86 protein-coding genes, 5 tRNA genes and 5 pseudogenes (1 of these 96 cut by a window edge) are annotated in these 115343 nt (G+C 55.0%); 40 read left to right on the top strand and 56 right to left on the bottom strand.

The features are described from left to right. Positions 1-27: the final stretch of an acetolactate synthase small subunit gene (gene ilvN, locus GA0061077_RS06570; protein WP_091848128.1), read on the top strand. Its footprint begins 528 nt before the window's first position; the window shows 27 of its 555 coding nt (coding positions 529-555); its start codon lies beyond the left edge, outside the window; its stop codon occupies positions 25-27. Between the two features lie 53 nt (positions 28-80). Here ilvN and GA0061077_RS06565 read toward each other — a convergent pair whose 3' ends face one another. Further along, the gene (locus tag GA0061077_RS06565) at positions 81-2102 is read right to left on the bottom strand and encodes an ABC-F family ATP-binding cassette domain-containing protein (RefSeq protein ID WP_091848193.1); all 2022 of its coding nucleotides are present in this window, start codon (positions 2100-2102) and stop codon (positions 81-83) included. Positions 2103-2291: 189 nt separating this feature from the next. Next, a complete protein-coding gene (locus tag GA0061077_RS06560) occupies positions 2292-3014 on the bottom strand; it encodes a type 1 glutamine amidotransferase (RefSeq protein ID WP_091848127.1) in 723 nt (240 codons plus the stop codon). Between the two features lie 102 nt (positions 3015-3116). On the opposite strand from GA0061077_RS06560, the gene cysS reads away from it, so the two are divergent. The 8 genes and pseudogenes from cysS (at position 3117) to GA0061077_RS07300 (ending at position 10092) form a co-directional block, all read left to right on the top strand. Continuing rightward, on the top strand, positions 3117-4949 hold the full coding sequence (cysS, locus tag GA0061077_RS06555; RefSeq protein WP_091848126.1) for a cysteine--tRNA ligase: 1833 nt from the start codon (positions 3117-3119) through the stop codon (positions 4947-4949). Positions 4950-5089: 140 nt separating this feature from the next. Continuing rightward, entirely contained in the window at positions 5090-6748 is a 1659-nt protein-coding gene (gene ffh / locus GA0061077_RS06550) for a signal recognition particle protein (RefSeq protein WP_091848125.1), read from the top strand. Positions 6749-6768: 20 nt separating this feature from the next. Next, entirely contained in the window at positions 6769-7755 is a 987-nt protein-coding gene (locus GA0061077_RS06545) for an endonuclease/exonuclease/phosphatase family protein (protein ID WP_091848124.1), read from the top strand. Positions 7756-8026: 271 nt separating this feature from the next. After that, positions 8027-8260 (top strand): hypothetical protein, encoded by a 234-nt coding sequence (locus tag GA0061077_RS06540; protein WP_091848123.1) that lies wholly within the window; start codon positions 8027-8029, stop codon positions 8258-8260. A 343-nt stretch (positions 8261-8603) separates the two neighbouring features. Continuing rightward, positions 8604-9059, top strand: a complete 456-nt coding sequence (rpsP, locus tag GA0061077_RS06535; protein WP_091848122.1) for a 30S ribosomal protein S16 — start codon at positions 8604-8606, stop codon at positions 9057-9059. Positions 9060-9061: 2 nt separating this feature from the next. Next, positions 9062-9295, top strand: a complete 234-nt coding sequence (locus GA0061077_RS06530) for an RNA-binding protein (RefSeq protein ID WP_091848121.1) — start codon at positions 9062-9064, stop codon at positions 9293-9295. Continuing rightward, positions 9292-9795: pseudogene (rimM, locus tag GA0061077_RS06985) on the top strand (ribosome maturation factor RimM); the annotation flags it as partial. The gene GA0061077_RS06530 and the pseudogene rimM, both read left to right, overlap by 4 nt. After that, complete coding sequence (locus GA0061077_RS07300; protein ID WP_446325276.1) at positions 9772-10092, top strand: hypothetical protein; 321 nt, start codon at positions 9772-9774, stop codon at positions 10090-10092. The pseudogene rimM and the gene GA0061077_RS07300, both read left to right, overlap by 24 nt. 158 nt (positions 10093-10250) lie before the next feature. On the opposite strand, the gene GA0061077_RS06520 is transcribed toward GA0061077_RS07300, so the two are convergent. Genes GA0061077_RS06520 through GA0061077_RS06500 form a run of 5 tightly spaced genes read right to left on the bottom strand, consistent with a single transcriptional unit; the run spans position 10251 to position 13030 of the window. Then, complete coding sequence (locus GA0061077_RS06520) at positions 10251-10568, bottom strand: hypothetical protein (protein ID WP_143249634.1); 318 nt, start codon at positions 10566-10568, stop codon at positions 10251-10253. Then, positions 10561-10965, bottom strand: coding sequence for a hypothetical protein (locus tag GA0061077_RS06515; protein ID WP_159426934.1), 405 nt, complete (start codon positions 10963-10965; stop codon positions 10561-10563). The genes GA0061077_RS06520 and GA0061077_RS06515 overlap by 8 nt, the downstream gene beginning before the upstream one ends. A 1-nt stretch (position 10966) precedes the next feature. Continuing rightward, positions 10967-11941 (bottom strand): hypothetical protein, encoded by a 975-nt coding sequence (locus GA0061077_RS06510; protein WP_091848117.1) that lies wholly within the window; start codon positions 11939-11941, stop codon positions 10967-10969. An 8-nt stretch (positions 11942-11949) separates the two neighbouring features. Further along, positions 11950-12339, bottom strand: a complete 390-nt coding sequence (locus tag GA0061077_RS06505; protein ID WP_143249632.1) for a hypothetical protein — start codon at positions 12337-12339, stop codon at positions 11950-11952. A gap of 37 nt (positions 12340-12376) precedes the next feature. After that, positions 12377-13030 (bottom strand): DUF1310 family protein, encoded by a 654-nt coding sequence (locus GA0061077_RS06500; RefSeq protein ID WP_234696550.1) that lies wholly within the window; start codon positions 13028-13030, stop codon positions 12377-12379. Positions 13031-13361: 331 nt separating this feature from the next. Here GA0061077_RS06500 and trmD point away from each other — a divergent pair, with 331 nt between their 5' ends. Next, entirely contained in the window at positions 13362-14258 is an 897-nt protein-coding gene (trmD, locus tag GA0061077_RS06495) for a tRNA (guanosine(37)-N1)-methyltransferase TrmD (RefSeq protein ID WP_091848115.1), read from the top strand. 91 nt (positions 14259-14349) lie between these two features. Here trmD and rsmD read toward each other — a convergent pair whose 3' ends face one another. From rsmD to rpmB, 4 genes are all read right to left on the bottom strand, one after another. Continuing rightward, complete coding sequence (gene rsmD / locus GA0061077_RS06490; protein ID WP_091848189.1) at positions 14350-14925, bottom strand: 16S rRNA (guanine(966)-N(2))-methyltransferase RsmD; 576 nt, start codon at positions 14923-14925, stop codon at positions 14350-14352. A 61-nt stretch (positions 14926-14986) separates the two neighbouring features. After that, positions 14987-17566: an ATP-dependent DNA helicase RecG gene (locus tag GA0061077_RS06485; protein WP_091848114.1), complete on the bottom strand. Its 2580-nt coding sequence runs from the start codon at positions 17564-17566 to the stop codon at positions 14987-14989. A 107-nt stretch (positions 17567-17673) separates the two neighbouring features. Continuing rightward, entirely contained in the window at positions 17674-19191 is a 1518-nt protein-coding gene (locus GA0061077_RS06480) for an MFS transporter (protein ID WP_091848187.1), read from the bottom strand. 319 nt (positions 19192-19510) lie between these two features. Next, positions 19511-19705: a 50S ribosomal protein L28 gene (gene rpmB / locus GA0061077_RS06475; protein ID WP_091848113.1), complete on the bottom strand. Its 195-nt coding sequence runs from the start codon at positions 19703-19705 to the stop codon at positions 19511-19513. A gap of 534 nt (positions 19706-20239) precedes the next feature. On the opposite strand from rpmB, the gene GA0061077_RS06470 reads away from it, so the two are divergent. Further along, positions 20240-21019: a TetR/AcrR family transcriptional regulator gene (locus GA0061077_RS06470; RefSeq protein ID WP_143249631.1), complete on the top strand. Its 780-nt coding sequence runs from the start codon at positions 20240-20242 to the stop codon at positions 21017-21019. A gap of 75 nt (positions 21020-21094) precedes the next feature. Continuing rightward, the gene (locus tag GA0061077_RS06465) at positions 21095-21847 is read left to right on the top strand and encodes a mechanosensitive ion channel family protein (RefSeq protein WP_091848185.1); all 753 of its coding nucleotides are present in this window, start codon (positions 21095-21097) and stop codon (positions 21845-21847) included. A gap of 23 nt (positions 21848-21870) precedes the next feature. On the opposite strand, the gene GA0061077_RS06460 is transcribed toward GA0061077_RS06465, so the two are convergent. Next, entirely contained in the window at positions 21871-23493 is a 1623-nt protein-coding gene (locus GA0061077_RS06460; protein ID WP_091848111.1) for a CPBP family intramembrane glutamic endopeptidase, read from the bottom strand. A gap of 115 nt (positions 23494-23608) precedes the next feature. Next, entirely contained in the window at positions 23609-24805 is a 1197-nt protein-coding gene (locus tag GA0061077_RS06455) for a D-alanine--D-alanine ligase family protein (RefSeq protein ID WP_091848110.1), read from the bottom strand. 451 nt (positions 24806-25256) lie between these two features. Here GA0061077_RS06455 and GA0061077_RS06450 point away from each other — a divergent pair, with 451 nt between their 5' ends. Next, on the top strand, positions 25257-27836 hold the full coding sequence (locus tag GA0061077_RS06450) for a BspA family leucine-rich repeat surface protein (protein WP_091848109.1): 2580 nt from the start codon (positions 25257-25259) through the stop codon (positions 27834-27836). 557 nt (positions 27837-28393) lie between these two features. Here GA0061077_RS06450 and GA0061077_RS06445 read toward each other — a convergent pair. From GA0061077_RS06445 to GA0061077_RS06435, 3 genes are read right to left on the bottom strand one after another with little or no spacing between them, the layout of a single operon-like run. After that, complete coding sequence (locus GA0061077_RS06445; protein ID WP_091848108.1) at positions 28394-29392, bottom strand: NAD(P)H-dependent glycerol-3-phosphate dehydrogenase; 999 nt, start codon at positions 29390-29392, stop codon at positions 28394-28396. A 22-nt stretch (positions 29393-29414) separates the two neighbouring features. Next, positions 29415-30329 (bottom strand): lysophospholipid acyltransferase family protein, encoded by a 915-nt coding sequence (locus GA0061077_RS06440; RefSeq protein WP_091848107.1) that lies wholly within the window; start codon positions 30327-30329, stop codon positions 29415-29417. 43 nt (positions 30330-30372) lie between these two features. Continuing rightward, positions 30373-31824 (bottom strand): phosphatase PAP2 family protein, encoded by a 1452-nt coding sequence (locus GA0061077_RS06435; RefSeq protein ID WP_234696549.1) that lies wholly within the window; start codon positions 31822-31824, stop codon positions 30373-30375. Positions 31825-32098: 274 nt separating this feature from the next. Between GA0061077_RS06435 and GA0061077_RS06430 the strand changes: the two genes are divergently transcribed. The 4 genes from GA0061077_RS06430 to upp all read left to right on the top strand — a co-directional run bounded on the left by GA0061077_RS06430 (position 32099) and on the right by upp (position 37587). Continuing rightward, on the top strand, positions 32099-34327 hold the full coding sequence (locus tag GA0061077_RS06430) for an RNA degradosome polyphosphate kinase (protein WP_091848106.1): 2229 nt from the start codon (positions 32099-32101) through the stop codon (positions 34325-34327). A gap of 21 nt (positions 34328-34348) precedes the next feature. Further along, positions 34349-35767, top strand: a complete 1419-nt coding sequence (locus GA0061077_RS06425) for an NUDIX hydrolase (RefSeq protein ID WP_091848105.1) — start codon at positions 34349-34351, stop codon at positions 35765-35767. Positions 35768-35771: 4 nt separating this feature from the next. Beyond that, on the top strand, positions 35772-36515 hold the full coding sequence (locus tag GA0061077_RS06420; RefSeq protein ID WP_091848104.1) for a hypothetical protein: 744 nt from the start codon (positions 35772-35774) through the stop codon (positions 36513-36515). 433 nt (positions 36516-36948) lie between these two features. Further along, positions 36949-37587, top strand: coding sequence for a uracil phosphoribosyltransferase (gene upp / locus GA0061077_RS06415; RefSeq protein ID WP_091848103.1), 639 nt, complete (start codon positions 36949-36951; stop codon positions 37585-37587). Positions 37588-37973: 386 nt separating this feature from the next. Here upp and GA0061077_RS06410 read toward each other — a convergent pair whose 3' ends face one another. Beyond that, complete coding sequence (locus tag GA0061077_RS06410) at positions 37974-39008, bottom strand: LacI family DNA-binding transcriptional regulator (protein WP_091848102.1); 1035 nt, start codon at positions 39006-39008, stop codon at positions 37974-37976. 276 nt (positions 39009-39284) lie between these two features. Here GA0061077_RS06410 and GA0061077_RS06405 point away from each other — a divergent pair, with 276 nt between their 5' ends. From GA0061077_RS06405 to GA0061077_RS06395, 3 genes are all read left to right on the top strand, one after another. Beyond that, positions 39285-41057, top strand: coding sequence for a glycoside hydrolase family 13 protein (locus GA0061077_RS06405; RefSeq protein ID WP_091848101.1), 1773 nt, complete (start codon positions 39285-39287; stop codon positions 41055-41057). Positions 41058-41251: 194 nt separating this feature from the next. Continuing rightward, entirely contained in the window at positions 41252-42547 is a 1296-nt protein-coding gene (locus GA0061077_RS06400) for an MFS transporter (protein WP_091848100.1), read from the top strand. Between the two features lie 319 nt (positions 42548-42866). Next, on the top strand, positions 42867-43619 hold the full coding sequence (locus GA0061077_RS06395) for a hypothetical protein (protein WP_143249630.1): 753 nt from the start codon (positions 42867-42869) through the stop codon (positions 43617-43619). 445 nt (positions 43620-44064) lie between these two features. Here the strand turns inward: GA0061077_RS06395 and GA0061077_RS06390 are convergent, their stop codons facing one another. From GA0061077_RS06390 to leuC, 6 genes are all read right to left on the bottom strand, one after another. Continuing rightward, entirely contained in the window at positions 44065-44850 is a 786-nt protein-coding gene (locus GA0061077_RS06390; RefSeq protein ID WP_234696559.1) for a type 1 glutamine amidotransferase, read from the bottom strand. A gap of 5 nt (positions 44851-44855) precedes the next feature. Next, positions 44856-46469: a Mur ligase family protein gene (locus tag GA0061077_RS06385; protein WP_234696548.1), complete on the bottom strand. Its 1614-nt coding sequence runs from the start codon at positions 46467-46469 to the stop codon at positions 44856-44858. A gap of 42 nt (positions 46470-46511) precedes the next feature. Then, positions 46512-47951, bottom strand: a complete 1440-nt coding sequence (dnaB, locus tag GA0061077_RS06380; RefSeq protein ID WP_091848177.1) for a replicative DNA helicase — start codon at positions 47949-47951, stop codon at positions 46512-46514. A gap of 479 nt (positions 47952-48430) precedes the next feature. After that, a complete protein-coding gene (murA, locus tag GA0061077_RS06375; RefSeq protein WP_091848175.1) occupies positions 48431-49756 on the bottom strand; it encodes a UDP-N-acetylglucosamine 1-carboxyvinyltransferase in 1326 nt (441 codons plus the stop codon). 332 nt (positions 49757-50088) lie between these two features. Further along, positions 50089-50769 carry a 3-isopropylmalate dehydratase small subunit gene (gene leuD / locus GA0061077_RS06370; RefSeq protein ID WP_091848098.1) on the bottom strand — a complete coding sequence of 227 codons (681 nt, stop codon included), beginning with the start codon at positions 50767-50769 and terminating at the stop codon, positions 50089-50091. A 173-nt stretch (positions 50770-50942) separates the two neighbouring features. After that, on the bottom strand, positions 50943-52346 hold the full coding sequence (gene leuC / locus GA0061077_RS06365) for a 3-isopropylmalate dehydratase large subunit (RefSeq protein WP_091848097.1): 1404 nt from the start codon (positions 52344-52346) through the stop codon (positions 50943-50945). Positions 52347-52592: 246 nt separating this feature from the next. Between leuC and GA0061077_RS06360 the strand changes: the two genes are divergently transcribed. Continuing rightward, positions 52593-53339, top strand: coding sequence for an IclR family transcriptional regulator (locus GA0061077_RS06360; RefSeq protein WP_311389046.1), 747 nt, complete (start codon positions 52593-52595; stop codon positions 53337-53339). A 107-nt stretch (positions 53340-53446) separates the two neighbouring features. On the opposite strand, the gene GA0061077_RS06355 is transcribed toward GA0061077_RS06360, so the two are convergent. The 15 genes and pseudogenes from GA0061077_RS06355 to GA0061077_RS06285 all read right to left on the bottom strand — a co-directional run bounded on the left by GA0061077_RS06355 (position 53447) and on the right by GA0061077_RS06285 (position 64591). After that, a complete protein-coding gene (locus tag GA0061077_RS06355) occupies positions 53447-54787 on the bottom strand; it encodes a metallophosphoesterase (protein WP_091848095.1) in 1341 nt (446 codons plus the stop codon). Between the two features lie 261 nt (positions 54788-55048). Next, positions 55049-55120, bottom strand: a tRNA-Gln gene (locus GA0061077_RS06350). 42 nt (positions 55121-55162) lie between these two features. Continuing rightward, positions 55163-55235 (bottom strand) — tRNA-Glu (locus GA0061077_RS06345). Positions 55236-55998: 763 nt separating this feature from the next. Beyond that, complete coding sequence (gltX, locus tag GA0061077_RS06340) at positions 55999-57522, bottom strand: glutamate--tRNA ligase (protein ID WP_091848094.1); 1524 nt, start codon at positions 57520-57522, stop codon at positions 55999-56001. A 7-nt stretch (positions 57523-57529) separates the two neighbouring features. Continuing rightward, positions 57530-57948 (bottom strand): annotated as a pseudogene (locus tag GA0061077_RS07150) (beta-galactosidase small subunit-related protein). A 26-nt stretch (positions 57949-57974) separates the two neighbouring features. After that, positions 57975-58328: a beta-galactosidase small subunit-related protein gene (locus tag GA0061077_RS07145; RefSeq protein WP_159426931.1), complete on the bottom strand. Its 354-nt coding sequence runs from the start codon at positions 58326-58328 to the stop codon at positions 57975-57977. Between the two features lie 90 nt (positions 58329-58418). Further along, positions 58419-58901, bottom strand: a complete 483-nt coding sequence (locus tag GA0061077_RS06320) for a glycoside hydrolase family 2 TIM barrel-domain containing protein (RefSeq protein ID WP_234696547.1) — start codon at positions 58899-58901, stop codon at positions 58419-58421. Further along, positions 58852-58956 (bottom strand): hypothetical protein, encoded by a 105-nt coding sequence (locus tag GA0061077_RS07280; RefSeq protein ID WP_143249629.1) that lies wholly within the window; start codon positions 58954-58956, stop codon positions 58852-58854. Before GA0061077_RS07280 ends, GA0061077_RS06320 begins: the two co-directional genes overlap by 50 nt. A 178-nt stretch (positions 58957-59134) precedes the next feature. Further along, a pseudogene (locus tag GA0061077_RS06315) lies at positions 59135-59564 on the bottom strand (sugar-binding domain-containing protein); the annotation flags it as partial. A 127-nt stretch (positions 59565-59691) separates the two neighbouring features. Continuing rightward, positions 59692-60765 carry a class II fructose-bisphosphate aldolase gene (gene fbaA / locus GA0061077_RS06310; RefSeq protein WP_091848088.1) on the bottom strand — a complete coding sequence of 358 codons (1074 nt, stop codon included), beginning with the start codon at positions 60763-60765 and terminating at the stop codon, positions 59692-59694. Positions 60766-60921: 156 nt separating this feature from the next. Beyond that, entirely contained in the window at positions 60922-61440 is a 519-nt protein-coding gene (locus tag GA0061077_RS06305; protein ID WP_234696546.1) for a gluconokinase, read from the bottom strand. A gap of 7 nt (positions 61441-61447) precedes the next feature. Further along, positions 61448-61762 (bottom strand): enolase C-terminal domain-like protein, encoded by a 315-nt coding sequence (locus tag GA0061077_RS06300; protein ID WP_234696545.1) that lies wholly within the window; start codon positions 61760-61762, stop codon positions 61448-61450. Positions 61763-61831: 69 nt separating this feature from the next. Further along, positions 61832-61902 (bottom strand) — tRNA-Gly (locus GA0061077_RS06295). Positions 61903-61970: 68 nt separating this feature from the next. Beyond that, complete coding sequence (gene htpX, locus GA0061077_RS06290; RefSeq protein WP_091848087.1) at positions 61971-62939, bottom strand: zinc metalloprotease HtpX; 969 nt, start codon at positions 62937-62939, stop codon at positions 61971-61973. 167 nt (positions 62940-63106) lie between these two features. After that, positions 63107-64591 carry an FAD-dependent oxidoreductase gene (locus GA0061077_RS06285; protein ID WP_091848086.1) on the bottom strand — a complete coding sequence of 495 codons (1485 nt, stop codon included), beginning with the start codon at positions 64589-64591 and terminating at the stop codon, positions 63107-63109. A 440-nt stretch (positions 64592-65031) separates the two neighbouring features. Between GA0061077_RS06285 and GA0061077_RS06280 the strand changes: the two genes are divergently transcribed. The 3 genes from GA0061077_RS06280 (at position 65032) to GA0061077_RS06270 (ending at position 68419) form a co-directional block, all read left to right on the top strand. Next, complete coding sequence (locus GA0061077_RS06280; RefSeq protein WP_324609215.1) at positions 65032-66087, top strand: ABC transporter substrate-binding protein; 1056 nt, start codon at positions 65032-65034, stop codon at positions 66085-66087. An 87-nt stretch (positions 66088-66174) separates the two neighbouring features. Beyond that, positions 66175-66993, top strand: coding sequence for an ABC transporter permease (locus GA0061077_RS06275; protein ID WP_091848084.1), 819 nt, complete (start codon positions 66175-66177; stop codon positions 66991-66993). Positions 66994-67336: 343 nt separating this feature from the next. After that, on the top strand, positions 67337-68419 hold the full coding sequence (locus tag GA0061077_RS06270; RefSeq protein ID WP_091848083.1) for a DUF805 domain-containing protein: 1083 nt from the start codon (positions 67337-67339) through the stop codon (positions 68417-68419). 117 nt (positions 68420-68536) lie between these two features. Here the strand turns inward: GA0061077_RS06270 and GA0061077_RS06265 are convergent, their stop codons facing one another. Further along, on the bottom strand, positions 68537-69508 hold the full coding sequence (locus tag GA0061077_RS06265; protein ID WP_091848082.1) for a hypothetical protein: 972 nt from the start codon (positions 69506-69508) through the stop codon (positions 68537-68539). Positions 69509-69628: 120 nt separating this feature from the next. Next, entirely contained in the window at positions 69629-70288 is a 660-nt protein-coding gene (locus GA0061077_RS06260; protein WP_091848081.1) for a histidine phosphatase family protein, read from the bottom strand. 478 nt (positions 70289-70766) lie between these two features. Between GA0061077_RS06260 and GA0061077_RS06255 the strand changes: the two genes are divergently transcribed. After that, positions 70767-72125 carry an MFS transporter gene (locus GA0061077_RS06255; RefSeq protein ID WP_091848080.1) on the top strand — a complete coding sequence of 453 codons (1359 nt, stop codon included), beginning with the start codon at positions 70767-70769 and terminating at the stop codon, positions 72123-72125. Between the two features lie 161 nt (positions 72126-72286). Here the strand turns inward: GA0061077_RS06255 and GA0061077_RS06250 are convergent, their stop codons facing one another. From GA0061077_RS06250 to GA0061077_RS06235, 4 genes are all read right to left on the bottom strand, one after another. After that, positions 72287-72871 carry a GtrA family protein gene (locus GA0061077_RS06250; RefSeq protein WP_091848173.1) on the bottom strand — a complete coding sequence of 195 codons (585 nt, stop codon included), beginning with the start codon at positions 72869-72871 and terminating at the stop codon, positions 72287-72289. A 271-nt stretch (positions 72872-73142) separates the two neighbouring features. Then, on the bottom strand, positions 73143-74144 hold the full coding sequence (mvaD, locus tag GA0061077_RS06245; RefSeq protein ID WP_091848079.1) for a diphosphomevalonate decarboxylase: 1002 nt from the start codon (positions 74142-74144) through the stop codon (positions 73143-73145). Between the two features lie 296 nt (positions 74145-74440). Further along, positions 74441-75463, bottom strand: coding sequence for a mevalonate kinase (gene mvk / locus GA0061077_RS06240; protein ID WP_091848078.1), 1023 nt, complete (start codon positions 75461-75463; stop codon positions 74441-74443). A gap of 280 nt (positions 75464-75743) precedes the next feature. Next, a complete protein-coding gene (locus GA0061077_RS06235; protein WP_091848077.1) occupies positions 75744-77903 on the bottom strand; it encodes a glycosyltransferase in 2160 nt (719 codons plus the stop codon). Between the two features lie 109 nt (positions 77904-78012). Between GA0061077_RS06235 and GA0061077_RS06230 the strand changes: the two genes are divergently transcribed. After that, positions 78013-78840, top strand: coding sequence for an ABC transporter permease (locus GA0061077_RS06230; protein WP_375773986.1), 828 nt, complete (start codon positions 78013-78015; stop codon positions 78838-78840). Between the two features lie 40 nt (positions 78841-78880). Further along, positions 78881-80167: an ABC transporter ATP-binding protein gene (locus GA0061077_RS06225; RefSeq protein WP_091848172.1), complete on the top strand. Its 1287-nt coding sequence runs from the start codon at positions 78881-78883 to the stop codon at positions 80165-80167. Between the two features lie 128 nt (positions 80168-80295). Here the strand turns inward: GA0061077_RS06225 and GA0061077_RS06220 are convergent, their stop codons facing one another. Both GA0061077_RS06220 and GA0061077_RS06215 read right to left on the bottom strand, forming a co-directional pair. After that, positions 80296-81231, bottom strand: coding sequence for a glycosyltransferase family 2 protein (locus GA0061077_RS06220; RefSeq protein ID WP_091848075.1), 936 nt, complete (start codon positions 81229-81231; stop codon positions 80296-80298). A 1-nt stretch (position 81232) separates the two neighbouring features. Continuing rightward, on the bottom strand, positions 81233-82924 hold the full coding sequence (locus GA0061077_RS06215; RefSeq protein ID WP_091848074.1) for a glycosyltransferase: 1692 nt from the start codon (positions 82922-82924) through the stop codon (positions 81233-81235). A gap of 245 nt (positions 82925-83169) precedes the next feature. On the opposite strand from GA0061077_RS06215, the gene GA0061077_RS06210 reads away from it, so the two are divergent. Continuing rightward, positions 83170-84288, top strand: coding sequence for an acyltransferase family protein (locus GA0061077_RS06210; RefSeq protein ID WP_143249628.1), 1119 nt, complete (start codon positions 83170-83172; stop codon positions 84286-84288). A gap of 169 nt (positions 84289-84457) precedes the next feature. On the opposite strand, the gene GA0061077_RS06205 is transcribed toward GA0061077_RS06210, so the two are convergent. Then, positions 84458-86491 (bottom strand): DUF6020 family protein, encoded by a 2034-nt coding sequence (locus tag GA0061077_RS06205; protein WP_091848072.1) that lies wholly within the window; start codon positions 86489-86491, stop codon positions 84458-84460. Between the two features lie 131 nt (positions 86492-86622). On the opposite strand from GA0061077_RS06205, the gene GA0061077_RS06200 reads away from it, so the two are divergent. Further along, on the top strand, positions 86623-87570 hold the full coding sequence (locus tag GA0061077_RS06200) for a glycosyltransferase family 2 protein (protein ID WP_091848171.1): 948 nt from the start codon (positions 86623-86625) through the stop codon (positions 87568-87570). A gap of 163 nt (positions 87571-87733) precedes the next feature. Here GA0061077_RS06200 and GA0061077_RS06195 read toward each other — a convergent pair whose 3' ends face one another. Continuing rightward, entirely contained in the window at positions 87734-90439 is a 2706-nt protein-coding gene (locus tag GA0061077_RS06195; protein WP_234696544.1) for an RICIN domain-containing protein, read from the bottom strand. Between the two features lie 649 nt (positions 90440-91088). On the opposite strand from GA0061077_RS06195, the gene GA0061077_RS06190 reads away from it, so the two are divergent. The 3 genes from GA0061077_RS06190 to GA0061077_RS06180 all read left to right on the top strand — a co-directional run bounded on the left by GA0061077_RS06190 (position 91089) and on the right by GA0061077_RS06180 (position 92255). Beyond that, positions 91089-91511: a glycerophosphodiester phosphodiesterase gene (locus GA0061077_RS06190; RefSeq protein ID WP_091848071.1), complete on the top strand. Its 423-nt coding sequence runs from the start codon at positions 91089-91091 to the stop codon at positions 91509-91511. Positions 91512-91773: 262 nt separating this feature from the next. Then, positions 91774-91861, top strand: a tRNA-Ser gene (locus tag GA0061077_RS06185). A 184-nt stretch (positions 91862-92045) separates the two neighbouring features. Further along, positions 92046-92255, top strand: a complete 210-nt coding sequence (locus GA0061077_RS06180; RefSeq protein ID WP_091848070.1) for a hypothetical protein — start codon at positions 92046-92048, stop codon at positions 92253-92255. Between the two features lie 149 nt (positions 92256-92404). On the opposite strand, the gene GA0061077_RS06175 is transcribed toward GA0061077_RS06180, so the two are convergent. The 3 genes from GA0061077_RS06175 to ftsY form a co-directional block, all read right to left on the bottom strand. After that, entirely contained in the window at positions 92405-92743 is a 339-nt protein-coding gene (locus GA0061077_RS06175) for a P-II family nitrogen regulator (protein ID WP_091848069.1), read from the bottom strand. After that, positions 92743-94038, bottom strand: a complete 1296-nt coding sequence (locus GA0061077_RS06170) for an ammonium transporter (protein WP_091848068.1) — start codon at positions 94036-94038, stop codon at positions 92743-92745. The genes GA0061077_RS06175 and GA0061077_RS06170 overlap by 1 nt, the downstream gene beginning before the upstream one ends. Before the next feature lie 349 nt (positions 94039-94387). After that, complete coding sequence (gene ftsY / locus GA0061077_RS06165) at positions 94388-95635, bottom strand: signal recognition particle-docking protein FtsY (RefSeq protein WP_375773987.1); 1248 nt, start codon at positions 95633-95635, stop codon at positions 94388-94390. A gap of 244 nt (positions 95636-95879) precedes the next feature. Between ftsY and GA0061077_RS06160 the strand changes: the two genes are divergently transcribed. The 4 genes from GA0061077_RS06160 to GA0061077_RS06145 all read left to right on the top strand — a co-directional run bounded on the left by GA0061077_RS06160 (position 95880) and on the right by GA0061077_RS06145 (position 102294). Then, positions 95880-96692: a TetR/AcrR family transcriptional regulator gene (locus tag GA0061077_RS06160; RefSeq protein ID WP_091848169.1), complete on the top strand. Its 813-nt coding sequence runs from the start codon at positions 95880-95882 to the stop codon at positions 96690-96692. Between the two features lie 216 nt (positions 96693-96908). Further along, positions 96909-97946, top strand: coding sequence for a glycosyltransferase family 2 protein (locus GA0061077_RS06155; RefSeq protein WP_091848066.1), 1038 nt, complete (start codon positions 96909-96911; stop codon positions 97944-97946). Between the two features lie 192 nt (positions 97947-98138). Continuing rightward, on the top strand, positions 98139-98393 hold the full coding sequence (locus GA0061077_RS06150) for a mycoredoxin (RefSeq protein WP_091848065.1): 255 nt from the start codon (positions 98139-98141) through the stop codon (positions 98391-98393). A gap of 88 nt (positions 98394-98481) precedes the next feature. Next, positions 98482-102294: a DEAD/DEAH box helicase gene (locus GA0061077_RS06145; RefSeq protein WP_159426929.1), complete on the top strand. Its 3813-nt coding sequence runs from the start codon at positions 98482-98484 to the stop codon at positions 102292-102294. Between the two features lie 784 nt (positions 102295-103078). On the opposite strand, the gene GA0061077_RS06140 is transcribed toward GA0061077_RS06145, so the two are convergent. From GA0061077_RS06140 to GA0061077_RS06120, 5 genes and pseudogenes are all read right to left on the bottom strand, one after another. Then, entirely contained in the window at positions 103079-106489 is a 3411-nt protein-coding gene (locus GA0061077_RS06140) for an RCC1 domain-containing protein (protein ID WP_091848063.1), read from the bottom strand. Positions 106490-107029: 540 nt separating this feature from the next. Further along, a tRNA-Lys gene (locus tag GA0061077_RS06135) sits at positions 107030-107102 on the bottom strand. Between the two features lie 57 nt (positions 107103-107159). Next, entirely contained in the window at positions 107160-107570 is a 411-nt protein-coding gene (locus GA0061077_RS06130; RefSeq protein WP_143249627.1) for a DUF1516 family protein, read from the bottom strand. A 280-nt stretch (positions 107571-107850) separates the two neighbouring features. Further along, on the bottom strand, positions 107851-108900 hold the full coding sequence (locus GA0061077_RS06125; RefSeq protein ID WP_091848061.1) for an NAD(P)-dependent alcohol dehydrogenase: 1050 nt from the start codon (positions 108898-108900) through the stop codon (positions 107851-107853). Positions 108901-109213: 313 nt separating this feature from the next. Beyond that, positions 109214-109888: pseudogene (locus GA0061077_RS06120) on the bottom strand (HNH endonuclease family protein); the annotation flags it as partial. Positions 109889-110141: 253 nt separating this feature from the next. Here GA0061077_RS06120 and GA0061077_RS06115 point away from each other — a divergent pair. The 4 genes and pseudogenes from GA0061077_RS06115 to GA0061077_RS06980 form a co-directional block, all read left to right on the top strand. After that, positions 110142-111203 carry a LacI family DNA-binding transcriptional regulator gene (locus tag GA0061077_RS06115; protein WP_091848059.1) on the top strand — a complete coding sequence of 354 codons (1062 nt, stop codon included), beginning with the start codon at positions 110142-110144 and terminating at the stop codon, positions 111201-111203. A 349-nt stretch (positions 111204-111552) separates the two neighbouring features. Further along, positions 111553-112887 carry an MFS transporter gene (locus GA0061077_RS06110; RefSeq protein ID WP_091848168.1) on the top strand — a complete coding sequence of 445 codons (1335 nt, stop codon included), beginning with the start codon at positions 111553-111555 and terminating at the stop codon, positions 112885-112887. Positions 112888-113082: 195 nt separating this feature from the next. After that, entirely contained in the window at positions 113083-114630 is a 1548-nt protein-coding gene (locus GA0061077_RS06105; RefSeq protein ID WP_091848058.1) for a glycoside hydrolase family 32 protein, read from the top strand. Between the two features lie 330 nt (positions 114631-114960). After that, positions 114961-115343: pseudogene (locus GA0061077_RS06980) on the top strand (hypothetical protein); the annotation flags it as partial.

The following is a 115343-nucleotide window of genomic DNA, read 5'->3' as shown; positions in this document are numbered from 1 at the left end:
GTCGGCAGCGAAATCACCGGGCGCTAATCCACCCTCACTTCCGACCACCATCAAGCCCCATATGTGAAGGGCGGCGTGGATTAGCTAAGCTGCTCGGACAGTTCCATCCACTCGGATTCCAAGGTTTCCGCTTCGGAGGCGTTGGCTGACAGTTGTTCGTTAAGTTCACCGAGACCGACGTAATCCGAGGGATCGTGAACCGCCATTTTCCGCTCGATATCTGTTTTTTCAGTTTCGAGCTTGTCGAGCTTGCGTTCGATGGCGGCAAGACGACGGTTTGCGTCGTGGAATGCCTTGCCGGTCAACTTCGGATGTTCGTCGGAATCGACGTTCTCGCTCTTTCCGGCAACATTTGAAACCTCGCCACCGGCAGAAGAATTGCCCGCATGGGACTTGTCACTTCGACTACCGGTACCGCCGGCGCCGCCGATGACTTCAAGCGTTTCGCCGTTTTCGATACGGTGGACCATCTCGAGGTAATCATCCACACCTCCGGGAAGATGGCGCACTTTGCCGCCGATCAGCGCGAACTGTTCGTCGGTGACGCGTTCCAGCAGATACCGGTCGTGGGAAACGACGATAAGCGTGCCGGGCCAGGAATCAAGCAAGTCTTCCATCACGGCAAGCATGTCGGTGTCAAGATCGTTGCCGGGCTCATCGAGAATCAGGACGTTGGGTTCGTCGAGCAGAATCAGCAGCAGCTGCATACGACGCTTCTGCCCGCCGGAAAGGTCTGCTATCGGAGTCATCAGCTGCGCGGCCGAAAAGCCGAGCCGCTCCATGAGCTGACCGGTCGAAACTTCTTTGCCGTCAACCTCGTAGGTCGGCTTATAACGGCTCAGCACTTCCTTGATTTTGTATTTGCCGAGCTTTTCCAGCTCATCCAAACGCTGCGAAAGCACTGCAAACTTCACGGTTTTGCCAATTTTCACGTGTCCCGTCGTCGGAGCCAACGTTCCATCGATAATGCTCAGCAACGTCGATTTACCGGCACCGTTCGCTCCGACGATGCCGAACCTGTCACCGGGACCGATGAGCCACGTGACGTCATCGAGAATCTTGCGTCCGCTCACCGTCACCTTCTGTGCGGCTGAAGTCGTTTCTCCATCGTCGATGTCCAACTCCACGGATCCGTGAACCTTCGGCTCCTCGTACAACGCAGGAATGATGTTGCCGTCCTGTCCTCCATCAGCCTGACCTTGAAGATGTTCATAGATCTGGGTCACGTCGGTGACATCAACAACCTGCTTGCCAAGCCGCGAAGTTGCCATCTGCTTGAGCTGCAAGGTGTTGCGCACCGGGGGCACATCAGCAATCAGCTCATTGGCCTGTTTAACGTGGAATTTCTGTTTGGTCGCCCGCGCACGGGCACCGCGGGTCAGCCACGCCAATTCCTTACGGGCGAGATTGCGCCTACGCTCCTCACGCACATCAGCCTGTCTATCGCGCTCGACACGCTGCATCATATAAGCGCTGTAACCGCCTTCGAACGGGTCTATCACCCCGTCGTGTACCTCCCACATCGACTCGCAGACTTCATCGAGGAACCAACGGTCATGGGTAACCAAGAGCAAGGCCCCCTGCCCTTTGGACCAGCGGTTCTTAAGATGCTCGGCCAACCAGTGAATGGTGACGATATCCAAATGATTCGTAGGCTCATCGAGTGCGAGGATGTCCCAATCCTTAAGCAACAACCGCGTCAAATCGGCTCGTCGGCGCTGCCCGCCGGAAAGCGAGCCGATCTTCGCATCAAGGTCGAGGCCGCCAAGCAGCGCCTCCACGATTTCACGCGAGCGCGTATCGGCAGCCCATTCGTAATCTTCGCGACCTTCGAGCGCACCCTCACGCAACGTGACGTCGTCATCGAGCGGATCGCGCTGATCAAGCATGCCGAACGTCAGCCCGTTGCGGGTGGTCACCCGTCCTGAATCCGGCTGCTGCGTACCGGCCAACAGATGCAAAAGCGTGGATTTTCCGTCGCCGTTCTTGCCGACGATGCCGATGCGGTCACCCTCGAAGACGCCCTGCGTCACATCGGTAAAAATGGTTTTGGTCGCAAAATCGAGCGAAACGTGTTCAAGTCCCAGATCATAAGTCGGCATAATGATTCGATGGTACCGCTGACTATCAACACTGTTCAGCCCGGAATCGGCTGCACTTCGCAATCGCGCACGCTTTTCATCAAATGCGGTCCATAATCTTTCGAAAGGCGAGATTTACGGCCGCCGCATTTTTGCCAGCGTCGGGCAGGTTCGACCGGTCAACGAGCCGACGCCACCGGCATCAATCAATCATTCACTCATCGCTCGCGCACTGGCCGCGCAACGCACGGCGAATGCGGAAAAGACCTGCTCTGCCAGCGGCTGCAGCTCGACATCGTCACGCTTGAAATCGTCTCGGATTTTGGCGATTTCACTTTCCTTCATGCCCCCGACCAAGGACGGCTCGGCAAGCCATTCCTCAAGCAGCGTAGGCGTAAGTTCAAGATGGAATTGCAGACCGAGCGCGCTTTTGTAGCTGAACGCCTGGTTTTCGGTAACTTTCGAGGATGCCAGCAATTCCGCCCCCTCAGGCAGAGAGACAACATCATTATGCCAGTTGAGTACATTCATCCGCGAAGTCCACATGGGAAAAACATCGCTTTTCGCTTCACGCTTGATAGGAGCAAAGCCGATTTCTGAGCATTTGCCGCTTTGCAGCTTAGCACCCAGCGCAGTGGCGATGATTTGATGACCGAGACAGATGCCCAACACAGGTTTGCCGGTCTTCACTGCCTTGCGCACCATCTTGGCCTCGGTCTTCAGCCCGGGGTATTCCTTATAATCCTGCGCCCCCATCGGACCGCCCATCAGTACAAGACCAGCAACCTCGTCGCCCTTGGGTACATCGGGATCCGTCTCTTGCGCGATGCTCAAAATCTCACTATCCATACCGAGATCGTCTAGATAGTCGAGGATTCTCCCCGGTTTTTCACACGGGAAATGTTGCAAAATAAACACTTTGGCCGTCGTCATGGTTCTATTGTGACATTCTGCCCTCCCAAAACTCAGATGAGCGTTTCCACAGCGAATGCGATTCGCCCGTCTTTGTCGGCAAAAGCCCATATCCTTGAGGCTATGGAAAACGCCAAGAAACCGCAGGATTCCAACCTTTCTGAATCTGCCTTACAGCCAGTGCTCGCACAGGCCGCCACTGGTCTGAAGCTTTACGACACGGCCACGCATGAAACGTCTCCGTTCACACCGATCGTCCCAGGCAAGGCGGGTATCTACGTGTGCGGCGCCACAGTGCAGAGTTCACCTCATATCGGCCATATTCGGGCGGCCGTGGCCTTCGATGTCGTTCGTCGCTGGCTTGTCAAACTCGGTTATGACGTCACTTTCATCCGCAATGTCACCGACATCGACGACAAAATTCTCGACAAGGCGGCAACAGCCGGTCAGCAGTGGTGGGCCCGCGCCTACCATTACGAACGCGAGTTCTCGCATGCCTACGACACGCTTGGTGTGCTCCCCCCAACCTACGAACCACGCGCCACCGGACATATTGGCGACATGATCGATCTGATCGAGCGTCTCATCGAACGCGGTCACGCCTACGTCATAACCGACAAAGACGGCAAACCGACCGGCAACGTGTTCTTCGATGTGTCCAGTTGGCCGCATTATGGCGAGCTGACCCATCAAAAGCCAAGCCAACAGAACGATTCCGCGGCTGAAGTTGCCGACAAAATGGGCCCGAGCATCGACCAGTCCGGCGACGACAAATACAATCCTGCGGACCCGGCCGATTATTTGCCGGACAAGCGCAGCCCACGCGATTTCGCGCTGTGGAAGGCTCCAAAGGAAAGCGATCCCGAAACGGCACGATGGTCAACGCCGTTTGGCACGGGCCGTCCCGGCTGGCATATCGAGTGCTCCGCGATGAGCCATCGTTATCTCGACAGCATGTTTGATATTCACGGCGGCGGTCTCGACCTGCGATTCCCCCATCACGAGAACGAGATGGCACAGACGCGCGCGGCCGGCTACGAATCAGCCAACATCTGGATGCACTCCGCCTGGGTCACCGCCAAGGGCGAGAAAATGTCGAAATCGCTGGGCAACGGTCTTTCTGTACCGAGCGTACTGGCGCAAAATTCCGCTTGGGTGGTCCGCTACGCTCTGGGCGGCGTGCAATACCGTTCAATGCTCGAATGGAGCGACCAGACCCTGACCGAAGCGCAGTCCGCATACGAACGCATCAGTCATTTCATCGCTAACGCGGGCGAGATGCTCGGACCGGGTGAGCAACCAAGCAGGGATGAGGTCCTCGCCGTAACCGCCGATGATCTGCCGTCTGATTTCACCGATGCGATGAACGATGACATCAATGTTTCCGGCGCTACCGCGGCGATTTTTACCACCATCCGCCAAGGCAATTCCCTTATCGCCGGACTTGAGTCGGCTCAGGCCAATGCCGAAGTCAATCCCTTCGACGAAGCCGAGATGGCAGCTCTCACGAACGAATATCGCAACACACTTAACGAAGCCAACGACCGATATGCCGACATCTCCAGAAAAGCCGTTCAGGAAGATGCGAAGGCACGCTTTGCCCTCACCCACAGCAATGTTCCAGCCGACGTCATCGATATGCTCACCGCCCGTGTAAACCTACACGAGCTTCTGCTTTCGACCAGAGCCATGCTCGACACGCTGGGCCTAGATCCGCTGGCAAAGCCATGGAACAGCGAAGACACCGAAGGTACCGGCAAGAGCACCAAAGGCAGCGTTGACACTGAAGCGGAGCACCGACTGCTCGATTCGATGATTCAGCATCAGCTCGAGGCGCGTAACGCCGCCCGCAAAGCCAAGAACTTCGAAGTCGCCGACAAGATTCGCGACAGCCTTAGCGAGATGGGCGTCACCATCGAGGACAAACCGTCCGGCTCCACTTGGTCGTTACGATAAAACCGTCTTTCCTTTCCGAGAACAGATGCGCACCGAACCTCCGCTGATCATTGAGCAATCGTGCAATTGCCGCCGATTATCGAATCATCAATTGCACCGACCGTGCTTTCTCCCTACGAACCGCTAGAATTAGAGGCATTATGGCAGCATTCAGTTCTTTGACAGACAAGCTCTCCAATGCGTTCAAACACTTGAAGAGCAAAGGCAAACTCACAGAAGCGGATATCGACGGCACGATCCGTGAGATCAGGCGTGCCCTGCTCGACGCCGACGTGGCGCTCGACGTGGTGCGTTCGTTCACTTCTAGAGTCCGCGAGCGCGCGCTTGGCGAAGAGGTTTCGCAGGCGCTGAACCCCGCGCAACAGGTGGTGAAGATTGTCAACGAAGAGTTGACCGAGATTCTTGGAGCCGGCGTCGACCGTCCGCTGAACTTTGCCAAGAATCCGCCGACCATCATCATGCTGGCAGGCCTTCAGGGTGCCGGCAAGACGACGTTGGCCGGCAAGCTCGGCTACTGGCTCAAGGACGCGGGACACACCCCGCTGCTGGTCGCTGCCGATTTGCAGCGACCCAATGCAGTCACTCAGCTGCAGGTGGTCGGTGAGCGTGCGAACGTACCTGTGTATGCGCCCGAGAAGGGCGTGCAGTCCGACGGTGGCGAGGCCGTTGCAGCCCCCGGTCAGCTCGGCGGCGACCCAGTGAAAGTGGCCCGCGATTCGATTCAGTACGCCAAAGACAAACTGTATGACACTGTCATCATCGATACCGCAGGTCGTTTAGGCGTCGATGAAGAGCTGATGAAGCAGGCGCGCGACATTCGCGATGCCGTCAACCCCAATGAGATTCTGTTCGTCATTGACGCAATGATCGGTCAGGACGCAGTGCAGACCGCCGAGGCCTTCAACAAGGGCGTGGACTTCACCGGCGTGGTGCTTTCCAAGCTCGACGGCGATGCCCGAGGCGGCGCTGCACTTTCCGTGGCGAGCGTCACCGGCAAGCCGATCCTCTTCGTTTCCAACGGCGAGGGATTGAAAGACTTCGAGGTATTCCACCCGGATCGCATGGCCTCCCGCATCCTCGATATGGGTGATATCCTCACCCTCATTGAGCAAGCTCAGAAGCAATTCGACGAGCAGGAAGCGATGGAGTCCGCCAAGAAGATGGCGCAGGGCACCTACGGCCTTGACGACTTCATGCAGCAGCTGCAGCAAGTGCGCAAGCTCGGTTCAATGAAAAGCCTGCTTGGCATGATTCCCGGCATGGCTGCGCATCGCAAGGAACTTGAAGCGCTCGATGAGCGCGAAATCGATCGTACCGAGGCCATCATCAACTCGATGACCCCGGAAGAACGTCGCGACCCTTCCATCATCGACGGTTCCCGTCGCGCCCGCATCGCCTACGGTTCCGGCAACACGGTTTCCGCAGTCAACGGTCTGTTGCAGCGTTTTGAGCAGGCCGCGAAGATGATGAAACGCATGACCAACAAGGTCGGCGGCGGAATCCCCGGCTTCGGCGGCCCCGGTGCAGGCGGCGGCGCAGGCAAGAAGGGCAAAAAAGGCAAGAAGAAGGGCAAGTCGAAGTCCGGCAACCCGATGAAGCGCGAGGCTGAAGAATCAGCATTGCGCAACAAGCTCGGCGGTAAGCAGAACTCTGGTGGCTCTGCCTTTACCAAGAAGCCTCAGAACCCCGCGCTTCCCGCCGGCTTGCAAGAGGTCATGGATGCGGCAGGCACCAACGAGGACGGCACCCCGAATCTTCCGCCGAACTTCGGTGGCGGACTCAGCGGCCTGCTCGGCTGAGCAGTCAACAAAAGCACTTCATGACTGCTATGTTGCTGATATCGCTGGGCTTCATCGCCCTGTGGTGGATGCTGCGGTTTTTGCCGGCCGGTGCTGACGGACATGGGCCGTTGCCATACCTCATAGCGTTCGTTCGTTTCCTTTGGATACCTACGGGATTGGTATTGTCGGCGGCGATTCTTGCTCATCAGTGGGCTGCGGCAGTCATAGCCGCTGTATTGACAGCGTTCATCGGTTTTTTTGCTTCGCCATGGTACAGGAGCATGAGGAACCGCAAGGGGTTACGAAATCGCCAGGGCAACGCGACGAATATCGATCAAAACAAGCCGTCACACACTGTCATGACGCTTAATTGCCGCTACGGTTCCGCCGATCCGCAAGCCATCATTGAAGCAGTGCGCGATAATGACGTCTCGGTTTTGGCCTTGCAGGAGCTCACCACAAATCTGGTCAATGCACTGGATGATGCAGGCCTGGCAAGCACGCTTCCCTATCGACAGTTGGGAGAGCCAACAGAGAACGACAACGGCGGGTTCAATGGTCTCTGGCTACGTTCGATGCCTGAAAGCATGGGCGACAGCAATGTTGATATTGCCGCAGCGAACATTCCCCGAACCGTGGTTGAAAACACGGCGATGTACAGCGCACATACCAAGTCCCCTATGCGCAGTTGTTCAGAATGGTCCCAAGGCGTCATCAATCTCGCCGACACCTATCCGACATCAGATGGCAGTGGCCCATGTCAAGCGGTTATTATGGGCGACCTCAATTCCAATCTCGATCATCCAAGTTTCCGAAGTCTAATCGACGCCGGATACCGCGACATCACGCTATCCGTTACGCATGCAGAAGCCGCCAGCTTCCCGCGCTGGCTGACCTGGCCTCGTCTTGAGCTGGATCACATTCTTGTCACTCCGGGCATTTCGGCTGAGAACATACACACACTAACCATCCCGGAAACCGATCATCTCGCTTTGCTTGCGGAGCTCAAGCTCAGCAAGAACTAGCCCATTCGCATCCGAGGCTTGCAGCCTCCTCCGAACATCGTGCGACACAGTGAGTCCCCGTTTCCCATGAAAAACGGAATGTACAGTGCTGCTTTCGTATGTGCAGTATCGTCAAATCATCAATCGTGCGAAACTATTAATTAGACAGTTCCAGCAGAATATTGACTTTTTTTGGTAGTGTCCATATGCTGTCAAATCGGTTGCTATGTGACCGTCTTGAACCCATACTGGTTGCTATGGATTCAATGTCGAATGCGCAGAAGGACAAACTATGACCAGCAAACAACAAGAAGACATTCTATTCAACATCCCTGTCGCCAAAGAACAGTTCGCTCTCATGAAGCAGGCCGCCGCACTCGAAAAAATACCCGTCAAGGATTGGGCCAGCGACATGCTGCTGGAAGCAGCAAGCGAAAACGTGGGACAAGGAGCCGAACTTCAGGAAGTTGGCGAGGAATACGACAAGATTCTTGCCACATTCGAAAAACAGACCAACTTTTCCTGACCACCCGACACACTCGTCAGGCTGCAGGGCAAACCACGCGGCGGTGACATGCCACAGTAACTTCGCGTCAAAATTGTCGCACCTCGTCGCGTCTCACATCTTTAAACGCTTATCCCCTTTGCATGACGTTAAGAAACTTTCTTATCCACGATGATGCTGCTTCTCATCCTTTCACGTTTGCATGAAAAGAACGTTCTATCCAGCCACCGCGATATAGTTGAGAAGTTATTCACGGGTGCGGGGCCCTCTCTATCCTGCAGGCTGTGAGGAACAACGCGGATTCATGCGAGTATGCCCCACATACGAGCAAGGAAACCGCAATGAACCAACAAGGAGAGCCACAATGGCTACCAAGATTCGTCTGAAGCGTATGGGCAAGAAGTTCTATGCCTTCTACCGTGTCGTCGTCATGGATTCGCGCAAGAAGCGTGACGGCAAGTCGATCGAAGAGATCGGCATTTATGATCCGAACAAGCAGCCTTCGCTGATCCAGATCGATTCCGATCGCGTTCAGTACTGGCTGGGTGTCGGCGCTCAGCCGAGCGACCCGGTGCTCAATCTCTTGAAGATCACCGGTGACTGGCAGAAATTTAAGGGTCTGCCGGGCGCAGAAGGCACCCTGAAGGTCGCTGAAGCCGGTCCGGATGCCGCCGCTCGCGTCGAAGCTGCTGAAGCCGATGCTCAGAAGCTCAAGGCTAAGAAGTCCGAAGCCAAGGCGAAGGCCAAGGCTGAGGCTGAGAAGGCTGAAGAAGCTGCAGGCGAGGCCGAAGCCAGCGACGAAGCCGAGAAGGCTGAGTAACCATGCTCGCGCAAGCTGTGGAACATCTCATTTCCAATATCGTCGATTTCCCCGATGATGTATCGGTGAAATCGCATGAGAATGCTCGTGGCGAGTTGTTGCGTGTGCGCGTGAACCCTGAGGACGTCGGGCACGTGATTGGCCGTTCCGGCCGCACCGCCAACGCGATTCGCACCGTGGTGCAGGCTTTGTCCGACCACAAGGTTCGCGTCGACATCATGGATGTTCGCAAGTGAATCGCAACGAAGTCACTTCGCAGCAGGCAGACCCTCAACAGCATGAACTGTTGAGGGTCTGCCGTATCGGACGGGCCCAGGGACTCAAGGGCGAAGTCAACGTCTGGGCATTCACTGACGAACCGGAACGCAGATTTGCCCCCGGTTCGAACTTATACACGAAAGACGGCAAGCACGCGTACACCGTCATTCACTCACGCACATTCAAGGATCGCTGGATTCTGCAGTTCGAGGGTGTCGGCAGCCGAGACGCTTCCGAAGCACTCAATGGTCTGGAGTTGTATGTCGAGGCCGATGACCGCAACGAAATGACCGAGGAGGACGCTTGGTATCCCAAGGATTTGATCGGACTCGAGGCACACATAGCCGACGATCCCACCAACGGCATCAACCCCGCTAAAGCTGGCATTCTTATAGGCAAAGTTGTGGATGTCATCGACAGTCCGGCACAATCACTGCTGAAAATACGTTTAAATATGCCCGTCATCGAAAGCAAGGACGGCAGCTTCGTTCGACTCGAAGAACAAGACCCACCAATCAAAACGGATACCAAAACAACATCTGCTGAACACGGAAGCAGCAAGGCACGACCAGACACCCAGAGTAATGAACACATCAAAGGTCACTGTGAACCTATCACCTTCACAGGTTCACCCGAAGGTGGTTCCGATATCGAAGACGGTAGGATTGTCAAGACTGTGCTTGTTCCTTTCGTTGGCCAGATCATTCCTGATATTGATCTTGACACGCGGATAATAACCGTAGACCCGCCGCAGGGACTAATCCCGACGTTCTAAAACGTGATCCGGTCGCATGCCAAAGCGGAAGGGCGGTATCTCTACAACGAGCCGAACCGGCCAGTTTGGCACCCGACGAGAACAGAAGCAATCCAGACGCAGCATTACCAATCGCAATGGTCTACCGGAAAACGCAACCCGGCTCGACGGAACCGCACTCAGAATCGGTCAAGCTGCGCGGCCTGCGACCTGATCGATTCTTTGGCTTTCTCACTCCATTTGCCTTTGGCACTGGATTCGAAATGGTCGGCATACGACATCCAGTCCTTCTTCATTGAATCGGCTCGCTCTTTCTTTTCTTTGCCGGCCTTCAACATATTCACATTTGTGATGCTTTTATACAGTGGCGCGATGGCCTTGGCAAGCAACTCACGTTCGGCTTGAAGAAGTAGATTATGGTATTGCTGCTGAACATCACCCCCAAGCGAATCCACCATCCGTTTCGCGTCGTTCCAGAGCCTATTGACATCAACCACGATCACCGTCCCCTTTCCCGGTGGCCTCCATCTCATCTTCCAAATCACGCATATGCTGCCGATGTGCCCTGTCAAGGTTCTCGCGGATTTCTTCGATACGCTGCAAAGCCGCATTGGCGACTCTCTGACCTTCGTCCTCGAATCGATTGATGGTGTGGGTCGCTTCAACCATCGGGTCGTCCGCCCCGTCAGGAAGATCATGCCGGCTGATTTCCATGACTGCACTGCCCATGTTCTGCATGCGATTCTGATATTCAGTGCGGTATTGACCGATATCACTGGCCACGGAATCCAGAATACCCATTCGTCGACGCTGTTCAGCGCGTTCATCGTCCATCGCCCGCTCGATGCGGGCAATGGATGCACGCCGCTCACGGGCCGCTTGTTCTTCATACATGTCAGTCACCAAGCTCCTGAAGCTGTGCGGCGAGATCGGAATCCGTTTCGACAATCCCCTCACTGGCCCGCGCAATCTGGCCAGAAATACCGTCGAGGTTTGCCACAATCCGATCAAACTCAACACGATCACGCTCATATTTTTCCTCCGGCCTGACACGGATATAGGCCTCCGTGGCCCCCGCACTTCCCAAAGCGCCAAGCACCTCACCCGAAGAAAGATCAGGTGCGACCAACTCCGCGGCACGAAGCATGCTCTGCCACGTCGATTCAGCCTCACCACACGACCGATCCAAAAGGTCGGACATCTCATACTGGTACTGTTCGGCAAGAAGCCTCATACCCTTCACCATCAAATCAGCCTCACCACAGTCAAGCCAAATCTGCTCGCTCCGCGACAGACCTCCGCCGCTCTTTTCAAACCTGCCGCGGACCTCCCCCAGCTCATCAAATCCCGCGTCGACAACCTGGAACATTTGGCTCAAAGACCTCTCGGTATAAGTGACAATCCGCCCGTCTGCATCGAACTGGTAACCACCCCACATGTGCCCCTTGGTGAAATTGTGCTTCAAATACCCCACAGCGCCGCCGAACCCACCAAACAAGCCGTAAGGCCAGACCTTCGACATACTAGCCATGCCATCCAACGATGACTGCACAGCATCCTTTCGAGCCTCCTTTGATTGCTTCACCAAAACCCTACGGCCCACTGTCTTGTCATCACCCGTGTTGCCGAGCATAGCTACCAAATCCCATGGGTCCACATAGTTCTTGACCCGACCGTCACGTGCGTAGGAATCGGCCCGCTTCTTCTGCGTCGCATTAAGAGTCGAATATATATTCGGCCCCTCGTACAGCCACGCGCCATTGATACGTTTGGCCTGCTCACGCGACAGATCCGACAACGCATACTGCCCCGCCATCGACCCCAACGAATGCCCGTACACATCGACCCTCGCATTCGGAAACCGCGCCATCACGGCCTTCAGCTCCTTCGACGCCGCACGCAACTGCGGCACATCCCCGCACGCTCCCTACCCTGCAGGATATTGAGCCCCTCGGGAACATCATTATCCAACCAATCCTGCCTCACATCCGACTTCCCACTGCCAGGACCGCTCGACCCCCGATACAACACCATCACACGCGTCGCCCTCGACGCATCACGATCATTGGCAACCACCGTCACCTGACCACCCGAACCCGACGAATCACCAGTACCATCAACCACCCAACCAACGGTAGTTTTACCGTCGTTAACTTTGATCGGCTTTCCTTTCGAATAGTCCTCATACGTGTTTTCACCTATTTCTTTTCTCTCTCGATCAGTCAACTTCGACCAATCAAGCTCTTGCGAATCACTCCGAGCCATCATCCATCGCTTCCGATCTCACACCATGCCTCTGCCACAATCAATCCACATCAGCACCGAAACTCGACAGAACATCCACCCTCGCCCCACCATCCAAACGCTTCTTATTCTCCTCCACAAGATCATCCAGCTTAGCCGAACCTCCCACACCCCCACCGACGAGGGGATCACGACCACCCTCCGTATTCAACGGCCTATCGTAAGTAGCATTGATGTCCAGGCTCCGGTCGCCGTTGACATAAACCGTGACCATAATCCCGCCCATCGGATTATGCTCAAGCGTCCCGTCGTCAATCACATAGGAATGAATCACGCCCTCATCGGTGAACGCATGAGGATCCATATTCTTCAAAGTAGCACGAATCGCATGGTCACCCTCGGCGCTATGCATGACGTTGCGCATATAAATCTTGTCCTTAACCGGTCCCACAGCCACAACCCCTCCCAACAACAACACCGCCAACAACACACCCAACACAACCTGCAACCAAACCGGCCACCCACGCCGAACCGGACCACCACCAGACGACGAACACGGCGAATACGAGCCTCCCGACGCGTACGGATAATTTGAACCGGCGTCACTGCTCACGCCGTCAGCGTTCCCAGCACCAGAGGAACCGAAACACCCCACTTCAGACTGCTGGGCATACGAATCATGCAACACCAGCACAGACTGCATCATCCGCGCCATATCAACCTCATTTCCAACGTCCCTCATCAACAGAAGTTCGAACCAACACCAAATCTTATCGGATAACGATAACCGCAAAATGTCACACTGCCAATAGCATTCCATGCTCCATCATTCACCAACATCGCGGTGAAACGCGGATATGTCTCTACCTCTCGGCGCAGTCAACCCTCGCAACCGCCCAATTCATCACGAACATTATATGTTCACAACCCTCGTCACTGATTTCTCTCGCACATCTCACATATTTCCCTATCCGCTCACCGCGCATGCCACTCCAAGTCACCGCAGAACAGCCAGAATATCCGCCCGTGTCAGTTACCATGGAGACATGCAAATCGACATCGTTTCGGTGTTCCCCGATTATTTCGAAGTTCTTAACGTCGGCCTGTTCGGTAAAGCCATAGAACGTGGACTGCTCGACGTGCACACGCATGATCTTCGCAGCTGGACCCATGACGTGCATCATTCCGTCGATGACACTCCTGTAGGTGGCGGCGCAGGCATGGTTATGAAACCTGAGGTATGGGCCGAATGCCTTGATGACCTGCTGGGATTTGAACCCCCCTCGATCACAGCCGCAAGCAACGAAACGCAACACAGCAATGCAAGCGCACCGATTAGCAACAACACAACTGACGAACCAGCGGCTACTTCGGAAAACGCACTCCCAAAACCGGTATTGATTTTCCCGAACCCTTCGGCACCTCTGTTCACGCAGCGCGATGCGACCGAACTATCCCACGCCAGTCATCTCTTGTTCGGCTGCGGGCGCTATGAGGGTTACGATGCCCGTATCCCCTGCTATTACCGCGCGCAGGGTGTGGACGTACGCGAGTATTCCATCGGCGACTATGTGCTTAACGGCGGCGAGGTTGCCGTTTCCGTGATGCTTGAGGCCATTACGCGCCTGATTCCCGGATTCATGGGCAACCCCGATTCCATCGCTGAGGAATCCTACACAGGCTCGAATGCGCTTTTGGAACATTACCAATACACCAAACCGGCTATCTGGCGCGGCATGGGCGTACCCGAGGTGCTGACCAGCGGCGACCACGGCAAGGTCGACCGGTTCCGCCGCGACGAGGCCATCGCTCACACCGACCAGGTTCGTCCCGATCTCATCCGGCAAATGGACTGCAAAGCGCTTGACAAGGCAGATCGCAAAACACTGATGACCTTGGGATGGGAAGTCTCCGGCGACCACCCGCGCAAACTCAGCGACTGATGCGGCCTGCCGATTGCGCTTCATCAGCGCCCGCACGAGACAGCACCGACGTTGCGTACCCGTGGACGCTTCATCGGCTTCATCGCGTTGTCTACTCGTGATCGATGAAGTAGACCTCGGTTTCGCCGTACTGACGTTGGCTGGCCACCTGCCAACCTTCAGGCATCGTCAAGGACTCGGATCGGGCGGAACGTTCGAAAACCATAACCGTTTGCTCGTCTACCATCGCCGAGGACGTCAAATCGGCGATCAACTTGTTGCACGCCTCGGTCGAAAACGCGTACGGCGGGTCGGCAAAGATGAGACCAAAAGCGGACCCCTCATAGCCGGAAGCCATACGCTCGGCACGCTTGTGCATCACACGGGCCTTCATTGTGCGTGAGCCCCACGAACGGCTGCGTTTCAACAAATCCAAGGTTCGGCTAATCGACACCGACGCCGGTCCGGCCGATTCAACAGCGACCAGTTCATCGGCACCACGGGACAGTGCCTCGATTCCCAAGGCTCCAGTGCCTGCGAATAAATCGAGCACGCGAACGCCATCGAGCACACCCCAAGCCTCAAGCTTGGAAAAAATGGCTTCCTTCGTCCGATCGGTCGTCGGCCTGGTGCCCGTTTTGGCTTTGGCCAACTCAAACCCTTTAAATCGTCCCGCAATTACTCGCATGCTTGCTACTCTAGCCTGCAACGCCGATACCGTGCGCAACATGGCAATCCGAATCCGGCCATTAGTTGCTGAGGATTTCGGATTCACCGCCGCGGGTGAAGTCGAGGACAGCACCGGCCAATTGCACCTCGCCCGACAGTTCCGAGTCGCGCTTGAGCAGTGATTCTGCTTGTTCTCGGGCCTCGGCGATGATCTTGGCGTCCTTGACCACGCGCAGCAGCTTGAGGCCGGACTGGCCGCCGGATTGGGCGTCGCCCAGCACATCACCGGCACCACGCAATTCCAAATCGGCCTGTGCTATTTCGGCACCATCAAGTGACCCTTCGATGACGTTCAGACGTTGCTCGGCGATACTGCCAGGTTCAGCGCGCGAAACAAGGAACGCCCAAGAATCAGTCCCACCTCGACCCACACGCCCGCGTAGCTGGTGCAACTGGGAAAGACCGTAGCGGTCGGCATCGAAGATGGTGATGCAACTGGCCTTCGGCACATCCACACCGACCTCGATAACCGTTGTAGCCACAAGTATCGGCGTTTTGCCGCACTCAAAGTCAGCCATCACCTTTCGCTTGGTCGCTTCATCGTCACGTCCGGTTAATGTGGCGAATTCGACACCCGCGAATTGCGGCAGGGACGCGAGCCTGTGAACGATTTCCTCAACGGCATGCAACGGCAGCTTCGGTTCCGCAGAAGTACCGTCGCCATTGCCCTCATCGAAATCATCAATCGCAACGAATCCGTTTTCCAGATCCTGGTCCGCTGACTGCGCCGCCGATGCAGAAGTTCTCGCACTGCCGCCACGCCGCCCCAAGCTCGCAGAACTTGCCTCTACGACCGCATCCGCCTCATCAGTGTCGATTCTGGGACAAATAACATATGCCCGCTCCCCCGCGTCAATTCGTCGGCGAATATGGGCGAACATCTGCGCCATCATGTTCCCATTAGCTTCGGGAACGATGAAGGTGCGAATCGGCTTTCGTCCACCGGGAAGTTCTGTAAGCCACGAGATATCAAGATCACCGAACCAAGTCATCGCGGCCGTGCGAGGAATCGGCGTCGCTGTCATCACCAGCAGATGTGGTGTCTTCTCGCTTTTTTCGCGCAGCACCTCACGTTGCTCGACACCAAATCGATGCTGCTCGTCAATAACGGCCAGTGCCAGGTTCGGAGCTTGGAACATCTTGGAAAATGCGGCATGCGTGGCAACGATGATGCCAGGTTCGCCACTGGCTGCCGTAGCGAGCGCCCTGCGCCGTGCGGCAAGTTTCATACCTCCGGTCAGCAGAGTGACAGGAATGGAGCAAGAATCGTCTTTGGACGAAGTCTTACCGCCCCGAGCATCGACATCGCCGACCATCTTGCTGATCGTTTCGAAATGCTGCTCGGCGAGCACCTGCGTGGGAGCCACCAGAACAGCCTGATAACCCGATCCGACAGCCTCAAGCATCGCCGCAAGGGCCACGACGGTTTTACCGGAACCGACCTCGCCCTGCAGAAGTCGCTGCATTGGATAGGCTTGCCCCATATCCGTGCAGATAGTAGCAATGACGTCCTGCTGCCCCTTTGTCAGATCAAATGGGAGGGATTCGACAAACCCTTTACGCAGGCCGGAATCACGACATTCGAACGTTTGAGACTTCCGTGCCGCCTCACGCTTTTGCAGGACGGAAATCTGCGAAACGAACGCCTCCTCGTAACGCAACGTTGCGAGTGCGGCGTGAAACGATTTCGTTGACTGCGGGTTGTGAATCGCGGCAAACGCATCAGATCGATGCATAAGACGCTTGGACTCGACCACATCCTGCGGCAGCACATCGGGAATATTGCCTTGCAACGCATCAAGCATGAGGACGATGGACTCATGGATATGCTCGGTGGAAATACGCGAAGTGGCATGGTAGACCGGACGTGGTCTGCAGACATGCCGCAACGCCTCCCCAACAGTCGAAGCATCGAACCTGAGGGCATTGACGGCGGAATCCTGTTGCAGTGCCGACGCGGTACCGTCGCGACCGACAGAAACCCCACTCTGCAACGGTGGCACACCGGCTTGACCGACACCATCATCGACAGACAACACACCCGCACTCGCCGGCACCGGCACATTAGATGTGCCTGCCATACCGGGCTCACCCAAGAAGCCCGGCTCATCCCTCGGTTGACTAAACGCGTTCGCACCTTCCGGCATAACCGTAAGCACCTCGGGATGGGTAAATTGCAACTGACCGTTGAATGCCGTCGGAGTACCGGAGAGAACGACATTCGCACCTTGGTGCAGCCGACCGCTCATCCAGTCCACATATTGCTTTTTGTGCGAAAAGAAGACAAGGTTACAGCTTGTTCCTTGCATCTGCCGGCTTGCGGCGAACGCCTGATCCTCGACCACGGCTTCCAAGCGGAACCCACGTCTTGGCCCCATCGAAACAACGCGAACATAGCGCACCACCGCGGCAAACGCCATCGGCGTGCCGACCTTCGCTTCGCGAATGGCCCGCAATGGAACAGGCTCGGTGACTCGGAAGGGATAGTAGGTCAAGGCATCGCCCACCGTCACCACGCCAAGTCCCTTCAACGCACTGACACGGCGTTTGTTCGCAATCAGTGTGGAGACCGAGGTCTCAAGGGTGACGGTATCGCTCATAATTCCATTCTATTCAAGGCGGACGAACGTTTCACAACGACGGCGACCGGCATGCAGCATCAAGTGGCCGCATGCCGGTCGCCGTTCAAAAAGAGGACAGTCGCGCCTCATGAACGATGCGGCACATCCTCTGCGGTCGTCCGTTTGCTCAAGCCAAAGGAAACGAGGAACGCAACAATCGCAAGGACCAACGCAAAGGTGAAGCCCCAACGCGAACCAGTGACGAAGGCCATCTCCTTGCCGTCGGCATGTGAACTGGCTTGTCCGGCTTGAAGAAGGATAGTGGTCACAGCAGTGATGACAGCGCCAAGAACCTGCTGCATCGTGTTGAGAATCGTGGAACCGTCGGTGGAGAGATGCTGCGGCAGAGAAGCCAGCGCCGAGGATTGGGCCGGGCTCATCGTCATCGGCACACCCACCATAAGGATGACATGTGCGCAGATGATATATGCAATGGACGTCGACGGGTTGGCAAGCATCAACAGAATGACGCCGATCATCGACAGCACCAGACCGCCGCGCACGAGCCAATTGGGCCCAACGATATCGAAGAGGCGTCCGGCAAACATCGAAACGAGCGCGTTGACCACACCACCGGGCAACATCACCAGGCCGGTGAGCGCGACCTTGACGCCGAGGCCGTTCTGCAGTTCTTGAGGCATAAGATACATGGTCGCGAGCGTGATACCGAAGTTCATCATAACGATGAGTGCACCGACAGTGAACTGGCGGATGCCCATGGCACGCAGGTCGATAATCGGGTTGCCCATATGCAACTGACGATAGCTATAGCAAACTATGGCCGCAATGCCGACAACCATAATTCCGAGAACCGGCAACGAGAATCCGAAGTCGCTGATGAGACTGACACCAAGAACGAAGCCACCAAAGCCCAGAATCGAGGCGATGCAGGAGAACGGGTCAATTGTGGGTTTGGTAAGCGTGTAGGCGTTAACCATCCAAATCGATGCGGCCACGAGAGCCAACAGCGCGATAACGGCGAAGAAAAAGAAAATAGCGCGCCAAGAGAACGCACCAATCAGCGCACCCGCGAGAGTCGGTCCGATGGCCGGGGCAAACATCACCACGAGTCCGGCCATACCCATGGCAGCACCGATCTTGTTGAGCGGGAACACTTCGAGAATCACCGAGAACATCATCGGTAGCACCAAACCGGTAGAGACGCCCTGGATCATACGCCCCAGAAGCAATATCGCGAAGGAGTTGCCCGGTGCAAAGCCGGAAATCAGCGAGCCGATAAAGAACATCGCCAGCGCAAACAGCAGCAAGGGCCTGGACGGAATCCACTTGAGCATCAGACTGGTAAACGGCAACACGATACCGATGACGAGCATGTAGCCCACAACCATCCATTGGGCGGTACCGGAGCCGATATTGAAGCTTTTCATCAAGTCAGGCAGCGCGATGTTCATTGCGGTTTCACTCAACATGCCAAGGAACGCGCCGAGGTAAAGTCCCAGCATTGTCAGGTTCGGGTGTTTGACGCTCACGCGCGCCTTCATCGCATTATGCGGCACAGATGCGTTCTTCGCGCTTCCGGCCGTCGCCGCCGCCTTTTCGTTTGCTTTCACTTCGCCGCTTTCGGGCGCAGTTGATTGAGACATGGTAGTGCCCATGTGATTCTTCTCCCATTCGTTTCCGCGTCTTATCGCCGTTTACGGTTGCACGGAAGATTCATATTCGCGCAGTAAAGCGCATTCCATTATGCAAGGGTGGCGCAGAAACGCCCACTATGATGAACAGGAACCCCTTGATTCCCAAGCAAAAGCTCATTATTAGCACCCCATTGGACAACCGACATCTCACGAATGACAACACGACACCTTATCGACTCACAATTGGCCTTGATCGAATCTGCGGAAGGCATAAAAAAAACCTCCGGTGTCAACGGACACTCGGAGGTTAGAGATTACTACTCGCGATTCACGCGGCCACGCGCTGAACCTTGCCGGCCTTGAGGCACTTGGCGCACACGCGAACGCGCACGTTCTGTCCGTCGATAGTAGTGCGAACTGGCTGGAGGTTCGGGCTGAAGGTGCGCTTATTGCGAATATGTGAATGCGAAACGGTGAAACCGGACTGCGGTCCCTTGCCGCACACTGCGCAACGAGCTGCCATAATGGACTCCCTATACTGTTTGACTTGCAAGTCTTGATGTCACCATCCTGCGTTTTACGCACAACGGAGGCACACAACTTTTCTAGTATACAACCAGTGCAGACCAAAAGACAAGATAAGCGGCAAACGTCTGCATTCGCGGCAGCAGCAAATGATCCGTAACAGCCGGGTGAAAAACCGAACACACCGACCGGTCATTCCCCGATCAAATTCAAACCAGAGATATTCTTCAGCGGATAAATATCGGCAGCGCTATCTAGGCTTGACTATATTCTGGTAACAACCTATCTGATGTAATTCAATTGACTACGGTTTTCTATGCGGGATGATACAGACATGATTTGCAGAGAGATAGCACCAAATGCTCATTTGCCGATTTATTGCACACTTATGCATTCCGTTAACGGCACACGTAAGCAAGCGTTTTGTCGGACCCATTATTAATCATTATTAATCATTATTAATTAGCACTTTATAATGTACAAAAGAGGTATCTCCACTTAGGAATCTTTTTTACCATTAGGAGGCATCGTTATGTCCAGACCCCGACACGACTCGAACCAGTTGCCGGCAACAACACGCATGGAAAATGCGTTCTGGAGCTTGCTCGAAGAACGTGATTACACCAAAATTACAGTCACCGACATCGTCAACATTGCGAACGTCAACCGGAACTCGTTCTATTATCACTACTGCAAGCTGGACAACTTGGCGGAAACCGCAATCCGCCATACCGTCGAGGAAATCAACAGGGTTTTGCCTGAATTTACCGTAGACCCATCCAAAGCTTGGAACGGCATCATGCTGCAACTGATCGGCGTGCCTGCAAACCGTGTCCACCTTGACCACATCGCGCTGACCGTAAGCAAGCACAGTTCACCATACCTGATTTTCGTTGTCCACGATGCACTACGCGACGGTTTTATTTCTTGGCAGCATCTCGATCGCAACATCAGCGTGAACCAAAACGTTCTGTTGGAATTCTCCGTGGGCGGCCTGCTCGCCATTGCCGGCATCTGGCCGACGCTCTCCAAAGAAACGACAGTGGAGCAATGGAGCAATCTTGATGCCGCCGTGGTAGCACGCACGCTGTATATGTCCGTTTCCGACGAAAGCATGCCCGGTTTCTGGGTGCGCCTGTTCCGCAGCGCACTTGAAAAGGGCGAAGATTCGATTCTCCGCAACATCGCGCAAACCGAAAGAACAGACCACAATTTCAAGCATGAGGTCGACATCTTCCTCAGAGATTTGAGTCGTCTGCAGAACATGCAGCCTACCGCGCCCGAAGAAAACACAGATCTGAGCGCGCAATAATCCGCGTACCTGAACGACTGACAACAACCCTTCTTAGCAGATAATGCGGTGAGGGCGCAGGAGTACGCTACCAATATGCAAATTTTTTTGGAATGGCTTAAGGTTCACAGCAATCGTATCGCATTTCTTATCGCTGTGATTATTGCCGCTTCCGTTTGTGCAAAAGTGGTTTCGCGCATCTTGCGAAAGCTACTGACACGTTCGGAAATACCTGATGCGTCCATTTTCATCAACCTTTCCTTGGCTGCCATTTGGACTGTTGCCGTGGCTATGGTGTTACAACCGGTATTCGGTATCAATCCCACCACTATCGTCACCGCGCTTGGCGTAGGAGGCGTTGCCATTTCTCTTGGCCTGAAAGACACCATCGCCAACATCATCTCAGGTTTCGGACTTATGGCTGGACATGTGATCCATCCCGGTGATCTGGTAAATATTCAAGGCGTCACTGGCACGGTCGAGGACATTACATGGCGGCAGACCGTCGTTCGAGAACGCAACGGCAATCAGCTGATTATCCCCAATTCGGTGCTCAACACCTCTGCCCTCGAACGACTGACGCAAGAGGACGAGGCTTGCGTCAAGGTCGAGTTTACTGTGAAATCGGGCACCGACGTGAAGAGCGCATCCAAACACATCATCAGCACCCTTAAAACCGCCACGGCTGATATCACCGACCGCAAAAATCCTCCGCAGGTTGATTTCACAGGCTTTTCAGTTGACGGCGTGCAGGGAGAAGCGCTGTTATTCGCCAGCCCCGGTATCGACCAAACTCGTGTGCTCGATTGTGCGGTGCGGGCACTCTCCAAGGAAGACTTCATCGTCTGATTCCTTGGAGACGGTACCAAGCATCAATTGAACAGCGCCGCAATCATCAACATGATGCTCAGCACGATGTAAATGATGGCACCGGGATTGCCGAGCACCGTCTTCACTCGTGTGCCCTGCGGCAGCTCTTCGGGCGCCGTGTGGAACACAAGCTTCTTGCGGTTGCCGATTATCAAAACGATCCCGGCAATGAAGCAAACCCATTTGAACAACGCAAAAATCAAGCACGGGACAAGTTCCATGCCATGACCTGAAATGAGTACTTTGTAAATGTCCGCGGGAATATCGTTCTCGACGGCATTTAAGGTGGAATCACTCATCGGCAGCAACATCATCTGGCTCACGAAGCCGTTCAGGAAGTTGAACGTCATGTGCATGGCTATGGTGTAACGCAACTTGCCAGTACGTACATAAACGTAGGCCAGCAGTAGGCCGAAACCAAACGCGTAGAAGAACTGGAACAAGTTTCCGTGGAACAGTCCGAAGGCGACCGCGGAGACCAGGATGGCCGTTTTTTCACCATATTGCTGCACATGATCAATGAGGAGGCGCCGGAAAAGCCATTCCTCAAAAATCGGAGCGACAATAACGGTGAACAGGAAGAGACTGAACGGGTCAAGTCCTTTGGCCAGCTCTTCGATGCCGTTATGGGCCTGGTTGTTGGACAACAGTGCGGAAAGAAGATTGCCGATCAAACCGCCAACGATGGAAATTGGGAACGATGCCAGCATCACCGTCACGAACATGCGCACACTCATAGTGCTCGTTTTGCGCTTAACTTTCGGCAGCTTACGGAATATCAGCAGCGAAAGGGGTATCGCAGCGACATAGAGCGGACCGTTGCCCAAGATCAGATCAGCCCACATTGGCAGATTCTTGGAAACTTCCAACGCTGAAATGGCCAATCTGATGAGTGTCGTCAAAAAATACCAGATGCCGACCACGAAAACCAGTGCAAAACCAACGGCGGAGAACTGCTTCCGCGCCTTTGCGAGCCAGGCTGTCAACGCCGCCTGACGCGCCGGGTCCATGTGGTACCAAGCGGCATTCGAGGCGGAAGCAGCTGGTTGCTGCGCCGGCTGCATGTACTGAGGCCGTGGTTGTGCTTGCGTCTGCTGAACGTACTGAGTCTGGGTGTATTGAGCCTGGACTTGCGGTGACGGCTGGGACTGCACATAGTGCTGTCCGTATTGCGCTTGCGGCTGCTGAGACGGTGCATACTGCGACTGCATGTACTGAGGTTGCTGCGTCGACTGGGGCTGAGCCTGTTGCGATTGCAGGTACTGCGGCTGTGCCGTCGGCGTCTGCAGACTCGGTTGCTGCCCATATGCCGAAGGCTGGGCAGCAGCCTGCTGCGGCTGCTGCATCTCCTGGGGCGCCCGTTGCACTGGCTGCGGCTGCTGGCCCACCTGCTGGGCTGACTGCAGCGCTTGCTGATTCGTCTCCCGGTATTGCACTGCATCAAGTTGGGGCTGCGTCGAAGGCTGGGGCTGGGTCAAGGAATACGGCTGCCCATAAGCGGGCTGCACACGATGCCCCTGAGCTTCCGTATGACCGAGCGAGGGCTCTGTGCCTGTTGCATCCTCTTCGTGTCTCGGTTCCCCGGGATCAGACATCTGCTCTTGCGAACGCTCATTTTCATTCATACGACACGAGTTCCTTCCACTATTGACGTGGCATATTCATCCGAAAATATGACTACGATGCCCGCCATCCAAATCCATCACTGACCACGATACGTCGAAAACAATTAATCCAAGTCTAGCGTAATGCGCCCTCAACGAGTCTGGTAATCAGATCGCTATAGCTCACACCCGTGGCATCCCAAGCTTTGGGATACATCGAAATCGGCGTGAATCCGGGCATGGTGTTGATTTCGTTGACCATCATCTCACCGCTCGAGGTGACGAACGTGTCCACGCGGGAAAGCCCCGCTCCATCTACGGCCTTGAATGCACGGACAGCCACCTCCTGCAACCGTTTGAGCGTATCGTCCGGAAGGTTTGCCGGCACCTCGACATGGGAAGCTTCAGAATCGGTGTATTTGCTATTGAAATCGTAGAACTGGTCGCCGCCCGTGGCACGATGGTCGAGCACAATCTCACCAGGAAGGGCCGAAACCGGTTCCCGATCAATCGCCGGTGAAAATACAGCGCACTCGATCTCGCGACCTTCGATACCCTGTTCCACAAGTACTTTCCAATCGTGCTTGGATGCTTCAAAAAGCGCCGCGGCCAGCTCATCCACGTCACCGTCGTGTTCCAGCTTGCTCACACCGAAACTTGAACCCGCGCGCGAGGGCTTGACGAACAACGGATAACGTAATTTGGCAGCCCTAAGATTGTTCATGACTTCCTGCGCACCCCGCACGAACGCCGAAGGTACAGCCTCAGTCTGGCTGTCGAACGGTGAGGAACCAACCGTTCCCGACTCGGCAAAGTCGCGTGTCTCGACAGTGACTCCAGGCGCAACGGGGATGCCGGCCTGCAGGAGCAAAGCCTTGGTGAATGCCTTGTCCATGCAGGCGGCTGACGAAAATACGCCGCACCCCACGTAGGGCACACCCATCATCTCCAACAGGCCCTGCACCGCACCGTCTTCGCCGTAAGGTCCGTGCAACACCGGGAACACCACGTCCACGAAGCCCAAAGGGTTGAGCGTGTCGTCCTTTTCCCGCACATAGAAACCGTTGTTGCCGCACGACATATCCAGCACGACCGGCTTGGCCATATTGTCTACATCTGGCCCATCGACGGTCGGCATCGCGCCGTTTGTCAGGTCGAAATCACGCGGATTGGTGCCGCTTACCACCCATTCACCTGCTTTGGTGATTCCAACGGGAATCGGCTCGAAACGCTCGGCATCCATCGCCCTGAGCACTCCGGCGGCAGAAATGCAGGAAATTGAATGTTCATCCGCCTTGCCACCATACAGAACCACCACGCGCCGCTTACGCATATTTCCTCACTTTGCCTTGGAAATCACTTCTGAAACCAAGAGTACACGGTGCAAAGGCAACACAGCGACAGCCCAATCACTCGTTCACAAAGCCGATGCACACCGACAACACTGGTGTCATCTTTTACAGGCCAAATCGGTTCATTGATTGCATGTGAGTATACGTGTGACTCAAAAGTCAACAGGTAGGCACTCACTTGAAATGTGTGACACGAAACATAGTATCTAAACAATTAGCAACTAAACATCCCCTACAATTTCGGTTCCGCCTTTTCAATCAGCATGTCTTTGCATAGCTAGATTTTATGTGGCATAGTATAAAATGATTATGTGGCATAGTATAAGATAATTTCGTGGCATAGTATAGAATAATTTCGTGAGAGTGGATAAGAACGGGCACTGCCCTACGAGGCTTGTGCCGCTCTTAAGATGAGAGAAAAAGGAATTAAATATGGGTAGAAGGTTTGCCAAGGCAGCGATATGCGCGGCCACGGCGCTTGCCATGCCTCTTTGCATGCAGTATGCAGTGCCGTTCGCTAGTGAGTTGCCGGAACATGCGGTGGCGACTAAATCTTCTGATAAAGAAACAGATTCAATGCAGCGTGCTGACGCCAATGATGGGCCCAAGGAACCGTGTCCGACCAATCGGAATACAGCGGTGTGGTGGAATGGCGTATATTGGCGGATTACTAATGATGGCAATGATGTGTGCACTTTGCGTCTTTCTGGTGGCACCATCACCGGAGACATTCAGACCAACGATAATGTTAATATCCCGTGGAAGAGCTCTCAACTAAGACGAAGCATCACGGCGATTGAAATTGAAGGTGACTTGACGATAAAGCCGTCTCGCGGTAATTATCTATTTTCTAATTGCACCTATCTTAAGACCTTCACAGCAACGCAAGGTTTCCATCTTAGAGGACAGCAGTATTCGCTGTTTGCCTGGGATGTATCTCTGGAGCATATTTATGGAATGAAAAATTGGGACACGACTGGCACGACCAGTATGGAGAGCATGTTTGGAAGCTGCCATAGTCTTGCCTCAGTGGACGTGTCTAACTTTGATACGAGCCAAGTTACCACTATTTCCCAGATGTTTGCAGACTGTCCAAAAATGACCTCAGTGGACGTGTCTAAGTTTGACACCAGCAATGTTACGGAAATGTACGGCGTCTTCCATGGTTCCGGTTTCGTGAAATTGGATTTGAGTACTTTTAAAACGAAAAAAGTGACTAGGATGGATGCGCTGGTGTATGGATGCAAGGACTTGACTTCGATAAATGTGGAGAACTTCGACACCAGAGAAGCTACTAACATGAGCATCATGTTCGCAAGATGCCCGAAACTGACTGTTCTTAATTTGTGGTACTTCGATACCACTGAAGCTATGAAACATCAAAGAGATCCCTCCATACCAGCTGACTTGCAAGTTGGTGTGGAGCAAATGTTGCCATCGGGGCTGAAGATGTTGAGGCTGGGCGATTATACCAATCTTAATGCAAGCGCTTTTGCCGAGGTTCCGCAGGATCGTGATTGGGTTAGGGCCGATTCAATGGACGATAATTACAAAGTGCTTTCTAAAGTGGGTAAGACCTCTGATCTTGTTGCTATCGCAAGCGCTAAGGATCGTGACGGTATCTATAGGTCTGATAAGCCAATAATAAAGATTGACCTGACCATCCAGTGGGCGAACGGACAGCCTCCTACGAAGGACACTGCGACCACCGGTCAACCGTATAAGGTCCCCAGTCTGAATGGACGTCAAAATCCTAAGGGTAAATTGTTCTCGAAATGGGTTTCGAGCACCAACCAGTTCAAAGGGAATCTGGTTCCTGAAGGAATGATCACTTTCGACGACAATATTGCAAATCCGAATGTAACGCTCACAGCTAGTTGGGAGACGTTGGAAAAACCGACTGTAAAGGTTGTGCATACAGTTGCCCCTCAACGCAAGACTCCTACTGTTGATTTGCAATCTTCAGCGTCAAAAAGTCCTAAGAACAATGATGAGATACGTGTGTGGTCCACGACGGGATCGCCGCAACAGGCAAAGTTCGATCAAACCTACACTTTCAACGAGAGTGAGAATCCACATAAATGGACTAGCGTAAATGCAGGGAGTATTAGTCCTAAACCCGGTGCACAGTATGAGCTCCATACAACAGAAGCGCGAGTTGATCCGTATACTGGTAACAAGGTTACAAGCGATGAGGGTATCACAAAAGCCACGTTGCCTTATACCACGGTTACTTACTCTAACAGGGGCAGTACTTCTGGCAACCCGCCTGCACCAGTTGAGGTCTATACAGAAACCGATGTCTACGGGAAACTAGAAAAAGGCAAGATTACTTTGCCTCTGCTGGCGAGTGAGAGTGCAGGCGGAATGAAGAACAGTAAAGGTGTACTTTGGGGCTGGCACTTAGAACCCGACTGGCCTTGGCCTGACCCCTACATGAGGGTTCCGCAAGGGGACTACGGCGTGGTTACCAATGATAAAAACACTGATACGAATGGACACACTGACATTACCCTCTATCCAGTCTGGAGGACACCGCTCTTACCAGATTTGAACGGTGCAAACTTCAAGATCAATACAGACGGCACGATTACGATGGACGGAATCAGGCCGAATGGGTTCAAGCGAGACTTCGAGAATGAGGATATGATGGTCTTGGACAACGACGGTAACCAATGGCCGACCACCCTCTGGAAACCGGTGAACATCGATACTGGACGTTGGAGTGCAACAAGCAGACAGCCTGTTGCTCCCGGAAAACACAAGATTACCGCAACGGTCACAGTTTTGGATCATTGGCGTGAAGGTGGGACCCCTTCCGACCCAATTAAGGTTGTTTACACGACCAGCATTGAAAAGACTATAGCCGATAATGGGGTCAGTAGTGTGCCGCTTACTGGTGGTATGCCTCAGAAGCTTGCCATCATGATTGCAGCCGGCTTCGCTGTTGCTTTGATGTTGGTTGCTGCGGTCAGGTTCCTGCGAAATAAACGACAAGAGCACGCAAGGTAGAAAACTTCTGATGAGTGTGTTCTGATGAATGGTGAGATTCCTGCGTAGTAGATGCTGGAACAACTATCAAGAAAATAACAGCACAAGCGAATAACTATTAGTTTTCCCATGACAAACTTTTTGTTTGTCATGGGAAAACTTTTTTACACGGCTAAAGCAGTTACCGATTGCTCTTAATATGTCCGAGACACTTAGGGTTATACGCGAAATTGCGTGTAGGTTAGCTGTGATCGTGTTGGAGTATCTCTGGTTGTGGTCTGTGTGGGGTTATTCCGTTCGACGTCTGTGCCGTATTTGTTCAGACATACCGAGGAAGTGGCGGAGTCGTTCCTAGCTGTGGTGTGACAGACCTGTCCGCTCGAGTTTTCCAAGACCCCAGTCGACACAAAGACGTCCCCAGCGCAGGCCCCGCACCACCATGCGGCACGTCCCGCGTTGATCGTCCTGTTGGCTCACATCGTCCCGCAACAGGCGGTGCATCCCGGCATCCTCATAACAACCCCGACACCCGCACCCATGCAACGAGCCCGAACACACTACGGCTTATCACCCGGAAATTATTCCTCGGTGATGTCACCTGCGAATAACTCTTCAAGCATCTGCTCACAACTCAGACCCCTTGTAAGTACATCATTCATTGCGCTGCACAACGGAGTTTGTACGCCTAGTCTTTCCCCCAATTTTACGACCGCTTGCGTCGTCGGAACCCCTTCAGCAACACCGTTACTGGCTTTAGCCGCCTCTTCGACGCTCATACCACGGCCAAGATTGGCGCCAAACACGTAATTGCGACTCAACGGAGAGCCACAGGTGGCAATAAGATCACCTACGCCTGCGAGACCAAAAAACGTCTTTGTTTCGACATGTAAAGCGCTGCCTAATGCCACGAGTTCCGCCAGTCCTCGTGTCTCGATCATCGCTGCCGTATTCTCGCCATAACCGGCCCCTCTGGACATACCTACCGCAAGAGCAATGACGTTCTTAAGAGAACCGCACATCTCTAATCCAACTACATCGGTTGTAACGAATGCCTTAAAATATGGTGTTGTACAGGCTTTTGCCACAACCCTGGCTTCCATGATATCCTCACAGGCAACGACTGTCGCTCCCGGTTTCCTGTCGGCTATTTCTTTGCTGAGGTTAGGTCCAGAGATTGCGGCAAACCTTGCTGCCGGAAGGCCGCCGAGTGCTTCGCGCACTACTTCATCCATGCGTTTGCCGCTTTCATGTTCGATGCCTTTCATCAGTGATACGACGATCGCATCACTTTCAATCAGTGCGGTGAACGGTTCCAACGCCTCTCGGGCATGCTGAGCCGCGATAGCGACTACAACAATCTTCGCATCTTTCACAGCTTCTGCGCGATCTCCCGTTGCGGTCATGGTTTCCGGTAGACGCTTGACGCTTGGCAGTCGCATGGCATTATGGTGATGATCGCGAATCCCTGTGACGATTTCGGGTTCACGCGCCCACATCGTCACCTCATTGCCAGCGTCGGCAAGTACCTGTCCAAATGCCGTTCCCCAGGCACCTGCTCCGAGTACGGTAACCTTCATATTCTGCTCCTTTGCTATGCCGTTACTTTGTAAAGTCGGCAGACGTTAGTTCACGTCGAGGTTTGCGACTCATCGTCGGATAATCCCAATATCCTGCGGACGGAGGTCGCTCCCCGCGTATTTCGGACATGATCGTCTCCATGCGTTCTCGGATACGCTCGGCAAGCTCGTCCGCCAGCTCTATGGGCGGCTCTTCGTCCCACGAATCGCTGTCCTTGAGCAAATCGCTGTAATCAAGGGCCGCATCGTAACACAACACCACGTTTTTACGTGGCCAAGGCCACCAATGGTTAATACTTGCCGCCCCCCATGTCACCGCGCAGTAAAGCGGCACCTGAAAACCGAGGCGTCGTGAGGATTCCAAGGCGATGACGCCCACCCCGGGTTTCATGCTCATGGGCCATTTGAGCGGGTCGCGTGTTAGGGTGCCTTCGGGCCACACGGTGAGTGGCCGGCCCGAGGTGAGAATGTCGATTGATTCCATTTCTATTTCGACGGCCTTGCCGCTGCGTCGAGGCACGGGCTGCATGCCCACCAGCTGGAACCATTTGCCGATGATTGGCCAACGCATCATTTCGGCTTTGGCCATGTAGCGCGGCCTGCGGCCCATGTGGAACAGTGCACTCATCGGTACAAACACATCGTACATCGTCACATGGGAGGCGGCGGTAATGAAAGGGCCGTTTTCGGGAACATGTTCGAGACCCCAGGCGTAGTTCCTGCTGTGTGCGCGAAGAACATTGGAACAACCGTCGAGCAGTCGCTTGGTGGCTTTGGGGTTTTGGCCTGCGATTTCGGTGGCATTCGGCGTTCGTGGGCCGGTCGGGTAATACTTCGTGGGGTCAACGAGGTGATGCGATTTGGCAAGAAGCGCAACTTGCTCGTTACTGAGTGGCTTGACGGCTGAACGTGGCGAAGGTTTTCCTTTGGAAGTCATGTCTTCTATTGTGCCTCGGGGCGACGAAGTATGAATGTCCTAATTATCGTTGTTTTTCTGGCGGGGCAGGAGGAGCGCCTACTAAACCGAGTCTGGTAAGCGGCGATGCGGTTATCTGGCGCAAGGCAAGAGTGAGACCGAACGTCAGGCAGCTGACGCCGATGATGGCAGTGACCATGACTGAATATGCCCCGTTTTTGACCCACAAGGCAGCTACTCCCAAGCCTGGATACACCTGCCAGAGCATGTAGCTTGCGTACAGACAGGAGATGATGCCGAATGTGATCATCACGCTGCCGACGATCTGTATGCTGGCAGACGATATGCGGCTGCCGAGGCTGTCCATGCCCGATTGACGGGTGAAGACGAGTGCGAGCATCATCAGCCCTCCGCAGATAAGCAATGACATCAACACGTCACTTGGTCTGTGCCAGTGGCAGATAATCAGTGAAATGGCCACAAACCCGCAATATGTGGACTCAACCAAGGCCACTATTGCACGCCAGACTCGTGGCACGGCTACAAGCAAGACAAGCCCGCAGCCGACAGCCAACAGCGTATGCCCTGAAGGAGCAGTATTGTTGGGTGAAGAGGAGATGTTCATCAGCATTGGGCGAGGCAGAAGCATCTTGAGCCATGTGGCGGCATACACAAGAACACCGAAAACGGCCATTTGTCCAAGGAGCAGCCAGCGTTTACGTATCGCGGCCACCATAAACGCGATTGCCGCCGTCGTCAGGCTTATCGCCGGTATGACCCATCGGATGCCTAAGGTGTGCGAGACTGTGTCTAGCCATGTGGGAGTATCGTCGACGACGGCATTCCACACGATCTCATCAAAGCTTTGACCGTCAATCGTGTGCACGCCGAACCAATAGATTCCAGCTGCGCACGCAAAGAATGCCAAAGAAAGCATGAACGCCAGAATACAGCTTGACGGCCTGGGGCGGATGGTCAGCGGGTCAACCCGTGCTAGTCCGGTCTCGGCTTTATCCGGAGCTCTGTTTTCGGAGACCCTTGGAATGTCATCTGCCATATCCGTGCCTATTTTGGGCAGAACAGGGGATTCGAGCGGGCCGATGTCTTTGAAATCGGCGAAAGCGCCAAAACTGGTTGATTCCGAGGAAAGCTCTTCAGGCGACAAGTTAGTCGTAAAAGGTCCGTTCTCACTGCCGAATGCAACGAAATTGACGGTTTCCGGTACGTTGGCATCAGGCACGAATTCATTTGAAGCGTAGTCGACATCGGGAGCATTACCAATTCCGTCGTCAGCATGATCATACACATCGAAGGAAGGCTCGCCAGTAGGAGCTACGTCAGCGTTCACGCTGCCGCCTGTGCCTTGTTTGGTCTCTTGCTTTGGCATCCATTCGGACTCAGATGGCTGCCCTTCCCCAAGTGATGGCAATGCAACGTCGGACTGCGTATGCCCGTACGACGCAGAATCGGAAGACCTGTTAATCGGTACGTCATGTTCGATGGAATCGTCAGTCATAGTTTCAAGTCTAGATGCCGTAGACTACGAACTTGAGCTTGCGGGAATCTTTGGTCGGAAATATCCACAAGTCAAGATTTCGGTCAACCGCGTGAACCTTCTAACCCAGACGGAATGAGGGGGGCTCGCCTAGCCATGGTCGATGCTTGTCGGTGCTGACGTCATATGCCTCTCAGACCCGTCGGAATGTAATTAGGAGAATTATTTATCGATAATATGGTGAATATTGTGCCTGCGTCTCCCCTAGCTCCGTACCCCTGCCTAAAGTAGGAATATGGCCCAGATTTTTGATGCACCTTCGAAGGCGTTACTCCGCAGTCAGATTGCCGAACATATCGCCGAAACCAAGAAGACAGAGAAACGCAATCCGTTGCCTGAAGAGCAGCCTTTGCCATCAGACCGTTATTTTGACCGCGAGTTGAGCTGGCTCAAATTCAATAGGCGCGTGCTCGAGATGGCGGAGGACCCTGATGTTCCGTTGTTGGAACGTGCCAATTTTGCTGCCATTTTTGCTTCGAACCTCGACGAATACTTTATGGTACGCGTCGCCGGTCTCAAACGTCGTATCGACACGGGCATCGCAGTCACCTCGGCCTCGGGCATGAGCCCACGCCAACAGCTCCGCTCGATAAGCGAGACCGCACACGAGCTGCAGACTGAGCATGCTGAACTGGTCCTCAAACGCATTCTTCCCGAGCTGGCTGAAGAGCATATCGTTCTATTGAGCTGGGAAAACCTCACCAGCGCCGAGCAGGAACGACTTTCACGATATTATCGTCAGCAGGCTTTCCCGGTTCTGACTCCTCTTGCGTTTGACCCGGCCCATCCTTTCCCATACATTTCCGGTGGTTCCCTCAATCTCGCCGTCTTGGTGGAGAACCCCGATAGCGGCAAGACTCATTTCGCACGTGTCAAGGTGCCGGACAACCTTAACCGTCTCGTACCCGTTGACGACCTTACCGATGAGAAAAACCATGAGGAGCGTTATGGCTTCATTACCATGGAGAATCTCATCATCGCCCACCTTGAATCGCTGTTCCCCGGCATGATTATCAGGGAGGCGCGTTCCTTCCGAGTGACGCGTAACGAGGATATCGATGTGGAAGAAGACGATGCCGAAAACCTGTTGAACGCTATGGAAAAGGAATTGCTACGTCGACGTTTCGGACCTCCGATCCGTTTGGAGATCAGCAACGCGACCAGCCCGTTCCTTTCTGAGCTGCTGGCCCAACGTCTACGTGTCAGCGAGGATGAGATATACAGGCTTCCCGCTCCTCTCGACATGACGTTTATGTTCGAATTGCAGGGCATCGATCGACCGGACCTAAAGAACAAGCCGTTCATTCCGATCACGAATCGTCAGATCGCCACAGTGGAATCGAGCCGGGCACAGGACATTTTTGCTGCGATTCGCGAGCGCGACATCCTGCTTCATCACCCTTACGACTCCTTCTCAACATCGGTTCAGGCTTTTCTGGAGCAAGCGGCCGCCGACCCGAAAGTGCTTGCCATCAAGCAGACGCTCTACCGTACGTCCAGCAACTCGCCGATTATCGACGCACTTGTGGATGCCGCACACGCTGGAAAGCAGGTGCTCGCGCTGGTCGAGATCAAGGCTCGTTTCGACGAGGACGCTAACATCGCGTGGGCTCGCAAGCTCGAACGCGCAGGTGTGCATGTGGTCTACGGCATTGTGGGATTGAAAACGCACTGCAAGCTCTCGCTTGTCGTACGTCAGGAAGCCGATGGATTGCGACGCTATTGCCACGTGGGCACCGGCAATTACAACCCGAAAACCGCAAGGATGTACACCGATCTTGGCTTGCTGACCTGCGATCCAGTGGTCGGGCAGGATCTGACACGCCTGTTCAATCAGCTTTCCGGATATGCGCCCCGTTCCAGCTTCCACAGGCTTTTGGTCGCACCTCGTACCGCAAGAAACGGCATCATCCAGCGCATCAGGCGTGAGGAGGAAGCGGCGCGCAACGGTCACGAGGCATGGATCAAGATCAAGGTCAACTCCATCGTGGACGAAAAAACCATCGATGCGCTCTACCGTGCCAGCCAGTCGGGTGTGAAAATCGATATCGTCGTGCGCGGCATCTGCGGACTCAAGCCGGGAGTTCCCGGATTGAGCGAAAACATTCGTGTTCATTCCATCCTTGGACGTTTCCTGGAGCACAGCCGCATCTACGCCTTCGCCAACTCGGCGGGCCCGCAGATCGGTGAAGGTCCCGCTTCCGGACCAGAAGTCTGGATTGGTTCGGCCGATTTGATGCATCGCAATCTTGACCGTCGTGTGGAGGCACTTGTGCGCATCGTTGACACTGAGGAAATCAACGCGCTAATCGACTATGTGGATCTTCAAATGGCTGATTCCACCCTGTCGTGGCACATGCAGCCGGATGGTTCCTACATTCGCCATGCGCATGATGAGAATGGGAAGCCTTTGGTCGATTGCCAGGAATTCTTGATCAAGCTGCACCAACGCAGCCGGAAATAGCCACGGGAAGCGTGACGCTCGATGACTTCCGAACTCAAACCGGCACATGTTGTACAGGCAGCAGGGGGAATCCCCTACCGCTGGATCGCCGCGGGTAAAACAAAAAATGTGGATGAACTCGCTGAAAAAGCGAACAAATTTGCCGAAGCTCACGTTTTACGCAACGCCGGCAAACCGAAGCGCCAAAAGCACAAACCACCACTGACCGAAGCTGAGATTCGTTTCCGAGCGGTCATTACGCAGTTGGAAGTCTGCATGGTGCATCGTCCGAAATATGACGATTGGAGCTGGCCGAAAGGCAAGCTTGATGAGCATGAATCAAGCCGGCACGCTGCGATTCGCGAAATGGAAGAAGAGACTGGCGTGCCGGTCGCGTTGGGCCCAAGCATCGGAGAAGTCGAATATCCGCTGAATGCCGAGGGCAAAAACGCCAAGCACACCAAGACCAATACGGTGTACACCAAACATGTGTCCTATTGGATGGCCCACCCGCTTTCGGACGAGGCCGCACAACAGCGTCGCCATACCGTTGGTACCATCAAACGCGCAAAACCGAGCGAAATCGACGAGGTTAAATGGGTTACCATCCCCAACGCCCGCAAGATGCTTTCTCACCCTCTTGACCGCGATATCCTCGATCAGTTCGTGGATCGCATCCAAGAGGGAGCCCTCATGGCACACGAACTCATCATCGTTCGACATGGCAAGGCGGTAGCCCGCAAACGATGGAACGGGGAGGACGCCGATCGTCCCATCATCCCGCGAGGCGCGGCTGCAAGCTTCGCCCTCAATCAGGAATTGGGCTGCTTCGCACCGCAACAGCTTGCGTCCTCACCGTGGATCCGCTGCATGGAAACGCTCGAACCGTATGCCTGGCATACAGGGCTTGAAGTGACACCCCTGCCGGAGCTTACCGAAGATGCTTTCGCAGAGAATCCGGAAGCGGCATGGCAATGCATTTCGGCAATCATCGACGATTTCTGTTTGGGTGAGGACAAACCTTCCACGGCAAGGCACAGCATACAGGCCGGCGTGAAGGCCGTAACCGAATTCAGTGACCGTCTCGAACATCCCCAGGACGAAAGCCATCCAGACAAGAACAAACACAGCACCGATGCCGCAGGTGCCGGTAACGGTGCTGCAACAACCATTTCGACGGACGATAGCAGTGCCACCACGGATCAGCTCGGAGAAGACAACCCAGCGCTCGACGTGCAGAAACAATACAGCCGTGCCATCGCGGTCTGCATGCACCGACCCGTCATCGGCGGCGTCTTTGAACATTTACGAAGTATGTGCGCCTCCAAATCTTTGACCAAGCAGCTTATCGCGAAGTCACCGTACATGCCCACGGGCAATGCCGTAGCATTGTTCATTGTTCGCGACACGGATGGTCCGCGCATCATCGATATTCAGAGGATGGCTCCAGTTGTCTACTAATTCAGTGCATTACAGTTCCGGTTCTGTCAATTCCGCCCATCCGGGCTTTGCACCCGCAAGTACAGGTTCTTTACGTCCGTCTCGACCGGCCCAGCTCGACCCCGCGCTTACCGAAAAGATGGCCGGGGGCATGGATCCTGAGGAAATCAGCGAAATGAGTCACGCTTCGGCCCAAGCTTTGCTTGATCGCGTTCACCATACGCAGGATCCGCAAATCGTGCAGCGTGTTTTGACACTGGTCGACCACGAAGGCGTCGATATCATCGCCGAACTGTGGAGCAAATCGGAACCGGACTCATTGCCGGGCATCCTCTGGAGGCTCTATTTGCTGCGCACATGGATGCACAAGAACCGCCACTCACTGGCGGGCCTGTATCGCATCGCTGAACCGGAGGACACAGCAGCCTCGGCCATCGCTGGCGTCGATACGCCGCCCAGCGCCGACGACATCATGAATACCGCGGATTCGATACTTTCCGGGGCATTCACCGGTGATTTTGCCGTAGCGTTGGAGCGAGCATCCGCATTCGTTGACGTCATCGCAAAAGGCCTGGCAATTCGCGCGAAGACGCTTACGGCCGAGGCGCGCAAAGCGGAGGCCGGAGAAGAGTGCGGCACCATCGCAGCGGCATCACGAAACCCGCGTACCGCCGCTGCCGGGCTATTGCACACCGGAGGCAACCTCATGACCACGTCTACCGATTTCCGCCACGGTGCGAGCCTGTGGCGCCAAGGGAAACTGGAATAGCAACAAACCCAAACCCATGAAAACACATGCATGGCCACGGTTTTGCACGATCCGCGCAACCAATCAACCTCGGTATTATGCGCTGGGCGTGTAGCGACAAGATGGCCGTTTATACTTAGAAGTGCGCTGGACCGTGCTTAAGCCCCGGGCTTCATTTTTTGCCGCTACGAGCGGCGTTCGCGCCGACAGGCGCTTTCACGGTTCGGCGTTTTCTTTCTTTATGCGCACTTCCCGTAAGCGAAATCCGTGAGACCGGGCAGTGGATCGCAACAAAATCGCAGGTCTAGAACGCCGGCATTACGCCGACTCGAGCTTGTAGCCGGAAGGCTGCACACCCGCGGGTTTCCGAGCTGAAATTAGACCTACAGCACAACTTTAAGTTTTCCTGCGTTTTGGTTTTCAAAAAACCACGGCTGGGCCTATCCTTGATAGTATGCAACTTCAAGTTTTGGATCACCCGCTGGTTGAGCACAAGCTCAGCGTGCTGCGGGACGAGAACACACCTTCCAATATCTTCCGCGAGCTGGTTAGCGAGCTGGTCACCCTTGAGGCGTACGAAGCCACGCGCAACCTCGCTGTGGTCGATCGCGAGATTGAAACGCCGATCTGCAAGATGACCGGCAAGCACCTGGCCACGCCGCGCCCGATGGTCGTACCGATTCTGCGAGCAGGCCTAGGCATGCTCGACGGCATGATGAAGCTGCTGCCGACCGCCGAAGTCGGGTTCCTCGGCATGAAACGCGATGAAGACACGCTCGACATCGTCACGTACGCGAACCGTCTGCCCGAAGACCTCACCGGCCGTCAGGTCTTCCTGCTCGACCCGATGCTCGCCACCGGCGGCACCACCGTTGCAGCAACGCATTACCTCACCGAGCGCGGCGCGAAGGACATCACCTCGATTAACATCATCGCCGCCCCCGAAGGCCTCAAGCGTGTCGAAGAGACGCTCAACCCGAACGTCAACCTCAAGGTTGTGGTGTGCGGTGTCGACGAACGCCTCAACGATCACGGCTACATCGTCCCCGGCCTGGGCGACGCGGGAGACCGCCTCTACGGCCTGATTGACTGAAGCGACTGACCGACTGAGCCGACCGCATTCAAAATCGATATTTTCGATTCGTCCCCCTGTAACATCAGGGGGACGAATTTTTTATAACCGTATAACAACGATCACGTCGATTATCAAGGTTTCCGGGACTCCGGACGCCGATACATATAACGCCACACACAACTATAACAGCGTCCGCCATTCCTAGCGCAAAGTCGTACAATCCACTGTACATTCCTCGTAACAATCCAAGGCTGTCCAGTACGCTGGATGCTTTGAATCAACTCGAGAGAAAACAAACGACGGCACAGCAGCTGTTGTTGAGTGCGAGAATGCTTTGTGATTGGAAGAGTGGACTAGGACGACCCTTGTTCGTGCGCTCTTGCAAACATGTGGAATCGCGAGGGCTACTCGCGTGCGGGACCGGTGGTTTGGCGGAGCATCAGCATAGGCTTGAGCACGGAGTGCGGGTCATCCGGCGTCTCATCCTGCATCAGAGTCAGGATTTTTCGAGCTGCAAGACGAGACATTCCCAAGGGATTCTGATGAACCGTCGTCATATTGACCGCAGCGGCAACATCCGTGTCATCGAAGCCGATCACCGACATGTCTTCGGGAATTCGTACGCCGAAACGCTTCAACTCAGCCATAAGCGGCACCGCGAAAGCGTCGGCTTCCACGCAAACGGCCGTGGGTCTCGGTACAGAAGCGAGCAGTTGCGCCGCAGCGACAGAAAGCGCATCATCCAGCGTGCGGTAATCACTCATTTTACCCAGCTCGACATGACCGACCAACTTATCGTCGAACCCCAATCGTTTCGCCGCTCTCACGAATGCCTCGGCACGCAGCATGGTGCTGAACCGGAAATCGCCGGGCACCGGCCAGCCGACAAAAGCAATGCGGGAGTGCCCAAGATTTTTCAGCAATCCCACCGCGTCATCCATCGCTTTATCGTCATCGAGCAGCACCGACGCGTCGAAACCGTCGATTGTTCTCGAATCCAAGCCGACCACAGGAATCGTGAGTTTTTTAAGAATGCCGGTCTGCTTCTCATCGAGGTTGATCGAGGAGACGATAACACCGTCAACATTGCCGTCGAACGGAAGACGGTCCAGGAACGAATCGAGCTGCTGGTGGGTGCTGACCGTGCTAGGAATGATGTCGTAGCCAGCAGGCGAAAGCACTTCATACGCACCTTGCAGCACAGAGGAATCAAACCATGTATTCAGCGCGTCCGAAAACAGCAGCGCCACCCTCATGGTTTTGCCACTGGCCAGCGACGAAGCGTTGCGAGAGAAGGAAAAACGCAGTTTCTTTGCTACATCCTTGACCTTTTCACGGGTCCCTTCATCAACTTTGTCGAGCCCGCGAAGAGCCCGCGAAACTGTCGAGTCAGAAACACCGGCTTCCATCGCGACATCGTGAAGTGTGATCCTAGCCATGGCAAGCCCCCCCCCCAAAAAAAAATCGTTCTTTGCTGATTCTACCGGTCAGTCGCCCCACATCGAAGTCAACGGTGAATCGCTGAAATCTCTCCCATCCGACACGCCGCATCATGTATAGCAAAAAGGGAATCAACGAAGCGATCGATATGCAATTTGACACTTTTCTTATGCAAGCGCTATCATTAATGAAGTTATCACTGACGATAATAATAAAAATTGACATAATACTTTGGTTATATACAGATATAGCTTTCAAACTATAAAGGAGTAGTTATGAGCAACAGTGCCGAATCGCAGAATTATAAAAGCGCTTTCACCGGAGCTGACTTGTGGTGGAAGCAAGCCGTTGTCTATCAGATCTACCCGCGAAGCTTCAAGGATTCAACCGGTACCGGTCTCGGTGACCTCAAGGGCATCACAAGCAAAATGGACTATCTGAAGGAACTCGGCGTTGATGCTGTCTGGCTTTCGCCGTTCTACCCCTCCGAGTTGGCTGACGGGGGTTACGACGTGCAGGATTACCGCAACGTTGACCCGCGCCTGGGCACCATGAACGACTTTGATGCGATGGTCACCGCGGCACATGAAGCCGACATCAGGGTGGTCGTGGATATCGTTCCAAATCACTCCTCACACCTGCATCCTTGGTTCCAGGAAGCACTGAACTCCGAACCCGAATCACCCGCACGCAACCGCTATGTGTTCCGCGATGGCAAGGGCCCCAACGGCGATGAACCTCCGACCAATTGGATTGCGAACTTCGGCGGCTCCGCCTGGACCCGCGTGCCCGATGGCCAGTGGTACCTCCACCTGTTCGCCAAGGAACAGCCCGACTTCAACTGGGACAACCGCGAGGTGCGTGACGACTTCCTGAAGACGCTCAAGTTCTGGTGCGACCACGGCACCGACGGATTCCGCGTCGACGTGGCCGAGGGACTCGCAAAAGACCTCAACCGCAACGATTTGGACAACTACAACGTCGATGCGATGCACATCACCGTCGAGGATGGCACCCACCCGGTTTACGATCGCGACGAAGTTCACGAAATCTTCCGTGAATGGCGCAGCAAGGTGTTCGACAAGTACACCCCAGCCCGTTTCGCAGTCGGCGAGGCATGGGTTCCGGCCTCACGCCAGTACCTCTACGCCCGCCCCGATGAGCTTGGACAGGTTTTCAACTTCAAGTTCGCGGAGTGCAACTGGCTGCGTGACGAAATGCACGAGGCCATTGAGGACGGCATTGCTTCGGCGGCCCGCACCAACGGCTCGACCTCGACTTGGGTCATGGGCAATCACGACGTGCCTCGCAGCGCCTCGCGCTATGCCCTGCCGCAGGTAAAAACCGACAACGGCCTTTACCACGCCGTGGCCAACGATTGGCTGCTGCGCGACGGCTCTACCTACCACGAGGACCGTGAAACGGGCACGAAGCGCGCACGTGCAGCCGTCATGCTGGAAATGGCCCTGCCTGGGTCAGCATATGTCTACCAAGGCGAAGAGCTCGGCTTGTTCGAGGTTCCCGACATTCCGTGGGACGAACTCGAAGATCCGTGGGCTTTCGGCACGCGGCGCGACCTGACCAAAAAGGGACGCGATGGCTGCCGCGTGCCGCTGCCCTGGGAGTCCAAGGCAAGCACGTTCGGCTTCTCCCCTACGCAGCAGGCCGACGGCAGCACCACCGAAAAGCCACATCTGCCACAGCCGAGCTGGTTCTCCGATTATGCGGTGGATGCCGAGGAGTCCGACAACGATTCCATGCTGGCCCATTACCGTCGCGTGCTGAAACTGCGTCACGAGCTGCAGACTCCCGACACCAGCCTGACCTGGCTTGACGACTTCGACAAGCAGACCGCAAACCACGACGGTGCCGACGGCAATCTCGGTGGTTCCATCGCCTATCGCCGCTCCAACGGCTGGGCCAACATCACCAATTTCAGCGCCGAACCCATGGCATTGCCGGAGGGTGAAGTGCTGCTCAGCTCCAGTCCGCTGAACGCAGACGGCAAGTTGCCGCAAGACACCTCCGTGTGGATGAAACTCAGGTAATCCCTTCCTGTCACTGATTTCCTGCGTCGAAGCGACGCCCGCGACATCAATCGCACAGCGCCACGGGCTCCTTCGCCGCCGGAAATCGAAACAGATTCACCAATCTTCAGGAGCGGCCACGCCACAAAACGTCGTAAGTCACCGCTCATACCCATGACATACGTAACCATCACACAAAGGACAATGCAGTCATCATGACAACCGCAACCAATAGTCCCAGCCCGGCACAGCAACCGGCAACCGCACCAAACGGCAACAACGGCACCCGGCCGCGCTTTGAATCGGCCCGCTACATCATCGGCATGTTCGTCTACAACACGCTACTTTACGTGGGCTTCACCATGGTCGGCAGCACGCTTATGCCGCAGCGCCTCAAGGACATCGGCGTCGCGAACCCGAGCGCCACTTTAGGTATGATTAACGGTGTGGGCGCCGTGCTTTCGATGTTCATCAACGTGTTCATCGGTAGCATGTCGGACCGAACCCGCTCTCGTTTCGGCCGGCGTACACCTTGGATTGTCTCCGGTGCCCTTATCTGCGGCATCTGCTTCTATCTGACCGGTCTGCCGACCATCGGTGTGGGCGTAGGCATCGCCTACTGCGTCTCCCTTATCGGTCTGAACATGATGATCGCCCCCATCACCGCGATTCTCTCCGACCGCGTGCCCGAAAAGGACCGCGGCACGGCGTCTGCGGCCTTCGGCGGCGGCGCGGTTATCGGCCAAGGCCTCGGCAACCTTCTGGCGGCCCAGTTCGTGGCAAGCACCAACATCGGCTTCGTCATTTCGGGCCTGATGTTGCTGTGCGCAGGCTGGATATCCATGGCCATCCTTCCACGCGAACAGTCCAACCTCGACACCAAGAAGATCGAGGAACCGGTCTGGAAGGTACTCGTCCACGCATTCACCCCGCCGATCAAGGGCGCTTCGGACTTCTGGAAGGCCTTCATCTGCCGTACCGGTCTGCTTATCGCCTACCAGATGGTCACCGCCTACCAGCTCTACATTCTTGAGGATCGCCTCGGCCAAACCAAGACGGAAGCCGGTGCCATCATCGCAACAATGTCGATTATCACGATGGTCGTCTCACTGATCGCCACCTTCCTCTCGGGCCCGATTTCTGACATCATCAAGCGCCGCAAGCCGCCGATCATCTTCGCTTGCGCGCTGTATGCCATCGGCATCGCTCTGGCATGGCTTATCCCCAACACGACCGGCATGCTCCTCTTCGCAGGCGTCGCCGGATTCGGATACGGCATGTATTCCGCCATCGACCAGGCCCTCAACGTTGACGTGCTCCCCAACAAGGAGAACGCAGGCAAAGATCTTGGTTTCATCAACATCGCCACCTGCGCCGGCCAGGCCATCGGCTCGGTCTTCACCTCGGCCATCGTCTCCATCAGCGGCGGCTACACCATGGTGTTCCCAGTGGCAATCGTCATGACGGTTATCTCGGCGGCATCCGCCATCCTCATCAAGCGAGTGAAGTAACAGTCGCAAAATCAGATATGATTGGTGCCTGTTCCACGTCCAAATATGAAGACGCTGAACAGGCATCATTTTTCATCTTTGTAGCTCAAACTCTCCCGCTATATGCCTACACGGATCTCACAAACATAGCTTTCTATTGCGAAAAAGCGATTTTATTCTATACTGGATGTATTGTCTGCCCTTAAGGGACAAGGAAGTGAAAGCCGTATCCCCTGCGTTTCACGAGGCTCGGCTTCACTAGCCCAATCATTGGGTTATAGGCCAAAAAGAATGGTATAACTAGTCATGCAGAATATGCACAGCAACAATGGAGTTGACCATGATGGACATCAACGCACGTATCTTGAAAGCTGTTGCCGGAGTAGTTTCGACTCTAGTGACATTGTCATTTGCCTTTCCTGCAATGGCAGATGCAACTTCTAAACCAGAGTGCAAGGATTGTGTTGCCAATGTTAAAACTGCTGCAAGACAGCTAACAAGAGAAAACGACGCTCAATCTACCCAAAAAGTTACATCTGTTTTGTCGGCGATTCAAAAGCGAACAGTCATTGCTCATGTTCCTTTCGCTGCTTTAGATATTCAAAAAGCCACTGCATATCACTTTACTTCTCAAGAATCTTCCAACACTTTTGTTACCATTCCAATGCATGGTGACTATAGTTCTCTAAGTAATTTCTCAGTTGAACTGAACACATTTGGCAACATAGTCCAATATAATGAAACCTTGCTAACCAAAAATGAAAAAGACACTTTTACCATCACAGATTATGCTAATGGCAGTCTAAACAAGATGGAAGATACCAATATCACTTATATGACCAATGATGAAATAAAAGAAGCACTGATGCCAATAGGTTCACCGTTGACGCGCCGTATGAGCATTAAACAATGCGCTTCCGCAGTGCTTGGCATCGGAGGAGCATTGGGGGGGTTAATCGCAGCGGTTTGTTCAGGTAGCTGCGTAGGCGCAATTACTGGAGTCGCTGCTCCAGCTTGCCTAGCTTGTGTCGCTATGTTTGTTAGTTTAAGCGCTGGTTCAGGATGGCAATTCATCAATTGCCTGAGAGGCTAGACCGATCATGCGAAACCTACTTTTACTGATTAGCACTATTTCGATCATCTTATTAACTAATGTTATCTTGGCGTTATCTGTTTCATTGTGCCAAACATTTTCATTATTCCGAATGGTCACGCTAATAAGCAGCTTGGCGGTTTTTATGTTCATCCTCTATGTATTTAAGAAGCTGCGCAAACAAACAAATTAACGGTTGTGCAACCGCCTTGATGCCGGTTCATTGGGGTTGCCGTCACGATGTTGCCGCACGCGGCACAGATTGGGTTGTTCATGGCACTTGTAAAACCACGACCAACTCGAGAACACCGCCAGGCCGACGGACAGCTCCTCGCACCCTAAAACAAACACATTTTTACCAATAACCCCAATCATTGCACAGACACAACATTATGAAACTTCAACGCCTTGGCCGCTTTATACTCGCTGCCTAAGCAGTCTTTCCTCACCTTGGACGCGAGGCGGCGACGCCGCGAGCGTTGGCGACGATTTCGTTGATGTGGGCGAGCTCGGCCTTTTGCTCCTCGCTTTGCTGCGGCTGGAACTCGCCATAGCGATGAACCGCGGCAGCATGGATGAGGAAGTCCGCGACTGCTGGATTTTTGGGCAGCAGCGGACCATGCATGTACGTGCCAATCACGTTGTGGACGATGGCACCTTCGGTGCGGTCCTTGCCGTTGTTGCCCCACCCCTCGCGATCGACATGACCGAACGGCTGCACGCCCTCGCGCAGGAAGGTCTGCCCGGAATGGTTCTCGTAGCCGATCACGTCGCCAAACTGCTCGGAATGCTCGACCAAGTTGCCAATCATGCGCGACTCGCGACCTTCCGTATACACACCGAAAACGCCGATGCCGTCGAGCCTGGTGCCGTCAATGGTCTCGAAATACTCGCCGAACAGCTGATACATCCCGCAGATCATCAGCATCGGCACGTCCTCCTGCACCAGCTGGCGCAAAGTGTCCGCCCGCTTGAAGAAGTCGTCGGCAATTTTCTTCTGTCCGGTATCCTGCCCGCCGCCGCCGAGAATCATGTCGACGTGCTCGGGCCACGGGTCGCCCTGGTTGTAAGTGTGCACAATCGGCTCATACCCGTACAGGGTAAGCCGGCGCGTAATAGTCAGCACGTTGCCCCAGTCGCCATAGATGTTCATATCCCTGGGATAGATGGACATTACGTCAAGAGGGCGCCGCTCGTCACGAGATTTCATTACTTCGTCACCTTGATTCATTTCGCTCATTTCCCCACGCCCGCGTCAGACACTTGAGCATATTTGCCGAGTTCCGAACGCACTTTCAGCATTGCCGTATAGGTGCAGTAAATATGCTTCGGCACACCCTGGTCGGCTGTGACGAATTCGCGGACCGCCGCCTCCAGATTCGTGTCGGTCCGGACCACGTTTACACCCTCATAGCCCAGCCGCAGCGCCATATCCCAGGCGCGCACGCCGGACACCATCTTCACGCCCGTGGCGCGCAGCGAGGTGAAATCGACGTCCCACAGCCAGCTCATATCGCGACCGTCCGCGTACTCGTCGTTGATGACGATCATTGTGTCGCAGCCCTCGGGGGCGAAACTCGCCAGCGACATCCTGAAACCCATCGGGTTCTTCACCAGAAGCAGCTCGACTGGAGCGTCACCGACGTTGATGACCTCGCCGCGTCCGAAGGCTGGAGTGACATGCGAAAGCGCCTGCATAAGCCGTTCATCACGGGCCCTGGGCAGCGTCATAACATCTGCGGCATCGATATGATCGGTCACGCATCGCACAACCGCGAGCGCAGCCGCGGCATTGAACAGATTGTATGCACCCTCAAGCTGTACATTCGTCTCGAATTCGGCATCATCCATCACGAATGCGGCTTCGTGGTCGCCGACGTAGTTGAGCACCACATCCGCGGGGCATTGAATTTGTGCCGAATCCTCCATAGCTGAGGAGTCAAGGACGCTTTCCTTCGGATCGGGTGCAGCAGCCATCGGTTTAGCGCCGATTCGTGGCCCATCTTCAACGGCATTTGTGCTCTGGGCGGTGCGGACGCTTGTGTGCCCGCCGTCACCGTCCGTTCCACCGATACCCGCAGAAGTGGCTTTCGCGCTGCCGTTGCCCAAGTCGTCGGCGTGCATGTCATCGTCCGACGGAAACAGCTTGCGCAAATTGTCGGCAAGCCCGAAATAACGCACATGCGTCCCCTCCGGCACAGCCGTGTTCAACGCGGCGACCCGACGGTCCTCACGGTTCAGAATCACCGTGTCGGTAGTCGCTTCGGCAACCTTACCGAGCATTTGCGCCGTGTTGTCAATTTCACCGAATCGGTCGAGCTGGTCACGCATGACGTTGAGCAGCAACGCATATCGCGGCTTGACCTGACGTACGAAATGTACTGCGTAGGCCTCGTCGAGTTCCAGAACCGCGATATCAGCATCGAACTCGCCGGACGCCGAAATTTCGCTCAAGATCGCCGAAACGACCCCACGTGTGAAGTTGGAACCGGTCGGGTTGGTGAACACTTTGAACTCGAGGTTGCGCAGCATCGAGGCTATCATGCGCGTGGTGGTGGTTTTGCCGTTCGTACCGGAGACCAGAATCACGCCATACGGAAGCCGAGCCAGCGTGCGTGCCAAAAAGTCAGGGTCAATCTTCTCGACCACCTTGCCGGGGAACGCACTGCCGCCGTGATGCAGAAGACGCGAAACACCGCGAACAGCTTTGCCGATAACCGGCGTGGCGAAAGCGTTCCAAGGCTTGCGCGGAGCAGACACACCGTCGGAACCGGCGTTATCACCGGCCGTATCGTTACTGTTTTCGCTACTCATGTCATCAGCAACCTCACGTAAAGACAAATCATTCATTGCAATGCCCTCTTTCAACACTGTTCGCTGTCGCCTGTCAGCTCAGACCGGCTGATTGTAATCCTGTGGCATGTCCTGGAAACGCGAGACGTCGCCGCGGAATGCAAGCGGGAACGTGCCCGTCTTACCATTACGGTGCTTGGCCAGAATGATGTCGGCCTCGCCTGGTCTGTCATCTTCGTTGTAGAAGTCGGGGCGATGCACGAGGAACACCACATCGGCGTCCTGTTCGATGGAACCGGATTCACGCAGATCGGAAAGCTGGGGCTTCTTGTCGTTACGCATTTCCGGGCCACGGTTGAGCTGCGAAAGCGCGACCACCGGCACCTCCAACTCCTTGGCCAGCAGCTTGAGCGCACGAGAGAAGCCGGAAACCTCCTGCTGACGGCTTTCTTCCTGTTTGCCCGAGCTCATCAGCTGAAGGTAATCGATGACGACCAGTTTCAGATCGTTGGTTTGCTTGAGACGGCGGCACTTTGCGCGGATTTCCATAAGGCTCATGTTTGGGCTGTCATCAAGGAAAAGCGGCGCGTTCTGCATGGCCGCCCAGAAGTTGTTGAGGGTGTTCCAACGTTCCGCCGTCAGGCTGTCGTTGTCCGCGCGGCGCAAGGCGACCAGCGGCACGCCGGTTTCGGCGGCAATGATACGCTGCGCCAGCTCGGTTTTGCTCATCTCGAGCGAGAAGATGACGGTGGTGAGGTTGTTGTGCAACGCGGCGGACCGTGCAAAATCGACTCCCAACGTTGACTTACCCATGGCCGGACGTCCGGCGACGACGATCATCTGACCGGGCTGCAGGCCCTGCGTTTCGTCGTCGATGCCCTGGAATCCTGTGGGTACGCCTTTTTCGACAGTGCCGGTCTGCAGTGCGTCGAGCTGGTCGAGCGCGTCGTGGACCACCGGGCCAATCGCCTCGTAATCCTGCCGAACCTTGCCGACACTCATTTCGTAAACCTCGGATTGGGCGAGGTTGACGACATCCTCAGCCTGCGAGCCTTCGGCGGAGTAGCCCAGCTGAGCGATCTTGGTGCCGGCAGCGATGACGTTGCGCAGGATGGCGCGCTGGTGAACGATTTGCGCATAATACGTGGCATTTGCCGCTGTGGGCACCGCAGCGACCAAGCTGTGCAGGTAATCGACGCCACCTACCTTTTCGAGGTCGCCGTCCTTGAGCAGCGCGTTGGCCACCAGAACCGCATCGACCGGCTCGGAGGCTGAGAACAGCGTGACAATCGCCTCGTAAATGGTCTGATGCTTGGGCTGGTAGAAGTCGGAGACCTCTATCATCTGCGAGACCTCGCCGATGGCATCCTTGCTCATGAGCATGCCGCCCAACACGGCCATTTCCGCATCATCGTCATGCGGAGGGACGCGATCGAACAGCGTCGCATTGCCTGCCGAGGTATCCGCCTTGAAGGCGCCTGAACCGAAGTCACCGGTCGAATGTGGGCGCGATGAGTCCCAAGATTTTCCGTTTGCCATGCCGACAAGCTTAATCAAGCTCGCTGAAAAAAACAGCGTTTCGCACGTTGTTCCCCCGAAAGCTATACAACCTGATGACCCTGTGCGGGATTTTCTCGGATTTGCAATTTTTCGACACACACGGACTTTTCCATGTGTATAAGAAAAGTCAGTTATCCACATTTGAGGCGTGTCGCAGGGGACAATGAATAAACTTATCCACACCATGGGTATAACTCTGTGCATAACATGGGGATAGTGCTCGCGACAGAAGTACCTAATTTGCGTATTACATCATCATGTGATATTCGATTACTGTCATACCATTATGTCATTTCTTGCAGTGTTTACCACACCGTTTTCACCATTGGTTTGGTCGCGCAGCCCTGAGACTCGACTTGCTGAACATCTGAGAATCGCGGCGCGTGCAGGCGATAGCAAAATCTCCCCGATGGACACAAATCCAGCGGGGAGATCCTCAAACTCAGCGGTGTGTGACCTCAGTCGAAGTCGGCGCCCAGCGCGGCAAGTTTTCCTCGGAAATCGGCATAACCACGGTCGATCAGGCTGATGCCCTGAACGTTCGACGGGCCCGAAGCCGCCAGCGCCGCAATAAGATGACTGAAACCACCACGCAGATCCGGCACGTCAATATCGCGGCCCTCAAGCGGGGTGGGGCCGAAAATAACGGCGGAATGCTTGTAATTACGCTGCTGGAAACGGCACGGCAGGCTGCCAAGGCACTCGCGGTATAGCTGGATGGTCGCACCCATCTTCACCAACGGCTTGGTGAAGCCAAAACGGTTCTCGTAAACGGTTTCGTGAACGATCGAAAGACCCTTGGCCTGGGTCAGCGCCACAACGAGCGGCTGCTGCCAATCGGTCATGAACCCAGGGTGCACGTCGGTTTCGATGGCCACAGGCTTGAGATCACCGCCCGGATGCCAGAAGCGGATGCCCTCGTCGGTGACGTCGAACTCACCGCCGATCTTGCGGTAGACGTTGAGGAAGGTCATCATTTCGGGCTGCATGGCGCCCTTGACGAAGATGTCGCCGTGTGTGGCCAAAGCCGCCGAAGCCCAGGAAGCAGCCTCGATGCGGTCGGTCAGCGCGGTGTGGGTGAAGCCCTTGAGCGTCTTTACGCCTTCGATGCGGAAGGTACGATCGACATCCACCGAAATGACCGCACCCATCTTCTGCAGAACGGCAACCAAATCCATGATTTCAGGCTCGGTTGCAGCACCGGAAAGCTCGGTCCTGCCTTCGGCCTGAACCGCGGCAAGCAACGTCTGTTCAGTCGCGCCCACCGAAGGGTACGGAAGATGAATCTTGGCACCGTGCAGACCGTTTGGAGCCGTGATATGAATGCCGTCCTGATGCTCCTTATCCACATTGGCACCGAGCTTGCGCAGGGTCTCCAGATGGAAGTCGATCGGACGTCCACCGATGTTGCACCCGCCGAGCTGTGGAATGAACGCCTCGCCCAAACGGTGCAAAAGCGGGCCGGAGAACAGGATCGGAATGCGCGAAGAGCCGGAAAGCGTGTCTACATCAGCCACGTCCGCCAGACGAACGTTGGTCGCGTCAATCTTGAGCGTGCCTTTGTCATCGTTCCAATCAACGGTCGCGCCGTGCAGACGCAACAGGTCGGAAACCACGTGCACGTCACGAATCTCAGGGACGTTTTTCAGTACGGAAACACCGGGGGCGAGCAGCGCTGCCACCATCGCCTTACTTACGAAGTTCTTGGCACCGCGCACCTTGATGGTGCCGTTAAGCGGTTTGCCGCCCTCGACGTGCAACACGTCTTGTGTAGTATCTGCCAAATCAACCTCTTTCATCGTCACCGCCATGCCACGCAGGCATGCAAATTACCCGTTAATATCCAGTGTGCCACAACGGTTGTGGCGGCTCGGTGAAGCAACGTCGAAATGCGCCTGCGGCCGAACCTCAATCATTACAAGCAACATCGGCGCATTCTTGTGTATTCCCCGCGTCCGTTTGCAGCACAACAATACAATATGCTCTAAATCGGCACCGGAACAAAAGCCAAGCGCACGCAAGGGGTACTGGCGTCCACGGCCATTCGCGAACAGCGGCCAAAGCACGACCAAACGGGTCCAGCAGGGCCGCCCATTGAGGAATTTATCGGTGCGAGTTAAACACTGAGGGGGCCGGACCACTGGGAATCGTCAACAGGGCGGGCGGACTTCACCGTTTCTTCCTTGGCACGGCGGGCCGGAATGGTCTTGGGTTTGAACGGGAAACGCTCGGCACGCCGGTGCTCGTAATCGGTGATCGCGTCCTCATGCTGCAACGTCAGGTCGATGTCGTCGTAGCCGTTCATGAGCCGCCAGCGCGTGTAATCATTGACCTCGAACGGCAGAACGATGTCGCCGCAAGTCACGGTGCGCTCCTTGAGATCGACGGTCATCTCGCGGCCGGGCTCCTCCTCGAGCAGCTTCCAAAGCAGCTCGACGCCCTCCTGCGGCATAATCGCGGCCAACACACCGTTCTTGGCAGTGTTACCGTAGAAAATATCAGCGAAACGCGGACTGACGACAACGCGGAATCCGTAATCCCGCAAGGCCCATACGGCGTGCTCGCGCGACGAACCGGTGCCGAAATCAGGACCGGTGACCAGAATCCTGCCCTTATTGGCATATTCGGGCTTGTTAAGAATGAAGTCTGGGTCACGCCGCCACGCATAAAACAGTGCATCATCGAAACCCGTTTTGGTCACGCGCTTCAAAAAGATAGCCGGAATAATCTGGTCCGTGTCAACGTTCGAACGGCGGAGTGGAACGCCGACACCGGTAATCTGCGTAAGTTTTTCCATGATGTTTCTTTCTTATGATTCCAAATGTCCTCGAGGGTTCGGATGCATTCAATCGCGATTGCCCGAGTTTCAATCCTGGCCCGACATATCCGGTTTTACACGGAAACCTCAAAACCAGCAAAAACGCGGGGAAATCGACGTCGGAGCGGCACCAGCAACAGCGGTCGGCCTGCTCACAGGTCGGCGGGACTCGAGATTGTGCCTCGTATGGCCGTGGCGGCGGCGACCAGCGGCGAGGCCAGATGCGTGCGGCTCCCCTTGCCTTGACGCCCCTCGAAGTTGCGGTTCGAAGTCGAAATCGAGCGTTCGCCGGGCACAAGCTTGTCCGGGTTCATGCCCAAGCACATCGAGCAACCGGCGTTGCGCCATTCCGCGCCGAAGTCGTTGAAAATCTTGTCAAGCCCCTCGTCTTCGGCCTGCAATCGGGCGCGAGAGGAGGCCGGCACGACGAGCACGCGGTGGATGGAATCGGCTTTGTGATGACCTTTCATCACGGCTGCGGCGGCACGCAGATCCTCGATACGGCCGTTGGTGCAGGAACCGATGAACACCGTGTCAACCGGAATCGACTTAATCGGTGTGCCCGGCTTGAGGCCCATGTATTCGAGCGCGGACTGGGCCGCCTGCCGCTGCTCTGCGTCGGCAATCGTCTCCGGGTCGGGCACATCGGCAGTGATCGGCACGCCCTGCCCAGGGTTGGTGCCCCACGTGACAAACGGCGCCAAATCGCTTGCATTGATGGTGATTTCGCGGTCGAACGTCACATCATCGTCGGTCTTCAGCGTCTTCCAGTAGGCCACTGCCTGGTCCCACATCTCGCCGCTGGGCGCGTGCGGACGGCCCTTCAAGTACTCGAACGTAGTCTCGTCGGGAGCGATCATGCCCGCTCGTGCACCCGCCTCAATGGACATGTTGCAGATGGTCATGCGTGCTTCCATCGAAAGCGAACGGATGGCCTCGCCGCGGTACTCAAGAACGTGCCCTTGGCCGCCACCGGTACCAATTTTGGCGATGATGGCGAGAATGATGTCCTTAGCGCTCACACCTTCCGGTAACTTGCCTTCGACGTTGATAGCCATGGTCTTGAACGGCTTGAGCGATAAAGTCTGCGTCGCCATGACGTGCTCGACTTCGCTGGTGCCAATGCCGAACGCCAGCGCCCCGAACGCACCGTGCGTGGAAGTGTGAGAATCACCGCAGACGATAGTCATGCCAGGCTGTGTCAACCCGAGATTGGGAGCGAAGGCGTGCACGATGCCCTGGTCGGCATCGCCCAGCGGATGCAGACGCACTCCGAACTCCTTACAGTTCTTCTCCAACGTGCTCAGCTGCTTGGCTGAGATTTCGTCCGGGTTCGGCTTGTCGATGTCGATCGTGGGTGTGTTGTGATCTTCGGTGGCGATGAGCAGGTCAGTGTGGCGCGGCTTGCGTCCCGCCAGGCGCAGCCCTTCGAACGCTTGCGGACTGGTGACCTCATGCATGAGCATAAGATCGATGTAGATCAGATCTGGGGCACCGTCTTTGCCCTGGCGCACCAGATGGTCAGCCCAGACCTTTTCTGCCAATGTGCTTGCCATACGACCTCCTACCGTCACTCTTTCTGATCGCTTTCCGTTCGATGCAGGCCGCAAAAACGTCGCGGCCCTGTACAGTCCCGAGTATGGCCGCTTGTCAACTATATGAACATCTCCGGTTCGAATGGTGAGATATATGATCCGATAGACCCCACTGTATATTATTTGCATATGGAATCATTATCGACGGGCCCTCAAGCGACACGAGTCTCAAACGCGTCCCAAGCAACCGACACTGCCGACCAGAATTTGGAACATGGCTCAGACCATGACGAAATTCATTCCGGTGTCGGAGTTCTCGATAAAGCCGTCAAAATTCTCGACGCCCTTGAAAACGGGCCATCCACACTGGGACAGCTCGTGGCCGCAACCGGGCTCGCACGCCCCACCGCGCACCGGCTGGCAATAGCACTGGAACGCCATCGTTTCGTATTGCGCGACCAGCATGGACGTTTTATTCTGGGCTCTCGTTTCGCCGAATTGGCCACGGCCGCCGGCGAAGACAAGCTGCTGACCGCTGCCGGACCGATTCTGCAAACGTTGCTCGATCGCACCGGTGAATCCGCTCAGATCTATCGCCGCCAAGGCGACCAGCGTGTGTGCATCGCCGCCGTCGAACGAACCAGCGGCCTGCATGATTCAATCCCCGTGGGGGCCATGCTTTCGATGAAGGCAGGCAGTGCGGCGCAGATTCTCGTCGCTTGGGAAGATTCCGAGCGCCTGCACCAGAGCCTGCGTCACGCGAAATTCACCACGGCCACCCTGGCCGCCGTGCGCCGCCGAGGCTGGGCAGATTCCGTCAACGAACGAGAAGAAGGCGTGTGCTCGGTCTCCGCGCCGATCCGCAATTCCTCCGGCCAGGTCATCGCGGCCATTTCCATCTCCGGCCCGTCCGGACGCATGAGTTCGACGCCGGGCCGACGCTATGCACCGTATGTGATGGCCGGCGGCAAATACCTCAGCGATGCCCTTATGAAGGCTAGCACCGGCAGGTAATCCTCTGCACCACAGCGTTTCGTTTAAGACGCTTGAAACGCACGATAGTAAAAATGGGCGGCCGCACTGAGTTTGTGCGGCCGCCCATTTTGATGTCACAAAAACCGTTACTTCTTCAGGTGCATACGGCGCAGGATCTGGGCAAAGCGATTGGGGTGGCGCAGAAGATTCGTGCCTTCCTTCGCGGCATCGGGAGTGCCGTTAAGCGCATAGGTATAGACCTTGTTGGAACTCGCCTTGCCCACCAACTCACCAAACTCAAGCAACTGCGTGCGCGGCTCATGGGGGTGGCGAATGTCAAATTCCAGCAGCCTTGCCGCACGCTGGGCCGGCGCGGGGCCGTATGAACCGAACCCGCAGGTCGGCGTCGCGATCAGCATCAAGCCGTCAACGGACCCGGCGAAACGGTTGCGGTGGTCGTGCCCGGCAAGCAACGCGAAATAGCCGTCGGTCGCCTGCATAATATCGAACTCGCCGGTGTCGGTGTCGGGGCAGCTCACACCCTCCCCCAAAAAACTGCCAGGTATGGTCTTGGACTCGTCGATAACGTAGTTGCGACCAGCAAACGTGCGGTAGCCTTCCACGGCGTGCGCTGCCGTGCCCGGCACCTCCTTGAGCAGGTCGTAATACTGCGGCACCGGGATATGCTGGAACACCATCGATTTGGCGCCCACCAAGCCCGGCGCGACCTTGAGGAACTCAAGCGCCTTCTGGCTCGGCGCGCCGTAACCGCCCAGCTTGCCGTAATCGCCCGAGTTGAACAGCACCAGCCCCAGCACATTGCCGCGCTCGTGCGTCTGCCCCACCGGCAGCGCAAACGTGCCTGCCTCGCAGGGGTAGATGTACTGGTCGGGCAGACCGCTGCCAGGCTGCTTGCGCGGCCGATCGGAACGTTTTTTGGTCGGCTCGGGGTTGAGGCATCCGGGAAATTCCCGATAAATCTCGTCCAGCTCAACGTTGGAAAGACCGCACTGGAAATCATGGTTGCCGTAAGTCACGGCCCACGGAATGTGGCGCTCGTTCAGCGGCGCTACAAACTGCGCGATGCACCCGCGCACCAGTTCACGCGTATGTTCCAGCTCAGCCGACCGCCGCTTGGCCGCCGCGCTACCCATCGACCACTTCTGCGGCGTCCACGTGCGCTTGTGGAACGTGCCGGCGTAGCCCTTGTCGTACCCGGCGATCTGGTTGCCGGTGAAGATGACGATATCCGGTCGAGAGCCGTCGAGCGCGGCTTCAATCAGCTTGATGGTGTCCGAGCTGACGTTCGGCCCGTCCTGGATATCTGACAGAACCAGCACGCGGAACTTGCCGGAATCATGGAATTGCAACCGCCCAAGACGAGCCGAAACGGACACCGGCCGACCACCGCCCGAATGAGTGTGCTGGATGCGCGGCGCAGAAGCCAAACCTGCCGAGTCCCTGGCCGCGTGCGTTAGATCAGTCATTACCTCAACCTTTTCCCTGGCGCTACCGTAGCTTTTCTTCATCCAGCATACCCCGATGCACACGCTTCGGGACTTACACCAGCACCGCAGATCAAAACACGTGCAATTGCATATAAACCCAGACGACTAGCAGACCATATTTTGGCGTATAGCCCATGCAATTGGCGCTCAGGCCCCGAAATCTGCCATGCCGCACGGACTCTTGGTTCCGGATACCAAAAAGCCCCGCAAGCGACGAGCTGCGAGACTTTTAAATCTTTGCTGGGGTACCTGGACTCGAACCAAGAACAACTGAACCAGAATCAGCCGTGTTGCCAATTACACCATACCCCAATTGGCTTGGTGCCGTAGCCGGTTAGCAACTATAGCACTTCGTACCTCCAACCGGATTTGAACCGGTGTTGGCGCCGTGAGAGGGCGTAGTCCTAGGCCGCTAGACGATGGAGGCTAACTTGTTGCTGCTTTCACAACACAACAAGCTTACACTTTAGCGAACTTTGCACCCCCACGCAACCCGGCGTGTTGCTATGAGCATATATCCGTCGCCATAGCAGCCAAAAAACACCCCAAGAATTCCCAATCAGAGCCTCACCCCAACATCAAAGCGCGGTACCCGATTTGCGTTTGTATTGAACCAAGGTTATTATCGAACGATAAAGCACGTCACATAAGAATACCGCGCACCGGTCACACGACCAGGGCAAGGGCTTTCAGGAGAAGGAAGGCAAGGCAACCGTGGGTATCCTCAATACCATCATCACCACAGCACTGTGTATAACCACGGCAATAGGCGCCCCCACCCCCGCTCGGCCGACGGACTAACGACCGCCGACCGGCACAACTAGACTTCCCGCCCGGTTCATATACCCAAAACTCGGACTGGACGGGAACCACAGCTGGTTGCCCGCATGAAAAACACCCAAAACACCCACGTGCGGGCAGCCGGCACTACACAATCAGTGTGTAAATGCACGGGCAACGATGCCTCTGCTTTTATGAATCTCCATAACGATGAACTCTCTGGCTGCCACATGAAAACTCGTAGTATCTCGCCATTCACAGGTACATACCCGTGACCAGAAACCTTGCTCACAACAAGCCTCTGCATACAGCAAGAGTCCGTTTTATCAACGGCACTGTTGTGCGTTGATAAAACGGACTCTTGGGGTTTGCCCCCCCCGCACGCAGTTGCGCGAAGGCGGGGTCTTGGTTTACAGGTGCTCGCGCAGGCCCTTTAGACGAGCGAGGGTCAGCGGCTTGCCTACGATTTCCATCGACTCGAACAGCGGAGGGGAAACTCGGCGGCCAGACATCGCCACACGCACCGGGCCGAATGCCAGGCGCGGCTTGTATCCGCCCTGCTCGACGAGCGCGGTGTTGAGTGTCTCGTGGAGGCTGTCGGTCACCCAATCGACCTCGGACACACCGTCGAGCGCCTCGATGGCCTTGTCGAGCACTTCGGCGGCTGATTCCTTGAGCGTCTTGCGGGCGTCGTCCTCGGGCTCGATGTATTCCTCGTCACCCAGGAGGCTGCCGACCATGCCCGCAACCTCGCCCAGCAGTCGCACGCGCGGCTGGACCAGGGGTGCGGCCTCGGTGAGCACCGTGCGTTCGCGGTCGGTGAGCGCATCCCATGAATCGGCGGAAACTACGCCGTCGCGGTGCAGATACGGCACGGAACGATTCAGGAAGTCCTGCTGATCGAGCATGCGGATGTGCTCGGCGTTGATGGCGATGGCCTTGTCGATGTCGAAGTGGGCTGGGTTGGCCTTCACGTCGCGAATGTCAAACTTCTCGATCATTTCTTCCATGCTGAACACGTCGCGGTCCGGCGCGATCGACCAACCGAGCAGCGCCAGATAGTTGAGCAGACCCTCGTAAATGAAGCCGTTCTCGCGGTGCAGGAACAGGTTGGACTCCGGGTCGCGCTTGGAGAGCTTCTTCTTGCCTTTGCCCATAACGTAAGGCATGTGACCGAATACCGGCATCTCCTTGGCGATGCCAAGCTCGATGAGGTAGCGGTACAACACCACCTGGCGAGGCGTGGAGCTGAGCAGATCCTCGCCGCGCAGCACGACGTTGATGCCCATGAGCGCATCATCAACCGGGTTGGTGAGCGTGTAGAGCGGATCGCCGTTGGGACGCACGATGATGAAGTCCGGGACGCTGCCGGCCTTGAACTCGATATGTCCGCGAACCAGATCGTCGAAGGCAATGTCTTCATCGGGCATACGTACACGCAGGGCGGGCTTGCGGCCCTCGGCCTTGAACTGGGCGACCTGCTCGTCGGTCAGGTTGCGGTCGTAGCCATCATAGCCGAAAGCCTTGGGGCGGCCAGCCGCCACGTTTCGCGCCTCGATCTCTTCGGGGGTCGAATACGACTCGTAGGCATAGCCCGCGGCGACCAGCTTGCCGGCGACGTCCTTATAGATGTCGTTGCGCTCGGACTGGCGGTACGGTCCGTTGGGCCCTCCGACCTCAACACCCTCGTCCCAATCGAGATGCAGCCATTTGAGCGCGTCGATGATCTGGTTGTAGCTTTCCTCGGAATCGCGCTCGTGGTCGGTGTCCTCGATGCGGAACACGAACGTGCCGTGCGTATGTCGCGCCTCCGCCCAGTTGAAGAGGGCGGTGCGCACCATGCCAACGTGCGGCGTGCCTGTAGGCGACGGGCAAAAGCGCACCCGCACGTCTTTGGGCAGTTCAGGTCTGGAATCAGTTGCATTTTCAGTCATATTCCCATTATGCCGCGCGAGATTGACGGGAAGGGCGTTGCCTCGGTACCAACTGCAACTCAAACATGAAGTCGGTGTCGTCCAATCGATAGCGCTCGGCAAGATCGGGGCCGCAGCCGTTGGAACCCAAACCACTCTGCACATAATCAAGGCACAACACGTTGGATTCGCACGGCTCAAGCTCATAGCAGTGCCTTTTGGCGGTCAGCTCCTCTTGGGTGAAGGGCAGCAGCTGGAACGATGCTTGTCGACGTCGCTTTCGTTCGGGCCATATCCGCAATACACCACACGTCCCATTGCCTTTGGCATGAACAGACGAAGACCGAACCGCGGCAGGAACTGCAGCGTTTGGTCACGTATAACATGCATGGCCAATGAGACGGCCCCGTCACGGTGAATCGTCCAGGTCGTATCGGCCTCAAGCACAACCTGCACCGCAGGGGCCACCAGCGTCAGATACGCGCTGATTGCAACGTTGCCGATGCCGGCACCGGCAACACATGAACCTCGTCCGCCCGCGTCATGACGTAGCCGTAACCGGCGGCCTCCCGGTCTTTCCTGACAAACATGTCATTATCGGTCGGTGTGCGCCAGATATTTACTTCCATCGGCCTGTCGATAAGCTGGCAGTTGTGGAAGACCATCGAGGAGAACATGCCGGTTCTTTTATCGCATACGTACTGCCATTGCGCGCCGCCGACACAAATTTGCCTTGCATCCTCGTCAATCAGCACGTCATCCGCGGCCTCATGGCTCTGCTCGAGCAGGCGTGCGGCGAGCAGGTTGCGACCATCAGCGTTATCCATCGGCACCTCGTCGAAGTCCAAAGGGTAACCGGCAGGAAGCACGAGGCTTGCCTTGGCCGTGGCATAGCAGACGAACAACGTGGCCTTGCCCTAATCGGGAACCGAGATATCGTTCAGACGAACCGTTCCCTTTTCGTGCGGCTCAATCCGCAAACCGGCGGCATCGACCTTGCCTTCGTTCACCGTTTTCCCGTCCACAAGCAGACGCCAGGTGACGACGACATCGGAGGAATTCCGGAAATCCATGTACTTATACAGCGTCAGCGAGCGCGTTTGCTGGTCGAACGCGACGACGCGAAGCGGCCTGAATACGTTCTTGAATTCCTTAAGGCCCGCATGCACAGTTCTTATCGCGTTGACGTTGTGTTTCTTCATGATTCTCAGATCCCGCAGCATCTGCGCACGCGTTACTGCGAAACCCGTATCGGGTTCAGAATCATGTCGGTTGACGCCGTGCAGCTTCACCGGCCTGTGGTTAACACGCAGAACCCCCGCATCGATGTCAACAGCGCGTACACCGACACTATCGACGATCATTTCGCCCTTCCCCGGCAGCCCAGTGAAAAAGTACAAACAAGTAAAGGTAAGGATCTTCGGCGTTCCACAGGTGCGGACGGTCCAAGTTCAACGTCGCCCTTGCCTCGGACTCAAAGCCCTCGCTGTCGTGATGGGTCTAGCTGTGCACCGTCTGCAACATATGACCGGACGCGCCCAGCAACGAAACGGTCACATCGGTATCACTCGATGCAAAAAGTCAAAATCGACCGTAATCGTGGCTTGTCTAAGGCCATCGCCTAGCTTCGCATGAACGAAAAAGTCGCGAATCGCGTCCTGCGGGCGTTCCAGAAGGTACACACTGCGGAAAATGCCACTCATACGGAACTTGTCCCGATCCTCAAGATAGCTTCCGTCGCACCATTTCAGAACCAGCACGACCATACGGTTAGCACCCTCGCGCAGAACGTCGGTTACATCAAATTCGCTGATTGAGCGCGAAACCTGGCTATAGTCCACCAACCGGCCGTTCACCCACACGTATAAGCAGGAGTCGACGCCTTCGAAATCAAGAGACACACGGGGAGCGTCTTCGTTCCTGCTATATTCGAAATCTCGCATGTACAACGCACAGGGGTTGTCTTTGGGAACGCGCGGCGGATCGAACGGGAACGGATAGCGGAAATTGGTATATTGCGGTTTGTCATACCCGTTGCATTGCCATACCGATGGCACTTCGACCGAATCGAAGGCGGTCTGTTCTTGATAGGCCTTGCCGGCCTCGCGAATCCGCCGCACCTTCGTTCGTCGGACCGGCGTACACGAATTGCGACTGCCCGAGAACCTGTGTCGGCCGCGTCTCGACAGCTTATTTCAGCGCTTTTCCAGCGGAGCCGAGCTGCACACAGGCCTCGACCACGCGCTTGGCCATCGCATCCTCCGCTTCTCGACCCCAAGAACGAGGGTCATAGTAGCGTTTTTCGCCCACTTCGCCGTCCACCTTGAGGACGGAATCGTAGTGTTCGAACATGTGGCCGGCGACCACGCGGGTGAAGGCGTACTGGGTGTCGGTGTCAACGTTCATTTTCACCACGCCGTGGCGCACCGCGGCGGCGATGTCGTCGGCCGACGAACCCGAACCGCCGTGGAACACAAGCATGAACGGCTTGCCGTCATGAAGAGTGCCGGCCGCATATTTTCGCCCATTTCCAAGCGTTCCGGACTCCGCGGCGGACGCGACCTCGCGCTGGATCTCCCCGAGCAGTTCCGGGCGCAACTTCACCACCCCCGGCTTGTACGCACCGTGCACGTTGCCGAATGTGAACGCGGCCATGTAGTTGCCGCGCTCGCCCAGACCGAGCCGGCGGGCGACCTCGACGCCATCAGCCGGGGTGGAATACAGCTTCTCGTCAATATCCGCGCGATGGCCGTCTTCTTCGCCGCCGACGGCACCGATTTCGATCTCCAGAACGGTGTGCGCTTTGTCCGAAAGTTCCAACAAATCCTCGGCAATGTCAAGGTTCTCGCCCAGCGGGACCGTTGACCCGTCCCACATATGCGATTGAAATATCGGCTCTCGGCCGTGGGCGACCTCGTCCGCATCCCTGGCGAGCAACGGCCGCACCCACCCGTCAAGGTACTGCTTGGCGCAGTGATCGGTGTGCAGAGCGATGGTAATGTTCGAATATTTCGCCGCAACCTCATGCGCGAAAGCCGCGAAAGCGAGCGAACCGGCGACACGATCTTCCACCCTCTGACCCGACAGATAGGAGGCCGCACCCACCGACACTTGGATGATGCCGTCCGATTCCGCGTCCGCGAACCCCTGCAACGCCGCGTTCAGCGTCTGGGTGCTGGACACGTTGATTGCAGGGTATGCATAGCCGTTCTTCCGCGCCGATTCCAACATCTGCCGATACCGCTCAGGATTCGCAATAGTCATAACCTTATTATGACCGCGACTCTCGCCATTCGTGCGTCGCTTCAATTCAACCGCCCCAAGCGATGCCAGCCGCCGCATTGCCGGTATTGACAGCATTGGAAGCATTGCCAATCGAAACAACATCACTGGACGCCAAAAACCCTTGCTGGTGAAGACTTACGAAACCCTCAGCGACAACCGATCCATCACCGTATCCGCCAAAATATCCGGAGCCGGCGAAGACAAGAGTTTGAAACCATCTTCGTCGGACTCGAGCGGTTCCAAGGTCTGCAACTGGGAATCAAGCAATGAAATGGGCATGAAGTGGGCACGCTGGGTCATTCGCCTGCGCAGATCGTCCTTGTCGAGGTCCAGTTCGACGAAGACGACCCGACTCTTGGCCTGGCGCAGCACATCGCGGTAAACTCTCTTGAGCGCCGAACACGTGACCAAGGTGCAGTGTCCCTGAGCCGATTGCTCACTGATCCAGTCACGAAGGGCTTGCAGCCAAGGCCAACGGTCCTCGTCGGTAAGCGGGTGCCCTGCAGCCATCTTCTCAATATTGGCTTTGGGGTGGAAATCGTCGGCCTCGGCGTACGGCCATTTCAAGTGCTTGGCAAGCTCTTCGGCAAGTGTCGTCTTCCCAGTGCCAGCTACGCCCATAACGACAATACTTACGGTCTCCTTCTTTCCCATGTCACCATCACCATTCGTGCATGGTGCCATCAAGCAGCCTGCCCACCGGCAACGGGGCGGACTGGTAGAGATGCTTCGCAGAGAGCTTCTCATCGAAGCCAACACTGAGATCCGGCTTGTTTCCTGGGTGCAGGTAGCCGTCCTCGAAGGTGTAGGAGGTATGGAAAACCTCAAGCGTCTCGTCACTATGTTTCATGTATTCCTGGATACCGAAGTTCAGAATGGCGAGATCGAGGTGCAGGTTCGCTGCCATGCCCACTGGCGAGACATCCGTGGGACCGTGGAAGGCGGACTTCACGCCGAACAGCTCAACAAAAGCCATAAGCACACATCGCATCAGAGCGTATAGACTCAGCAAAGAACTGGATTGTTTGAAGAAGGAATCTGAAAGAGCGGATGACGGGAGTCGAACCCGCCTCTGAAGCTTGGGAAGCTTCCATTCTACCGATGAACTACATCCGCAGTGGTTATATACAATAACGCACAACAAAATTGATTTTAGCACAGGATTGTGAGCCACGCGCCGATTTTTAGTATGCAACCTGCGCGGGCTGGGTGGAACCTGAACGATTTCGGCTCGACCCGCTGCTGGCCCCAGCGGGAATCATCTGCATCTCCTGGGCCATCTGCATCAGGCGGTTGATGCGGTCTCGGGTGGGCGGATGGGTGGAGAACAGACGGCTGAAACCCTCGTTGGAGAACGGGTTCGCGATCATCATCGCGGCAGCCGACTGCGTACCGGCGGTCTGCGGCATCGGGTTGGCCTGCGCCCCAGCGGTAATCTTGCTCAACGCCGATGCCAGCGCGGCCGGGTCACCGGTGAGCCTGCTGCCATCTTCATCAGCGTCGTATTCGCGGGTGCGCGAGATGGCCATCTGAATCAGCGAGGCGCCAATCGGCGCGAGAATCGAACTCAGAACGACGCCCACCAAACCAAGCGCGCCCGATCGTTGCTCATCGTCGCGCTGCCCACCGCCGAAGTACATCAGCATGTAACCGAGGTAGGTGATCACCGTCGCCATCGCGCTGGCAACGGCCGAAGTGAGAATGTCATGGTTGTAGACGTGCATCAGCTCGTGGCCGAGCACGCCCCTCAATTCGCGTTCGTTGAGCATGTGCAGAATGCCCTGCGTACAGCAGACCGCCGCATGCCGCTCGTTGCGGCCGGTGGCGAAGGCGTTGGGGCTCATGGTCGGTGCGATGTAGATACGCGGCATAGGCTTGCCGGCACGGGCGGAGAGCTCGCGGACAATGCGGTAGAGCTCGGGCGCCTCGGTTTCGGAGACCTGGCGTGCGCCCATCGACGCTATGGAGATGCGGTCGGAAAACCAATAAGACACGAACGTCGTGGCCAGACCAATGCAAATGTAATAGACAAGCGTGCCGCTGCTGGCGCCCGTGGTCCACCAAATCAACATGATAATGGCCCACATCAAGGCGAAAAGCAGCGTCGTCTTGAGACCGTTGAGATGTCCATGAACTTTCATATTGCCATCCATAGATAGAAGTGTAGGGACCGAATCTGGCAGTTTGCTGAATTGTGGCTGAAAGCAAAAAGCGCGGTCCTGATTACGGAAACCGCGCAGTTCATCGAGTCTTAGCGCATCATTTCAGTGCATTTCAGTGCATCTCAGCAGATTCCAGCGCATCTCACGACAACGTGCGTTCAGCCAAGTGCAAGTTCGCGCATCTGACTCGGATCGATGACCTTCTTGTGCTCGCGGCCTTCCTTCGCGCCTTCGGCACGCTCATACGCGTCAATCTTCTTCCAGCCGGCGAAATCGATGGGCTTCACACCGCGTTCGGCAAGCAGGCGATCGATAGATTCAGGATCGCGATCAGGCGCGATGCAGCCCTTTGCCCCGCTCTCGCCATCAGCGACCTCGGCGTTGGCAAGGTCCTCAAGCATGTTGCCGACGATGAGCAACGCATCGGACTTGGTGGAACCGATCAGGCCGACCGGCCCACGCTTGGCCCAGCCCGTCGCATAGAGACGCGGACGAACCGTGCTCGTGCCGGTCTCGGCGGTAAACGCGGGCTCTGCGAGAATGCGGCCACCCTCGTTGGCGAGCACATGACGCTGCTCATCATAAGCGACGCCGGGCACAGAGGCAGGCTTGTAGCCGATGGCGTGGTAAACGGCCTGGACGGGATAATTCGTGAACTCACCGGTATGGCGCATCACACCGTCGGCGCTGGTCTCGGTACGCTCAACATGCAAACCGACGACCTCGCCGTCTTCTCCCAATACCTCGGTAGGTGCGGAATTGAAGTGAATGTAGTACTTCTTGGTGGCAGGATTGCCTTCGAAATCAACACCGCCACCGTCTTCCATGTCTTCGGCCATGTCGCGAATCACGAACAGCTCCTCCACCATCTGGCGAGTGAGCTTGTCGCTGCCGGCCTGCTCCACGGTTTCTTCGTCAAGCTCGAAATCGTCCTCGTTGATGATGATCTGCACGCCCGGCAGCTTCTCGAGTTCGCGCAGTTCCTGAACGCTGAACTTGGCCTGAGCCACGCCACGGCGGACGAACAGGTGCAATTCCCGAGCCTTGTTCTCCTTGATGCCCTCGTAGACATTGTCCGGAATATCGGTGCGGACCTTGAGATCGTCGGCATTGCGCACCAGCTCACGCGAAACATCCATCGCCACGTTGCCCCCGCCGATGACCGCCACCGTTTCGGCTTCCAGCGGCCAAGTGCGAGCGCCGGTGGGATAGCCGTCATACCATTCCACGAAACGTGCGGCGCCGTAAACGCCTTCCAGATCAGACCCGGCGATGGTCAGCGGCTTATCGGCTACCGCTCCGGTGGCGAACAGCACCGCATCATACCGTTCCATCAGGTCGTCAAGGTCCAGATCGCGCCCCAATTCCACGTCGCAGTAAAGGTGAATATCAGGGTTATCAAGCGTTTTTTCCAGCGCGTCGGCGATGAATTTGATGGCCGGATGATCCGGCGCGACACCGTAACGCACCAAACCGAACGGCACCGGCAGCTTCTCGAACAGGTCAATGCGCGCGTTGTCGGGCAATCTAAGCGACTCCCCCTTCTTCTTCAGTTCGCGCAGGAAAATATCGGATGAATACACTCCCGCCGGGCCGGCACCGACGACGGCAATACGGAGTTGGTTGCTGTTGTTTTCGCTCATGGTTCTAGACTATCGCATCAAGACGCACCTCGAAAGACCCACCCGAGCGTTTCATCACCTTCGGAACGCGGGGAATTGCGAACCCTCACGGCTATACTTGAATCCGTTCGCGCGGTTGGTGGCAGCAGCTGCGCCAAGACGACAACCATAACGCGTGCGGTGACAACGCAGTACGGATCCAAAGAATGGTGTGAAATGGCACCTTCGTTCGTTTCCGACGGCTTTACCGCACACCAACGTATCGGCTTGATTCGTCGCGCGGACTCCTCACCTTTCCGTCGACGCCGTTTCAAGCCGCACGACAGATAAGGTGATTTACAATGAGCTTCACTACGGGCTTTACGCATATTCGCGAAATTATCAACCGTCTCGGCAGCACATCAGCCAACCGCAATGACTGCCGCAACGCGCTTCGGGGAACGTTACACAAAACGGCAGCGATGCTGGGCGTTGCGGCGCTGGGTCTTTCCCTTACGGCGTGCGGTTCTTCCGACAGCGCCAAGAGCGCAAACAATGCGGACGGCAAACCGACCCTGACGTTCATGCTTGATTGGACGCCGAACACGAACCATATCGGACTGTATGTGGCGCAACAGCTTGGTTATTTCAAGGATGCCGGCATCAACGTGAAGATCCTTCCCACCGCTCAGGCCGGTGCGGAAACCAGCGTGCAGAACGGCGTGGCGAACATAGGTTTCTCCAAGCTGACGGACCTGGCGAACACCAATTCGCAAGGCGCCGATCTTAAACTCGTGTTCAACCTCACGCAGAAGCCAATCGCTCGTTGGTGCAGCCTTGCAAGCCGCACCGACATTAGAACACCCAAAGACTTTGCGGATAAGACCTTCGTAAGTTTCGGTTCCGCGGAACAGAGCGCCTCAGTTCGTCAGATGATTCGTTACGCCGGCGGCTCCGGCGGCTTCAAGACCGCAACCGCAGGCACCAACACCTTCCGCACGCTGACCAGCGGAAAGGGTGATTTTGCGGGCTTCTACGCCAATTGGGAAGAGGTGGAGTCGCAGCTCAACGGCCCGGCGCTCAACTGCTTCGCCGCCGACAAGTGGGGTGTGCCGGGCAACCCCGATCAGATTGGCTTCATGGTGAAAAACTCCTGGGTCAAGGACCCCCAGAACGCAGAGAACCTCAAGAAGTTCATCAAGGCGGCGCGCCGCGGATATGACTACGCACTGTCCAACCCGGACAAAGCGGCCGACATCCTGGTGGAGCAGAACAAAACCGCGCATCTCGATCCGAAACTCGCCCACGCGTCGATGAAGAAGATCGTCGACGAGGGCTATTGGAGCGGCAACGGCATGGACGACACCACAACCAACGGCAAGCCCAACCAGAAGGTAACCTCTGCCATCAATACGGAAGACGGCCAAAAATATCTGGACTTCCAATTCGATGCCGGCACCTACACCGATTCACACAAGAAGAAGCTTGCGCGCGCGCCCCAGGTCAGCAAACTATCGACCAACGAATACGTGCGCTAAGACCGACTGGCAAAGTCTATCGTCCGTCAGCGAGCGATAGGGCAGCCAAGAAACTAGCGACCACCGGAATACAGCGAAAGAAGAGCAATGTCAACGAAACGGGAGCATAAGACGAGGGAGCCTCAGAGTTGGCTGCACAAGATGTTGCCGCCGGCAATCACCATCGGTGCGGTGTTGGCGTTTTGGCAAATCGCAGCGGATACGGGCCTTGTCTCCGAACTCACGCTCTCCTCACCGGCGACCATCATCTCGTCGATGATCGCCACGTGGCCCGACCTGATGAGCGCTGCCGCGGTGACGACCGGCGAAGCACTGGCCGGTTTCATCATTTCGGTGGTCGCCGGTATTGCCATCGGCGCCGGCCTATACGTTTCAAAAACCGCCAATCGCGCCTTCTACCCATTGCTGGTGGCGGCCCAAACCGTCCCGATCATCACCATAGCCCCGCTATTCATGATTTGGTTCGGATTCAGCTTCGTTGGCAAAATCGCGCTCGTCGCCGTTTTCAGCGTTTTTTCCATAGCCGTCGAAACCTCGCGGGGTCTGACCGCGGTGCCTCGTTTCTATGAGGATGTGGCCCTGACGTGCGGGGCAACGAAAACGTGGACACTGTTTCATGTGAAACTTCGCGTCGCCGCACGCCAGATTTTCTCCGGCATCCGCATCTCCGCCGCTTACGTTTTCGGCACCGCCGTCACAGCCGAATACCTCGGAGCGACCAACGGCCTCGGCGTATGGCTGCAAAGCGCGTTCAACTCATTTCAAACGGCTCTGATCTTCTCGGCGGCCGTTGTGGTGGTTGCCCTCACCGGCCTGTTGCTAGCCCTCGTCTCTTTTACCGAACACTTACTGCTCGGCCCCGCCGAAAAGGATGATGCCGTATCGCTGGACCTAAGCGAGATGTGAACGTGCGACGCCATCGGCCAACAGACTCCGACAACAAGCGAGACTTGATTAACCCCATCCGCAACAATGCAACGTCCTTCATCAGACCGTTTCAGCCACACCGAACCAACAGTACACTGCACCCAACAGCGCCGAGAACCAAGCATTACCTTGCCCCATTTTCGAACAACAACGGAAATGCACGAAAGCGACCATCCCGCAAACATGATTTAATTGATATTGACTGCATAGACTAAGTGTTGAAGTTGTATTGAATCACTATTCGCGACGCTTCAACTCCGTGAATGTGTAGTTCGTCAGGATTCAAACACTGACAACTGATTCAACAGAAGAGAGGATATCAATGAACGACATGAACGCCATGAACGGCGCGAACGATCCAAACATAGATCCGGCAAATCCCAACCAGAACCCTTATGGAGCCACCCAACAGACGCAGCAAAACAACGCGGCCCCGCAACAGTTAGGCACTGACATTCCTCCATATCAGCCGACGGCAGAAGCCCCGGCCCAACCGATCAACCCCAACCCGCAATACAACCAAGGTGGTAACTACGGAGCCCCGGCCGCAGTGGAAGTTCCCCTGAACAAGCCGTTCTACGGATGTCCGCCGCCGGAGGCAATCAAACGTTTCTTTGTCAAATACGCCAACTTCAAAGGACGCGCAAGCCGTAGCGAATTCTGGTGGATCATCCTATTCATCTTCGTCGTCAAAATCATCATCAGTCTGATCAATTCAATCATTCTGGACACGGACGAAAGCTTCATCGACACCATCTGGTCAATCGCGATTTTCATTCCGTTTTTGTCCCTCAACGTTCGCCGTCTCCACGATACGAACAAGTCGGGCTGGTGGCTGCTGCTCCCGGCGGCCATAACGTTTGTCTGCACTGTTACAATGGTCGTCTTACTGCTTTTCGCCGGTTACCATGTCAGCTCACTGAGCGACACCGACATTGCTCAAGATATAGCTAACAGCGCCGCAATCGGATTGATCATCGGAGCCTTCATTCTGCTGATCTGCTATCTTGCAAGCTTTGTCATCTATATCGTATTCATGTCAATAGCGCAAAAACCCGAAGGTGTCCGATACGACGAAATCACACCGGCACAGCCTGTAATGCAGAGCATGATGCAAGGTGAGCAGAGGCCGCCCATGAACCAGCAGTCCTTCAGATCCACAAACGAGACCATGCCACAGAGCGGTCAGGAAACTCCCGCAGCTTCGTACAATCAACAGCCCGGCATGCCGACCGAGATGAGCGCGCAGCCTGACATGCCGAGCGCATCAGGTGAACAGCCTTACGTACCGGCGCAACCCGCGAGCATGCCGATTCAGCAACCGAACGTTGCCCCTAGCAATGGCAACAACACCAGCGACTTCCAGCCCCCGTTCATGAACGGCAACGGAAGCAACCAGCAGTAACCTCCAGTAGGCTGCCATCACAACGGCACGCAACCATTGGGCCCTGTCTCCGAAATCAATCAGAGACAGGGCCCAATTCATAATGCTACTTTGTCAAGATGCGCGGTCCCGCAACATTTACAGCTCCACCGGCGGCTTATCTTTGTCCTCCGGAACATCCTTGAACTTTTCGGCCAGCTTGTCTTTTTTAAGCTTCTCTTCCTTTTCCTTCTCAGCCTGCTTGACAGCCACAGGATCGAACATGACATCGTTACGATGCTTCTCCCATTCAGCCTTGACGATAGGCGCGACGAACGATGTCAATGCATCGGCGGTGGAATTCTCCCCGGAGCGTTGCCGATGCTTGTCCAAGGCATCTTCGAACTGGCGGCTTGAAAGGTAGATGCGCGGAATCGCTATGCGCTCGCACAGCTCGTTGATATACAGCATCACCGGGATGAAGTTGTGAGCGGTATCACGAACCGAAGGCTTGTCAAAACCGCCGACCGTATCAATCACTTCAAACAACGCCCCCACCGCGGCTAACACCACGGCAAGTCGCTGTGTCACGCTTTCCACATCCGCTTCATTCGGACGTTCCCCGCTGCCATCCTGCTCCGAACCGGTCAACGAACCGGAAAGAACGGTGGTCTCAATCTGCTCAAGTCCTTGGGCCACGGCTTCCACCGTCCGCTCGTCCCAGTCGACGCGCAGGTCACCGGAGCCGGCCATCACCAGCGACGTGTCACCAGTGCTCGAATATCCTTCCATCTGCTCATACGCGTCGTAAACGTCAAGCAGCGCATCCACTATGGATTGCGAGCGCCCCGGAATATCAACGGCACCTTCGTAAACGAACTCCGCGTCCGCCATCGATATGTCTTCGTCGGTAAGCACTTGAGCGGCAGAACGCCCCACCCGCACCTGCAGGTCCTCGGCGTATTTCGCGTCATTGGCCAGTTGCTGCGCGGTCTGCAGCGGCCATAAACCGATAAGCTCGGCTCCGGCCTGCGCAGCGTCGCGTACCTCGGGCATCAACGCCAAGCGCGCCAATTCACCGTCGCTGATGATGCCGCCGCTGATGATGCCGCCGCCAATATCGACCGCCATATTGCTCCTTCGCCATACCGTCAACCGACTGTTCGACTCTATCGTAATCTATTCACGGCATCGCTGCCGCCATAACACCGCATCGCGGTCACATACAACCATAAAAACGACTGCGATGCGTCATTGCACATCTGCCGCGGGATCGACATAAGCGATATGCAGCACCTTGCCGGTTTCACTGTCGTAGGTAATCGAAGTTATCGATGCGAGCGCCGTATGACGCAACAGCATATTGTGTTCGGGATGTCCGGTTTCAAGCATGTGCCGATAGCTCCAGATTGGCGATTCATGGCTGACGACGATGACCTGCTCGCCGGGATGGTTGCGTACCGTTTCCTGCGCGAAATCGCTGACACGATCGGCGATGTGCCGATAACTCTCGCCCCAGCTCGGCCGCCAAAGGTTGCGAAGCAGCTTAAGACTGCGCGAACGCCAGAGGGCTGCCTTGCCGTGGCCTATGCGCAAACCGCGAAACTCATTGCCAGCCTCGATGAGTCGCCGGTCGGTCTGCACCGTCAATGCCACATCACCCCGTGCCTGCCTTATCCCGTTGAGATCATCAAGTATCACCTGGGCCGTCTCACGCGTGCGGTCCAGCGGCGAGGAATACAACGCAACCGTCTGGCTCATCTCAGAATCCATGGCGATGTATCGCGCGGTGGCTTGGGCCATGCGCACCCCGACAGCCGAAAGGTGGAAATTCGGAAGACGTTCGTAAAGCAGATGATCGGGGTTCTCGACCTTGCCGTGACGGACGAAATGCAGTGTGGTCTGCGGCATGGATGTCTCTCCTTGTCCATACAACGATTGGCGCGAAATTTCGCGATCTGGGCAATTCCTTCAACAGCCTACCAGCGGGCAGGCACGCCCGAGCGTCACCCGAGACCACTGCGATTCCATCGCTCGTCAACCATTGTGAACACCGTCCGACCAATCTTACCAACGGAGATTTGCCACAATTTCGCAGCTTGCCGACCATTGAAATGCCGACCATGAGACAGCCCACAGCGCACCCTGGCAGACGTTTGCGAAACATTTACCTTTCAGCGTTTTCCCATGGCTCAACTACCGCGTGTTGAGGATGCATGACGACTAGAGTATCAAAACTGAAAGAAGTGATTTCAAGACTTTTGCTCCCACAGCTCGTTTAAAGCGGAACGTTTTGCGGCGGTACGTATGGCGCCCGAAAACCAACGAACTGTACTGCGCCCACATGAATAACACCCACCTCTATATCTTGGAAGGATACTTGTAGCCAATGCGCCCCATACCTTTTTCCGGTTTCAAGGACGTCGCACATCGACTTTTTGACGGCTACGCCGAACTACTGCGCATGCCACATACCGCGCGTTTCGCAGTAGGATCGGTTATCGCATGCATGCCTTTCCCAATGGTCGGCATGACCATTACCATTTCCGTGCAGCACTACTACGGCAACTACACGCTTGCGGGTGCACTGAGCGCGGTCCAAGCCATTGCGCTGGCGATTATGAGCCCAGTGCTTGGCAAGTTGGTCGACAAGTTCGGGCAACGACAGGTTTCCATCCCCACCATCATCGTCTGGATAGTGGCTGCAACGGCGTTGGTGTCCTGCATTGCCGCTCGAGTGCCAGCGTGGATTCTCTTCGTCATCGTCCCCTTCATGGCCGCCATACCACCGTGGGGAGCAATGTCCCGGAGCCGCTGGACCAACCTGCTGCGGGGCGACCCGGTACGCACCGACCGCGCCTTGTCTCTTTCCGGCGTCTTCGACGAAGCGATGTGGGTTATCGGCAATCCACTCGCCTCAACACTGGCCGTCATTTCCGGCGTACTTGCGTTTTCGGTGACCGGTATGTGTGTCATCGTCGGCGCACTAATGTTCCTGACCGAACTGAGCACCGAACCACCCTCACAGACCGAACTCGCACGCAAGGCCGGCATTTCACGCAAAGAATACCGTCAACGCGAAGCCTTGAAAGCAGCCAGGTTGCGGGGCAAGGAAGAAGCGGCCGAAGAAAAGGCTGGGCTGTTTAAATCCGGGCAATCCATCTGGGGCCCCGGCCTCATTGCGATGTGCGTGACATGGTTTGGCCTCGGAGCCTTCCAGTCCGCCGCGTCGATTTCGATCATCTCGTTCGCCACCGAACAGAACATGAAGCAGTACACAGGCTTCGTCTTCGCCTGCTTCTCGTTCTCTTCGATGGTCGGCGCGATTTTCTACGGTGCAAAAAACTGGACGATTCCGCTATGGAAACGCTTCTATTTCTGCCTGCTTGTTGTCAATCTAGGAATCGGCTCATTCATGTTCGCCCATAATATCTGGACGATTATGGTCATCTACCTGATTATCGGCGTCTGCCAAGCACCGACTTGGATCAACGGCAACCAGTTGATGCTGCATCTCGTTCCGCCGACCCGTTTCACCGAAGGTATGGCGTGGACCAGCGCAATGAACTCAATCGGCGGATCCGCGGGCTCGGCCATTGCCGGGTTGTTCATCGACCAGATGGGCTCACACGGCGGATTCCTCGTGGTGACGATTCTGGCACTGACTTCGCTCGCTCTTTCCTTCACGGGCTTCAAGCAGATCAAGCAAAGCACCGAAACCCCGATGCTCACCGCAGTCGAGATCTGATGCGCGTCGATTGCGCGGTTTCCAGTCGAACATAGCAAGGAAAAATCGCCGACGCGCCGCCTTACGAGGCGATGCGGATAACCCAAAACGAACGTGCCTTCGTACTCTCATCCATTTCCCAAGCTGGTGAGTGCGAAGGCACGTTCGTTTTCGATGACTTATTATTGCCATCCCTCGGGAGTGTGGGCAATCGACCACTCACCGAGTTTTTGAGCGAAGGTCTTGCGAACCGAAGTAGGTATCACGGACCCATCGGAACCAGCGGCACTTCCGGAAACAGCCATATTCTCAACATCCGACGTCTCGGAAGCCGAGCTTCCAGAAGCGGAACGGTTGTCGAGCAGCCACTTACGGATGATGAAGTTCCAGATGGCGACCACCACGGTGGCAACGAGCTTGCCGATGTTCGAGCGCAGGATATACACACCGTGCTGAGTGGTGACGGCATCGGCCGGCATGCCGAGCGTGCTCATCCAGATAATCCACTCGTTAATTCCCAAGCCGACAATCGCAGAAACCAGGAAAATCAGAGCTTCCATCCAGCGAGCCATGTCTTGACGGTGTTTGAAGACATACTTCATGCTTGCCCAGTAGTTGAATACTAAGGAAATCAAGAACGAAACAGTGCTTGCCACCACGTTGTTGGTGTGTATGAAAATCAGGAGGTTCATGATGGCCTCGTCGATCACAAAGGCAACGACACCGACCAGTCCGAATTTCACGAGTTGTTCAATCAGCTTTTTCACAACAGCCCATTTAACTATATGAACATGCCAATTATCTGCGATAGTGCGCAATTACCACTGATTCATCGCATGTATCGACGGCGGTAAAGGGCACTCGTGCACTTTCGTGGATACGTTTACGACCGGGCGAACATTTATGGCGTGACGGCAGCGCCGCTACTGGAGGTATGCATGCACACGTTTTACAACTGGGCAGATATCCGCAAAGTGACGACCGCACTGCTACCGGCGGCCATTCACCTCATTCAGTGCGCCAATGACAAGCAGCACACTATCGCACAAAACGCAGGCCATCACCGGGGCGATGGATTTGCACCTCGCAATCCGGCAGGCGATTGCGCAACTCATCGGCCACACGCTCGGCGTCGCGTCCATCGGTAAGCACCTTGACGTTCGGACCGGCATCCATCGTTGACCATGCACCCAACCCTCCATCGCGAATGGACGTGACGGCATTAAGCGCGGACACCGTCTCCGGAAGCCAGTAGAGCACAGCAGGGCGCGAGGCCATCATCGAAGCATGCATGCCGAACGAATTGGCTTCGGTCAGCTCCCCGAAACGCTCGACGTCACCTTGACGTATCGCCGCCAACGCAGCATCCAAGTCATCCTGACACGAATCAATCCACGCATCATACAGCGGCGAAGTAACGACGGTCCGCCGCATGGCTTCACGACTTGAAATCGGCTTTTTTTCACCGGAAATAAGGACGACGATAACCGCGAGGTCCATGTCTCCCGAATCAACCGGTTCGGCGTAGGAACTTTCATCGTCATGCCCGGCATTCCATTTCACCAGTCCACCAAAAATCGAACGGCAGGCCGATCCGGAGCCACGACGGGCCAAACGAGAGAGCTCGCGGGGGGTTGCATCAAGACCAGCCGCTTCGCAAGCCGCACCGGCGAGCGCCGCGAAAGCCGAAGCCGAACTGGCCAACCCCGCACCATACGGCACGGTGTTGGCGGAGGTGACCCTCGCCGGGAGGTTGATGCCGGCTTTTTCGCGGATGATGTCAAGGAAAGCGGAAACTCGGTTCAGAGCCGTTCCTTGCTGCGTTGTGCCGTCTATGGTCAGGCTGTCGGCATCTGATGCACCGAATTGGACAGTGGTGGACGTTGAGAGCCCATCAAGCGTAAGCGAAAGGCTCGAAGCCCGCGGAATAATCAGCCGCTCGTCGGCTTTACCCCAGTATTTGATCAGTGCGATATTGGAGTTGGCAACGGCCGTAGCGCACCGAGACGCGGCGAGTGAACCGTCACTTTCCGCACTCATGCGGGAGGGTTGTGGGGCACAATCGCCTGCCGCCCGCGCTTCTGGCGTGTTCGTCATATCCGATTTACCGATCTTCACAATTCAAAACTCTACCGTGCTTTGGCATGCGGAATGGCGCAAAACGGTTACTATCCACCAAACCCGCAGAATTAAGCACCCATGACATTGTGAAACCGTCACGACAATACGCGCATGGTTAAAGACATCGGCAACACCACAACTACGCAGGAACACCGCAACCACACAGCAACGCTGAAACTACACAGTGACACCGCAACCACACAGCAACGCTGAAACTACGCAGCAACGAGAGAGCGATTATCGAGCTCGTAACGACGACCCTCAACCAACTCTTCATCAAATTGCTCGTTAGACTTAGCGCTAAGCGAGTGAATCCAAGCCTTGCAAGCGCCTTCGCATAACAAAGCGCGGCTGATGTTCTGGGCAGTATCGGCATCTTCAGCGAACGCGATCAGGCAGCCACCCAACCCGCCGCCTGTCATCTTCGCGCCGTTTGCCCCGGCATTCCGCGCCACATCGACCAGATGATCGACCAAGGGATGGCTGACATCAAGCTGGCTGAGCAGCTCATGTGCGCGGTTCATTCGTTCACCCAGCATGTTGACAGCGCCAAGCTCCAGATCGGTTTCGGAAGCCAATGCCAGCTCGCCCAGTTCGTCCATAACGGACCTGACATATGGGTGATTCTTTTCGTCTGCCTTACGAACATTGCCCACGGCCTCACGTGTGCTGCCGGCGATGCCGGAATCAGCAATCACCAGATAGGCCGGCATATCAACGCGCATATACTGCATCTGCCCGGACTGGAACGTAACAATGTCACGCGAGCATGTGGTCACCGCATCAAGACCGGAAGGGTTGCCGTGCGTGATAACTTCGGCTTCGTTGGTAAGACGCAAAATCTCTTGCTCACTCGCCCGAACATCGCAGGCGTCAAGAATCGCGCGGATTACCGCTCCGGCACTAGCCGCAGAAGAGCCCATGCCACGACCGGCAGGGAACGAGCTGTCCGTAACGACATCGAATGCAAGACCGGGGTAGCCGGCGAACTCCGTCGCGACCTTGACGGCGCACTCCAACCCCCCGAACCGATCACCAGCGGCCGACAGCGAACCTTCGTAGTTCAGGGCTTTGAGCGTGCGTATGCATGAGGTTGCGCACAGCCCGGCAGGCGTGACCCATGCCCGCATCTTGAGCGAAGGCAGCGGTGCGGCGACAGCGGGATAGCCGTAAACCACGGAATGCTCGCCCATGAGAATGACCTTCGCCCAAGTCTCGCCATATCCCATGTGTACCATCCGCCACCATCACCTTTCACGCATCCTACGCGACTCTTAATCCTCTAACGCCACACGACACAATGCCCGACTCTTTATGCAGGCCCAGTGCACATTCACCAAGCGACAAACGGAGCCCCTGTACCCGTGCCGACCATGACCCCTTACGGTCATCACCACCGTGCCACAGGACGCCCACTGTCTTTAGAGTCTAGAAATTGATTTGTGAACCGTGCGCGAATGAAGGTGAAGATAATGCGAAGACACGAGTTTATTTAGGGAGATACGGCACAATGCAGCACTACAACCGAGAAAATACTCCACGCCACGATTCGAGGCTCGACAAATCCGCAGCACCGTAGAGCTCCGAAAGCTGATTCCAACGACGGACCAGCGACGACGCAATACGACGACATTCCCACAAATTACGACGGTACAGCTTGCTATCGCGCTTGAGCCAGGCAGCCCCGTTGCCATCCGAAGTCGTGACCAACGCCGAACTGACGCCGGCGAACGACGGCCAGACCGCATCCTTGGACTTCATGGCGACCTGCGGTGCATCGTCATGGGTTCCGTCCTGGCGCGAGAACACTGCCTTGACAACTTCCTTCGCCGCAGTTTTGGCAAGTTCAGAACCAGAAAGCGCGGAACGCCGGTTCTCGAATACGGCGACAGGAGCAGGGAACGATTCGACGTCATCGCTGACCTCGCTATCGGCGTACCCTTCACGTGCCGCTCGAACCTCCGCAAGCTTGGTGGAAAGAGTTTCCATGAGATACGTCGGCCCGCGCATCACATCGCGCAACGCCATGTGATGCAGCGCCATGCCCGAATACATCAGCTTGACACCCAGATGAGCGTCTTCGTACATCATGCGGAACATATAGCGTTTGCCCGCGTTCGGGAAATGCAGCAGCGCACAGATCCAACGATTGCGCTGCGCATAGTATTCTTCCCACGTTCGGGAAATATCCTTGTCGTGCCAACCCTGATGCCACACCGCCACACCGGGAAGCCCTACTGTGGGATAGCCATGTTCGCGAGCCCGCAGACCGTATTCCACATCGTCATATTTGATGAACAACGGCAGCGACAAACCGATTTCACGAATCACCGAATTGGGAATCAGGCACATCCACCACCCGCTGTAATCGCAATCGAAACGGCTGTGCAGTTCAGGAGCATCGCGAAGCGGGGATACGGCAAAATCGTGGTTGTAGCTGGCCCCGGCTGGCGGGCACGGCTTCAACGAGCCACGGTCAAAACGCTCTCCCTGCACGTGCAGCATCGTCCGGCCGTCAAGATGGAACATACCGCCGCCGACCAGCACAGGTCGTTTGGCATAATCCTCGAATTGAATCGAGCGCAACAAGGATTCCGGCTCCATGATCGCGTCGTCATCGAGCAGGATGGTGTACGCACTTCGTCCCGCATCGACCGACTCGAGCATCCCGCGTGAAAAACCGCCCGATCCGCCGATATTGCTCTGCTGAATGTAGGTAAGCTGATCGCCCAAATCCAAGGAAACCGCATTGAAGTCTTCTTGATTACAGACCTTGTCCGTGCCTTGGTCGACGCAGTAGACGGTATCCAGCCTCCTGCGCAATTCGGTTTCGCCGGCAATCGCCTTCAACTGCCCCAAGCAATAAGACGGCCGGTTGTACGTTGTGATGGCGACGGAACAGGTCGTGTCAGCACAGGCACCACCACTGTGCACAGCGCCGGCATTCCGAGGATCGCCGCCATCAGCAGCATCGCTTTCGCCATCGCCTTGCCCACTCTGGACGCGATCGGCAACAGGAACCTGCCACTCGGCGTCACGGATCGTCAGCGCTTGTTCAGCATCAACTTCGGCGCCACTGTGGCGAGGCACACACGAGGCATCGAACCACAAGTAGCCGCCGTCCAGCATCCCGGAAAGCGGAATCTCGACGTCAATTGCCACCCAATCATCACCAACTTGGACCACCCCATCGTTCTTCGAATCGGAACCAGAAAGTGAAATTGTCTTGACTGCGGAGAACAGCCCTCGCGCTGTGGATTGAAAAACCCTGATCTCGCCCGTGCCGCGTACCTGCGCAACAAACCGTACGGAGGACGCGTTGGTCCAACGCTGCCAATATGAGGCAGGAAAAGCATTGAAATAGGTGCAGAAAGAAATATGGGCGCCAGACTCAAGACGTACCGAACGCCGAGACAGCACGGTCAAATCGACGCACTCATCGCCCGCGAAACCAGTACCCGCGCCTACTTCACGCAACGCCCTGTCAAAACCAACGGAATTCAACGCGCCCACATCGGCCCGGCGCAATTGCGAAACGCTGTCGAAAGCCGACTCCTGCACATGAGGCCGCGTCCAACGCACCGCATAAAGCGGCATGATCGATTCTGAGTCCACTACAGGAAATACAACACGGTTGACGGTTTCCCATTGAGATTGCACGGTAGTTGGTTGAGCCATGGTTTTCAGTATAACTGCACGATGACAAAACGGCACAAGTGCGTAAACCTTATGCAGAACGGTCTTTATCGGCGAATAAGCCCACGGTCATTGCTAAACTATGGGCTTTGTGAAGACATTAGCCAAAAATCTCAAGGATCGATATCACTATTCGTGGGTCGTTCTGAACGAGCTGGTGAAAACCGATTTCAAGCTGCGTTATCAGGGTTCGTTCCTTGGTATTGCTTGGTCGGTCATCAAACCGCTCATGCTGTTCGGCATCATGTATATGGTGTTTGTACGCTTCCTGCACTTCACTGACGGCACACCGCAATACCCGGTAGTTCTGTTGATGGGCAACTGCCTTTGGCAGTTCTTCGCCGAAGCGACCGGAACCGGCCTTCGTTCCATTGTCGACCGCGGTGACATCCTGAGGAAAATCCATTTCCCCAACTACGTTATCGTTGTTTCCGCAACGTGTGGAGCCCTAATCAGCCTGGGCATCAACCTCGTCGTCATTCTGATGTTCGCCATACTCAACGGAGCACAGTTCACCTGGCGCGTGCTTCTCCTGCCATTCAACCTCATCGAGCTTTACATCTTCGCTTTAGGCTGCGCTCTGCTGCTTTCCACGATATATGTTCACTTCCGTGACATTCTGCATATCTGGGAAGTCATCAGTCAGATTATCTTCTATGCGACGCCTATTATTTACCCGCTTTCCATGGTCAAGAACAATTACCCGATCATCTCCAAAATCATGCTTCTGAGTCCGATAGCCCAGACGTTCCAAGATGCGCGGCACAATCTTGTAGATCCCCACAATGTTCAGACTATCTGGAACGAAGTTAACAACCCGCTTATATGCCTTATCCCGTATGCCCTTTCGGTCATATTCCTGATCCTTGGCGTGTATGTCTTCCGCAAGCACAGCCGTAAATTTGCGGAAATCATGTAAGGGGCGAACCACCATGACTTCTTCAAAATCAATGGTTTCCATGACCAACTCATCAGACACTCGTGACGATTCCTCGCTTATCGGAGCTTCAAGCAACTCTTCAAGAAGCCCCGAAGTGGTACTTTCGGTCAATCACGTCGGCAAGTATTTTCAACTCCCCACCGAGCAAGCGAGCGGTCTGAAACAGGCGTTTATCAACTGGACCAAAGGTATCAAGGGCTACAAAAAACAGCAGGTACTCAACGATATTACGTTCGACGTCCACCGCGGCGACTTTTTCGGTATCGTCGGCCGTAACGGGTCCGGAAAATCAACCCTGCTGAAAATCATCTCCGGTATCTACGTACCGGATGCCGGCACAGTCAACGTCAAGGGAAAACTGGTGCCGTTCATCGAACTCGGAGTCGGCTTCAACCCAGAATTGACCGGCCGTGAGAACGTATTCCTCAACGGTGCCCTGTTGGGCTTCACCCGAGAGGAAATCGAGGACATGTACGACGACATCGTCGATTTTGCCGAACTTGATGACTTCATGGACCAAAAGCTGAAGAATTATTCAAGCGGCATGCAGGTTCGTTTGGCCTTCTCCGTAGCCATCAAAGCCCAAGGCGACGTCCTTGTACTTGACGAGGTGCTTGCTGTCGGAGACGAGGCATTTCAGCAGAAATGCGACGACTATTTCGCCGAAGTGAAAAAGGACCCGAACAAGACAGTCATCCTCGTCACCCACAGCATGGATTCCGTAAAAAAGTACTGCAACCGAGCCATTCTCATTAAGAATGGCGACGTCATCGTCAACGGCAACACCGAGGAAGCAGCCAATCAATACACTCTTGAAAACCTTCAGGTGGAAAAGAAAGAAACCCAACTGCGCAAAGGCGAATATGCAGACGGCCTCAACAGCCGTTGCCCGTTACTGAAGGTAAAGCCGCTTTCTAGCCAGATATGCAAGAGCTCCGACACGTTCCGCTTCGAGGTGGAATACGAGTTCAACGAGGCTGAAGATTTCTACCTCGCCATCGCACTGCACGATCTTCGGCGTGGCGGCGTGGCGTTCGACACCGGTGAAAAAAGACTGAAATACACGGAGCACGGCCATCGAACCGTTGAGTTTGAGCTGCCCCTCAACCTGTTCAACAACGGCGATTTCAGACTGGTCGCCTCGTTGCGTACGCTGTCCAAGAAAAACACCGAAATCACGGACATGGTCGCGTTCACCAACGATGCAAATTCGTGCGCGTTCGCCATCAGAGACTCCAGAAACAAGGATTACGCGTTAATCAACGACCGGGTTATGCAAATCTCCCAAGTCGGTTCGCCGCGTTAAGTCTTTTAACGGCAAATACACCGATACGAAGAAGGGTTCTGAAATCGCTATAGGATTTCAGAACCCTTCTTCGTATCGGCGGCCGATCTTCAATGACGTTCGTCATCGCGGCCGCGTCAGTAAAACGTTCAGTCCTTGACTGGAACCTGCGGATAGTCGATTTTCGGATTGAAGTTCCATGCTTCGATGAGCTTCTTGTAAATCCTCTTCTGCAGCGGTTTCGCAACACCTCCGCGACGCATATGGTTCATCACCATCGCGCAGAAACGCAAGTACTGGTACATGCCTTCGTGATGCAGGTGATAGGAACCCTCGTTGCGTGCGCCATATTCGAATTTCCAAATGTTCTTTTCATCGATCATCGAATAGTTGACACCCTTGTTTGAACCCATATCGTGCAACACGACACTGTCCATAACCTGGATGCCCGGGCAGCCGTCAGTGATACGGATGGTGTATTCAGCGTCATCGAACCAAATGAAGTATTCCTTGTACGGCAGACCGTAGGATTCCATCACCCAGCGCGGAATGAGCACAGAGACGAACGAGCAGCGGCTGACCAAAGCAATGTTGAGACCCTGTGCCATCAAGCGGCCCCAATCCCACGTGGTCATGGGGTTGTTCATCTCCGAGATGTTACCGTCAATGAACTTGACCAACGAGCACGCGAACGGGATGTTGGTGCCCAGCTTTGCGGAAGCGGCATCGTACCCGTCCACCAACTTCTCCAACGCATCCGGTTCCGGATAACCGTCATCATCGAAGATCCAAGCAAAATCGGCACCCAGCTCGTAGGAACGACGCATACCGGCAGAGAATCCGCCTGCGCCGCCTTCATTGGTTGGCAGTGTGACGATGTCAAGCTGAATCTTGTCAGCAAACTTGAAATTCGCCTTGTATTCCGCCAGGTACTGGTCGGTGCCGTCGGTGGCGGCATTGTTGACGATGATGAGCTGCTCAGGCAGACGGGTCTGCTCTTCCATGCAACGCAGTACGGTCTTCAGTTTGTCAAGGCGGTTATAGGTAACTACCACCGCGGCTATTTTCCGCTTGTCTTCAGCCATCTTACTTGTTCCACCCCTCTAACGTTCGTGCAAACAGGTGATCCGCGGGCTCGAGCTGCGAGAACTTCTCCAATCGGTTCTCCTCAAGCGCCCACAGTTGTTTACGGTCATCTTCATTATTGGCCAGATGCACCAGCGCCGATTTGGCGTCATGAACCATCTTCGAAGTCATACGGCGCAACAGTCCCTGCTTCGGCACCAGCGTGGACTGTGAGCCAACATCGGCGGAAATCACCGGAATACCGGCCGAAAGCGCCTCGATGGTCGTAAGCGTTATACCTTCGTTGATCGAGGAAATCAGCAACACATCGGCATCCTGATAAGTCTTGGCCACAGGCGTTGTCATCGGACGCATTTCTAGAACTTCGCCGAGACCATAACGCTCAATCAGCGTATCGGCGAAGATATCCATATCGCCGTTGCCCTGCATAATGAACTTAAACTTACCTGGATATGCCTGCTGCAGCGCATGGGCCGTAAGAATGAACGCCTCGGGGCGCTTCTGACGAACCATACGCCCAACAAAAGCTACAGTAAGGGGCTTGCTGGTATCTCTTGTCTTGAATGTTGCCTTTTCATGGTCTGCAGTCAAACCGACCAATGGAGCAACCACAACCTTCTTGGGGTTGACATGATGAACGTCAACCATCCAGTGCTGCAACTGGGGCGAAATGACATGATGAAGATCAATCCATTTATCGCGCATAACAGACTCGTGGGGATAACCGCCGCGGAAGAAATACTCCACAATGTGCAAAGAATCGATGATTTCAGTCTGCGGGAAGTACTTCTTAACCCACCATGCCCGGTCGTACATCCATTGGGAATGATGAATCAGAACTCCTTTGATGTCGAAATGCTCGAAGAGCGCACGCAGCAGTGGTGCATCACCAGGGCGCTCCTGCAACGGGGCTGTAAGCGGTAGCAGCAACGCATCATCGAATTCAGGACGATTGATCCATGGCTGATGCCCATCCCTATCGGTGATGACGACCGGGTAAAGACCCGCTTCTTTCACCAATCGAACGGTCTCCAAGGCCCAACGTTCCGCACCTCCTGCCTGGAACCAGTGCATCGCGATGATGACGGCCTTCGGCGAACCAGCGGGAGCCTCACCAGGTTTAATCTCGACGACTGGATGATGACGGTGCGGTGAAGCGTTCTCTTTTTCAACCGTCGACGGAATCCATGGTTCTATTGGTTTCTTGCTGAGATATTCGCGAATGCTACGCTTGGTATCCCGGAATACATCGAACTGGGACGGCGCAGACAATTCAAGGATGTCATAGAGCTTCGATTTCGCACTATCATTAGGATGCTTTTGTTCCACATCCTTGTCGGTGGCGTCATCGGGGGTGAGCAACAGATAACGAACCCCAGTGTCAACTATCTGATCGTGCCCATCAAAGTACTGGGGAGGGTATGCGGAAAGCGGAGAAACTGTCGAGGTGACCGTCAACTCTTCGAAGGGCTCCAGACCCTCGTCTCGAGTCAACAGACCGCTGAGCGTAGTCAAATCTGTCAACCTCGGATATTGCCACTTCTCGCCCATATACAAGCGGAAAACAAGGGTTCTGCCCGGTTGAATCAATGCGTTGTAATTTATCGATCCCACAACGAGACGCCGCAACCGTTCACTCAGCGAGTCAAGCTTGGCCTGATCGCCTGCCGAAATCCTGAAAAAATCACACATAACTAACGATGATACTAGAAGGCATTTAAAAACCGTTTGCTATACGAAATATGAATACCAATACTTCGCACTATCTATATATCTAAACACAATCTAGCATAATATGCATTCTTCTCCGCAACTATCGCCCAGGCCGTAAACCGGTCTTCTTTCACCTGCTAGCTTGTTCGATTTATACCAGCCTGAAGGTATTGTAACGAATAGCGAATACGCCATAGTCGATTCACAACAACCAATGAGGAATCTTGGAAAAAACTAAACGGGTACGCAATCTGAACATAGAGATACTTCGTATTTTTGCGATGGTACTGATTGTGGCATGTCACGGGATGCTGCACATCACTTGGTTGCTTAATGCAGATCATGAATCCATTTACAAACCGGGATGGAAATCTTCGCTAACTTACCTGATCGTGCAATACGGACAAGTGGGCGTATCCATCTTCTTCATCATTTCCGGGTTTTTCCTCGTCAATAAGACATTCAATTGGACACGCATCTTTAAAACTTGGTTCCAGATGTTCTGCTACGGCGCGCTGGTTCTCGCGGCAATTACGATTGCCTCGTCTTTAACAATCCTTCCGTCAGATATCGCCGAGCTGTTCCATGGAGACGACCTGATCCGCACCGCGTTCGCAATCATCACACCGTTCTTCTATGGTACATACTGGTTCATCACCGCCTATATCTGCATGCTGTTGCTCCTACCGTTCCTCAACACTCTGTTTGACAATCTCTCAGAGCATTATATAGGCGCATTCATCGCAATTCTGGCCATGTTCGGAATCTGGGGGATTTTCTTCGGGCGCGTTGGAGGTTGGAACGATGTTACGTATGCCATTCTCGGCTACATGGTTGGCGGATGGATTCGCAAATACGGCGATCAACACACTCGATTGTTGAAAACCGGCTATCTGTGGTTAGCCATCATCGGTTCGACGCTGTTTCTTGTTCTTTTCAACCATGTCTTAATGAGCGATTCCGGTCTGGTGATGCTGCTTGGCTGGCGTGGCCAAGCACGACCGGGAGTCCAATCCATTCCCATGATCATCGGCGCAGCGATCTTCATTCTGGTCAACCGAGTTAATATGACAAGCGTCCCGCAAGGCATCCAGACATTCACGCTCAAGCTCGCCGCTTCGACGTTCGGCGTCTACCTACTGCACGAGAACATGTTTTTATACCGCCTCATTTGGCCGGCTGTAACTAGGATAGTCCCCGTGCCGAACTCCATGTGGTCAAAGGGCTTGCTCTTGGTGGCCTGTGTACTGATTGTCTACGTGACAACATCGTTAATCGCGTTCTTGATTGACACCCTTATCATGCATCCGCTGGAACGCAGAATACTCGTGTTTGCACACTGAGATTCGCCGGTTTGCACATCTTTTTCACTACTCGATCTTTTCGGCCACTCCAGGTTCCGGGGAGGGGACACCCCCTTCGAGTCTCATATATTATTCGCCGAATCCAAGTACCGCCAGATGCTACTCGACGGTTTTAGGGGGTTGACAGTCTCGGCATCTTCGGCGATGTTCACCGACTGATGCTTTTCTCTGCTCGTTCAGGATTCAGGAACGGTATCGACATGGTCAGGAACACCGTGAACAGCAAACCGAGCGTGTAACGGTTCTGGTACGAAGGAACCATGAACTGCACCAGAAGTTGCATAAGCACCGGCGAGAAATACAGCAAGGACTTCCAACGCTTGCGTACAATAACCAACGCCAATGCCAGCAACGGAACCCATACAACGTAGAGCACTTCGGCTCCGAGCAGCGAGAACGGCGGAATTCGGTTCATCACATTGACGAAGGGCCTGCCCAGACGGTTCTGTTGCGCGGAAAACGTACAGCTCTCGAACCCGGGGAGCACCTCAACATTATTCGTGCCCGAACCTTCCCAACCACACTTGACGGGACCAGTTTGGTAGTACGTCTCACCAAGAACGAATGGATTGCGTACATAGGATATAGAGTCAACATAGGAGCCAGGGTAACGGAACGCTAAAATCACCCACAACTTTTCGAACGCCGACCTATCCGCCTTGGTTGCTGAAGGCTTGTAGCCATAATGCTTGGCGAAATCAGCACTTACCGGGTTCCAGTTTTCCTTGGCTTTATTGACGTTTATAACTTTCGAGATGACTTGCAGATCTTCCTGGGACAGCTCGTCCTGATGATCGATCAGCACTTTGGTGACCTGCTGAATTGGCATGGCCAACGGCTCTTGTGGGCCGCCGGGAGCGATGCGGAACGCGGGAAACAACAGACCGGGAATCAACACCACACATATTCCTGCGGGCACCAACGTGGCAACCAAAGTCTTGAGACGCCCACTCATGAACATCAACACCAGGAACGTGGCTCCGGTGCTGATATAGATCGAGGTCTTCTTGGTCAGTCCGGCGAAAACAGCCAGCACAATGAGCAAAGCGACGAGTTTCCAGCTCACCGGCATTTCCGATTGTTTGCGATAAATAAATTCTGCGAAGGTGATCGCCCACAACAGGAACAGGGGCGCCCACGTGCTGTCTTTGACAATAATCGTGGAAACCGTGGAGAATGTCGGAACAACAATCACGAAAACAACGCAGCACATCTGAACCAAACCAGGCACTTTTACCCGGCTGAAAACCCAAGCAAGGCTTAGAACAACGGCAAACGCGGTGACCATCGCCTGCAGCAGAACAAGAACTTGTAGGCCCACAATCTCATGCCCCATAAGTAGCCCGAACCGGTCAAAAGCAACGTAAATAAGAGTATCGAGAACAGGGTGATGATCCTGCAGCGCGTATCCGTCAAGCCACTGCATGGTCATCGGGTCCCAAATTCTCGAACCGCGGCCTTGGATGAGCTGGAGTACGGTATCGATGTTGACGATCACTGGACCGTTGATATAAAGAATTGGCAGCCAGCAAACCGTCACCAACGCTGTATACGTCGCAACCCTACGCACATTCAAGCGCAAAGGAGTCACATACCGCTTCAGCCAGTCTGCAACAGCCAAAACTTTCGAACCCCGCAGTTTGCCGGAAAATTGGAAAAGCTCCGCACCACTGCCACCGCACCGCTCGATCATGGCGACAATCAACGCCCAGACCATCAGCAGCAACGAAGCGACCGCAAGCAACCTCACGATAAAGAAACCGGTAAACGCTGGCCTGCCGAACGGATACATACCGTTGGAATACCAAGGATATCCGGCATTTTCACCATCCAGACTGGCCCAAGTACCGGTAAAGCAAACCGTTGCGGACAGCAGGATCGCGACCACGGCGAATATGCAACGTTCATACACTGACCGCAGAACAAACGCCTTGATCCCAGAACAATACAGATAAACACAACCCGCCCATACCATGAACGTGGTCAACGCCCCGGCCGAGGCAACACCGGCGATGGCAGAATTCAATATTTCATGAAGATCGGAACCTTGCTGAACCGACCCCAGCCCCGGCAGTACAATGACGGTTGTCAGCGTTGCGGCAAAGAGGGATATGACGATACTGAGCAGGGCAAGACCCGTATTTGCCTTCTCAGAATATTCGTCGGTCATTTCCTGCTCCATAACGACCCATCCTCAAACATAAGCAAAACCGGTTTAATGACTTTCTAAAAAATAGCGATATTACTGACAAAGTAGCATGAAACATAGAATTTTCTATGCTCTCGGGAGGACTATTCAGTATAGTGGTCAATATGCCGAATATTCATCAGACTCTCGCTGTTCTTCTGCCTTGCTACAACGAAGAGGTCACCATAGGAAAAGTTGTCCGCGACTTCAAACAGTCGTTACCGCAAGCAGACATTTACGTCTATGACAACAATTCTACCGATAAAACAGCCGAAATCGCTGAGGCGGCCGGGGCCATAGTACGCACGGAACCGCGACAGGGCAAAGGTAACGTCATTCGCGCCATGTTTCAGGACATCGACGCCGACGTCTATGTGATGGCTGACGGAGATGACACGTACCCGGCAGAATCGGCACTGGAAATGGTCCAGAAAATCACCGAAGGTTATGACATGGTAATCGGAGACCGTCTGAGCTCCACTTACTTCGAAGAAAACAAAAGACCCTTCCATAATTTCGGAAACCGTCTCGTACGTGATTCGATCAACTTCCTCTTCGGCGCGCACGTTCATGACATTATGACTGGCTACCGGGCATTTTCCTTTACATTCGTCAAGACCTATCCGGTTCTTTCACACGGGTTCGAGATCGAAACCGAAATGACAATTCACAGCCTCAACAACAACTTGCGCATCTATGAAATGCCTGTTCAGTACCGAGATCGGCCCGAGGGATCAGTGAGCAAGCTCGATACGGTGGGCGACGGCGTCAAAGTGCTCAAGACCATCTTCCAGATGATTCGCGAGTACAAGCCACTGCCATTCTTCGGAGGCATCGGAAGCGCGGTATCGCTTATAGGACTGGGATTCCTGCTAAGCGTGATGTTTGACTTCTGGAAAACAGGAATGGTCGCGCGCTTCCCCACGCTTATCGGCGCGGTGATGCTCGTGATTGCCGGACTACTGCTGATCATCACCGGCATCATTCTTGACGTCATCGCCAAAAACGAGCGAAAAACCTTCATTCTGGACTCTAACAAGTTCTCACTGCTTCGGCGCGACCTTACGAAGTGATCGCTCACCGGCATAAAAAGTGACCTCGCAGGGATATTTGGAGTTTCTGCGGAATAGCAGTTGGGGTATTTCGGAAGAATCCGGAACACCCCAATCTCGTCTTACCTCGGTTAGACAGCCAAGAGCCGCAGCTAATCATTTTGACCACTACGGACAACGATGATTACTTCACCGAAACCCAACGCTGTGCGCCAGTGTCGTTGTTGTAGTAAAGCTGGAGAGCCGTACCGTTTGCTGTCAAACCGCGACTGATGTCAAGCACCAGGTTTGTATCCGTGGCGGACATGAACTTATAGGCATCGCCATCCTTAACGACAATCCACTTCTGGGCACGAGTGTCGTTGGGCTGGTACTGCTGCAAAGCGACACCCGCCTTACCCAACGCTCCGGGGATGTCCAAAGCCTTGCCTGATTGCGTATTGGTAAGCGTGACATACCCAGTCGAATCGTGGCTGATTCGCCAACTTTGAGCACCACTGCCATTACGACCGTAGAGCTGCACGCGTGCGCCATTGCCTAGTGAGCCACCAGAAACATCCAGAACCTGCGACGACCTGTTCTTGGAACCGAAGCTGTAGACACCGTCTGCAATCTCCGAGCGATGCGCCGCGGCGAGATCATCGGCATACTGCCAACTCGTCTTGACAGGCGTCAACCACCACTTCTGCGCAGCGGAGCCGTTGCCATCATAAATCTGCAACCCCACACCGTTCTTCGCCCAGCCCGAAGGAATATCGATCACCTTATCGGCAGCACATCCTGAATAGAAGGAGTACTGCCCGACACCCTGTTGACGGACAAGCCAATGCTGCGAACAGGTGTTGTTGCGAGTATATTGCTGGATTCGGGTGCCATTCTCCACCGAAGCACCAGACAAATCAACCACCTTGCCAGAATTGGCATTGATAATCTCATAAATCGAGTTGCCGACCAAGCGCAGGCGGAACTTCTGCGCATCCGTATCATTGAACGCATACATCTGCACACGTGCGCCATTAGACTCAGAGGCACCCGAAACATCCATCAGAGCGCTGCTGTTGATGACAGAGGAGAAACGCAAGTATTCACTGGGCAAATCAACCACCGTACTGAACAGGAACTGCTGGGCCTGGCTGTAATTAGGCTCCCACAAATTCAGACCAGTACCGTTGCCAGTCCGAGCACAGGGCAGGTCAAGGACAAAGTTGCCCAACTTGGACTGAATATACATACCGCCTTGGCCTGTGTTGCGCAAATACCAACGCTGGGCATTTGAACCGTTGGGATCCCATTGCTGGACAGAGGCACCTCGATAGGCGTTCCCGCTAGGAACATCGAGCGCCTTGCCAGAGTTAACGTTACGAATCTCATACGTGCCATCATCGCCGTGGCGCGTCAGCTTGTACTGCTGCGCCGCAGTCTGATTTGCATCGTAAAGCTGAATCTTTGCACCGTTGGTACCTGAACCGCCGGGTATATCCAAGCCGGCAGAATCCCTAAGCAACGAACTGATGTAATAGGTGTCGTTGGGGAGAGAAGCAGCCCGATGGCCACTGATGTCAGCGGCACTTGAAACATAGCTGTAATTCCCAAACGCATTGAGATCGACGTTGCCGTTGATGCCCTTGATACCACCGTTGTCGGCGTACTGCCAAGCGCGATCGTTGGAGGAGAAACCAAAGCCGGTGCGGGAACCGTAGCTTGCCACCCAGCGGGTTTTGGCGCGGATGTTGCCCGTGTTCAACGATGTATTGAGGTATGAGGTGTAGGAATATATGGATAGATTGTTGTAGCCATTGCTCTGCAGGCAGCCGTACCAAGTGTTGACCATGCCGTCGTAAACCCATGGATTGGTCGGCGGCGTGTGCCCCGTCCACGACCAACGTTCAAGATCGTAGTAGACGGGGAAGGTAAGATCACCAGGACTCACACCGAGTTGACGGAGCTTGTTGACAACGTCATTGCCCTCAGCCCGTGCTGAATTGTTGTCGTAAGCGTACGAATAAAGATAGACGCCGAACGGGATGCCGAGTCGCTTGCACTCACTAACATTGCGCGCTGCCTGACGGTCCATACGATTGCCCCAGCCGAAGCCGATGCGGATGATGGCACCTTCGACGCCGGAATTCTTCGCAGTCTGCCAATCAATCCCGCCCTGGTGTTCTGAGACATCGACGACCCCCTTAGCCTGCTGGACAAACAGGTTGCCACCACGTTCGAAGAACGCCTGCGTATTGTTGTGCCGACCCCAGTAAGCGCCATATTGGTTGTTCTGCAAAGCGGCGGTGTGCACGTTGCCCTTGTCCGTTGCCTTCGACGGAGTAGCCGCAGAATCGGCGGCACCGGCATCAGCGGCAGCACTCGCATCGCCGTCATTCTTTCCGACCGCTTCCTTGACCTCACTAGCGTCAACAGGAATAAATCGCCTGCCGCCAGTCACCTCCAGCGGATCGGGCGGAGTATCTTCGGTTCCGACCAACTTCGGGTCCGTCACTACCTCGCCGGTTTTCAGATCCTTGACCTGGCCGTCCTTGGTCGCGGCCAAATCCTTCGAGATCACCGTCGCGTCGTCCGGCACTGCGGTACTGACCTTGTCCGGCAGCCGCTGGCTGGGATTGTCCGGCATCGCATCCTTCGACGCCTCGACGTTCGCCACCATTTTCTGATTGCCAATGGTCTTGGCCTGATCCTTATTCCCAAATCGTCCATCGGTACCCGAGTTGTAGGACTGCGATTCGATACCAGCTGCATCGAAGCCGCTCAAATTCGTATCCGTCGCAGCAACCGCCGGTATCACCGTAAGCGCCATTCCCAGCGCTGAAGCAGTCAGCACGGACGTGCCCTTAACGACCCAAGCCACCATCTTGCCCTGCATATTCATGCCCTTCATTTCGTCGTATGCCGGGACACAAGGCCGAAAACTGCCCGCACTCTTCACCTGAGTTCCCCGACGAATCATCATCGTTGTCCGCCACGCCTAGCGCATCGTCTATTTTCAATCAGGCAGCAGCACGCTTTCAAGACGAAACATGACATCCCTTGCAAGAGTAATACAACATCGCCCTTTCTATTCCTGCCGCAACAAAACATTAGCAAAATCATGACACTTCGCCGCCGACCCACATCAAAGTGAACAACGCCCACGTTATTTGTGGTCACTTCGTCGATTGAAAAGACACCTTACGCCACGGCCTGAGCCATCACGAATGGCTAACTTGCGTCGATACAATCAGTGTGCGTTTGACATTCGAGACTAAAAACGAACGTCTTTGATGTTCTCTTTGTTCGAGATAACCGCTCAATAGACTAGTCAAGTAATTTTTATGTCGGAAAAATATCAACGACACAGTATGTGATAAATCATATAAAAATAAAAGCCTCTATTCGTCCTCACCGTGATAGGATCAATCCGTCGGCACCTCAAAGTGTCGGAAATATTCGAACAGGCCACTCTTGTCTAAATGATGTTCATAACAACATCCTTTTTACAAGATGATTTGCTATCTATCGGTGACAAAACCGATAGGAAGGAATGCATCATGGCTGATGACAAAACGATTGTAGTGGATCCGACGCTTTATAACGAAAACGCAGCAGAGAAAACCGCAGCGGCAAATGCAGTAGCTCGAAAGTTCGGCATCGGGGACGGCGCGCTCGCCCAGGTCGAAGATTTCAAAAAGCAACTGACCGACCACGACACATGGGGCCTTCCGTTCATGGGTTACGTGGACGAGGACGGCTATGGCTACGCTTACGTGCCCGACCGCGCCATTGCGGCGCCAAACTGGGATGCCCACGCGGCGTTCAAAGCTCTGCCGGAGGACGTGCAGACTGCGTTCGCAATCCGCATGCTCTTCACCCACCGCGACGTGGATCGCTACGGTGCCACCATGTTCCTGCACTACGACCGTAATTTCAACGTTACGTTCAAAGAGGACTGTGCAGTTAACGCTCCACATTGACGGCACGTCTCGCATTGACCTGCTAAGGTCAACGCGAGACGTGCCGCTTTCTATGCGGCCGCCTTTCCCACGAAATTGCCGCGCGATCGCACGATTGATGAAGTTGCCACACGATTTCCCTGTTAATGAGGTTGCCGCGCAATCACACGATTAATTCATCGCCACGCCGAGAATTGATTGTTTGCGAATCTCAAACAGGCATGATATCCTACTTAAGTTGTGTATTGACGTCTGCTTTGTCAGATTAACCGATATGCAAGCTGGAGAATTCGCCTAGTGGTCTATGGCGCACGCTTGGAAAGCGTGTTGGGTTCACGCCCTCACGAGTTCGAATCTCGTATTCTCCGCCACCTAAACCCCTTGATATTCAAGGGGTTTCTTCATATCTAGACACCGCGAGCAGCAGTTCTCAGTTGCTAGAAAGATTGAGATACGGCAAGTACCGGTTTTTACGCTCGTATCACGCCTCATCTATCATCGATACGATAAAACACGTCCCATTAAGAATACCGAGCACCGGACGCGCGACGCCACATGCCGCACCCTCGCACAACCGCCCTCACCCTCAACATGCACGCCGACACCACCACCGAAACCACGGACACCACCGGCAACACCCTGCCCTACGACGGCACCACCGAACACCGATGGAAAATCACTCTGTCCGCCGCAGCCGACAGCCCGCGCAACCACAGACGCAAGGCACGCCACACCGCAAGCCAAGCACAGACCACCAAACGGTGACCTGACCGAAACACAACCCGACCCGTCAGAGCCAACATCCGCCAGAAACAAGCAAGGCCGGCCGACGGAGGCGCGGCAACGGTACGTTGCCTTGCCTTCCTATCGACCGGCCTTTGGTTTGGGATCGATGCGGCAGCCCGCACAAATGGCTAGATTGCGGCGCCGTCGGTTTCGCCCGTGCGCACGCGGGTGACGGAATCAAGCGGTACGACCCATACTTTGCCGTCGCCGATGGTGCCGGAGCATGCGGTTTTCACGATGATGCCGACCAGCGGGTCGGCATCCGCATCGCGCACTGCGACCTCTATGCGAATCTTGGGAATGAGGTTTACTGCATAGCTCGCGCCGCGATATACCTCGGTGTAACCGTGCTGCTCGCCGCATCCGGTGACTTCGCTCACCGTCATGCCCCTGACGCCTGCGGCGGCGAGAGCATCCTTGACTTCGTCGAACTTCTGGGGCTGAATAATCGCTGTTATCAGTTTCATTACTTCATCTCCTTGAAGGCGGCACTGGCTTTACCTACGAAATCGTACGCGCTCTCGCCTTGGTCGGCAAGGTCGGCCCCCGCCAGTTCCTGGTTCACATCCAGTCGCCAGCCGACGGTCTTTTCCAACGCAAAAGCGATGACGAACGTGACGAATGCGGAATAGACCACGGCGACCAACGCGACCGCCACTTGCACGACCAGCTGACGCCAGCCACCGCCGGCGAAAAGCCCCGTGCCTTGTCCAAAGAAGCCGATCAGAACGGTTCCGACCACACCGCCAACACCATGAACGCCGACCACATCAAGGGAATCATCGTAACCGAGACGGAATTTCAGATCGCAGGCCAGGCATGTGAGCACGCCGACAATCACGCCGATGACGATGGCCCACAAAGGGGAGACGACATCTGCTGCCGGAGTGATGCCAACCAAGCCTGCAACCATGCCGGATGCCGCGCCCACCGCCGTGTAGTGGCCGGTTCGCATCTTTTCAGTGAAGCCCCAGCTCAGCATTGCGGCGGCAGCACAGAGCGTGGTGCTCACCCATGCGTAACCCGCGGTGCCGTTGGCGGCGAATGCAGAGCCTGCATTGAAACCGAACCATCCGAACCACAGCAGGAAGGCACCCAGCATTACGAACGGAACGTTGTGCGGGCGGATTGGCACTTTGCCGAAATCTGCGCGCTTTCCGATTAAAAGAACAATGACAAGTGCCGCAACGGCCGCGTTGATATGGATGACGGTGCCGCCAGCGAAATCGTGCACCGGAGCACCGACGAGCTTGGAAATCAGGCCATCCGGCGAAAGCAGACCACCATTCCAGACCATGTGGGCCATCGGGGCGTAATTGAGCGTGACCCAGAGCGCCACGAAGATCATCCACGTACTGTATTTGATGCGTTCGGCAAGCGCCCCGGAAATCAGGGCGACGGCAATCATCGCGAAAGCAAGCTGGAAGGCCACATCAATGGTCACGGGATAGTTGCCGCCGTTGGACGTCAAGCCGGAGGCCGTGAAAATACCATCTTCATCAGCTTTGATTACATCCCCAAGCATGAATCCGGAGGCAGGATCGCCGAAGATACCTCCGATATCCTTGCCTCCCCACGCGATCGACCAACCCCACAGCGCCCAGATGATGGCGCTTACCGCGAGCGCACCCGCGGAGAGCATGAGCATGTTGAGCACGGCTTTGCGCCGCACCATGCCTCCGTAGAAGAACGCCAACGCGGGCGTCATCAGAAAAACAAGTGAAGCCGCGAACAGCATCCATGCGGCATTCCCAGTATTCATTTCGCACCTCTTCCCTTACGACCGTCTGCGCATCGGGGCCCGATGCGTCCTGAACCGTATACGGACATACAACACGAACCAAGTAAGGGAAAGTTTGACGTGGGATTACGGGAGTGTAAAACGCAAGCCGCCGCCGAAACACATTGGTTACGTGGTTCGGCGGCGGCTCGGATGAAGATGCAGGACGCTAGACGCAGGTTGGTGGCGCCCCGAATTACACACTCACGACTCAGGACGCAAGCAACGCCTTGAGATGCGGCACGTGACCAAAGCGCGACACTGCGAACGCTTTAATGTGCGGCGCAAGATACAAATCGTGGGACTGCAACGTCCTGAGTGTTGCACGGGATCAGGCAAGGATGCCGTCCACGAAGCCGTCCGCGTCGAAGGAGGCGAGGTCGTCGGGGCCTTCACCCAGGCCAACCAGTTTCACCGGTACACCCAGCTCCTGCTGCACGGAGATAACAATACCGCCCTTGGCGGATCCGTCGAGCTTGGAAAGCACGACGCCGGTAATGCCGATGGCCTCCGCGAAGACCTTGGCTTGTGCCATACCATTTTGGCCGGTAACCGCGTCGAGCACGAGCAGCACCTCGTCAACGGGCAGGTTCTTTTCGGTCACGCGGCGAATCTTGCCGAGCTCGTCCATGAGGTTTGCCTTGTTTTGCAGGCGTCCTGCCGTGTCGATGATGAGCACGTCAACGTTCTGTTCCTTGGCTTGCTTCGACGCTTCGAAGGCTACGGAAGCGGGATCGCCACCTTCACTGGCGCTGCGCACGACCGGCACACCGACCTTCTGTCCCCATGTTTCGAGCTGGTCCGCAGCCGCGGCGCGGAACGTATCGGCGGCCGCAAGCATCACGCTTTTGCCTTCGGAAACGAACAGGCGGGCCAGTTTGCCGGTTGTTGTGGTCTTGCCGGTGCCGTTGACGCCGACCATGATGATCACGCTCGGCTTCTTCGCGTCGGGCTTCTCGGCATTCAACGCACGGTCGGACTGGGAATCAACCAGATCAACGAGCTTGGAACGCAGGCTCTGGCGCACTTCCTGGGGGTCGGCGGTGCCGGTGATGCGGGCATCGTTGCGCAGCTCGTCCACCAGCTTCTCGCTGGCTTCGCTGCCGACATCAGCCAACAGAAGGGTATCTTCCACGTCCTCCCAGTCGGATTCGGCGAGCTGGTCCTTGGCGAGGATATTGAAAAGCACACGGCCGAACGGGTTCGAGGATTTGCTGAGTTTCTCCTTGAGACGGATCGTGCGTGAGTCCTTGGGCTCGGGGATTTCCACATCGGTCGTGGCGGTCTCGGTGGCAAGCGGGCTTTCGGCGGAGTCGTCGGAAACACTGGCATCGCTTGCTTTTGCTGATGGTTCGACACTCTCAACGGCACCTGATGATCCGACAGCATCCTGCCCGCCTGCGGCACTGTTTGGTGAGCCGGCGTCACCGTTCTTCGGGTTTGCTGCGACGGCATTGCTTCCGGCTTGCTCGTTGTGGTTCTTGCGGAGTCGGATTATCAGCATCGCCACAACGCTGACCACGACCGCGACAAGCACCACCACGGCAATGATAAGCATCGGATTCATAGTTAAAGTCATGCCTTCAAGAATATGGTCCAGACCCGACGCAAAACGGTGCGGAATGAAATACACCGTTGCACTCGTTCATCGCGATGCCGTCCGGCAAGCAGCAAAATGCGACACCATTTTCCTTCCGGATTTTCGCCTCCGCCCTCGATCTCCGGCAATCCACGACAATCTTCACGACTCCCTGCGGTTTCTCCCGACATCTCGCGGCGCTCCCTCTATCGCATCGCAGTACACGCTGGCTTACAATATTCTTATGTCGAATGCTTCCAGGATGACCTCCTACCAACGCCGCGAACAACTCATCAACGTGGGTCGCAGGCTTTTCGCTACACAAGGATACGAAGCGGTGAGCGTGGAAGAAATAGCCGCCGCCGCAAAGGTATCAAAGCCCATTGTTTACGAACACTTCGGCGGAAAAGAGGGACTTTATGCCGTCATTGTCGATCGCGAGATGCAGAAACTGACCAGTACGCTCATCGGCGCGCTTTCGGCCGTCGACAGTCACCCGCGGCAAATTGTGGAGTGCACGGCGCTGGCCCTGCTGACCTACATCGAAGAGAACTCGGAGGGGTTCAATGTGCTCGTGCGCGACTCCCCCAGCACAGATCCGGCCGGTTCGTTCAGTTCGCTGCTCGGGGACGTGAGCATGCGCGTAGAGGAAATCCTGACCAAATCATTCAAACAGCACAAACTGCCCGCAAAAGGCGTCCCATATTATGCGCAGATGCTCGTCGGCATGACCGTCTTCACCGGACAATATTGGGCCGCCAACCAGAAGAAAATCGGCAAGGAACAGCTCGCCGCACACATCGTCAACTTGGCATGGCACGGACTCTCCCGCCTCGAGGCTCGGCCGAAACTGCGATACGCAAACACCGACATTAACAGACACACGGAGGTTGAAAGCGACAGCGCAGGAAACGATGCGCTGAATGACCCGAGTAACGATACAGGGAACGATGCGAGTAACGACGTAACTGGCAAGCACATCGCCGATACCAACGAAGCCGACAATCGTAAAGGCGATATCGACACCGACCGGCGCAACGGCAACGACGTGAGATAAACAGCAGCAACAACCCGGATCATGCGCAGTGTTCGACAGTAAAAGCACATTCGCTCGTCATCTCTTCCCCTCCCGAAACAGCCGTTCGGATAACGACACATTCCGCCCACCAACACATGCCGAAATTTGCGAAATCCACAATCTTCCATTCTCAGGTTTACATGGTAGATTGTCTTTGTTCGCAGCAATAACGACGCGAAAACTAAATGAGGAAGCATGCCGGAAACTAGCTCGAAAACGATCACTTTTGTGGTGCCTGCATTCAATATGGACACCTACCTTGAACGTTGTGTATCGTCGCTGACCGCCATCCGCGAGCCCGACGACATCGAAGTGCTGATCGTAGACGACGGCTCGTCTGACGACACTTCTGAACTTGCGGACCGACTTGCACAGGTGCAACCGAACATCGTTCGCGTCATTCATCAGACCAACAAAGGTCACGGCGGCGCGGTCAATACCGGCATCGCCAACGCGCAGGGCATGTATCTGAAAGTCGTCGACGCCGACGACTGGGTGGGCGCGGACTCTCTGGCGCGGGTGATTGATGCGATGCGCAGCCAGCGCACGGCAAGTGAGCCGATAGACCTGTTCGTCACCGACTACGTCTACGACAAGGTTGGCAAGAAGCACAAGCATGTCGTCAAATTCCACAACGTGATGACCTCCGACCAGCGCCTGAGTTGGGACGGCCTCAAACATTTCGGGATCGCGCAATACATGATCATGCATGCGCTCACCTTCCGCACGGACGTCTTGCGGCAGGCCCGGACGGAACTCCCCGAACACACGTTCTACGTGGATTTCATCTACGCCTATCAGCCGTTCCCGTGGGTCAGATCACTGATGTATGTCGACACTCCGTTCTATCACTACTTCATCGGCCGTGACGGGCAGAGCGTGCAGACGAACGTGATGATCCGACGGGTTGACCAACTGGTACGCGTCAACCGCGCGATGGTTGCCGCCACCCCCGAGCGCGGCACAGTGCCTGACGGACTGTACCGCTATATGATCCACTTTCTTTCTATCGAAAGCGTGGTGACCAGCGTTTTTCTCATTCTCTCGCGGAAACCGGCGAACTATCAGATCAAGAAGGAACTTTGGGACAACCTGCGCTCCACGTCGCCAAGCATCTCGCGTGACGTGCGTCGTCAGCTGCCCTCACGCGCCATCAACCTTCCTGGTTCGCTGGGCCGCTGGATCATCCGCATGGGCTACCGTGTCGCGAAACATGTCATCGGTTTCAACTGACTCATCCAACCGATTCGCCAAAAGGTTTGCGCTTTGGAACAAAATGCTAACCGACCGACACAAAACATCTATCATTGTGCGAACAGGAATCAACACCTGTTAGCCCGCCAGCAGGAGGGGTTGCGGCTCTGAAGCCGTAAGCAGGCATGTTCTTCAGGCGACGCTCGGACAGGTCAATTGAAAGGATTAATCATGGCAAATACAAACATCGACGTTTACGGAGCCGATTGGTGCGGCGATTGCAAGCGCGCAAAGGCCGCACTCGACCGTTTCGGCCTGGGGTACAACTGGCATGACATCGAGCATGAAGACGGTGCCGAAGCCAAAGCCATCGAAATCAGCGGACAGAAACACATCCCGGTCGTGCTCTTCTCCGATGGCAGCTTCCAGGTCGAGCCCAGCGCTACAGATCTCAAGACCAAACTGGAATCTCTCGGGCAGCTCTGAGCACGTCGCTTTCGCCTCCGATTTATCCACTGCGGTTTAACTGGGAGCGTAGTTAGCAATGTCTGCCCCGGTCAGCATTCTGGAAGTTATGACGACCGCAACGCAGTATTCACTCGACGTTCTCGGCTACTGGTGCGCAGTCGAGCTGTTCTCTCCGCAGTCTTGGAAAAATCCCCAGAAGATCAACCTCCGGCAGTCTGTTGGACACAGCGAGAACACCCAATACCAGAACCTCCCATGGGAAGACCTACGCGCGGACATGTTCATCGGCTTGACACAGCGCACAAGATCCTCGTTCGAGGAACAATATAGCCAGGTGAAATTCGGTGGGGGTTATCACATTCAAACCAACATGCAGGCCCGGCTGCAACAACCGCTTTCCTTCATTGAGTCAACGGAAACCTGGCTGAAAAAGCAGAACGCCTGGCCTTACGAAAACAATTCACCCATCCAGACGATCATTCAACAAGCCCATCAGGAGTGGCTGGAACTGACATACGGCTCGGAAACTTTACCTACCGGCTCATTCGTTTCAGATGCCTTGATCGGCCTTCTAGTAGACACAATGGAAAACTTGGCGCACGCCACAAATCGATCGGGACGCGTGCAGGCTATCTATCTCAAGAATTATCCTCACAAGTACCGCGAGAAGCCGTACTACATGAAGGCCAATCCACCCAAGGATGCAAGCGCTAAAAACCGAAAAACATCGGCATGGCTGCATCACGAATACTTCTGTATCCAGGTGGGCCTGTCCCAGCAAGTAGTGTTCAACGCTCTTCATAACGCGTCCACATTGATACGCGAATTCACCCCTGCAGAAAAGGTAAGAGAAGAAGAAACGCTGCCGAGTTCGTCGACGCGAGATGATGCGAAACGTTACACACTGAAGAAAACAACGGCATCGATGATGTGCTTTGAGGTACGCGATGACGGCACTTTGGGACCGGACTCTTCTTTGGCGATTTCCCAGTATGCAAAGGCGGTTTCCTGCCTATTCGCGCACAACTGCTGGCCGACATGCCCGACTGGATGGCCCGACATCAAACAACTTGACGACAACGAACGTCGGATTCGCATCATGTTTAGCGAGCTCGTTGGCGCCGTGGCGCCCGATGGCTCACCCAGACGAGTGAGCAGGAACACGCTGAACTACATTATCGATGCCGCTGCCAACGAATTGGGATTGGACGACAAAACGATACGCCAGTCCCCCGTCTACGAGCAAGCCGACGGCAACCTTATCGATAGAGATTCCGTTAGCTGTCGATTGGTCAAGGGCGGCGATGCCAACGAATCACCTCTTATGGATTCGTTCTATATCAGTGACCTAGAAGCACTATATAATATCAAATGCCAAGAAATCGCTTCGGGCAGTCACACTTCAGAAACGTTCTCGGAGCCACTGAAGCGATACCTTTCTCAAACCCACCCCGAGCGCTTTGATCTGACGGAAGATCCCGACGGCGCCTTACTTGACAAGCTAACGCAACCTAACCGTATACCCGACGGCCGCTGGCCCAGCAAATCAAATCAGTTCCAATCGACTGCCCAACAATTGGCCATCAACCAGATAACTGCGACCGCAAATTCGGGACAAGGCGATTACCTATTGGGTGTCAACGGTCCTCCCGGAACAGGCAAAACAACTTTACTCAAGGATGTCATCTCCGAAATCATTGTGGCACGCGCCAGCCAACTGGCCCGTTTCGAGCGACCTGAGGATATATTCAAGACCCATGTTACTAACGGACCCCTGAATTACTGGACGTTGCAACCAGCGGTAATCGGATACGAAATCGTCGTCGCGTCCAGCAACAACAAAGCCGTCGAAAACATCAGCCAGGACCTGCCCCGCACCGAATCGTTAGCGACCGATTGGCAATCATGGATCGAGAACGAATACGGCAGGGAATCCAAGGATTATGCATTTCGCCAACTCGCCGAAGAACTCCTGAAATCTGATGGCAAAAAGGAAGCAACGGCGAACAAAACGGACGACGATTCACCTTCGGCATGGGCTCTCCTGGCCGCAACCCTAGGCAACGCGACCAACAAGAGCAAGTTCATCGGCCCGTTCGAATCCCGTTTCATCAGAGAACGTTTGAATTTGTCGAATGCTGAGTACAGATCAGCAAACCACAATTGGAGGGAAGCCCGAAAAGCGTTCAAATCCGCGCTGCAAAAAGAAGCAGAACTTTGCGAACGCAGAGAAGCGGCTTTTATAGCGAACCATGATCCTTCCGATTTACTACGCGCACAAGAGCGACTTAAAAACGATCTGGGAGAAGTTCAAATATGCCTGCAAAAAAAGAATCGAGATCTCGACACTAACCGCGAGCAAGCCCAAGATTTACAACTTCAGCTCAACGAAAGTTGTCGAAAAGGCGACGAGGCCATCAATGCATGGCAAGAGGCTGAAATCTTCTATAACGCGCATCAGCAATATTGGGCAACGCACTTTTTCGAATCGCTTATTCACTTTAAAAAACGTAAGGAAGACGAGAAAAGCGCCTATATAGCCAAGGAGCAAGCTCGATTAAAAAAGCAGAATTTGTGCGATACAGCCAACAGCGAATACTATTCTTTGGCTCGGTTAAACGCGACGATAAACACTGAGTCATCGGAAGTATCAATGCTGTCGACCAGAGAAAGCAATCTGTCAGCACAGCTGAATGAAGTCAACGCTAAGCTGGAGGACTATCAGAATCGTCCCAAACATATATCCACGCTGAGCGACGAGCGTCTTGACTGGATAGACCAAGAGTGGAATACCGCCAGAACCGAGTTGTTTATGGCGGCTCTGCGACTCCACCAACAACTGGTAATAGGTGCTGTCCAGCAATTCCGCGAGAACCTGACCCTTGCATGCAAGGTGATGCAGCAGCCGAGACACTTCGACCAGCAAGCACAACTGGCCGCTTGGCAATCGCTGTTTCTGGTCGTTCCGGTGATCTCATCGTCGTTCGCTTCGGTATCCGGAATGTTCAGGGGGCTGGGTAAAGAAAGCCTGGGATGGGCGATCATTGACGAAGCGGGCCAGGCCACACCTCAATCTGCTGCAGGACTGTTACAGCGAGTTCATCATGCGGTAGCGGTAGGCGATCCCATGCAGCTTGAACCGATTGACACACTTCCCGCCCAGATGCGTGAACTACTGGCCGACACCCACAATATTGTGATGGGACGCGAATCTCACAATGTACAGGAAATGGTGGACCATCAGACACGATACGGCCTGGAAGCCGAGCAATGGGTAGGAATGCCTCTGGTGGTTCACAGGAGGTGCGAAGAGCCCATGTTCTCGATTTGCAATGAGATGGCTTATTCCGGACGCATGGTTCGGGCGGGTGCCGAGCACACACCGTGCTTGTATATGGCAGGCACCAAAGAAGGAATCGCGATACCTCCATCTTGCTGGTACGACATTCCCGCAGGACCAGACGAGATCGGCAAGAACAAATGGCGGCTCAAAGAGGGACATGAACTGTACGCCAGACTGACAGATCTTATTGAAGGTGGCATCGCACCTGAACAGATACTGGTCATAGCTCCATTCAAAGTGGGCGCCAACAAGGTTCAGGACATCTTCCGGTCCGCACTCAAGCAATCCGGCCATTACAGCCACGGCCGGGCAGCCGAACTTGCCGCAAATCAGGCGGGAACCGTCCACACCTCTCAAGGCCGAGAAGCCGACATTGTGTTCCTTGTTATGGGTAGCACACCTGGCAAGCCAGGCTGTGGTTCTCGCGACTGGGTTAATTCCAGCCCGAATATGCTTAACGTCGCGGTTTCACGTGCCAAACGGCGTCTATATGTTATTGGCAACGTCCGCGACTGGGAGTCGGGTAAATATTCCGAGTATCTCATTCGCTCACTGCCCATACGCAATCCGTCCTAGAGCCGATAGCCCTGGACCATTCGAACTGCCGCATGCCGTGCATTCTGCTTTGAGTAGGTCGAGCACACGGCACGTGACGTGCGTCGTCAGCTGCCCTCACGCGCCATCAACCTTCCTGGTCCGCTGGGCCGCTGGATCATCCGCATGGGCTACCGTGTCGCGAAACATGTCATCGGTTTCAACTGACTCATCCAACCGATTCGCCGATAAATTCGCTTTTGAAACAACATACTGACGGAAACCCACAATGCATCTATTATTGCTCGAACAGAAATCAACATGTATTCGGCTACCACTCCCCAGGGGATTGTGAACCCGAGACAACGAGCATGCAAGTTTGCTCGGAATCTCTCGGGCAGCTCTGAACGCAAGATAGCTCTCGATCTGTTTCAAGCCGTTGCTATTCAGGGAATCAGAAAGTCGCTGTATTGCCTGACCAGACCAGTATTCTGGAAACTGTGAATCAGACGACAATCGATGTTTTCATATTGATAAGCACAGCCTCACGGCACCACTAGGTACATGCTTGTTTGAGAGCAATACGGGAAAGGGTACCGCTGTTGCAGCGGTACCCTTCGTTCTTTCAAAGCCTCAATCGGATTACGCTTTGTAAACCACGAAGCCTCTCCAACACAGAATTACTATTGAACGTTAAGCCATACTTTGGAGTCGTAGGTATCGTCTAAACCTCATCATTGAAACGAGGTTTAGACGACATGCAATTCAGAAAACAAAGTTTCAATTATCAGTACGATCTATTCTCTATTCCCTCCACCTACATATCTTACTGTACAAAGTACAGGTATTTGTTCTTCAGCACATCATTTTCTCCAAGAGTCCATTGGAACGTGACATCAACACGACCAGTGGAATTTGCTGGGGCCGGAGGGGTTTTCACTTCCCACACCGCCTCACCATCGCTTCTCTTGCTGATATTTATTGATTGAGCTGATTGACCATCAAACTTGACCGAAACTAGATCAACAATCGGTGGAATGACGCTCGTCGTCGAAGATGGTTCACCCTGAACAGGATCCCCACGTCCGAGCTGCGGAGACGAATCACCCCAAGTCTTCATCTCCTGAGTTTGCCACACAATAGCCGCCGAGTGAACATCGCCTGCACTTATGCCATGGGTATAACCGATACCCAATGACCGAGGCCACCATTGATCAGTCGACGGTATTGATGCTAGACCAAGGCGTCCATTTGCATTACACCCCCAAGTGTAAGGCCAGTCATCCTTGTCAAGACCCACCACATGGCAACCACCGGCGCTCACTTCTTTAAACTTGACTTCTTGGCCGTTGTTATCCTGCGACGGGTAAACTCTTACCGGATGCCATTCATCATTATACCAATTGTTACCAATCTGACCTGCCTTATTATAGCCCCATCCCCAAGCATAGCCATCATCAGCAAGCGCAATGGTGAATCTATTACCGGCACTTACACTCTTGAAGATAACGCCTGTCGAATCCTCACGCGGCTTATCATTCACCTTTCGCACGATTTTTACTGGATGCCACTGATCAGTCCCCCGGCCTTGATTACCAAGTTGACCTTTATCATTGTTGCCCCAAGACCATACTTCACCGCTGGTATCGACACCAGCTGAATGGTCATAACCTGCACTCAGATGAGCGAATTTTACACCTCCGGAAACCCTCTCAGGATGCCATTCATCAGTGCCACTGTTGCCCAAGCCGAGAATACCGTCAGTATTGTATCCCCATGACCAAGCATCACCGTTTACATCAACAGCCAGTGAATGCTGGGCACCTGCGGAAATTTCTTTAAACTTGACAGAACCAGCTTTCATCCTATCGACCTGTACGGGAACAGTACGAGTCGAAGTGCTCTGATTCCCAACCTGACCATGATTATTTTGACCCCAGCCCCACACATTTCCGTTGGAATCTAAGGCCAACGAATGTCCACCGCCAGCAGCAACTTGCAAGAAACGAACGTCAAGAGGGGTCTGCACGCGAACAGCTGCAGAACGTGTAACAGTTGTTCCATCGCCCAACTGACCGCTATCATTATTACCCCACGAATACACGTAACCATCAGAACCAACAGCCAGCGTATGAGCCTGACCGGCACTCACGCTTACATACTTAAAACTGACACGGTTACCTGGGTTTCTCTTTACCGTAACAGTGGAACCTCCTTCAACAGGACCTTTATTAGGGGTCATATCGAAACTGTAAGGCCCTCCCCACTGTGCCACCAAAGTCATGTTTTTGGTTACAGGTTTGTTGAAGTCCCATAATTCTGCTGGATTCGTACCCTGCACCAACCAACCATTAAACCAGCGATTGTCCCACTTTGGGTTAGCATTATTAGGCCACTTAACAAGACTGCCGCACGGAACTGATTGGCTCGGAATGGCCCCCGGGGCACCACCCAAATTAAAGGAAACAGTACAAGTAGCGACTGGCGGCGGCGAAGGAGGGTTAGGTGGCGTTGGCGGATTAGGGGTATCTGGATTTCCGAGATACGTGTATTTTAACGTAGTGGTCTCGTTGTTGCCATTTGTACCTTTATATGTAACAAGAACATCAACCGTCAAATTATTCGCACCGATTGCCCGGTTGGGCTTAGGGGCATTAACGTACCACGCACCAGACGAAGCATCGACACTCTTCTTAGGTGCATTAACACCATCAAATTTGACTTCTACAATTTCAAGAGGAGTTTCCGGCGTCGAGGTAGTCGCAATTGACGTGGGGTTGGTTTGCTTATCGCCATTATTTGAACCATTTGCAAGCTGACCCTTATCATTCGCACCCCAAGTGTACACTTTCCCACTGTTTGTTAAACCAACAGTGAATTTTTTTCCTGCTGCCAACGTTTTAAAATCTCTTGCGGTCGCTGAAGAAGAAATGGCTGGGTATCCTTGCACGGTCCTCTCATAATTGGTATGAGCGTCACTACCAATTTCACCCTTTTCATTTTTTCCCCAACCCCAAACTTGGTAAGTAGAACTACTGTTATTACTATCCTGCGCGATTCCAAGAGAGTGATAGTATCCCGCGGTCACATATTTAGCCTTGCCATAGGGGGCGGGGCTCCACTCAAGACCGTTTTCATCAAGTACTCTATTGGACCTAAACGGTAATTGCGTCACCCCGCTAAAACCTCTTGCACTCGGGAACCGAAAGGCTCGGTCCCAATGATTCTGAGCAGCATTTCCTGCCTGAGTAAATTCATTCGAACCAAAACCAGCAGCAGAGCCATCAACACTAACAACCTCTGAGTGCTGGCCGCCTGCAGCGATTTGAGATAAAGGCGACCAGCCCGGCCGTCGGAAGGAGACGGGGGCCCATTGATCTGAATTGTCAGTTTCTCCGCCCAGCTGATATTCCGTATTCCTGCCCCATGACCACATATACTGATCGGTATCTCTAGCCAATGTGTGGTCTCCACCGCAATCAATATCGATTGCTTTATATTCCTTCTTGTCCACATTGTCCACGAAGGGCTTCGTCTTCGTTATCTGCCACTGCATTTCATTCATAGTGCCTATGCCAATCTGACCGTGATTATTGCTGCCCCAAGACCACACTTGCCCTGACATATCTATAGCAGCGCTATGCTCACCACCGGCACTAACTTTTTTGAATTTATTGCTGTTAGGCTTCCCATTTTCATCCGGAACCATCTGAGGTACGTTGCGAGGTGTGGTATTGTGGAGGCCCAACTGACCCTTATTATTCTTGCCCCATGTCCAAATATTTCCACTTGTATCCAAAGCTATTCCATGATGCTCACCAGCACCAATCTCCTTGAACCGCACTCCAATTGGTGTCTTAACCAACTGAGGCGTATTCCGATTGCCACCACTGGTACCTATACCCAGCTCACCATTCTCATTGTCGCCCCAAGAATAAATCAACTGATCGGCACCAAGAGCCAAAGCAAAATCACCGAAAGCATCAACCTGCGTAAACTGGCCAGTACTGCCGCTAGTACTGCCACCATTGCTCTTGGGCGGCGTAATCTTCACTTCAGTACCCACTTTACCCGTATCAGGCTCAAGAGTAAAACCGCCATTTGAGGACACTCCACGGGTCAAACCACCCGACTTCAACATACCGGCGGGCTCTGCACTTGCTAAACTCAGCCCACCACCAACAAAGACACACACCAACGCAAGTACAATGGCACTAACAATACGCGAATTGCGCACGGTAATCCCCCTCAATACATGGCACAGCAACCTACTGCACCGTGCTTCTTCTCACGGACCAAGTGATTTCAGCACTCAATCCAAACTAAACAGCATTCTTTATTCTGTCCATTCAAATGGAGTATATCAGAAAACATGCCAATTTCCTGCGGTATAACAATTGAACATTAAACAGCTGCATCGTTCTCCTTAGAGATACCACGAAAACGGAAACAGGAATTCGGCAACACGCCGAGAAAACGGTAAAAATCAAGTTGCTGACGCTACAAGTCCCGACACACCAGCGAAAACAAGCAATGCCATCACTACCATCGTAGCCCTCAGCACACAGTTCTTCGCCACCGCGCTGGTCCTGCTGATCGCTAGCCACCACATACGAACAGCTTTCTGATTCGTCCATCGGGAAATCGCAATCAGCCTGCTCTGACGTCGCCTCTATACGACTTGGAGCAAAACTCTGATATCAGAGGCAGAGAACCACGCCTGAAGCCCTCGTCTAAAATAGAAAAAAGGTACCGCCTGACGCCGGTACCTTGCTTGTGCCCCCCCTCGGATTCGAACCGAGAACCCACGACTTAAAAGGACGCTGCTCTAACCATTGAGCCAGAGGGGCAACAGACACTATTATACAACTATTTGTCGATTTGCAAATAGCGTTCGTGTCGTGCGCCTACTTCATGATGATCGGGAAACCACCGGTCAAGACGAAGCCGAGAACAACCACCACGACAATCAACACGATAGGAGCCCACACATCCATAGCCAACACGGCATCCTTCTTCTTCCGAGCAAAGCCGATTTCAATTAAGCCGATGACGGCAAGCGCCAATACCAGTTTGACAATCAACAGCACCGGGCGCCGCACCGATCCGTTCATCAGAGACATGACGATCATCACGATACCGCTGAAAACAATGAGAATGTAGCACACTCGTGCAATCATCACGCAGATTTTGGTGACCTGCGCGGGCCCCAACAACCCCACGGTCACTGCAATAATCAACACTGCTCCGACAATCAGATGCATCCAAGACCAGATCATAACGCGCTCCTCACAATCATTGTGTTCGAAATGAGCCACTTCCGTTTTCAATTATACCCCACTGATTGCACTATCATTACTCATCGGGAGCGTATTCCCGTTCCAGCCGAACCTCACGACCACCAAAGAAATCAGGAGATCAGTACACCCAGCGAGGCCATGCCGCAAAGGAGAATGAGAGTTCGGCAGCATCATTCTGCAAGACCCACAACACAAGGAAGAACGAAGGCCACTGACATTGCCCGCACAACGAAACGTGAATGGCCGATGCCCACGGAAACATCATGCCATCCACGTTTCGTTTTGAAAAGGATTTATCTCACTCACCCATGTGGGGAACGACTACGGCGCGCTTGGTGAGTTTACCGTCGACCAGATTCTGATAGGCGTCGAGCGCGCAATCCATCGGGTAGAGCTCGACCTCAGGAGTAATCACGCCTTGACGATACATCGCTGCAACCTCGTGCAGCTCGGTCATGGAACCCCAGTAAACGCTGGTGAGCTCCTGCTGCAGAGGGTTGCTGTACCAATCGTACGTGGCCTTGCCGCCGGCGATGCCGACGATGGTGACGCGCGAATCTACGGCGGATGAAGCCTGTGCAGCAGCAATTGTCGGAGCAAAACCAACAAAATCGAAGGCAGCATCAACACCGCGGCCGTCAGCGATTTCACGAATCCTGGCGACCTCATTCTCGTCGCTTGGCACCGTGATAGCGCCCTTGGCTTCGGCCTGCGCCATGGCTTCGGGCTTCATATCGGTGGCGATAATGGTCGCACCGGTGAGCGCCTTGAGGATCTGTATGGCAATCTGCCCCAAGCCGCCAAGACCGATGACCAGCGCATACTTGCCACCGCCATTGAGATGTGGGAGCGCGGCTTTGATTGCGTGATACGGCGTCAGTGCAGCATCGGCAAGCGGTGCGGCGGCGATGGGTTCCGCGTTGCCCAGCGGCACGAGATTGCGCGCGGGGGCTACCATGTACTCGGCCATTCCGCCGTTGCGTCCGAGGCCCAGTGCCATGGACGTGTTGGTGGCCGCGTTCTCGCAGTAGTTCTCTTCGCCTGCGACACAACGCTTGCAATGACCGCAGCCGGTTGGGCCGTAGACCAGATAGGCATCGCCCTTGTTGAAACCGGTGACACCCTCGCCAACATCTTCGATCCAGCCCGAGGTCTCGTGGCCGAGGATGAACGGTGGCTTGGTCTGCTTGCCGGTTTCAGCGGTTGCGTTGGCGAACACGGAAACATCGGAATGGCAGCAACCTGCGCCGGCAACCTTCAACAGCACTTCGCCAGCCTTGGCAACAGGCCTCTCAACTTCTTTTATCGTGGGAAAAGTCTTATAGTCTTCAAATACAACGGCTTTCATAGCTGTCCTTTCAATTCGACTGCTCTATCAACTCTGACAAACAGTTTCAATATCAATGCGCGAATCATCAATATACGCATCAGTTATGTTATCGTCTTTTATCTCGCAATACCGAAAAAAAGACACGCAAGAACGCATTTTATTATCTCGTCAAAACGTCGAAACACCATAAATACCAACGCTTTGATGACGTTTGTTACGTTGCTCACAAACACCGATTACACCTCATGCTAAGCATGGGATGCACGGCCGGCGAAGCGAAATCGTTCTGGTTCGTTCGTGCCGTATGCATCTATCTCCGCCCGGCAAACGGTCCGTCGTCAACTGGGATTGTCTGCGTCGGACAGCTCGCCAGTACCTGTTGCATCGCGACCTTCTCACCCGGAGCGACCCAAAGGCCGTACTTGTGCTTCACGCCAATCTGTCGAGAGACATACGAACAGCGGTACGACTTGTTTTCCGGCAGCCATGTGGCCGCGTCAGCATCGCCCTTGAGTTGGTTGCTCGGCCCGTCCACGGCCAGCAAGTTGTAAGGATCGTTGGCGAACTGCGTGCGTTGCTCCTCGTTGAGCTTCTGCGCACCGGTCTGCCAGGCGTTGGAAAGCGCGACGACATGGTCGATCTGCACCTTGTCGGAGGTTTTCTTGCTCTTTTTGAAGTAGATGGAGGTGCCAGTATACGGATCGTCGAGCGTACCGGACACAACCTTGCAGTCGCCGGTACCCTGCTTGAATATCACATCCTTCAAATCGCGCCGCAGAATGTCGTTGCGGGTGTCGCATCCGTTGCGGTCCACATCCGCCCAAGCATGACCGAAGTTCTCACGCCGGTACCCCGTTTTAGGTGTGCGTCCCTTGACCGGCAACGTGTTGAGCGCCTCGACTGCATCGTCACCGCTGGGGGCAGCCCCGACCACACCCCCACCTGCGGAACTTCCGGCGTCACGCGTGCCGACAAGACCAGCATTCGACTGAAACGCCTCAAACAGCGCGGCCACCAGCACCACAAGAGCCACACTGCATGCGCTCCAAAACCGCGCTTTCACGTTCCCGTTGCGCCGCCGCCGGCGACGGTTCTCAACAATGTTCATCACCCGTATCCTATGCCCCCGAACCTATAAATCCCAACCATGTCAAGTTAAAAGTACGACAACACCGAAAACATCAACCAGGCATATTGAATATATCCGTATGGCGAGTGGCACGCATCGGTCATCTGACGCTGGGAGTATATAAATAGGAATGACCACGATTAAGGAAGTAGCCGAGAAGGCTGGAGCATCGGTTACCGCCGTTTCCCTGTCGCTCAACCATAGGGAAAATGGTCACGTCAACAAAGAACTTGCGGAGCACATCCGCAAAACCGCTAAAAAACTGGGATATCACCCCAATCCGATGGCACGCTCATTACGCACGAGCAGGACCCGCACCATCGGCTTCATCAGCGAAGAAATAGCCACCACCCCCTATGCAGGCGAGCTGATTCTCGGCGCGCAGGACGCGGCAAGCGAACTCGGCTACATGATGCTGATGGTCGTCACGGACGGCAAAGCCGACGAAGCCAAGGAAATTGCTTCGCTCAAACGCTACGGAGCCGACGGCTTCCTTTATGCCAAAATGCATAACAGGATTTCCAACATCCCGCGCAGTCTCAGCAACGAGCAAACCGTACTCATCAATGCCCGTGATGCCAAAGATCACGTACCGAACATCACCCCCGACGAAGTCGCCATCGGCTACGATGCCACAACCAAGCTCATCGACTCCGGAGCCAAGCGTATCGCCTACATCGGATGCAGCGACGACTTAATCGCCGAACCGTTGCGTCGCAAAGGCTACGAGCAGGCGCTTACCGATGCGGGAATGAGCGTGAATCCGAACCTGGAGATACGGGTGCCGAACGACGGCCCCTGCCTCGAGCGCATCTCTGAACTATTCGACACTCAACAGCCCGACGCATTTTTCTGCTTCAATGATGCTCGCACTTGGTACATCTACCAGTGTGCTGCACAGCGGGGTCTGCAAATCGGGCGCGATATTTCTCTTATCGGAGTAGACAACAACCGCATCGTCTCAGAAACCTTCGAACCACGCCCAACCACCATCGAACTTCCTCACTACGAAATGGGCTACTGGGGTGCGCGCAAGCTGATTTCCCTTATCGAGGGCCGCGAACTCAAGACGATCGACACCACTGGGATGGTTGCCGAAATTCCTGAACTCGATGCACCAAATCCCGTATTCATCCGCTGCGCTTTAATCGAACGTGGGTCCGTCGCTAGCAAAGCGTCCCACCGTGAGTAAAGAGCTGCTGTGAAACAGGAACATCTCAGTTTATGCTTGAACTTCTCACCGGTGTTGATAACACTGCCGTTTCTCACATAGGGCCCGGAGTCGATGGATTGCGAAGCACGTCACGCACCGCACACCAGACAGTAATGGTCGCCTCACAATATTCGACAATATTCAGCTGCCTGCACCTATAAATCACGTATCATCACACAAAACTCCGGAATCGATTTACAACTTGACGTAAAACGATTCCTGCCATATATTTTTATCAGTTTCTTGCTCAGGCAGTGCCGCAAAATCAGCAAGAACAGCAATTCAAATGATGCCGCGCGGCAGCGGTCTCAAAAGAAAGGTGACGACAATGGCGATTTCAGGTGCCAAGACTTACCGGAACCCCTCGTATCTCCAGAGCTCGACCGGTATCTTCATGTTCTTCTGCTCGTGGGGCATTTGGTGGTCCTTCTTCTCAATCTGGCTTACCAGCCCCGCTCCAAAGGGCCTGGGAATGACAGCCGCAGAACAAGGCCAGATTTACTCTGTCAACTCACTTGCCACCCTAATCATCATGTTCTTCTACGGGATTATCCAGGACAACCTCGGCATCAAGCGCCGTCTGGTGATCGTGGTCTCTGCCATCGCAGCCTGCGTCGGGCCGTTCGCGCAGTTCGTCTACAAGCCCCTGCTGCTGGCTGGCGGCACCACTAGGTTTATCGGTGTCCTGATCGGTTCTATAGTTCTTTCCGCTGGCTTCATGGCCGGTTGCTCGCTCATCGAGGCCCTCACCGAACGCTACAGCCGTCACTTCGGTTTCGAATACGGCCAGTCCCGCGCTTGGGGTTCCTTCGGCTACGCCGTCGTCGCGCTGATTGCAGGTTGGCTGTTCAACGTCGATATGCGCTGGAACTTCTGGCTCGGTTCACTGTTCGGCCTCGGCATGCTCTGCATCTACCTCTTCTGGCGTCCGGCCGAGCAGAAGAAAGAGCTCAAGAAGGAAGCCGATCCGAACGCTCCACGCACCAACCCGACCCCGAAAGAAATGATTGCCGTACTCGGCATGGGTTCACTCTGGGCGCTCATCGTCTTCATGCTTTTCACCAATACGTTCTACACGGTCTTCGATCAGCAGATGTTCCCGAGCTACTTCAAGAGCCTGTTCGCCACACCGGAACAGGGTGCGGAGTGGTATTCCATTCTTAACGCCGCGGAAGTGTTCTGTGAATCCGCAATGATGGGCGTCGTGCCGATTATCATGGATCACATCGGCGTACGCAACGCCCTACTGCTTGGCGCACTGACCATGTTCCTGCGTATCGGTCTGTGCGGCGTCTTCCACGACCCAGTGATGATCTCCGTGGTCAAGATGTTCCACGCCATCGAGACACCGCTCTTCTGCCTACCGGCGTTCCGGTACTTCACACTGCATTACGACACGAAGCTTTCGGCCACGTTATACATGGTCGGCTTCCAGATTGCTTCTCAGGTCGGACAGGTCATCATGTCCACTCCATTGGGCATGTTGCGCGACGCTTTGGGCCCGCAGAAGACCTTCCTCACCATCTCCGGCATCGTGCTTATCGCACTGATCTATGGCTTCTTCGTCATCAAGACGGACGACCAGCAGGTGGGCGGCGATCCGTTCATCCGCATCAAGGACCGGAAAAACGCCGAAATGGCTCAGGCACAAGTTTCCGCCTGACGTTTCAGCCCGTTATGTCAAGGTCCTCAGCCATAGACCGAGGACCTTGACAACCTACGATAAACAGCAGTTCTTGGGGATGTGACACAGATTGAACAATCAGCGCCGCATCCCCAATATGCATAATGTCAGTTACTTTCAGTCCAATGACATACTGGTTTTCAGACCATCGCCACAAATGAAAGGCAATCAACGATGAGCACTACATATCCCGTTTACTCGCCGATTCGCAACCACGACGAGGAACTCGCCAAGGCCGAGACTGGCGTCGATCAGCTCGATCTCGAGCGCGAAGACCGCTGGTATCCCAAGTTCCATATCGCATCCAACGGGGGCTGGATCAACGACCCCAACGGCTTGTGCCGGTACAAGGGTCGCTGGCACGTCTACTACCAGCTGCACCCCTACGGAACTCAGTGGGGCCCGATGCACTGGGGGCACGTCTCCAGCGCCGACATGGTCTCCTGGCGTCACGACCCTATCGCAATGGCACCCAGCCTTGAAGAAGAGAAGGACGGCGTATTCTCCGGATCGGCCGTGATTGACGACGAGGGCAAGCTTAAGTTCTACTACACCGGCCATCGCTGGAACAACGGCAAGGACGACACTGACGGCCAGTGGCAGGTGCAGATGCTTGCCGATGCGACGGATGACGACGCAATTGGACTTGAAAAGAAGGGTGTGGTCATTGACTGCCCTCGCGAGAAGGTCGATTCACACTTCCGCGACCCGAAGGTCTGGAAGCAGGACGGCGTCTGGCATCTGATCCACGGCGTCTCAACCGCCGACCACCGCGGTCAGATCTGGGACTACACCTCCGAAGACATGATCAACTGGACGTTCCAGAACGTGGTGTTCGACGATCCGGACCCGGATGTCTTCATGCTCGAATGCCCGGATTTCTTCCCGCTGGAGGACAAGAACGGTGACACCAAGTGGGTCATCGTCTTTTCCGCTATGGGCTCGAAGGCCAAGGGCTACATGAATCGCAACGAAAACAACGCCGGCTACATGATCGGAACATGGAATCCGGGAGAGGCGTTCAAGCCCGAAACCGAGTTCCGCCTGCTTGATTGCGGTGCCAACTACTACGCCCCGCAATCCTTCGAGGCCGATGGCCGCCGCATTATGTACGGCTGGATGAGTCCGTTCTCCGAGAACGCCCCGATGCAGTCCGACGGTTGGTGCGGACAAATGACCCTGCCGCGCGAATGCTTCCTCGGCGAAGACGGTGACCTGCACACCGTACCGGTGCCGGAAACCGACAAGCTGCGCATCAACACGTTCGATCACGTCGCACGCCCCATCGAGGCCAACGAGGAGGCGCTGGTCGACGAAGACGCCGAAGCCGTGGAGATTGAGCTGAACATCAACCTTCAGGCCACCACCGCCGAGCGCGCCGGCCTGAAGGTTCATACCACGCCAGACGGCTCCTACACCTATGTTGCGTACGACGCTCAGGCAGGCACCGTGGTCGTTGACCGCCAGGCCGCGGCCCGTGGCGACCGCGGCTATCGCGCCGCCAAGCTGACCGACGAGGAGCTGTCCGCCGACGAGCTGAAGCTGCACGTCTACGTCGATCGCGGTTCCGTGGAGGCCTACGTCAACGACGGTCGTCACGTGCTGAGCTCCTACAGCTACCCGTCCGAAGGCAAGCGCGCCGTAAAGCTTTCCGCCGAGTCGGGAACCCTCGCAGTCAACAAGCTCACCCTGCACGACATGAAAAGCATCGGACTCGAGTAGATTCTCATATTGGTTCGGCAGACGCGTCCTCGCTCACCGAGACGAGCGAGGACGCCAATCAAGCGGATGAATCGATTAGCATCCTGAACACCGCTCGCAATGGTCGAACTTCAAGCGAATGCCCGGTTCGGCCATTGCATCACCAAAAGCAAGCACCAATGCCTTGCACCCTTATCAAACCATCGCCGCTTACAACGAAAACCATGGTTCGACCGTTCTCCGATGCCAAAATATGTAATACAATTTGTGTTAAGTTATATTTGTAATACATGTTGCCCGGTCAAACCCATCAGCCCTTGCAGCATCCACATAAAAGAGAAAGAGAGCATCATGACCGAAAACCATACCGGATGGAAACAGAGACTACGTACCGTAGCCGTCAGATCAACGGCGCTCGTCGCCGGACTCGCCACACTCGCTTGCACGGCAGTTGCCGCCCAAGCCGACCAGACCGACAACTGCACCGTGGGCACCAGCACCATCGCAACCTGCTTCCCCGACACCAATTTGGCCTCGTACTTGGCGGAACGATGGGGGAAACAAACCACCGACACCTTCACCCAAACCCTCATCGACAACACCGAGCATCTTGATATCTCGGAAAAATCCATTACAAGCATTGCCGGCATCCAACACCTCACCAACCTCGTCAGCCTCAAGTCGCACAGCAATCAGATCAGCGACATCACACCGCTGCAAAACCTCACCAAACT

This window comes from Bifidobacterium commune (assembly GCF_900094885.1).
Taxonomy (GTDB): Bacteria; Actinomycetota; Actinomycetes; order Actinomycetales; family Bifidobacteriaceae; genus Bifidobacterium; species Bifidobacterium commune.
The sequence above is the reverse complement of the archived record's forward strand: the minus strand, read 5'-3'. Positions and strand labels throughout refer to the sequence as shown.

What these genes read in the sequence shown, in the direction of transcription:
- GA0061077_RS06565 (WP_091848193.1), bottom strand. Translation starts at nt 2,102, where the DNA reads ATGCCGACTTATGATCTGGGACTTGAACACGTTTCGCTCGATTTTGCG.
- GA0061077_RS06560 (WP_091848127.1), bottom strand. Translation starts at nt 3,014, where the DNA reads ATGACGACGGCCAAAGTGTTTATTTTGCAACATTTCCCGTGTGAAAAA.
- cysS (WP_091848126.1), top strand. Translation starts at nt 3,117, where the DNA reads ATGGAAAACGCCAAGAAACCGCAGGATTCCAACCTTTCTGAATCTGCC.
- ffh (WP_091848125.1), top strand. Translation starts at nt 5,090, where the DNA reads ATGGCAGCATTCAGTTCTTTGACAGACAAGCTCTCCAATGCGTTCAAA.
- GA0061077_RS06545 (WP_091848124.1), top strand. Translation starts at nt 6,769, where the DNA reads ATGACTGCTATGTTGCTGATATCGCTGGGCTTCATCGCCCTGTGGTGG.
- GA0061077_RS06540 (WP_091848123.1), top strand. Translation starts at nt 8,027, where the DNA reads ATGACCAGCAAACAACAAGAAGACATTCTATTCAACATCCCTGTCGCC.
- rpsP (WP_091848122.1), top strand. Translation starts at nt 8,604, where the DNA reads ATGGCTACCAAGATTCGTCTGAAGCGTATGGGCAAGAAGTTCTATGCC.
- GA0061077_RS06530 (WP_091848121.1), top strand. Translation starts at nt 9,062, where the DNA reads ATGCTCGCGCAAGCTGTGGAACATCTCATTTCCAATATCGTCGATTTC.
- GA0061077_RS07300 (WP_446325276.1), top strand. Translation starts at nt 9,772, where the DNA reads ATGCCCGTCATCGAAAGCAAGGACGGCAGCTTCGTTCGACTCGAAGAA.
- GA0061077_RS06515 (WP_159426934.1), bottom strand. Translation starts at nt 10,965, where the DNA reads ATGTATGAAGAACAAGCGGCCCGTGAGCGGCGTGCATCCATTGCCCGC.
- GA0061077_RS06510 (WP_091848117.1), bottom strand. Translation starts at nt 11,941, where the DNA reads ATGGCGCGGTTTCCGAATGCGAGGGTCGATGTGTACGGGCATTCGTTG.
- GA0061077_RS06505 (WP_143249632.1), bottom strand. Translation starts at nt 12,339, where the DNA reads ATGATGGCTCGGAGTGATTCGCAAGAGCTTGATTGGTCGAAGTTGACT.
- GA0061077_RS06500 (WP_234696550.1), bottom strand. Translation starts at nt 13,030, where the DNA reads ATGGCGCGGATGATGCAGTCTGTGCTGGTGTTGCATGATTCGTATGCC.
- trmD (WP_091848115.1), top strand. Translation starts at nt 13,362, where the DNA reads ATGCAAATCGACATCGTTTCGGTGTTCCCCGATTATTTCGAAGTTCTT.
- rsmD (WP_091848189.1), bottom strand. Translation starts at nt 14,925, where the DNA reads ATGCGAGTAATTGCGGGACGATTTAAAGGGTTTGAGTTGGCCAAAGCC.
- GA0061077_RS06485 (WP_091848114.1), bottom strand. Translation starts at nt 17,566, where the DNA reads ATGAGCGATACCGTCACCCTTGAGACCTCGGTCTCCACACTGATTGCG.
- GA0061077_RS06480 (WP_091848187.1), bottom strand. Translation starts at nt 19,191, where the DNA reads ATGTCTCAATCAACTGCGCCCGAAAGCGGCGAAGTGAAAGCAAACGAA.
- rpmB (WP_091848113.1), bottom strand. Translation starts at nt 19,705, where the DNA reads ATGGCAGCTCGTTGCGCAGTGTGCGGCAAGGGACCGCAGTCCGGTTTC.
- GA0061077_RS06470 (WP_143249631.1), top strand. Translation starts at nt 20,240, where the DNA reads ATGTCCAGACCCCGACACGACTCGAACCAGTTGCCGGCAACAACACGC.
- GA0061077_RS06465 (WP_091848185.1), top strand. Translation starts at nt 21,095, where the DNA reads ATGCAAATTTTTTTGGAATGGCTTAAGGTTCACAGCAATCGTATCGCA.
- GA0061077_RS06460 (WP_091848111.1), bottom strand. Translation starts at nt 23,493, where the DNA reads ATGAATGAAAATGAGCGTTCGCAAGAGCAGATGTCTGATCCCGGGGAA.
- GA0061077_RS06455 (WP_091848110.1), bottom strand. Translation starts at nt 24,805, where the DNA reads ATGCGTAAGCGGCGCGTGGTGGTTCTGTATGGTGGCAAGGCGGATGAA.
- GA0061077_RS06450 (WP_091848109.1), top strand. Translation starts at nt 25,257, where the DNA reads ATGGGTAGAAGGTTTGCCAAGGCAGCGATATGCGCGGCCACGGCGCTT.
- GA0061077_RS06445 (WP_091848108.1), bottom strand. Translation starts at nt 29,392, where the DNA reads ATGAAGGTTACCGTACTCGGAGCAGGTGCCTGGGGAACGGCATTTGGA.
- GA0061077_RS06440 (WP_091848107.1), bottom strand. Translation starts at nt 30,329, where the DNA reads ATGACTTCCAAAGGAAAACCTTCGCCACGTTCAGCCGTCAAGCCACTC.
- GA0061077_RS06435 (WP_234696549.1), bottom strand. Translation starts at nt 31,824, where the DNA reads ATGACTGACGATTCCATCGAACATGACGTACCGATTAACAGGTCTTCC.
- GA0061077_RS06430 (WP_091848106.1), top strand. Translation starts at nt 32,099, where the DNA reads ATGGCCCAGATTTTTGATGCACCTTCGAAGGCGTTACTCCGCAGTCAG.
- GA0061077_RS06425 (WP_091848105.1), top strand. Translation starts at nt 34,349, where the DNA reads ATGACTTCCGAACTCAAACCGGCACATGTTGTACAGGCAGCAGGGGGA.
- upp (WP_091848103.1), top strand. Translation starts at nt 36,949, where the DNA reads ATGCAACTTCAAGTTTTGGATCACCCGCTGGTTGAGCACAAGCTCAGC.
- GA0061077_RS06410 (WP_091848102.1), bottom strand. Translation starts at nt 39,008, where the DNA reads ATGGCTAGGATCACACTTCACGATGTCGCGATGGAAGCCGGTGTTTCT.
- GA0061077_RS06405 (WP_091848101.1), top strand. Translation starts at nt 39,285, where the DNA reads ATGAGCAACAGTGCCGAATCGCAGAATTATAAAAGCGCTTTCACCGGA.
- GA0061077_RS06400 (WP_091848100.1), top strand. Translation starts at nt 41,252, where the DNA reads ATGACAACCGCAACCAATAGTCCCAGCCCGGCACAGCAACCGGCAACC.
- GA0061077_RS06395 (WP_143249630.1), top strand. Translation starts at nt 42,867, where the DNA reads ATGATGGACATCAACGCACGTATCTTGAAAGCTGTTGCCGGAGTAGTT.
- GA0061077_RS06390 (WP_234696559.1), bottom strand. Translation starts at nt 44,850, where the DNA reads ATGAATCAAGGTGACGAAGTAATGAAATCTCGTGACGAGCGGCGCCCT.
- GA0061077_RS06385 (WP_234696548.1), bottom strand. Translation starts at nt 46,469, where the DNA reads ATGAATGATTTGTCTTTACGTGAGGTTGCTGATGACATGAGTAGCGAA.
- dnaB (WP_091848177.1), bottom strand. Translation starts at nt 47,951, where the DNA reads ATGGCAAACGGAAAATCTTGGGACTCATCGCGCCCACATTCGACCGGT.
- leuD (WP_091848098.1), bottom strand. Translation starts at nt 50,769, where the DNA reads ATGGAAAAACTTACGCAGATTACCGGTGTCGGCGTTCCACTCCGCCGT.
- leuC (WP_091848097.1), bottom strand. Translation starts at nt 52,346, where the DNA reads ATGGCAAGCACATTGGCAGAAAAGGTCTGGGCTGACCATCTGGTGCGC.
- GA0061077_RS06355 (WP_091848095.1), bottom strand. Translation starts at nt 54,787, where the DNA reads ATGACTGATCTAACGCACGCGGCCAGGGACTCGGCAGGTTTGGCTTCT.
- gltX (WP_091848094.1), bottom strand. Translation starts at nt 57,522, where the DNA reads ATGACTGAAAATGCAACTGATTCCAGACCTGAACTGCCCAAAGACGTG.
- GA0061077_RS07145 (WP_159426931.1), bottom strand. Translation starts at nt 58,328, where the DNA reads ATGGATAACGCTGATGGTCGCAACCTGCTCGCCGCACGCCTGCTCGAG.
- fbaA (WP_091848088.1), bottom strand. Translation starts at nt 60,765, where the DNA reads ATGACTATTGCGAATCCTGAGCGGTATCGGCAGATGTTGGAATCGGCG.
- GA0061077_RS06305 (WP_234696546.1), bottom strand. Translation starts at nt 61,440, where the DNA reads ATGGGAAAGAAGGAGACCGTAAGTATTGTCGTTATGGGCGTAGCTGGC.
- GA0061077_RS06300 (WP_234696545.1), bottom strand. Translation starts at nt 61,762, where the DNA reads ATGGCTTTTGTTGAGCTGTTCGGCGTGAAGTCCGCCTTCCACGGTCCC.
- htpX (WP_091848087.1), bottom strand. Translation starts at nt 62,939, where the DNA reads ATGGATGGCAATATGAAAGTTCATGGACATCTCAACGGTCTCAAGACG.
- GA0061077_RS06285 (WP_091848086.1), bottom strand. Translation starts at nt 64,591, where the DNA reads ATGAGCGAAAACAACAGCAACCAACTCCGTATTGCCGTCGTCGGTGCC.
- GA0061077_RS06280 (WP_324609215.1), top strand. Translation starts at nt 65,032, where the DNA reads ATGCTGGGCGTTGCGGCGCTGGGTCTTTCCCTTACGGCGTGCGGTTCT.
- GA0061077_RS06275 (WP_091848084.1), top strand. Translation starts at nt 66,175, where the DNA reads ATGTCAACGAAACGGGAGCATAAGACGAGGGAGCCTCAGAGTTGGCTG.
- GA0061077_RS06270 (WP_091848083.1), top strand. Translation starts at nt 67,337, where the DNA reads ATGAACGACATGAACGCCATGAACGGCGCGAACGATCCAAACATAGAT.
- GA0061077_RS06265 (WP_091848082.1), bottom strand. Translation starts at nt 69,508, where the DNA reads ATGGCGGTCGATATTGGCGGCGGCATCATCAGCGGCGGCATCATCAGC.
- GA0061077_RS06260 (WP_091848081.1), bottom strand. Translation starts at nt 70,288, where the DNA reads ATGCCGCAGACCACACTGCATTTCGTCCGTCACGGCAAGGTCGAGAAC.
- GA0061077_RS06255 (WP_091848080.1), top strand. Translation starts at nt 70,767, where the DNA reads ATGCGCCCCATACCTTTTTCCGGTTTCAAGGACGTCGCACATCGACTT.
- mvaD (WP_091848079.1), bottom strand. Translation starts at nt 74,144, where the DNA reads ATGAGTGCGGAAAGTGACGGTTCACTCGCCGCGTCTCGGTGCGCTACG.
- mvk (WP_091848078.1), bottom strand. Translation starts at nt 75,463, where the DNA reads ATGGTACACATGGGATATGGCGAGACTTGGGCGAAGGTCATTCTCATG.
- GA0061077_RS06235 (WP_091848077.1), bottom strand. Translation starts at nt 77,903, where the DNA reads ATGGCTCAACCAACTACCGTGCAATCTCAATGGGAAACCGTCAACCGT.
- GA0061077_RS06225 (WP_091848172.1), top strand. Translation starts at nt 78,881, where the DNA reads ATGACCAACTCATCAGACACTCGTGACGATTCCTCGCTTATCGGAGCT.
- GA0061077_RS06220 (WP_091848075.1), bottom strand. Translation starts at nt 81,231, where the DNA reads ATGGCTGAAGACAAGCGGAAAATAGCCGCGGTGGTAGTTACCTATAAC.
- GA0061077_RS06215 (WP_091848074.1), bottom strand. Translation starts at nt 82,924, where the DNA reads ATGTGTGATTTTTTCAGGATTTCGGCAGGCGATCAGGCCAAGCTTGAC.
- GA0061077_RS06205 (WP_091848072.1), bottom strand. Translation starts at nt 86,491, where the DNA reads ATGGAGCAGGAAATGACCGACGAATATTCTGAGAAGGCAAATACGGGT.
- GA0061077_RS06200 (WP_091848171.1), top strand. Translation starts at nt 86,623, where the DNA reads ATGCCGAATATTCATCAGACTCTCGCTGTTCTTCTGCCTTGCTACAAC.
- GA0061077_RS06195 (WP_234696544.1), bottom strand. Translation starts at nt 90,439, where the DNA reads ATGAAGGGCATGAATATGCAGGGCAAGATGGTGGCTTGGGTCGTTAAG.
- GA0061077_RS06190 (WP_091848071.1), top strand. Translation starts at nt 91,089, where the DNA reads ATGGCTGATGACAAAACGATTGTAGTGGATCCGACGCTTTATAACGAA.
- GA0061077_RS06180 (WP_091848070.1), top strand. Translation starts at nt 92,046, where the DNA reads ATGCCGCACCCTCGCACAACCGCCCTCACCCTCAACATGCACGCCGAC.
- GA0061077_RS06175 (WP_091848069.1), bottom strand. Translation starts at nt 92,743, where the DNA reads ATGAAACTGATAACAGCGATTATTCAGCCCCAGAAGTTCGACGAAGTC.
- GA0061077_RS06170 (WP_091848068.1), bottom strand. Translation starts at nt 94,038, where the DNA reads ATGAATACTGGGAATGCCGCATGGATGCTGTTCGCGGCTTCACTTGTT.
- ftsY (WP_375773987.1), bottom strand. Translation starts at nt 95,635, where the DNA reads ATGACTTTAACTATGAATCCGATGCTTATCATTGCCGTGGTGGTGCTT.
- GA0061077_RS06160 (WP_091848169.1), top strand. Translation starts at nt 95,880, where the DNA reads ATGTCGAATGCTTCCAGGATGACCTCCTACCAACGCCGCGAACAACTC.
- GA0061077_RS06155 (WP_091848066.1), top strand. Translation starts at nt 96,909, where the DNA reads ATGCCGGAAACTAGCTCGAAAACGATCACTTTTGTGGTGCCTGCATTC.
- GA0061077_RS06150 (WP_091848065.1), top strand. Translation starts at nt 98,139, where the DNA reads ATGGCAAATACAAACATCGACGTTTACGGAGCCGATTGGTGCGGCGAT.
- GA0061077_RS06145 (WP_159426929.1), top strand. Translation starts at nt 98,482, where the DNA reads ATGACGACCGCAACGCAGTATTCACTCGACGTTCTCGGCTACTGGTGC.
- GA0061077_RS06125 (WP_091848061.1), bottom strand. Translation starts at nt 108,900, where the DNA reads ATGAAAGCCGTTGTATTTGAAGACTATAAGACTTTTCCCACGATAAAA.
- GA0061077_RS06115 (WP_091848059.1), top strand. Translation starts at nt 110,142, where the DNA reads ATGACCACGATTAAGGAAGTAGCCGAGAAGGCTGGAGCATCGGTTACC.
- GA0061077_RS06110 (WP_091848168.1), top strand. Translation starts at nt 111,553, where the DNA reads ATGGCGATTTCAGGTGCCAAGACTTACCGGAACCCCTCGTATCTCCAG.
- GA0061077_RS06105 (WP_091848058.1), top strand. Translation starts at nt 113,083, where the DNA reads ATGAGCACTACATATCCCGTTTACTCGCCGATTCGCAACCACGACGAG.